Raw genomic sequence first — 113,695 nt, 5'->3', positions numbered from 1 at the left:
GGCCGTCGCCGCCATCGTCGCCGCCCATGCCGACAAGGCCATCGCGCGCGACGCCGACCCCGAAGCCTGCGCCACCGACGGCAGCGTGTATGCCGTCACCTACGCCGCGGCGCGCCGTCTCGGCTTCGTGCCAGACGATGCCGCCGTATTGGCCAGCGCCTGGGTACGCCGCACGGCGCGCCTGGGCTTCGACCCGCGCGACTGGCCCGACGACGCGGCACAGGACTTCGGCCTGGCCCTGCCCCCGGCGCCGTTTGCGCCCTGCCCGCCCGAGCTCGGCCTGTACGCCGTGCTGCCCGACGCCGCCTGGGTGGCGCGCATGGCCGCCGCCGGCGTGCCGACGCTGCAGCTGCGCTTCAAGCACGACGACCCGGCGCGCATCGCCGCCGAGGTGGAGGCCGCGGTGCGTGCCGTGCAGGGCACGCCGGCGCGTCTCTTCATCAACGACCACTGGCGCGCCGCGCTGCAGGCTGGCGCCTGGGGCGTGCACCTGGGCCAGGAAGACCTGCAAACCCTCTCCCCCGACGACATCGCCACGCTGCGCGCAAGCGGGCTGCGGCTCGGCATCAGCACCCACGGCTACGCCGAGATGGTGCGCGCCTGGCGGCTCGGCCCCAGCTACCTCGCGCTCGGCGCGGTCTACCCGACGACGCTGAAGGCCATGCCCACCGCCCCGCAGGGCCCGGGGCGGCTGCGCGCCTATGCGCGGCTGGCGCAGCGCCTGCCGACGGTGGCCATCGGCGGTATCGGGCTGGAGCAGCTGCCGGAGGTGGCCGCAAGCTGCGTCGGCTCCTTCGCCGTGGTGCGCGCGCTGGTGCAAGCCGCTGACCCCGAGGCCGCCGCGCGCGAGCTGATGCGGCGCTGGCAGGCCTTGCGCAGCGGCTATAATGCAGGGCTGACCGATCCCCGATAGCTCAGTCGGTAGAGCGCCGGACTGTTAATCCGTAGGTCCCTGGTTCGAGCCCAGGTCGGGGAGCCAACGAAATCGACGACTTGGCCCGCCTCCGTGCGGGCTTTTTCGTGGCCGCAAGGGGTTTTGCTGCATTTTTGCTGCACGACTTGACTAGTTTTTTGCGGGGCGGTGTCAGGCACCAAGTGCAACAGTGGAATCACTGAAGGGAGTTGCTGGCTTGGGTGGCCTTCTGCAGCATGGCCTGGCAGACGGCGATCGGGGGTAGAAGCCGTGGATGGTGCGCGGGCGGTTGTTGAGCCTGTCGGCGATCGCATCGAGCTCTTCCTGGCTGTAGACCGACAGGTCCGTGCCCTTGGGCAGGTACTGGCGCAGCAGGTCGTTGATATTCTCGCAACTGCCCCGCTGCCACGGACTGCGCGGGTCCCAGAACAGCACGAAATGGGGACTGGCGATGGCAGGAATACGCCAGGAGTTGAAGTCGCCCCGTTTTGACGGACGCCTTACCCCCTGAGAACGGAAACAAGGAGTCCGACATGCCCATGACCCGACCGCCGTACTCGCAGATCCTGGAGCTGGTGGCACTGGGGCGCACGCGGGCTGAGCTCGACCGGGAGTTTGGCTGCTTGGCGCAAACCATTACCAACTGGATGAAGCGCGCAGCTGCCCGCGGGCTGGCAAGGCTGGCGGCGACAAGGACACCGTGCTCGGTGAGGCCCGGCGCCAGGAGCTGCCGCGACTGCGACGCGAGAACCGCCGCCTGTCCGCCCATCCATGCGGCCTCTGGCGGCTCCAACGGGGCGCCGGCGGGCTGCGCGCCCCAAGGTTCAGTGTACGGTGCAGGTGTCGCCTGACGACTTGACCATATTATCGCACCACGATAATATTCCTGCCATGATCGCATCGTTCCGCGACGAAGCCGCCGAAGCCGTCTGGCAAGGGCGCTTCACCCGCAAGCTGCCCAACCAGATTCAGACCGTGGCGCGGCGCAAGCTGCGCATGCTGGATGCGGCGCAGTGTCTGGACGATCTGCGCATCCCGCCCAACAACCGGCTGGAGGCGCTGCGCGGGGATCGCGCCGGGCAGCACAGCATCCGCATCAACGACCAGTGGCGCATCTGCTTCGTGTGGGACGGCAGGAACGCGCAAGACGTCGAGATCGTCGATTACCACTAAAGGAGCGAGCATGGACACGCTGCCCAACATCCACCCCGGCGAAGTGCTGCGGGAAGAGTTCCTGATCCCGCTGGGCATCAGCCAGTACCGGCTGGCCAAGGCCATCGGCGTGCCGCCGATGCGCATCAGCGAGATTTGCGCCGGCAAGCGCTCGATCACCGCCGACACGGCCTTGCGGCTGGCGCGTGCGCTGGGCACGACGCCGGGTTTCTGGCTGGCGCTGCAGGCCAGCTACGACACCGAAGCCGTGATGCGCGACCACGGCGAGGCCATCGAACGCATCACGCCGCTTGCGGCCTGAGTGCGTCGGTCGCACGCGCCGACCACGACGAAGGCGTCTGCTCTTCTTGGACGCCATCTTCGGCAGGCCAGAAACGTTCGAGCCGCTCCACGCCACCGATGGTGGCCCGCGAGCAGCAGGCCGTTGCCACGTCCCTCAACCTTCTGTCCACCCCGACCCAGGCTTGCTTCCCAAGCCCTCGACCGTCCGCGGAAGTGGGGCCACTCCGCTGGCGTTGGCAGGGATGGGATACGAGGGTCCCGTGCTTCAGCCGGTGCCGTGGCCACCGTCGTAGCGCCGCAGCGCCGCGCGCAGCTCCTCGGCCACCAGGGCGCGCAGCTCGGCGGGCTGCTCCACTTCCACCTGCGCGCCGTGGCGCAGCACCTCCATGGCCAGCTCGCGCAGGTCGGTGTACGGCACGCGCAGCTGCAGCGTTCCGTCGTCGCACCAGCGCTGCTGCTGACGCGGATGCCAGGTCTCGCAGGCCACCCAGCGCGCCCGCTCGGGGGCAAAGCGCAGCTGCGCCCAGCGCACCTGCGTGCCCGAGAAGATGCCGTAGCCCTGCCCGATGAAGGCTTCCAGCTCGGCCGGCTCGACCTCGCACGCCGGTGCGTCCAGCAGCTGCACCTGCTCGATGGCTTCCAGCGCGAAGGAGCGCAGCCCCTGGCGCAGGTGACACCAGGCCAGCAGATACCAGCCGCCGCGGTGGTACAGCAGCATCTGCGGGCACACGCGCCGCTGGCTGTGTTCGTCGCGGGCGCGCACGTAGTAGTGCAGCTCGAGCTGGCGGCGCTGCAGCACGGCGCTGGCCACGAGCTCGAAGTGCGCCTGCGGCACCGGGCGCTGGCCCGCGGTGAGCAGTCGCACGCGCCGCTGCACGTCCTCGGCGGCGTGCTGGCCGGTTTCCAGCAGCGCCCGCAGCCGCGCCCGCAGCGGCTCGATGTGGGGTTTGAGCAGCGTGGGCTGCAGCTGCTCCAGCAGCGCCTGCATCAGCAGCAGGGCGTGCGCCTCCTGCGCGTTGAACCACAGGCCCGGCAGCGGCTGGACGGGCTCGTGCGCATCGGGCTGGTAGCGGTAGCCGCGCGCCTGGCGGTCCCACACGATCGGCGCGCCGAGCCGGTCGCGCAGGTAGGCCAGGTCGCGCCGGAGCGTGGCGCGGGAGACCTGCAGCGCCTCCTGCAGGCGCTCGAACGTCACCACCCGCTGGCTTTGCAGCAGGGCGTCGATGCGATAGAAGCGCTCGGTGCGGTCCATGGTGTCGGCGGCATGCGACAGGCTCAACTGCTGAGCCCACAAGGCCAGCATACTGCAGCTCGCGCCCCCAGCCCTCACCCTTGCGCTCATGACCGCCCGGCACACCGAGAAGTTGCACCATCAGGCCGAGGAGTAAGCCCTGCGCAGCCTGCCGATGAGCGACTACTTCATCCTCACCGGCAAGCCATCGCCGTCCAGCGGCCGCTGGTGCACGGCGCTGTGGCGGCCTACGCCGTGGTGGACATGACCGTCACGGTGCTGTTGCCGTTGGCGACCCGAAACAAATGGACGACCGGGCCGTCTTGGCGGCCGATCGAGGCACGGCTGGCCCCTGCCCTACCCTGCTGTGGCGCCTCGGGGCGAGGGAGCGGAGCCGACTGGCCAGGCTGGTGTGGCTGCCGACTCATCCGTCGGAAGCCAACGCCATCCACCCCTCGTCTTCCAGAGCACGGGTCACCATCCCGTCCGCCACATGCAAGAGCGCCGTGCGCACAGGGGCGGGCAGGAAGCTGCGCTCGAACCCCTGACGCATCAAGGCCAGAGCCTCCCACACGGTCAACCCACCCGGCACGATTCGGGAGGCCGTCAGATACTCCTCTGCCAAGGTCGTGCGCGAGATACCGGGGTTATCGGTGCAAAGCGTCAGCGGCAAACCTGCTTGCATCAGGGTACGCAACGGGTAGGTTGGCAGCCCCTCCGTCAATGGCCGCAGGGGATCGTGGTAGCCCACGACCTCGATGTTGGAAGTTGGGCACAGCTCAAGGCAGATGCCTCGCTCCCTGAAGCGGGCCATCAAGCGTGGGTTGTCGTGCAGCGTCAACCCGTGACCGATACGGTCTGCGTACATGTGGTACGCCGCCTCCCAGATGTTTTCCGCGGGTTCGTCCTCGCCGGCGTGCACGGTGACGAACAGGCACTCGCGAAACGCTGGTGCAAACAGGCCACCCCACCGCTGCGGCGAGCTGGAGCTTTCGTCGCCAGCCAAATCCAGCCCGATCATGAACCCCTCCAGCTCCGCGTGCGCGCGGACTGCGGCCTGAAGAACCGCCTCGGCTCCGGCCTGGTTTCGACGGTCCAAGATCCAGATGAAACCCACATGCAGCCCGGTGGACCGATCGGGCCGACTCTGCAACGTCGACCCCACCGAAGCGCCGGCCCGCACCAGAGCATCCCGCAACCGCCGCACAAAACCCACCGGGTCCTGCGGTGCATACTTGTGCGGGCTGCCCCGCAGTTCCACGGCCACAAGCCCCTCCAGCTTGGCCAAGCGCACCACCTCATCCGCATAGGGCTGCAACGAGGCCGGATGCGAAAGCACGGCACTGCCAACCAATTCCCCCGGGCGCTCGTAAGCCGAAAACCCTGCAGGATGCCGACTCTTCAACGCAACCCGCGGCTGCGTCGACCCGAAAAGCTGAGCGTCCAGCAATGCCTCGTCGGCGAATGAAAGCAAAGCCGCACACAGGGCGGCCCTCCGGGGCGACTGCCGCAACCGCTGCGGCCAGTCGGGCGGCCACTGGCCGTGCAGCCACCCCAGTTCCCGCAACTCCTGTCGTGTGGCCTGCTGCTCCGCGTGCACCAAGCTGTTCCACATCGCGCGGCCGACCCGGCGTTGTGCCGACAGGTCAAGACAGCCGCCCAGGTGGCGGTGCAAATCGATCTTGGGGAGCCGGCACAGCAGCGTCCGATGTGACTCCGTCAGCATCGTGGTCCGGAGCCGATCCAGCACGGCCGGAGGCAGCCGCAGCAATCCTGGCCAATTTGGATACACCTCCCCAGCCACCATGGTGCTGACGAAGTTGCGCACCAGTCGCGCCCCCTCACGCTGCCGTCGCTCGATCTCCTCGGTCAGCAGTGGGCTGCCCCGTGCTGGCGACCACTTTTCGATCGGATCGGCCAACGGCAGCGGGAAAAACGTGCTGTCCACACGAACACCCTCCTCGGACGGCACCTGCAGGGTTTCATCCCACTGCCCGCGGCCCACCACCACCGGTACGACCGCCCGGGCGAGCTCGACCGGCAAGGTCTGCGTAAACAACGAAGGGACAGGACTCCCGCGCAGCGCGTCCGGCATGGGATCCGGCCCCGCCACGTGCAACCAGGCGTGAGCACCCAGCACCGCCCCGGCGGCCTGCAGATCGGCGCTCATCGTCTTGCGCCCGCCCGCCAGCGAAAGCAGCAGCTGCCCCCCCGCGCAGCGCTCTCGTGCCAACAGAACGACCCGAAACGTCAACTCGCGGATGCACAGACACTCCTGCGGCGTCGCGAGCTGATCGGTCTGCTCGGCAACCCAGATGCGCAGGGGCATGGGGTTCCCCAGCATCTCCCACCACTGACGAATGGAGGCCAGCGACTGCTCCGCCTGTTGCCCTGCCGAAGTGATGAGCCAGAGCTCGTCCGGTACCCGCAAGCCGTGTTGACGCCGACTCCGTTCGAGGGTCTTCGCCTGGGGATGAAGGCTGTAGAGAGGCAGCAGATCCGGCGCCACGAAGCCCAGCACTTCGGGAACCACGGCCCAGCTGGCGCCAACCGTACAAACCAGAATGTTGCGGTCTTGCGATGCCTTCATCCGATCTGATTATGCAGGCTCACTGCCTGCCACGCCCACCGATGCGACGACCGACTCGTTCAAGGGGATCTCGTCGTCTGCATCCCAGCCCCACCCGGCTGGAACCCCCGACCACTCGATCCCCTGCGGCAAAACCGGCGCTCCCAGGCGCAGCCTGAATCCCCGCGCCGCGATGGCGTACATGCGCAGATCGTCTTGGCCGCCGTCGAGAAGGGGCAGAATCTCCTGCAGGCAGCGCAACCGGGAGGTGGGCGTGCCCACCAGCCAGAAGACGCTGTACTCGATCGGCACCGCATGGCGACACATCGCTCGATGCACGCGAACCAAGCGGCGAGGATCAGTCACGTCATAGGCCACCACCCACGCCCTCAGCTCGCTCGCTGCCGCCATGATCACCCTCCTGCTCGCTTGAAGCTACGGAAAGTGTCTCCCCCGTAATCGCCGCCACCAGGGCCGCGCACGACACCCGCAGAGACTGCCGCAAACCCTCAGCCACGGCAGACCAATTTCGGTAGAAATGTTGCCGTCCAGCCTTGCTCAGCATGCAGGCCCCCTGGACACGGCTGAAATGGTCCACGGTCAGCACGCGCTCGCGAAAAAGCCGCCACGTCAATCGCTCGACACCGCAGCGATGGGGCTCCACCAAATCACAAGCGAGAGATTCACGACCGTAATCCAGATCATGCAAAAAACCGACGTAAGGGTCCAAACCCATCGCATGGGCTTGCAGCACCGCCTCGGCATGCAACAGCGTGTAGCCAAGTGAGAGAACAGCGTTTACCGGATCCTGTGGAGGACGGCGGTTACGTCCGCTGAAATGCAACGACGGCGCAAACAGCGTCTGGAAACCCATGAAGAACGCCTGCGCAGCAGCTCCTTCAGCGCCCCGCAGCGCAGCAAGGGTCTGCGCTTCCATCAACGATTGCGCTGCAGCCTCCATCCTTTGCGCCGCGGTACGCAACTCATAACGGTGCATCAAGTCTTCCTGAGCACGCTCAAGAAGAAAACGCCGCTGAGAGCCCACCTTGCGCTTTAGCAATTCTCGAGCGACTGACAGACGAAATTCATTGTCCTGCGAGCGCTGCCACTGCATAACTCGCCGCCTGGCGTCATTATGCGGCCGTTGCATCAACAACGCAGGCTCCCCCTTGCGGCCGGACAGCACCAACACCCCAATGCCGGCTTGACCAAGCTTGCCGAGCAGCCCTGCCGAAAGCGTAACGTCGCCACGCAGCACGACCCGTTCCAACGGCGCCAACGGGATCGTCGCAACCCGACTGCCGCCTTCTTCAAAGACCAGCGTCCCCCCGTCCAGGCGCAACGTGACCCCTTTGCGGTCGACGTAAAGCGTACTCATGACCTCTTCTTCTCCCGAACCAAGCGCCGCCCAGGAGACAGCCAAGCGATTCCCGGCTGCTTCTAGACCACCATCAACGGACCGCCATCCCAAGGACGCCCTTTGCCCCAACCCTCACGCGGCATGCGCGGATCCAGAGCCACGACATGAACCCGATCCGACCGCGGATCCATCATGGCTCGCAACTGCGCCAAACTGTTGATCACCTCACCGGGGGTCATCAGACACTCGCACACAGACTTCTGCCCGCTGACCCGGTACTGGGCCAAGTACCGCTGAATCTTCACGCGCTGCCGATTGGACGAGATGTCATAACACACAAGATACAGACCACGTTGCGCCACAGCTTCTGCCCTCCAGCGCCATCTGATGGGCATCTTTTTACCAAACGACCGCGCACAAACACCAATTCACAAGCTTGTGAACCCCAGCAGTCCGGACACGGCACGCTGCGTACCACGCTCACGGCGCTGGGCAACCCCTCGACACTGTACTTCCGTTCACAGCTAGTCGAAGAAAAACCCATACGGCCCGGCTACCCCCTGCCCAGTCGTCGTCAACGCCCTTGCAGCAGCGTTCAACTCGTCCAACTTCGTCACTGTCCAGCATCCACGCCACCCTTACAAACTCGACAAACCGGGAGCTCTTGAATCCCTTTGCTGCAAGAACTCGCCCCATACGCAGCGCCGGCATCACGGCTAAACACCTGATCACTTACCCGCCTCAGAAACAGGGTTTGACTCGAACTCAACGACACGGTCTGACCCAGTCGCCACGTACTGCCTCGATCCCTTTTCAATCTACGTTTGGTTGGGACCGTTACAACGTAACGCTTAGGCAAGGAAAGACTGGTCGCAACCCTTTTAACAAAACTTTGGATTGATAACCGGATCGACCGAAAAATGCGACCCAAGATATAAATCTCAATCCATTTGAAATCAGGGCTTGGTTCGGACTCGCCGGCGCTACCAAACACGGCGTGATCAAGTTCGTCTTAATCCCTTTGAAATCAGGGCTGGGTTCGGACGCAACCCGCGGCTGAGAAACGCGCTTCGGCATTAAGTCTTAATCCCTTTGAAATCAGGGCTTGGTTCGGACGCTCACGCGCGATGGGACTGCCGCCAGCCTGGCAAGGTCTTAATCCCTTTGAAATCAGGGCTTGGTTCGGACAGTCTGGCGGAGTACGCCAGGCTCAGGGGAGACGGGTCTTAATCCCTTTGAAATCAGGGCTTGGTTCGGACACAACGGAACCGTATGGATCGCCACGATTCACGACGTCTTAATCCCTTTGAAATCAGGGCTTGGTTCGGACAACCGGCGCCAAAGCGCCGGTCAGCGGCGCCGAGGTCTTAATCCCTTTGAAATCAGGGCTTGGTTCGGACAGCCGTCACAAACGGCATTTACACCGTGGAGGGTAAGTCTTAATCCCTTTGAAATCAGGGCTTGGTTCGGACCAAGGCCAAGTAAGAAAAAAGCGCATCGGCGCTAAGTCTTAATCCCTTTGAAATCAGGGCTTGGTTCGGACCCGTAAGCGTGACAGCCAAGGCCAAGTAAGAAAAAAAGTCTTAATCCCTTTGAAATCAGGGCTTGGTTCGGACGGTCATTGGCAACAATGTCTTGCCCCCGGTGAGTCTTAATCCCTTTGAAATCAGGGCTTGGTTCGGACCCTTTGTCAAACTCTACGACCTCCGCCTGGGGGTGTCTTAATCCCTTTGAAATCAGGGCTTGGTTCGGACGCGCGCGCCTACTTTAGCAGGGCGCACGCCGAAGCGTCTTAATCCCTTTGAAATCAGGGCTTGGTTCGGACGCTTGTAGCCGCGCGGTCTTGGGAAAGCCTGGCGGGTCTTAATCCCTTTGAAATCAGGGCTTGGTTCGGACGTGCGCAATGGCGCCTACACCGTGGATGGTAACACGTCTTAATCCCTTTGAAATCAGGGCTTGGTTCGGACGCGCCGTGTTCTTTAGACAATTCATGAACCCGCGTCTTAATCCCTTTGAAATCAGGGCTTGGTTCGGACGACTCACGCGCGATGGCACGGCCGCTAGCCTTGAGTCTTAATCCCTTTGAAATCAGGGCTTGGTTCGGACTTTTTTGGAGAGTACCATGTATACAGCAGTGAAAGTGTCTTAATCCCTTTGAAATCAGGGCTTGGTTCGGACCGGCGTTATTTGCAATCTAATGACGTATCATTACGTCTTAATCCCTTTGAAATCAGGGCTTGGTTCGGACGGCTTACGCGCGACGGCACCTACACTGTGGATGGTGTCTTAATCCCTTTGAAATCAGGGCTTGGTTCGGACCGATGCGCTTTTTTGCAAGCCTACGATAGACATAGTCTTAATCCCTTTGAAATCAGGGCTTGGTTCGGACCTTATCAGTATGTACGGCCTGCAGCTGCAGGTAAGTCTTAATCCCTTTGAAATCAGGGCTTGGTTCGGACACAAAATCAAGGCCGAACTGGTTTCGGCCTTGCAAAGTCTTAATCCCTTTGAAATCAGGGCTTGGTTCGGACTCTGGCGGCGCGTGGAGAAACGGGCGCGGCCGCGAGTCTTAATCCCTTTGAAATCAGGGCTTGGTTCGGACTTTGCGCGCGCCGACAAGGCCGCCACCCGCGCGGTGTCTTAATCCCTTTGAAATCAGGGCTTGGTTCGGACGCATCGCCTATTGAAGGCGGTAGGGCTCACGAGCGTCTTAATCCCTTTGAAATCAGGGCTTGGTTCGGACCGAGGATATCGTGAGCAAGCCCAAGGAGGATTGATGTGTCTTAATCCCTTTGAAATCAGGGCTTGGTTCGGACCAAAGCCTGGCGCGATGATATGGAAAATGCCATGTCTTAATCCCTTTGAAATCAGGGCTTGGTTCGGACCTAAGGCCGTCGCTCGAATCAAGGCTGATCTTGTGTCTTAATCCCTTTGAAATCAGGGCTTGGTTCGGACTTTGACAGTCAGCGAACCCACCAAAGCGTTACAGGTCTTAATCCCTTTGAAATCAGGGCTTGGTTCGGACCTGCATTACCTCGCAACTGGCAAGGTGCAAAGCGTCTTAATCCCTTTGAAATCAGGGCTTGGTTCGGACTGCACCCCCACAAAATCCATTTGCAAGACAGGCACTTGCGCGCGACGCTGTGGACGTTTGGGGATCTGACGGGAGCTTTCTCAGCCGCACGAGCACACCTCAAGGTGATATTGGCCGAGCCCCATAGTAACATTTTTACCAAGATGCAGCCACTGGCCTAACCACAGCCATGACCACGCCTTGGACCAGCTCGGTGCGGTCAGGATCCAGGGCCCAACCACGCCTCCCAGTATCATCTCCCGCCCCTGCCGGCTTGAGTACCGCGTCCAGTCGCGCCAGGTCAGGGCGTCGCGCTGGTCACGCATCTGCGGCACGAGCTCCAGCAGCCCTTTGACGTCCACTTGGATTTTTCGATCCATGTGTAGTTCTGACATGAGGCTGGCCCGGCGCAGTGCCGTCAGCAACAGGGTCCGCACACTGAGCTCCTCCGGACGCAAAGGCTTGCCCTGGTGCTGCAGGCGCAGCGGGGTGATCGCCATCAGGCGTAATGATGATCCATCTTCCGGTGGCTCCGGGACATTGAGCTTGGGGCGGTGCGCTGCGACACGCCCTGATTCAGCCGTCCAGACATCCTGTACTGTCTGATCGGGTTTGCACCATTGAACCCGCTCCAGATGCAGCCTGATGCGCTGGCGGCCCAGACCTTGACGAAAGGCATGTTGCCACGCTTCGACCAACAAAGGCAGCTGTCCGATGGCCCAATCGCCAACCAGCACCATATGAAATTGGAGGTGCTGGCCAGCCTTTGCAACAGGCGTGTCCAGGGTCGGTGGTTCGATCACGTAGGGATTGGGAACCTGACTGAATTGTTGCTTCAGAGTGGTGGGTCGCGGCGGTGTTTCAAATATCGCGGGATACGCGCAACGCCGATACAGGGAACATACTGAGCAGTGCTTTTCACCGGTGACGCAGACGATCTTTCGCAGCGCTGCGCCAAATACGCTGCGCAACAGTGACCCTGCATAGTCGGGCAGGGACAGGTCTTTTTCGGGTCGCGCCATGAATCGGTATCGCGCGACAGGCAGACCCTCCCCATCAGGTATCACGACGCTTGGTTGATCCACGGCCTGGCATGCTCATTCAAGACTGGTTGAGCCATGGTGTCAGCCCGAGCCGCTTGCGGGCTTCCTTCCAGTCGATTTCAATAACTTGCTCCAACCACTGCTGGAGCATAGCGGCGAGTTGGCTGCGCTCTTCATTGGTCCAGCCTTCCCCTCTGGCTTGGTTGACCAGCGCCTGCACCTCGGCGGTCAGCGCCTGGCCCCAACGTTCCTTGCGGCCGTGCAGCTCCTGCCGGCGCTGCTGCAGCTTTTCCTGCAGCTGCACGATCTTGCGCTGGTTTTCGCTCAGCTTGTCGAGAGTGGCCCGGCGGCGAGCTTCTTCGGCCGCCTTCCGTTGGGCCTGGCGGGCGCGGTTGAGCGCGTCTCGATCCAGAGCCATGGCACCGTAGCCGACCGCCGTCTTGGCCCCGAAGCCCAGCCACTGGAAGGCATGCTCAAAGGCTGCCAGCAGCAGGTTTTTCCAGCACGGCTCATCATCGTCTCGGTTGGGCTCCAGCAACGCCGGCGCCAGCCGCTTCAGGCGCACCTCGTCGCACACGACGTGAAACCTGAAGCTGGAACCCGGCGGCACGGTCAGAAAGCTGATAGGGGTGGGCTGGCCGCTGTCGTGGGGAGTGGTACTGTCACCACTCCTGCGGTCGCGCTTCTGCTGGTAGTAGTGCGACTGGTGCGGGGTCATGACCTCCACCAGCAGACGGCCGCCTTCGATCTGCGGAATCACGTCCCAGAAGCTGAGCACGCCGCGCACGTGCTCGGACTCGCCGCCGGCGGGCTCGCGGCCGAACAGCACGTCGATGACCGACAGCCCCACCTTGCGCTGGTTCACGGTCGGGGTGGCGATGGTTTCGCGGCTCCAGCCGTGGGTGTCACCCCAGGAGCCGTCAGCCAGTTCCTGCGCCGCGCGGCGCAGCACGCCCTTGACACCACTGCCCGGCAGGTACGGCAGGCCGTAGGGGTTGAGGAAGGCAAAGCCGTTTTCCAGCGGGTGCTCGTTGCCAAGGCCGGTGGTGAACGGCGCCACGGCCTGGGTCTCGAGTTGCAGAAGACAGGCTGCAGGCACGGTTTCGGCACATGCACTGAACCTTGCTTCCAGTTCCTTCATGAGATTGACGTCGCGCTTGCTCAGGCGACCGCTGTCGGCCAGTGCCGACGTCTTGTTCTCGATTTTGACCTCGCGCTCTTGACGCTCCTGCCCGCGGACTTGATAGTCAAGGTCATGAGTCGTCCACAGGAGCTGCCGTGTACGACGGTTGACGCCCCAAAGGCTGAGGTACATCCCAAACCGCAAGGCCGGTGAGGCGTCCGCGAAATTTTGGCCCAGGTAGGCGGGAACAGCAGCCACCGGCATGTCACTCTCCCTTCACCCTGGCCGCAGCCATCTGTCGCAGCCACTTCAGCCACGCAAACGCTTCCGACGTGATGGCCTGAAAGTCGCGCGGGCTTGCCTGCATCAGCGCCTCCATCAACGTGCTGAAATCGCTCGAGCGCAGCAGCTGCGGAAAGCGGGACTGAAGCCACGCCCGCAGATCGGAGGCGACGACCTCGTGCTTGTCGCCTTTCTCATGGCAAAACGCCAGCACCTGCATGAGCCCGGAGTTCATGATCAGCGCCGGCAGGCCTTTGGCGATGTTGACGTGTTCCTTGGTGTAGCGCTGGGCGCGCTGCCAGGCATCCCGGGCACGGCGCTGCTCCAGCGTCATGCGGCTGGCCGTGGCGGTGGGCGCGGCTGCTGGCGGTTGCGGCTTTTTCAGCGACAGCGTGTTCATGTCACTGGCCCTCCACGATGCGGGCCACCACCAGGCCCCGTCCGGTGGTGGCGTCCCCACCGATCTGCAGCAGGCGGCCGTCCAGCACGGTCTTCATCTGCGCCATGACGGCTTCGGCCGGCGTTTCGGCGTCCTGGCCTTTGCCGGTACGCGTCGCGCTGGCCAGCAGTGGCGCCACCAGCAGCGACTCCGGCGGCAGGTTTTCGGTGTAGAAGAGCCCTCCGTCGCTGGCCGTGCCAGTCTCGTCATCGATGCGCACGTGGGGCTCCACCAGCATCGCGTGCTCGGCGAAGTAGCCAAAGTCGGTGTCGTGCAGCACGACGAGGTCGGTCTTGAGCTTGTCGGCAAAGTAGGCGTAGCCATCGGCTTGCGGCAAGGCGTGCTGCGCCAGCCACGCGGCGACTGCCTTGACGGCGGCACTGTCCTTGTCCCTGGCCGTGTATTCGAAGGCTTCCAGGTGAAGCCTGTCGCCTGACAGCAGTGCTGGGTTCGTCAACAGGCACTCGCCTTCGGCAAGCGTCGGCAGCGCCGGCCACGGGGCCTGAACGCCCAGCAGCGCCAGCAGCCGCTGCGCGCGCGCCAGCGCCTGCGGGCAGGTGGCATAGACGTAGCCGCCACGCAGCGAGCGCACCGGCAGGCATACGGTTTGCGCGTCGCCGAACGAGACGGCTCCGGCGTGCAGCTCGGACGATCCGGCCTCGGGCCCGAACAGGCGCGTCAGATGATCCTTTTGGCCCCCCAGCGCCTCGAACCCGTGCCGCACGGCGCCCTTGATGCCGCTGCCGGCAAGGCTCGGGTGCCCCGTGTGGCGCTCGCGCTGGATGGGATTGTCGATGACGCCGATGGCTTGGCCCGCACCCATGTGGACGGGGCTGACGGCGTAGAGGAAGACGGCGGCGTGTCGTTGGAACATCGTAACCTCGTTTCAATATTCAAGGGATCAGGGTGACGGCTTCTTGCTCCAGGCGGGCTCGGCTGCTGTGGGGGATGTCGCGTTCTTGCACCAAATCCACCCGAAACGGCAAATCGCTCTCTTCAAATGCAGCAACCAGGGCCGCGCGCACTTGATCATCCAGCGGTGGTCCCGGAATCAGCAGGTCAAGATCCGAATGCGGCTTGGCGCGCTCCGCGGCGCGAGAGCCGAACACGCGCACCGCTCGCCCGGGTATGTGCGCGTCCAGAATGCGGCGCACGGTGTCCAGTTGCTCAGGTGTGAGGTCAAGCATCATCGGCCCCTCGAGCTTGCAATCTTTGCAGCAGGGCCCGGGCGTGTTGCGCAAACGCTGGCACGATCGCGGCCACCTCGGCAGCCTTGGCGGCATCGTAGGTGTGCGAGGTGATGTTGCGTTTGTCGCGGTAAACAAACCATGCCGCGACGGTGTCCGCCTCAATCAACCCGTATTCGGCTCCGACGCGAATCAGCGTGCGGTAGCTCATGCCGTCCACCTCCTGCGCGTTGGGCAAATCGAGCTCCAGCCGGCGCTTGAGCATTTTCCAGGCCAGCTCAAACGTAAACTCGAAGCGCTGGATGGTGGCATCGCGCAACTCTTCGTCTTCCGGCGCGGCAGCGGCGCGTGCCAGCGCGCGCTCCAGAGCTGCCAGGGCGCGCTCAAACGCGCTCAAGTCAAGGTTCGCTGCTGTCATCGGTGATCCGTCCACGGCGCGATGGCCACGCGGTTGAACCCCTCGGCACGACGGGCGGCATCCTCGCACGCCTCGCTCCAGAGGCCGCGCTCGACAAGCTTGGCCAGCGCCTCGGGCGTGGCCTGCAGCTCGTCGAACCAGTAGACGCTGCCCGCGGGGGCGGCACGCTCGGCAGGCTTGGGTCGCCGGTGGGCCAGGTCCCAGCCGGAGATCACTTCCGCGCGCGGCACCGCGGCGCACACCAGTCGAGCCCGCACACCGTGCAGGTCCAGGCGCAGGCTGCCGTCGTCTGCGCGCGCGACGCCGTTGGGCAGCCAGCCCTGGGCGAACAACGCCGGGGTGGTGAGCACCAGGCGACAGCGGCCCGAGCGCGCCACGGCCACGTAGTCAGGCTGCGGCAGCGCCTTGTCGACGGCGCGGACGGCTGCGGCGCGGCCATCTCCCCCGAAGCGCACCGTGCCTGACTTGGGCAGCCGCGCTCCGGCGACCGTGGCCAGGAAGCCGACGTCGGCGGCCATCGCCACGGCCTGCACGGTGAAGAGCTTGCCGTCATCGGCGCGGCGGGTCTCGGCGCTCAAGCCCACGCCAACGCGCGGCTCCAGCGCCCACAGCGCCGAGGGGGCGAGCAGCTGGTCCGGTGTGGGGAGCTTGCCACCCAGATAGGCGCACCAGCCTGCCTCCGTCAGCCACACGCCGCTTTCGGGCTTGAAGCGCGTCGGCTCGGCCAGCACCGGCTGCAGCGGCAGCGGCGCCGACGACATCAGCCCAAGGTTCGCCAGCGCCGTGGGCGCAAGCGCCCGGACGTGGGTCTTGCCGTCGTCCCCCTTGCTGATCACCAGATCCGCAGGGGGCGCCACGAACAGCTCCACCTCACCATCAGCCCGGCGCCGGGCGAGATGAAAGGCGGTCAGCGTGAACGCTCCTGGGCCCTTGGGGGTGCCGAGTTCCGGGTGCCCGACCGCGCCGTCGGCAAAGGCGGCCAAGTCCACGCCCGCATCGGCCAGCATGCGCGAGCGCAGCGCCCCGGCGGCCACCGACGGCCACGGCGGCACCAGCGACTCCCCGTAGCTGCCTGGGTCGCCAAACAGCTTGTTGCCGCGCAGGAACAGCACGTCCAGCGGCTCGAGAAAGACGGCGGTCGTCATGCGGCTTGTTTCTCCTGTTGCATCGTGGCCTTGAGACCACCGCGCGTTTCACGGGCGAGGAATTCGGCCACCGAGAGGAAGTTGGCGAGCCACTCGCGGGCCTCGCCGCCCTGCTCGACCGCCAGCCGGGTGAGCCGCGCGGCCAGGACGGGCTCCTGCTTGCGCGCATCGCCGCCGGACTGGCGATCGAGCTGGTAGGCGAGCAGTTTCTCGAGCATCGCAGGCTGTTGCCCGGGATCGGGCAGGTCGCGCAGCCACTCGAGGCTGCGGTAAACCGCGCGGCGGGAGGTGCCCTCGTCGCGCAGGAATTCGATCAGGTCCCCCAGCAGCGCCAGCGGCTCGCCCCACTCGGCGGTCAGGTAAAGCGCCCCGCCCGAGCGCTTGATGACGGTGATGGAAAACGCATCCCGACCGCCCTCGCTTTTGGCGCGCTTCTCCGCGGCGCGCAGCTCACGCAGCACCGCCGCCAGCGGCGCCTGGTAGTGGGCGATGACCGCGCCGGTGGAGGCCGTGGCGCGCTCGCCCATCATGCGCATGAGCCGCCCCCGCAGCCAGGCAAAGCCTGCCTTGCAATGCAGCGCTTCGGGGTCCTTGCCCAGGTTCCCCCAATCCAAGGCTTCATCTTCGGGGGCCGCACCCGAATAGGCATGGCGCAGCCGCTGCATGCAGCGCAGAAGATCGGCCACCGGCAGCATGGCCAGCACGTCGTCGCCGCCGGCATAGATGACCCGCCCCAGATGCTCTTCCTCGACGACGTGACGCACGACGGTCTGCGAGAAGTCGTTGAGCGCGCCGGAGATGGCCAGATGCCGGTTGGGCGAGACCGGGCGCTTTTGCGCGCCATAGCGCTGGATGAGCGGCTGGCGCGCAGCATGCCGGTCGAAGCCGGTCTGCACCTGCGGGTGAAAGCTTTGGCGATAGGTGATCGAGGTGTGGTCCTCGCCAGAGAGGATGGCGCCCATGCGGTCGCCATCCATCATCAGCATGGCGTAGTAGGTCTCGAGCTTGGCTTCGTCCTGATTGAGCGCCGTGCCCAGCGTCAGCCTGAGCTTTTTCTGGGCATCGGCCAGTTTTTCGTCCTCGTCGTCGCGCGCCGCCTCCAGCAGCCCCGGCAGGCGCTTGGCATCGGCCAGCGCCGGTTTTTTCGCGTGGCGGCGCGTGAGCCGACGCGGCAGGGCAACCGGTTCGGCATCCTTGAGCGCCTCCGCTGTGCCTGCGGCGGCATGCCCACCGCGCTCGAGCCACCAGTCGAGCTGATGTGCCAGCGCCATCGTGTGCGTGGACACGACGAAGCGGCTCACGTCCTTGCCGAGCGCCTGGCTGACTTCTTCGGCGAACATCGTCGGCCACAGGCGCTTGAGGGCTGACAGGGCCCCGAGATGCTCGCCCTTCCTGGCCCAGGCCGGCTTGCGATCGGCCACGCGCGTCCACAGCGTGTCGGTGCGCTGACCCGGCGGCAGGGCAAGTTGGGTGCGGTCGGTGGTGAGCCACTCCACCTCGCCCGACAACGCATCGCGCCAGCCCTGCTGCTGCTGTTGCTCGAAGGTGCGGGCTGCCTTGGCCGCGGCCAGCACGCGCTCAGCCAGGTCATAGACCGCCGGATACAACACGCCAGGATTCGGCGCGAAAAAGGTGGTGCCGTCGCCCCAGTCGATGTCCTTGGCCAGCGCTTGCCATGCCGGGGTGTCGAGAAAGCCGCAGGGCTTGCCCGGTTCGACACCGAAAAACGGGGCCATCGCGTCCAGCAAGGCACTGACGTCGAGGTCGGTTTGTTTGTCCTCGTTGCGCGGCCGGATCAGCGAGAACGGCACCGCAGCCCAGTGCACTTCCGGAAAGCCGGCCAGCTGCTCGCGCATCTGCTCAAACGGCGTGGGCGTGGCCTGCGGGTCAGGGTTTGCGACTTCCAGCAGCCGACGCACCACCTCCTGGCCGCGCTCGGCCAGCCACGCGCGCACGGCCTGAGCGCAGCGCTCGGCCAGCTCGCGCGCCTGGCTGGCCGGCACCACCGCCACGAAGCGGTTGGGCAGCGCCGCCGAAAACAGCGGGTTGGCATCGGTGCCGGTCATGCGCCATTCACAGCCCTCGAACAGCCTGTCCGGCAGGCCCATCTGGTCGCGCAGCCAGAGGTCCACCTGCGGGATGCCGCGCAGCCGCGGGAACAGAATGGCATCGGGACCCAGCGCCTCGCAAACCGGGCGCATCGTCTCCCACGCCAGGCGCGACAGCAGATGCGAGCCAGCCCAGAGGTCCGAGGTGGAGCGCGCTGCGGCGATGAAGCTCTGCACCGGACCGATCGAGACGGCCAACAGCGCCGCCTCACCTTTGGGGTCGGCCACAAACGCGCCGGCAAACGCACTGGTGAGGTCCAGGTGATCCCAGATGGAGTGATCGGGCACGCGGGTGTCGGCCGGCAGCAGCGGCCACAGGGCACCCAGCTTGCCGTTGTCCTGCTCCTCGGTGAGTTCCGGCCCGAAGCGCCAGTAGGCCAGCAGCGTCTTGCGCCAGTCCTGGGGGGCGTCGCCTTCAGCACCCAGGGCCTTCAGCAAACCGGAAAAGTGCGCAAAACTGCGTTCCTTGAGGTCATGGATGTCCGTCTCGCCAAGCCGCCCGAGATCGAACTGCGCGCCGGTGAGCGGATGAATCAGCACGGGCTGTTGCGCCCAGTCCACCCGGGCCCACGGTGCGACCGCGATGGTCTTTTCCTCGCCGCGCTTCGTGGTGACGGTGATCTCCTGCATCGGCCACTGGGGCCGATCCGCCGCCGCCGCCCACCAGTCGGCGCGCTGCACGTGACGGTACACCTCCCGCGACACCCCTCGATGGAACAGGACCGTCGAGAGGACGTCATCGTTGTCGGAGTCGATCTGCTGCGGCAGCGGCTCCAGCCCGAGCAGCCGCTTGAGCGCACGGCTGGTGCCGCCTTCGTGCCCCGCTGGGTCGCGCAGCAGGACCAGGGCCTTTTCCGCGGGGTCGTGGATGCGGGCGGCAAGTTTGGTTTGCCAAAGCAAATCGGAAGACATGGCGTGGGTCATGGCTTGGGGCCCTGGATACGAAACAGCTTTTGAGCGGGTGCGTCGAGAAAGGCATGAACCTGTTGCCAAACATGCTCGACGGCGGTGCGGTTGGGATGAAACGCCGGGGGCGGCCGGTGCGGCATGTGAAAAATGACACCGACCAGCTGACCGTTGGCCAACGCACGGACCTTGAAGCGCAACTGATTGGGCAGCCTGGCGCTGCCTCCCCATGGACCAACGGAGTGATTGGTGACTGGATAGGCCAGCCAATGCCGGGCTTCGGGCTGCGGGGCGTTGCGCCCGGTCGTGAATCGAAACTGCGTGCGCAGCCCGATCTTGAGGATGGCCAGCGTTCGCATCAGCTCCTTCCAATCCGCATGCGGCGTGGTCTGCCAGACGAGGGGGCCCTTCTCATCCTTGCCGATGGCGTGGGGCCAGTCGAGCTCCAGACATCGCTGCCAGTCCCGCACGGGCAGCGCCCCTCTGAGCTCGGGGGTGCCTTCTTGCGGGATCAGCGCGTAGGAGCCCCAGCCGTTGCGGCTGCGCCCGCCCACCGTGCCGTAGCGATGCATCAGTGCCAGCGCCTGCTCGATGCGATCGGCATGCTGCGCGGGCACCGCGACAGACAGGACGGCCGATTCGCCCGCCTGGATGGCGGCATTGGCTTTCAAGGTGGGCCGCTGCGCGCCCCGAGGAAGAACGACCGGTCCATAGCCAAGGTAAAGGTCACTTGCCACAGCCTGGCGCACCTCGGGGTGCGTGACCGTGCTGAGCGACGACCACTGGGCCGCCCGCAGGCTACCCTGCTGCCACTTGTCGAACCGCATCCGCGTGAGGCTTTTGCGAAAGCCGTCGGTCAGCCACGCATTCCCAAAGAGCAAACCCTCCTCCTGCCGCATCGCCGCCTCCAGGCCCGGCTTGAAGCCCGCCTGCGCGGCATACACCACCCGCCACCACTGCCGCAGCTGGGCCTTGAAGGGCGGCGTGCGCCAGCGGCCGCTTTGCTCGGCATCGCCAAGAAAGGCCGGCGTGAGGAACCGCACCTCGTAGCGGTACGTTTGCATACGGGAAGGCGCTGCTTCGTGCGGTGTGCGAGGTTGGATCGCAGTTGTCGTGGTCATGGACGTAACCTATTGCAGAGGGCTGGGCAGCAAAACCATCGCAAGCTTGGGATGCATCGTCAAACGGGTGTGTTGGTTAACCGGTTGAGCGTGGCCTCCAGTTCGCGGCGCAACCGCTCGGGGTTCTGCATCAGCTGGGCATGCGGCCGGTAGGTCGGGCGCGAGGCGTGCGCCAGCGCGTTGCGCACGTTGTTGAGCAGCCAGTAGGCGCTGCGCTTCCAGTCCGGGTGTTCGCCCTCGCGCAGCGCCTGCTGGAACTGTGCTGCAGCGCGCTCGCGCGCCTGGTAGTCCAGCGGGTCGCCTCCGATGCTGGCCACTTCCCGCGTCAGAAAGCTCTCCAGCCCGAGCACCGCCGCGCGCAGCAAGTCCTGGCGCTGCAAGGCCTGCAGCGCCAGCAACCGGAGCTGTTCGTGCAGCGCCTCGGCCTGCGTCCAGCGCAACATCCTGGCCAGCTGGGCGCGGTAGAGCTCGGAGGCTCCATGGAGCGGTTCGGTCAGCGCCCGCACCACCGGCCGCAGCACCCGTGCCGCGTCGGCCACGTTCATCGCGCCCAGCAGCTGCCAGCCGCGGACGAGCGCCTGCACGTGCTCGGCCGCCAGCCCATCGCGCGCCAGCAGCGGCGCCAAGCGCGCGAAGTCACCGCTGGCCTCGCAGGCGCTCAGCACCTCGGCCCATTCCTGCAGATGCGACAGACCTGACAGTTCCACCACCGGCGTGACGCCACCCTCGGTCATGTCCAGCGCGCCGTAGTAGATCGCCTCGACGCTGACGCCGCGCGCATGGGCCAGATAGCGTGCCGCACTCAGCCCCAGCATCGCCAAGTGGCGAAAGCCATGGGTGACATCCAGCACGGCGTGCTCGCCCCGCGCCAGATGATCCGCCAGACGCTGCAGCAGCGCCTGCTGGTCGGCGAATTCCGCGGCAAACGGAATCAACAGCGTGGCCACCGGGCGCCCCAGTCGGCGCTGCAGCGCCGGGTGCAGCGCCTCGAGCAACGACTCGGTGACGCTGCCTGCGCGTACCGCCTCCATCAGCTCCAGGCGCAGCGCCTCATCGGCGTCGTCCCCCACCGTGGACTCCACCAGCAGATCCCACATGCTGGAAGACGTGCCCAGAAGCAGCACGCGCTGCGCCTGCAGGTGGTCTGCCAGGGCCAGCCCGAAGTAGGCGGTTTCGTATTGGCGACCATCCGCAAAACGGTAGCACGCCGTGCGGTAGCCTGAGCGACTGTCGAGCTGACTTTTGCCAAGGAAGGAAATGAGGGTGGTCATCGGGCGGCTCAGCGCAGGGTGATGGCGGATGGATCCAGGCTGAAGCGGTATTCGCTGCCACCGCGCGGCCCGGTGCGTTGCAGCAGGTAGGGTTGGGCGCGACCTTCGCCCAGCGCGGCGGTGAAGGCGCGCTTGATGCGTGAGCGCCGCTCGTCGAAAAAGCCCATCAGCAGTCCGCGATCCTTGGCCAGCCGGGCGTGCGTGCGGGTGTCGGTGTCGGCGGGATCGTCGCCCAGTCGGGCATACTGCGCGAGATACTCCTGTGCATCGGCGCGCGCCTCGGCCTGATTGAGCCGGCGGTGACGCTGCAACGGCCTGCCCTCCAGGTGACGCTGCAGCGCCCAGGCCAGAAAGGCCAGATCGGCCGGCTCCAGCCGGATCGCCACCCCGCCGGCCAGGACGAGCCGCTGCCGGCGATCGAGCACGAGCGAGGGGGCGACGCTGGCCTGCACGGCGCGGACCGACTCCGCAAAGGCGATGTGCGCCCGCTCGCGCATGTCCCGCGGCAGCGCGGTGCGCAGCCGCACGAAGGGGATGTCGCCCAGCCAGATGCGCGCCTGGGCGGCGTCGAGCACCTCGTTGGCACTGCCGGGCCGGCGGATGACCTGCGACTGCGGCGTCGGATAGAAGAACTCCGGGGAAGACTCGTAGGGGCTGCTGACCAGCACGTGGCTGAGGCGATCCTGCGCCCTGCCGTAAAGGCTCATCGCATAGCCGAGGAAAAAGCCCATGGTCTTGCGTCCGCCGGCGATGCTGGCGTGCACGGCGCTGTCGGGATCCTGCGTCAGCCGGCGCACCCATTCGGTGATGGTGTCGGCGGCAAGGCGGTTGTCATCGTCGTCGCGAATGTCGTCCAGCGCCGTGCCGTCCGGCCGCTCGATCAGATGGATGGAGCTTTCATCGAACTGGATCGGCGGCAGGCCGTAGTCCTGCCGCAGCCGATGAAACCACCCGCTGACCGGGTGCAGCAATTGCAGCCTGGCGTTGTCGGCCCCGCGGGTCGTGGTGATCAGGTGGACTTCAGTCGGGATCCACGGAGGCTGGCCCGCATGGCCAACCGCCAGCGCGCAGATCGTTTCGGTGACGACCTGCGGACTCAAGCCGGTGACAACCAGCAGAACGCGGCGGGAACCAACTCCAGACATGGAGGATGAGTGCGAGACTACCGGGCAGGCATCCGCACCAGCGGGCACCTGTGTGTGTGACATGCAGCAAAGTATGCCATGACTTTCAGAACTGTCCAGTCGCCGCAAGCTTGCGACGGCGCCAGGTCCGCAGCCTACAGCAACTTGTGCTGCCAGCCGTCTCGGAAGACGGAGTAGAGTGAAGCCGGGGCCTGAAAGGGGTATGCTTTGCGCTTTTCGGTCACCAGGCTGTCATTGAGCGGGCCTGCCACCCGTTTTGCCATCGAATGTGCGACAGGCTTGTGGAGTCGCCCCACAGAATGTGAACCCGTAAGATTGGGAACACCTCTCGGCTTCGGCGGCGCCATGAGCCCGCAGTCAACGCCAGCATCACCAAGCATCTTCTTCAGCGCTCTTCGAACGCCATCTTCACGATGCATCGACCCCCAACCACCCCAACCTCCAAACCATCATCCAGAGCCACGCGTCGCTGGCTCATCAACAGCCCTGTACTTACGGCCTGGGGCTTATGGAGATTTGCCGGCCCGCTTTCCTTGGAAGAGGCCAGAAAATGGGCCGCAGACGGCTTTCGTTCCGCGGTCGGACATGCAAGCACGGCAGAACTTCTCAGCGACTTGCTGGGGCAGCCCGTGCCTGTGGAGCGGATATCCATCCATATGGAGCCGGGCGACGAGGCATTAGTGGTAAGGCTGCTGCAACGCCTCCCGGAGGGCACCATACTTACCACCCCTGAGCTGCGCACGTCTCCTTACGAGTTTGGCCTCCTGCAACGGATTGAGTGATGCCCAACAAGGGAATGGAGTCAATAATCAAGTACAATACCCCTGATCTGCCTTGCACCTGACCTTGCCACCTTCCCAAGGGAAGCCATAATCAGCACCTACGTGCCGAGAAGCGCCCCACCATCATGATTATGCTGCAGCAGATCCGTATAGTGCGGATCTGTCGGTCTACAGCCACGATGATCTTGACGCGATCGCAGACCGGCTTGGGAAACCGCTCGCTCGCCATCCACGGTGTCTATCCCCCGATCGCCGTCTGGCAGGCCCCGCTGGAGAAGCGACACCCAAGCCAGAGCAACTCCCTTCAGTGATCCCGCCGTTGCACCTGGTGCCTGACATAGCCCGTTGTCACGGCCGGTACTCGAAGGCTACGTAATCCAAACCGCTGCCGTGCAACAGCTGAGCCGCGGCAGCACGCACGTCGAACGGGTCGGCGTAGAGGGCCGGATCGAGCAGCCGATCCAGCAGCACCTCGGTCGTTGGCGCCCCGATCACCTGTCGCAATCGCTGCGCCAGCGGGCTTTCTGGAAACATAGCGCAATGGCGATGCGGGGCCACCCAACGGTGGGCGACATAGCTCTCCATGCCCTCGCCCTTGCCATCCTGTTCCACCTCGTCGTCCACCATCAGCCAGGTCAGGAACACCGGTTGCCCCAGACGATCCGTCAAGGCCTGCAGCGCGCGCTGGTGGCGTTCATGCCAAGCGTCATGGTTCAATACTGGCCGAGTCCAGACCGGCCAGTCGTGGGGGCGTTCCGCCGGGTCACTGGGCTCCATGTGCTGAGCCATCCGAAGCGGGGTTGGCACGCCCGGACGCCAGGCGAGGCAGACAAGTCGCTTTTCGGCTTTGTCTTCGTCTGCTCCGCCCTCCTCTTCCGAGTCGTCTGGCGGGGGGTCGACGGGATCGAAGAGGGGTATGCCGGCGATCCGATCAGCACACGAGGCTATAAAAGCCAACATGTCGTCCCCGCGCCGCAGCACTTCGTCCACGGCCGCAGACGCTCGGCGGACATGTGGCAGCCACTCCAGCCAGTCGCCCACGGTGATCATCGGCTGCGGAAGAGCCACGCCGTCAGAGGTAAAAAAGGGATGCTGACGCGATGGCGGCACGTGAGCGTCGATCAGTGGCCGCGAGTCGCGGGCCAGCCCGTTGGCGTACTCGGGATCCACACCCAGAGCAGTCAGGACGATGCGCAGCGCTCGCGTGGGCAGCAACACTGGTTCATCGATGGCGCGCGCAGGCTCGAACAGTTCCAGGGGGTCCACTGCGGGGCCGCGCAGCCCGGTGGCACCCGCCGCGCGCAGCAGCGTGGCAGCAGAACTCTTGACCGGAACAGCAGGAGCCAGGTCGATCACCGCCATTGGCTGCGGCTCCAGGCTCTCATAGGGAAAAAGGGCATGAAGGCGGCGCAGCACGGTGTCGTTGGTCATGGCAAGGCTTGCAGGAAAACAGCACAAAACAGCGCAGTGATACGTCGAATGCGCAAATGGCGCGGCACGACCTCAACCGAGCAGTGAGCGGTTGAAGAAGCTTGGCGCGGGCTTGATCTTGACGAAGGCGTCAGTGATGACAAAGTCGTGAGTCCGCAGCTCGGGATCATGAGCAATGATGGCCAAGAGGTGAGGACGCACGAAAGTCGCGAACTTCAGCAGTTCAATCTCCTCCGCGGGAATTCCCTTGGTCAGATAACGCCACTCGATCACCCCGCGGTCGTAGTCCATGAGGACAAAGCCGTCCCGCTTCAGGAAACGGGCGGCCCGGCGAGTGAACGACTCATGCGTCGGGTACCAGCGCAACCACACACCTTTATCCTCAACGTTGAAGCTGCGGCCGGTTTTGAGGTCCTCCACGTGGTAGCCCATGTGCAGCGAGCCAAAGAAAGGAGCATCGTGGGGCTCGACCGCCAGCGATACGACCCCGTTTTCCCGCAGCTGACAGCCCGTTTCCAGCGCAACGCAGCCAGCAAAAGCATTGCGCAGGCGAAGATTCTCGATATCGACAGATTGGACCGTGATCATGGGATGTTTCATGACGTTTCCGAATTCGTCTTGCCTGAAATACCGGCTTTCAACCTCCCGCAGCATCAGAGACGAGATTCATTAGACTTTCCTCGGCTTGATGTTTTCGAGTTTGAGCAACGTGTGCCCCCCACCAGATAATTGACGGATCGGGAATTCAGGCGGGCCTCAGGCGGCTTCCTGCAGCGGCTGCTCACAAGCCCCGCACACCAGCTCCGTCAGCGGTGCCGCCCACGCCTTGATCCCGCACGCGGGGCAAAGGTAGCGAACCCGATCGGCCAGGCGCTTCGGCGCTGGCGGTATCAGGGCGGTGGGAGCGCCCTCGACCGGCAGGGTCTCCAACGCCACCACCGGCGGATCGGCCAGCTCAAGCGCCACGCCCGCCTCGGCCAATGCCTGTCGATGCCGGGCCTGCGTCTCGGGCGTGGTGGGCACGTGCCGGTCGAACCACGGCAAGGCAAAGCCCTGCTCGAGCAGCTCACGGCAGGCACGCAGGAAGGCGCCATCGGGCCGGATGTAGTGACTGACGCGGTGGCCACCATCCTTGCCGCCCGGCAGGCCGGTGGAGCTGGGCTCCAGCCCCAGGCTGCGCATCTTGGCCGCCCACTCGCGGTTGTGCGGGTTGCCCTTGGAAGGCCGGCCGAAGTGCGCCTGCCAGTGATGCACCATCTCGTGCACGAGGGTTGAGAGCGTCTCCTCCGGCGCGCGCAGGGTGAAGAAGCCCGGGTGCAGGCCGAGCTCGGCAACCGTCTGGCCGCGCAGGTTGACGAAGCGAGCCTCGTGGTGGTAGCCGTGGTGCCGGTGGGAGGAGCGCAGCGTGATCAGGCACGGCGGCAGCTGCCCGCTGAAGAGTGTGGCGTTGAAGTGGTCGTAGGCGCGCTGCAGCGCCTGGTATTGGGCCAGCGTCGGCGCCGGCTCTTGGTTCGGGTCGGTCGGGGCGGCAGCGGCGGCCATGGCGGCACGGTGGATGTGTGACAGCGTGGCTTTCAGTATGCGCCGCTTGGTGGCTCATGGCGTGAGCCTGTGGCGCCGTGACCACGAACTCGAGCAGCCCGGCGCGGCGGTCAAGCCAGGGAGGCTTGACGTGCAACACCCCGAACGAGAGCAAAGAAAGGAAGCGCGCAGGCTTGTCCGTGTAGGAAAGGTTACAGGCTCAGGTGGCTCACGCCATGAGCCACTCGGGTTTCCAGAATAGCTTTATCGCTGTCACACGCAACCCAAGGAAGTCGCGTGAGGCCCCCTCCCGCACGGCCATCCTCGCACGTGAGCACCGCGACATCTACGCCGTGGTGGACGGCGACGGCTGCATCGTCACCGTGGGGCATCGCTTCCGCCGCGTGCTGCGCGACCGCAGCCTGGCCAATGTCCGCCCCCGCGGCTGGCGCCGCTCAGCAAGCCGGCAGGCCGCGCCATATTGTTACACCACTAAAGACAGTTTTAGTGTGCTATAGTGTCGGCATGTCCACCACTTTCCAGCTCACCGAGCTGTGCGCGCGGGTCGACCTGCCCATCCGCACGGTGCGCTACTACATCCAGGAAGGCTTGGTGGACCGCCCAGAGGGCGAGACGCGCGCAGCGCGCTACGGGCAACGACATCTCGAACAACTGCTGCTCATCAAGAAGTGGACCGCCGCCGGTCTGTCGCTACAGCGCATCCGTGAATTGCTGCGAGGCGAAACGGCGGACGTGCCGCAGCGGCCCCGCACCCGCGGCACGCTCGAGGTGCTCAGCCGGCTTCACATCGCCGACGGGGTCGAGCTCCTCATCGACCCCGCGCGCGCCGGTCTTTCGCCCGAGCAGGTGCGCGCCTTCAGCCGGGCCGTGATGCAGGCCTTCGATGCCGCCACGGCCCGTCCCAACGATTCCGCTGTCACACATCCACACCAGGGAGCTCAGCATGCACGACACCCCGAGGACCCAATGCCGCTCGACTAACGGCCCGTTGCCCCTGCAGGGGGTGCATGCCCGTGGCCGCGTCGTCGGCCGCACGCTCGAGATGCAGCTCGAGCAGCGCTACTGCAACCCCGAGGACGTCAACGTCGAGGTCGTCTACACCTTTCCACTGCCTTGGCATGCCGTTCTGCTCGGGCTGGAGGTCGAACTCAACGGCGAGACGCTGAGCGGCATCGTCAAGGCCCGAAACCAGGCCCGCACCGACTACGAGGATGCGCTGGCGGACGTGGACAGCGCCGTGCTCGTCACCGTCAACCCCGACCGCACCCACACGCTGGAACTCGGCAACCTGCTGCCGGGCGAGACCTGCGTGGTGCGCCTGCGCTATGTCCAGCCCCTGCAGCCCCAGCAGGGCAGCCTGCGTCTGCTGCTGCCCACCACGCTGGCCCCGCGCTACGGCGACCCGGTGCGCGAAGGAGGCTACGAGCCCCACGCCGTACCGCAGGTCGACCCCACCGCCGAATACCCCTTTGACATTCGGATCGACATCGAAGGCGAACTCACCCGCGCGGCCATCGGCTCGCCCTCGCACCCGGTGACGCTGCGCACCCTGTCCGGGGCGGCTGGGACGGTGGTGCAAGTGGCGCTGGGGCGCACCGCCTGGCTCGACCGCGACTTCGTGCTGGTCTTCGACGGCATCGACCAGGCCAGCCACGGCCTGGCTGCGTGGGATCGGCTCGAACCGGGCCTGGGCGTCGTGATGGCCAACTTCACCCCGTCGCTACCCGACCGCGAGCCCCTGCCCGCCGCCTTGAAGGTGTTGGTGGATTGCAGTGGCTCCATGGCCGGCGACAGCATACAGGCTGCACGTCGGGCGCTGCAGCGCATCTTGCAGGCGCTGCGCACTGGCGACCGCTTCAGTCTCAGCCGCTTCGGCAGCACGGTCGACCACCGCAGCCGCGGCCTGTGGAAGGTCACCTCGGCGACGCTTGCCTCCGGACGGCGCTGGGTCGAAATGCTCGATGCCGACATGGGTGGCACCGAGATGGGTGCGGCCATCCTCTCCACCCTCCAGCTCGGCAGCGACCACGCCCCTTCCGGTATCGGGGAGGGACCTTCCCCCCAAAGCGATGTGCTGCTCATCACCGACGGCGAAATCGAGGCCATCGATGAGGTGGTGGCAACCGCCCGCCGCTCGCGCCATCGCTTCTTCGTGGTCGGCATCGGTGCCAGCGTCGCCGAAGGGCTGCTGCGGCGGCTGGCCGAAACCACCGGCGGCAGCTGCGAGTTCGTCGCGCCTGGCGAGGAGGTCGAGCCTGCCGTGCTGCGGCTGTTTCACCGCATGCGCGCGCCCAAGGTGCTGCATGCCCGCATCGAGTGGCCTGCCGGGTGCACCGTGCACACCGAGGGCGGCCTGCCGCGCAGCGTGTTTGCCGGGGATGACGTGACCGTCTTCGCCTGGCTGCGCGCCCCCAGCGCCGAGGCGCTGTGCGGCCCCGTGCGTCTGTATGGCCGCATCGCCGGTGCCGATGGCGAGGTGCTGCTGGCCGAGCTGCAGCCGCACTTCATCGAAGATGAGCCCAGCACCCTGGCCCGTCTGGCCGCTTACCAGCGCTACCAGCAATGGCGCCAGGCCGGCGCCGACGCCCCCGCGGTGCTGCACCAGCAGTTGCCAGTGCTGGCCGAGAAGTACCAGCTCGTCACCGAGGACACGAGCCTGGTGCTCGTCAAGCAACGCGCCGAAGGCCAGCAGGCGCACACCATGCCCGAACTGCGGTCCGTCAAGGGCATGCTTGCCGCTGGATGGGGCGGGCATGGCAGCGTGCAGTTCGACATGGACCAGCCGATGTTCTACTACTCGATGGCGTCCGACCCGGGCTCTACCCGAATGCGGTTTGGTATCGATCCGCCTGCCGGCGCAGACCAGAACGCCAGCCTCGTCAGGCGGGCCAAACGGCGGCTTGCGCTTCTCGGCGACCTCTTGGACGATGGCCCCATGCAGGAAGTCGTCAGGACACCCGAGCGCAAGCCCGAGTTTTGGACCTCGGTGGGTGCGGATACCTCGGAGGTCAGCTGGGCAGCCCACGAGGGATTGACGCCAGCGGGCTTCCTGGAATGGCTGCGCCTGAACCCTCAAAAGCCGCCTGCCACCTTCGAGGCGCTGCGCCAGACGGGGCTGCCGGCCGCCGTGGTCGAGTGGCTCGAGTTCGTGGTGGGCGAGCACGCCCCCGAGGCCGAAGTCGTCGCAGCCTTCGTGCAGGTCATGCTCACTCAGCACTTCACCCTCGCACAGGCCGTGGCCAGCGCCTTGGGCCGACTGCCCAAGCCGCAGCAGCCTGTCTGCGACGCCGTGCTGCAGGCCGTGCGCTCGGCCCTCGCATCCATGACCGAGACCGCGTGGCCGCAGAGCGTGCTGGACTACGGCGAAGTCGGAGAAGGCGGCTGATGGGCTTGGCTGCTGGTGCCCGCCGCCGCCTGCTGGCGCATGCGGACCTGTTGCGCCTTCGTCGGCCGTCCCGGGCCACGGGTCGGCTCGGGCCGATGTTCGTGCAGGTCCGGCGGCAGGCCGCTTTCCAGGCTCTGCAGCCAGCGCTCGACGTCGCGCGGTCGGTAGCGCACCTTGTTGCCGACAAGGATGGTCGGCGGCATCGAGGCGCCGTTGCTGCGGCGGTTGCAGAGATCTCGATGCCCTCCTGGCGCAGGCCAAGCCGCCGCGGTAAAGCAAGGCGCGCAAGGAGTTCTGACATCCGGGAGTCGCGCACGATCGCGCTCGCCCAAGTCACCTCCAAGGGCCAGACCACCATCCCCGCCGAAATCCGCGCCGTCCTGCACGTCAGCCCGGGCGACCTCATCGCTTGGGAGCTCGAGCCGGACGGCAGCGCGCGCGTGCGCCGCGTGCAGCCGCTGGACCTCGACTACCTCAAGGCCGTCGAGGGCACGCTCTCGGAATGGATGAGCCCCGCCGACGAGGAGGCATACCGTGACCTGTGAGCGCGGTCAGGTGGTGCGCGTGCCGTTTCCGTTCACCGACCGCGCCGCCAGCAAAAACCGCCCGGCGCTGGTCGGCCTTCAACACCCCGGCGGGGCTCGTCGAGCTGGCCATGATCCACCTCGGCCAAGGACCCGCCGTGGCCGCTCGACTGCGCCATCGAGGACCTGACCGCCGCCGGCCTGCCAGCCCCCTCGGTCGTGCGCGCCAAACTCTTCCCGCTGGAGGCGCGGCTCATCCGGGGCACGCCTGGCTGCCTCAGCGCACCGGACGCCGCGCGCGTCCATCCCGGCTCGCCCCGGCTGCCCGGTTGAGTTGCCCGAGAGCCGCCCGCTGTTTTTCGTCGGCCCGCTCAACCCTCGCGAATGACGCTGCGGCAGGGGTTGGATTTCACGTGACGGGTTCGGTCAGGACCGGCTCGTGCTAGCCAAGCAGGGAGGCAAGCAGCGGATGCGGCTCGACGAAGGGGTTGAGCACGGTGACCCCCGCCAGGTGAAGCCATGCTGGAAGTCTTCCGATAGCAGCAGTCGACAGCGCGCTTGCGCCGCGACGGCCAGAATCAAGGCGTCCCAGATGGGCAACTGATGGTCGACGGTCAAGTCCAGCGCTGCCTCAAATGCCGGCCAGGTCGAGTCGGCCACCTCAAAGCTGTCGGCCCAGCTCAAAACGTCTTGGCGCACCACAATCGCATCGCGGCCAGCCTTGCGGGTGAGCACGCGGACAAGCTCCCCCAACGTCTGCACCGGCAGATGACGTCATGGCCCTCCAAGCGCCCGACCCACTGCCGAGCCTGCACGCAGCGTGCGGTATCACCGACACCCTCAGCATACGCCAACACGTTGGTATCGAGCGCCACACGCACGGCGGTCAGCCTTCGTACGACTCATCGCGTGTCCAGTTGCGTGCGCTGCTGGCGGGTTGCTGGTGCAGCCGCGCAAGCAGCCGCTGACGCGCACGCTGCCGCTCGAAGTGCCCTGGCCGGGCAGGCAGGATCGTGGCCACTGTCTTGCCGCGCGAGACGATGGTGACCACCTCGCCCTCGGCGACTTGGCGCAGCAGATGGGAGAAATGCCGGTAGGCTTCGCTGGCCGTCAGTGTCTTCATGGCACCGCCAAAAGTAGTGTTGAAAACTATTCCACCCTATGGCCAGGCGAAGCGGCCGTCAAGCGTCAGTCTTGTCCAACGAGGCATGAGCCTGCGGCGTGGTCGCGACGAAATCCCCGGGTCAGCCCCTTTCGGGGGCACGGCAGAGGTGGTGTAATCAGGTCGGCCGATGCCCCGGAGTCTCCATGGACTGCACACCCGCCGACGAGGTGCTGCCGCCGCTGCCGCCCCAGCCGATCAGCGTGGAGGTGCTGCGGCAGCGCTACTTTGCGCCGGGCGAGCGGGGGCCGGACGACTTGTTCGGGCGTGTCGCACGGGCCGTGGCCGCGGCCGAGCCGGCGGATCGGCGGATCATGTGGGCGCGGCGCTTCCGCCAGCACCTGGCTGCCGGGGCGATCGGCGCTGGCCGCATCATGAGCGCGGCGGGCCGCGGCACGCCGGCGACGCTGGTGAACTGCTTCGTGCAGCCGCTGGGAGATGCCCTGCACGGCACGGATGCGGACGGTTACCCGGGGCTGGAGGCCGCGCTGCGCGAGGCGGGCGAGACGCTGCGCCTGGGCGGGGGCGTCGGCTGCGACTTTTCCCGCGTCCGGCCGCGCGACGCTCGGCCGGACCCCACCGCGCCGACGGGCGGCCCGTGCGCCTGCGTCGACGCCTTCGAGCGCATGGCCTCGGCGGTGGCTGGCGACGGTGTGCGCCCCGGCGCTCAAATGGCGGTGCTGCGCATCGACCACCCCGACGTACTCGAGTTCGTCACCGCCAAGCGCACGCCGGGGCGGTGGAGCCCCTTCAACGTCTCGGTCGCGGTGCCGGACGCCTTCATCGAGGCCGTGCAGGCCGGCGCCGAGTGGGAGCTGATGCACCGCGCCGAGCCGTCCGACGAGCGCAAGGCCGCCGGGGCGGCGCGTAGGGCCGATGGCCTGTGGGTGTACCGGCGCGTGCCGGCGCGCGCGCTGTGGGAGGCGCTGACGCGCGCCGCCTACGACTGTGCCGAGCCGGGCGTGCTGTTCCTCGACGCCATCCAGCGCGACAACAACTTGCGCGCGATCGAGCGCATCGAGGCCACCAACCCGTGCGGCGAGCAGCCGCTGCCGCCGTACGGCGGTTGCTGCCTGGGGCCCCTGATCCTGCCCCGCTTCGTGCGCCACCCGTTCGGGCACGGCGGGCCGGCGCAGCTCGACTTCGACGCCTTGGCGCAAGCGGTGGCGGTGCAGGTGCGGCTGCTGGACGACGTGCTGGATGTCACGCCGTGGCCGCTGCCGCAGCAGCAGGCCGAGGCGCGCGCCAAGCGCCGCATCGGCGTCGGCTTCACCGGGCTGGGCGATGCGCTGATCATGCTCGGGCTGCGCTACGACCGCGACGACGGCCGCGCGATGGCCAGCCGCATCGCGCGCACGATGCGCGACGCGGCCTACCGCGCCTCGGTGGCGCTGGCGCGCGAGAAAGGGGCTTACCCCCTGTTCGACGCCGATGCCGTGCTGGCCGAAGGCACCTTCGCCAGCCGGCTGCCCGATGATCTCAAGGCCGCCATCCGCGCCCACGGTCTGCGCAACAGCCACCTGCTGTCGATCGCGCCCACCGGCACCGTCAGCCTGGCCTTCGCCGACAACACTTCCAACGGCATCGAGCCGGCCTTCGCATGGACTTACACGCGCCGCAAGCGCGAGGCCGACGGCCACGTGCGCGTCCACGAGGTGCAGGACCACGCCTGGCGCCTGTACCGGGCACTGCATGGACCGCAGGCCCCCTTGACGGAAGCGTTCGTCAGCGCCTTGGAAATCGCCCCGGCGGACCACGTGGCGATGGTGGCCGCGGTGCAGCCTTTCGTCGACGCCGGCATCAGCAAGACGGTCAACGTCCCGGCCGACTGTCCCAGCGAGGCGTTTCGGGATCTCTATCTGCAGGCCTGGCGCGCCGGGCTGAAGGGGCTGACCACCTACCGGCCGAATGCGGTGGTCGGGTCGGTGCTCGACCCCGTCCCGCGGGCCGCACAGGCCCCCTCACCCGCTCCCGCGCGAGAGCCTGTCGAGGCCTGCGCGGGGTGCGGCGGCGCCCGCTGCGGCGCCTGCGGCCAGCGCACGGTCTTCGACTGACCGGCCGCGGACACCATGCCCGGCCGTGGTGCAGCCGCACCACCACGGTGCGAGCAGCGCACGAGTCGGCCGCGCACGAGAGGCCGGCAGGCCGCCGGCAACCCTTCCGCAGATGGGGATGTTCGGGCCCGACCGCGCTGGCATGCCCTTTGCTTGCTTCAGGTTTGCGCGGGGGCGGACGACGCCCCAAGACCGCTAGGGTTCCGATCGCGCCGCAGTTCCGGCGGCCGGTGTCTGGTCCGAGAGCGGTCGGCCGCGGCTGGGTGCAGCCGGGGCTACACGGCGGGACAAAAGCCCGGGAGGTCGCAGCGACGCGTTCGCCCTGCGCCCTTCCCATCCAGGAGCCCGCCATGCCTCTGCCTACCTTCGCTCGCCGCACCTTCATGACGCTGGCCCTCGCGGCCGCCACCCTCACCGCCCCCCTGGCCGCGCAGGCCACCGTCCGTGTCGGGGTCTCCGACTGGCCCGGCTGGGTGGCGTGGTACGTCGCCGAACAGAAGGGCTTCTTCAAGAAGCACGGCGCCGACGTCAAGCTGGTCTGGTTCGCCAACTACACCGACTCGATCTCGGCACTGTCCGCGGGCCAGCTCGACGCCAACTCCCAGACCTGGAGCGACACCATGGCGCCGCTGGCCAAGGGCGTGCCGCTGAAGGCGATCCTCGTCAACGACAACTCGGCCGGCAACGACGCCATCATGGTCGGCCCCGGCATCCGCTCGTTCGCCGACCTGAAGGGCAAGAAGATCGCGCTGGAGGAGTTCAGCGTCTCGCACTTCCTGCTGACGGTGGCGCTGAGCCGCCACGGCCTGACGCTGAAGGACGTGCAGGTGGTCAACCTCGCCGCCGGCGATGCGGCCGCCGCCTTCATGGCCGGCCGCGTCGACGCCGCGGTGGTGTGGAACCCGTGGATCGCGCGCATCGAGGCCAGCGGCAAGGGCAAGGCGCTGTTCACCTCCAGGGATCTGCCCGGCATGATCCCCGACCTGCTGGTGGCGCACGACAAGGCGCTGAAGGACCCGGTCAAGCGCAAGGACTTCGTCGGCATGGTGCGCGCCTGGTACGACGTGCAGGCCTTCATTCGCGCCAACCCGGCCGAGGCGGCGCAGATCATGGCCAAGGTGGTCGAGATGGATCCGAAGGAGTACGCCGTCTTCCTGGCCGGCACGCGCTTCTTCGACCAGGCCGACAATCTGAAGGCCTTCGGTCCTGCCAGCGAGCCGACCTCGCTGCTCGCGGTGGCGCCGACCATCGTGCGCTTCCTGCTGGACAACAAGCTGATGGAAGGCAAGGTCGACCCGGCCAAGGGGCTGGACGCCTCGCTGGTGCGTGACGTCGCGGGGGTCAAGTGAGCGCGACCATGTCTCCATCCGGACGGCGCGCCAGCGCCTGGCGGCTGCGCGCCCCGATCGGCCGCCGCGCGTACTGGTGGTACGCCAGCCTGGGCCTGCTGGTGCCGCTGGCGCTGTGGTGGGCGCTGGCGGCGCTGGAGGTGGTCGACCGCGTGTTCCTGCCCTCGCCGCTGGATGTGGCCGCCCGGCTGGTGACGTGGTGGCGCGAGGACGGGCTGCTCGGCGACCTGCTGATCAGCATCTACCGCGTCGGCGCCGGCTTCGCGCTGTCGGCGGTGATCGCGCTGCCGCTGGCGCTGCTGATCGGCACCTTCCGCCCGGTGCAGGCGCTTCTGGAGCCGCTGACCGACTTCATCCGCTACATGCCGGCGGTGGCCTTCATCCCGCTGGTGATGCTGTGGGTCGGCATCGGCGAGGCGTCCAAGATCGCCATCATCTGGATCGGCACCTTCTTCCAGATGGTGCTGATGATGGCCGAGGACGTGCGCCGCGTGCCGATGGCGCAGGTGGAGGCGGCCCAGACCATGGGCGCGCGCACCGGCGAGATCATCCAGTGGGTGATCCTGCCGGCGGCCAAGCCGGCGCTGCTGGACACGCTGCGCGTGACGATGGGCTGGGCCTGGACCTACCTGGTGGTGGCCGAGCTGGTGGCGGCCAACTCCGGGCTCGGCTACGCGATCCTGAAGGCCCAGCGCTTCCTGCAGACCGACAAGATCTTCGTCGGCATCCTGCTGATCGGCGCCATCGGGCTGGTGATGGACCAGCTGTTCCGCTGGGCGCACCGGCGCGCCTTCCCGTGGCTGTACCTGAGGGGCTGAACATGGCGGCCGAAATCGAGATCCGCGCGCTGGGCAAGTGGTTCGACGAGGGCGCGCGCCGCGTCGAGGCGCTGCGCGCGATCGACCTGGACGTGGCGCACAACGAGTTCGTGACGCTGGTGGGCGCCTCGGGCTGCGGCAAATCGACGCTGCTGCGCGTGCTGGCCGGGCTGGAAACGCACGACGAGGGCACGATCCGCGTCGGCGGCCAGCCGGTGCACGGGCCCGGCGCCGACCGCGCGATGGTGTTCCAGCACTACAGCCTGTACCCGTGGCTGACGGTGGAGGACAACGTCAAGTTCAGCCGCCGCCTGCGCCACGGGCGCGAGAACCTGACGCTGGCCGACGTGGAGGCCGCCTCCGGGCGTGCCGACGCGCTGCTGGCGCTGATGGGGCTGACCGGGGCGGCACGCGCATGGCCGAACCAGCTCTCCGGCGGCATGCAGCAGCGCGTGGCCATCGCGCGCGCGCTGATGGGGCGTCCGCGCATCCTGCTGATGGATGAGCCGTTCGGCGCGCTGGACGCGCAGACGCGCGAGGTGATGCACGACCTGATCCGCCACGTGCATCGCGTGGAGGCCACCACCCTCGTGTTCGTCACGCACGACGTCGAGGAGGCGATCTACCTGGCCGACCGCGTCGTCGTGCTGGCGCCCCGCCCGGGGCGCATCGACACCATCTACCCGGTGCCGTTGCCGGCGCAGCGCGACCCGGACATGAAGCACGCGCCGGAGTTCCTGGCGCTGAAGAAGGAGATCCTGGCGCGCATCCGCGCCACCTCCGGCATGAAGACCGACCAGGGCCTGCTCGAGCGGCTCAACCGCGCCACCGAGCCGGCCGCCCAACCGTGATCCACCGTTCACCGACGAGGTTAGCCCGATGGCCCAGCATCTGCATCCCCTGCCTCCCGAGCGCTTCCTGTGGGAGGAGCGTCTGCCCGGCGGCTGCCACTGGTCCGGCGTGATGCGCCGCGGCAGCGCGCTGCGCCTGACCGACCTGGACGGCCGCGCCAACGTGGCCGCCCTGTTCTTCAACGCCGAGGAAAAGCTCGAGCGCTACAACATGGCCGACACCCTCAAGGCGCAGCACACCGCCTACCTGACCGCCGGGCACGTGTGCTACTCCGACATGGGGCGGGTGCTGTGCTCGATCGTGCGCGACACCAGCGGCTGGCACGACACCGTCTGCGGCGTGACCGACGCGCAGCTGGTGCGCGCCAAGTACGGCGTGGCCACCTACCAGACGCACCGCAATGCGATGTACCGCAACGGACGCGACGGTCTGCTGATCGAGCTGGCCAAGTGGGGCCTGGGCAAGCGCGACCTGGTGCCCAACGTCAACTTCTTCAGCCGCGTGGCGGCCGACGAGGAAGGCCGGCTGACGTTCGACCTCGGCCACGGCAAGGCCGGCGCCTGCGTCGACCTGCGCTTCGAGATGAACGTGCTGGTGGTGCTGTCGGCCGCGCCGCACCCGCTCGATCCCCGCCCGGACTATGCCCCCGGCGACGTGATGCTGACCGCCTGGCGCGCCGATCCGCCCGGGCCGGACGACCTCTGCCGCAACCACTGCCCGGAAAACCAGCGCGGCTTCTACCTGACCGAGATCCTGTTCCGCTGAACGCGCCCCCGCCGACGCGAAGGAGCCCGACCCATGACCGCATTCCACCTCGTCGAAAGCCCGCTCGACCCTGCCGCGGCCACCTACGACGCCGTCGTCGAGGCCGGCGATTACTGGATCCACCCGGTGCGCCGCGGCCAGACGCTGCGCATCGTCGACCTCGAAGGCAACCAGGCCGTCGACACGCTGTTCTACAACCTGCACGACCCGCAGGAGCGCTACTCCGCCGCCGACACCGTGCGCGCGCAGCAGGCGCTGTACCTGACCGCCGGCAGCCGGCTGATCTCCAGCGAGGGCAACGTGATGCTGACCATCACCGCCGACACCTGCGGCCGCCACGACACCCTGGGCGGCGCCTGCGCCTGCGAGAGCAACGCGGTGCGCTACAGCCTGGACAAGAGGCCGATGCACGCCTGCCGCGACAGCTTCCTGCTGGCGCTGGCGCACTGGGACGGCGACGGCACCACCGGGCCGCTGACCAAGCGCGACATCACCAGCAACATCAACTTCTTCATGAACGTGCCGGTCACGCCGCAGGGACGGCTGACGTTCGCCGACGGCGTCTCCGCGCCGGGCAAGTACGTGGAGCTGCGCGCCGAGATGGACGTGCTGTGTCTGATCTCCAACTGCCCGCAGCTCAACAACCCCTGCAACGCCTACAACCCGACGCCGATCCGCGTGCTGATCTGGGACGCCCCGTCGGCCTGAGCCCCCTGCAATCCCGCCGCGGGACGGCCCGCGGCGCGACATCGACGCCGGCGGGACGGCCCGCCCCGAGGAACGCATGATCGACACGGTGCTGATCGCCAACCGCGGCGCGATTGCCTGCCGCATCATCCGCACGCTGCGCCGCATGGGCATCCGCAGCGTGGCGGTCTACTCCGAGGCCGACCGCGACAGCCTGCACGTGCGCCAGGCGGACGTGGCGCTGCCGATCGGCCCGGCACCCGCCGCGCAGAGCTACCTGCGCATCGAGCGCATCCTGCAGGCCGCGCGCGACGCCGGCGCGCAGGCCATCCACCCGGGCTACGGCTTCCTGTCGGAAAACGCCGCCTTCGCCGAGGCGTGCGCCGCCGCCGGCCTCACCTTCATCGGCCCGACGCCGCAGCAGATGCGCGCCTTCGGCCTGAAGCACGCGGCGCGCGAGCTGGCTGAGACGCACGGTGTGCCGCTGCTGCCCGGCTCCGGCCTGCTGGCCGACGCCACGCACGCGCTCGCGGAGGCCGCGCGCATCGGCTACCCCGTGCTGCTCAAGAGCACCGGCGGGGGCGGCGGCATCGGCATGCGGCTGGTGCGCGCGCCGGAGGAGCTGCGCGAGGCGTTCGACGCCGTGCAACGGCTGGCGCGCGGCAACTTCCGCGACGGCGGCATCTTCCTCGAGAAGTACGTCGAGCGCGCGCGTCACATCGAGGTGCAGATCTTCGGCGACGGCCGCGGCCACGTGGTCGCGCTGGGCGAGCGCGACTGCTCGGTGCAGCGCCGCCACCAGAAGGTGCTGGAGGAGACCCCTGCCCCCGGGTTGACGGCGCGGCAGCGCCAAGCGCTGCTGGAGGCGGCCGAGCGGCTGGGCCGGGCGGTCGGCTACCGCAGCGCCGGCACGGTGGAGTTCGTGCTCGACGCCGACCGCGGCGACTTCTACTTTCTCGAGGTCAACACCCGGCTGCAGGTGGAGCACGGCGTCACCGAGGAGGTGCTCGGCGTGGACCTCGTGGAGTGGATGGTGCGCGAGGCCGCCGGCGAGCTGGACCTGGCCGGCTGGACGCCGCATCCGCGCGGCCACGCGATCCAGGCGCGCGTCTATGCCGAGGATCCCGCGCGCGACTTCCAGCCCTGCGCCGGGGTGCTCACCGAGGTCGCGTTGCCCGCGGGCGTGCGCGTGGAAACCTGGGTCGAGCGCGGCACCGAGGTGCCACCGCACTACGACCCGATGCTGGGCAAGGTCATCGCGGTCGGCGCCGACCGCGCCGAGGCGCTGGCGCGGCTGGATGCGGCGCTGGCCGCCACGCGGCTGGGTGGCATCGAGACCAACGTGGCCTACCTGCGCCGCATCCTGGCCGACGCGACGTTCGCGGCCGGGCGGGCCACCACCGGGCTGCTGCGCACGCTGCCGCACGCGCCGGACGGCATCGAGGTGCTGGAGCCCGGGCTGCAGACCACCGTGCAGGACTGGCCCGGGCGCACCGGCCTGTGGGCGGTGGGGGTGCCGCCATCCGGCCCGATGGACGCGCTGGCGCTGCGGCTGGCCAACCGCCTCGTCGGCAATCCGGAAGGCGCCGCCGCGCTGGAGATGACGCTGACCGGCCCGACGCTGCGCTTCCACCGCGACGGCGTGATCGCGCTGGCCGGCGCCGACATGGGTGCCGAGCTGGACGGGCGGCCGCTGGCCAACTGGAGCCGCCATGCCGTGGCGGCCGGCTCGACGCTGCGACTGGGCGCGGTGCGCGGCCCCGGGGCGCGTGCCTACCTGGCGGTGCGCGGCGGGCTGGACGTGCCCGAATACCTCGGCAGCCGCGCCACCTTCACGCTCGGCCAATTCGGCGGCCACGCCGGTCGCGCCCTGCGCGGCGGCGACGTGCTGCACCTCGGCGCAGCGCCGGCGGTGGACGACACCGCCCTGCCGGCCTGCGTGCCGCCAGCGCAGCGGCCGGCCTACGGCACGCACTGGACCCTGGGCGTGCTGTACGGACCGCACGGCGCACCGGACTTCTTCACCGACGCCGACGTCGAGATGCTGTTGGCCACCGACTGGGAAGTGCACCACAACTCCAGCCGCACCGGCGTGCGCCTGGTCGGCCCCAAGCCGCAGTGGGCACGCCCGGACGGGGGCGAGGCCGGTCTGCACCCCTCCAACATCCACGACAACGCCTACGCCATCGGCGCCATCGACTTCACCGGCGACATGCCGGTGATCCTGGGGCCCGACGGGCCGAGCCTGGGCGGCTTCGTCTGCCCGGCGGTGGTGGTGCAGGCCGAGCGCTGGAAGCTGGGCCAGCTGCGCCCCGGCGACACGGTACGCTTCCTGCCGCTGACGGCCGACGAAGCCGCCGCGCTGCAGCAGGCGCAGGACGCCTTCGTCGCCATGCTGGGCACGCCACCCCCGGCGCCGGCGGCCCCGGCCTCGCCGAAGCCGGCGCCGCGCCAGGACATCCGGCTGGCCACGCCGATCCTGCTGCAGCGCCAGCCGCCGCAGCACCCGGTCGGCATGACCGTGCGCCAGTCCGGCGACGACTACCTGCTGGTCGAGTATGGGCCGCAGGTGCTCGACATCGGGCTGCGGCTGCGCGTGCACGCGCTGATGGAGGCGCTCGAGCGCGCCGGCCTGCCCGGCATCCTCGACCTGACGCCGGGCATCCGCTCGCTGCAGGTGCACCACGACCCGGCGCGCCTGCCGCGGCGGCGGCTGCTGGACGAGCTGGCCGAGCTGGATGCGGCGCTGGGCGCCATCGACGACTGGGAAGTGCCCAGCCGCATCGTGCACCTGCCGCTGTCGTGGGACGACGCCGCCACGCGGCTGGCCATCGAGCGCTACATGCAGACCGTGCGCCGCGACGCGCCGTGGTGCCCCTCCAACCTGGAGTTCATCCGCCGCATCAACGGGCTGGACTCGATCGAGGAGGTGCGCCGCATCGTCTTCGACGCGAGCTACCTCGTGCTCGGGCTGGGCGACGTCTACCTCGGCGCCCCGGTGGCCACGCCGCTGGATCCGCGCCACCGCCTCGTCACCACCAAGTACAACCCGGCGCGCACCTGGACGCCGGAAAACGCCGTCGGCATCGGCGGCGCCTACCTGTGCATCTACGGCATGGAGGGCCCGGGCGGCTACCAGTTCGTCGGCCGCACGGTGCAGGTGTGGAACCGCTGGCGCGACGCGCGTCACGGCGCCGCCGCCTTCGAGCCCGGCCGACCGTGGCTGCTGCGCTTCTTCGACCAGATCCGCTTCCATCCGGTCAGCGAAGAGGAGCTGCTGGCGCTGCGCGCCGACCTGCCCAGCGGCCGCTACACGCCGCGCATCGAGCCCACCACCTTCAGCCTGCGCGCCTACCGCGCGTTCCTGACCGAGCACGCCGACTCCATCGCCGCCTTCAAGGCGCGCCAGCAGGCCGCCTTCGAGGCCGAGCGCGAGCGCTGGCGCGCGCTCGGGCTGGACGCGCCGATGGAGGCCGCCGCGCTGCGCGACGCCGCCGTCGACACCGAGCTGGACCTGCCCCCGGGGGCGCGCGTCGTCACCAGCCACGTCGCCGGCAGCGTCTGGAAGGTGGAGGTCGCCCCCGGCACGGTGGTCGACGCCGGCCAGACGCTGGCGGTGGTCGAGTCGATGAAGATGGAATTCGCCGTCACCGCGCCGCACGCCGGCCGCGTGCACCGCGTGCTGTGCCGCGAAGGCGCCACCGTCGCCGCCGGTCAGGAGCTGCTGGTGCTGGTCGACGCCTGAACCGACGCCCATCCTAGGAAAGGACACCCCGATGCTGCCCCCCCTGAACCTGGCGCGGCTGCGCGCCGCCTACCTGGCGCGCGAGCTGACCCCCGTCGAGCTCGTCGAGCGCCTGTGGGATGCCCTCGAAGCCGAGGGCCACACCCACGGCATCTGGATCACGCGTGTACCGCGCGAGGCGCTGCTCGCACGTGCCCGCGCCCTGCTCGACCACGACCCGGCCGCGCTGCCGCTGTACGGCGTGCCGTTCGCGGTCAAGGACAACATCGACGTCACCGGCCTGCCCACCACCGCCGCCTGCCCGGCGTTCGCCTATCAGCCGGCGCGCCACGCCACGGTGGTGCAGCGGCTGCTGGACGCCGGCGCGATCCTGGTCGGCAAGACCAACCTCGACCAGTTCGCCACCGGGCTCAACGGCACACGCTCGCCGTACGGCGTCTGCCGCAACGCGTTCGATCCGCAGTGGATCTCGGGCGGCTCCAGCTCCGGCTCGGCGGTGGCGGTCGCGCTCGGCTTGGCGAGCTTTGCGCTCGGCACCGACACGGCCGGCTCCGGGCGCGTGCCGGCGGCCTTCAACCACCTCGTCGGCCACAAGCCCACGCGCGGCCTCATCCCCGCCACCGGCGTGGTGCCGGCGTGCCGCACGCTGGACTGCGTGTCGATCTTCGCGCTCACCGCCGAGGACGCCGCACAGGTGCTGGCGGTGGCCGCCGGACCGGACGGGGAGGATCCGTACGCGCGGCCGCTGGCGGGGCTGGGCGGGGACTTCGCCGCGCGGCCGGGCTGGCGGCTGGCCGTGCCGCGCGACGAGGATCTGGCGTTCTTCGGCAACGCCGACGGCGAGCGGCTGTACCGGCAGGCGGTCGAGCAGGCCCGCGCGCTGGGCGCCACCTGCGTGCCGTTCGACCTGCGGCCCTTCCTGGAAGCGGCGCGGCTGCTGTACGAAGGCCCGTGGGTGGCCGAGCGCCACGCGGCCATCCGCTCCTTCTTCGACGCTCACGCCGCGGAAGTGATCGAACCGGTGCGCAGCATCATCGAGGGCGCGCGCCGCCACAGCGCCACCGACGCCTTCGAGGCGCAGTACCGCCTGCAGGCGCTGCGCGCGACCTGCGACGCCCTGTGGGGTGACGTCGACGCGATGCTGCTGCCGACCGCCGCCCGGGTGCACCGCATCGACGCGATGCAGGCCGACCCGGTGCGGCTCAACAGCGAGCTCGGCCACTACACCAACTTCGTCAACCTGCTGGACCTGGCCGCCACCGCGGTGCCGGCCGGCCTGCAGGCCGACGGGCTGCCGTTCGGCGTGACGCTGATCGCACCGGCGCACCGCGACGCCGGGCTGCTGCGGCTGGCGGCGCGGCTGCACCGGCGCCTGGCCGACACGATGGGGGCCACAGGCTGGACACTGCCGCCGCAGCCCGACGAGGCCCTGCTCGCCACCCTGGCCAGCGGGATGGTGCAGGTGGCCGTGTTCGGTGCCCATCTGTCCGGCCTGCCGCTCAATGGCCAGTTGCTCAAGCGCGGCGGCCGGCTGGTGGCGGCGGCCCGCACCGCGCCGCGCTACCGCCTGTACGCGCTGCCGGACGGTCGCCGGCCCGGCCTCGTGCGGGTCCGCGAGGGCGGCCAGCCGATCGCGTGCGAGGTGTGGGAACTGCCGGCGACGGCCTTCGGCTCCTTCGTCGACCTGGTGGCCGCGCCGCTGGCCATCGGCAAGGTCGAGCTGGACGACGGCCGCTGGATCAACGGCTTCGTCTGCGAGGCGGCGGGCGTCGAGGGGGCCCAGGACATCAGCGCCTGCGGCGGCTGGCGGGCGTGGCTGGCGGCCCGGGCGGCTGCGGCATGACGGACTTCTGCGGCATGCGCACGGCGATGAGGCACCGACGCCCGCCACGCACCACCGTGGGGCGGGTCTGCCGCGAAAGCGGACCCCCGCTTCCGACATGGGGCATTCAACGCGCTGCTTGTTGCCGTTTTCATCAATTTCAAAGACCTTTTCTGGGTGTTCGTGGTGGCATTTTTCTTGCTTTTTCACGGATACCCCTCCCCCTCCTGAAGGAGAGCACCATGCCGCGCCACCCGTCGTCCTCCCCCGTGCCCGTTGACCATCAACCCCAGCGCCGACGCTGTCTCGCCGCCCTGGGCGCCGCAGCCGCAACCGGCCTGCTGCCGGCGCTGGCCGCGGCCTCCACCGCGTCGCTGAAGATCGGCACCGTGGTCTGGATCGGCTACGGGCCGTTCTACGTCGCCGACGCGCTTGACCTGTACAGGAAGCACGGCCTGAAGGTAACGCTGGAAGTCTTCAACGACCCGGCGCTGATCCCCTCGGCGATCAACGCCGGCTCGGTCGACGGCGGCATGCTCACCTACGACCAGGTGATCGGGCAGGTCGCCGCGGGTCGGCGCATGCGCGTCGTGATGCCGATCGACTATTCCAACGGCGGCGACGCCATCGTCGCGCAGGCATCCATCAAGGGCGTCAAGGACTTCAAGGGGCGCAAGGTCGGCTTCAACCCGCTGTCACCGTCGGACTTCCTGCTGTCCTACGCGCTGAAGCTGCACGGCATGACCGAGAAGGACATCGTGCCGGTCAGCATGACGCCCGAGGCGGTGCCGGCCGCGATGGCCTCCGGCCAGCTGCCGATCGGCGTCACCTACGAGCCCAGCCTGTCGCAGATCCTGTCGCAGGGTGGCGGCGGCAAGTTCAAGGTCGTCTTCTCCTCCAAGGACGCCCCGGGCCTGATCGCCGACGTGCTGGTGTTCGACGACAAGGTCATCCAGGCGCGGCGCGCCGCCATCACGGCGCTCATCAAGGGCTACCTCGACGGCATGGCCTACATGAAGAGCAATCCCGAGGAGGCCGCGCGCCTGATCGGCAAGTTCATGGGCATCAGCGCCGCCGAGGTCAAGGAGCAGCTGGCCGGCGTCTACAACATCCCGCTGGCCGAGATGCCGCGCGCATTCGAGCCGTCGCAGGCGACCACCTCGTACCACGCCAGCGCCGCCGTGATCGCCCCGCTGCTGAAGGCCAAGGGCCAGATCCGCGTCATCCCGCGCATCGAGGACACCTTCGATGCGTCGTTCGTGCGGGGGCTGCTGTGAGCGGGTCCACCGCCCTGCCCGTCTGGCGGTACGCCGACGGCCGCTGGCCCAACACCCTGGCGCTGGCGCTGGTGCTGCTCGGCTGGCCGCTCGGCCTCTGGATGCTCGGCCAGCCGGGCTGGCTGGTCAACGCCGCCGGTGTCGCCCTGACGACGCTGACGCTGACGTGGTCGGCGTACTTCCTGCACGAATTCGCGCACCAGACGATCTTCCGCGATGCGCGCGACAACGAGCGCTGGGGCACGCTGATGACGTGGATCCATGGCAGCTGCTTCGCCCCGTTCGCCGACCTGCGGCGCAAGCACATGCGCCACCACACCGAGCGCGCCGACGTCATCACCTTCGACGCGCGCGGCTTTCTGCGCCGCCACCCCTGGGTGCGGCGGCTGACGCTGGCGCTGGAGTGGGCGTACATCCCGGCGGTGGAATTCCTGATGCGCGGCTACGTCATCGCCCTGCCGTTCCTCGACGAACGCCGCCGCAGCGGGCGGCGCCGGGTGCTGCTCGTCGGTGCGGTGCGGCTGGCGTTCTGGGCCGCGGTGGCCTGGTGGTCGCTCAAGGCGGTGGCGCTTTACGCGCTGGCGTACCTGCTGTTCATCCATCTGCTGCGCTTTGCGGACTGCTTCCAGCACACCTACGACGCCTATCCCATCCTCGACAACGAGGCCATCCCGCAGGACAAGGTCCGCGACCGCGCCTACGAGCAGGCCAACACCTACAGCGACATCGTCGGGCTGGACGCGCGCTGGCTCAACCTGCTGTGGCTCAATTTCGGCTTTCACAACGCGCACCACGACCGGCCGGTGGAGCCGTGGTACCGCCTGCCGCGCCTGCACCGCCAGCTCTACGGGGAGGACTACCCTCAGGTCGTCACCGTGCGCGAGCTGCTCGGTGCCTACCATCGCCACCGGGTGCGGCGCGTGCTGGCCGACGACTACGGCGAGGTGCGGCCGCCCGGCCACCCCGACCGCGCCGCGGGCTTCATCGGCGCCGTCGGCGTCTCGTTCCTGACCGCGGTCTGATCTCGCGATGGAAGCCGACGCGCATCGCCCGCTGACGGGACGCACGGCGCTGGTGACCGGCGCGGCCACCGGCATCGGCCGCGCCACGGCGCTGGCGCTGGCAGCCGCCGGCGCGCGCGTGGTGGTCAACCACCTGCGCCAGCCGGACGCCGCCGCCGCGCTGGTCGAGCGCATCGCGGACCAGGGGGGCGAGGCGCTGGCAGTGGATGCCGACGTCAGCCGCGCCGCAGAGGTCGCGGCGCTGGCGCGGCAGGCGCAGGAATTTGCCGGCGGCGCGCTCGACATCCTCGTCAACAACGCCGGCGTCATCCTGGAGCGGCCGTTCCTCGAGCTGTCCGAGGAGGACTGGGACCGCATCGTCGCCGTCGACCTGAAGTCGGTCTTCCTCTGCTGCCGCGCCCTGCTGCCCGCGATGGTCGCGCGCGGCCGCGGCACCGTCGTCAACGTGGCCTCCGACCTGGCGCTGCTGGGCCGGGCGGGCTTCGCGCCGTACTGCGCCGCCAAGGCCGGCGTGATCGGGCTGACACGCGCGCTGGCGCGCGAGTTCGCACCCTCCATCCGCGTCAACGCGGTGGCCCCCGGCCCGGTCGACACGGCGATGGTGTCGGCCGCCACCCTCAGCCCCCGAACGCTCGAGCTGGAGCGCGACAACCTGCAACGGCGCATCGCCCACCCGGACGAGATCGCCCGCGTGATCCTGTTTCTCGCCAGCGACGACGCCAGCTTCATCACCGGTCAGACCATCGGCCCCAACGGCGGCTCGGTGCTGACGTGATGCCCGCAACCCGACGAAAGGACGCCGATGGCCGGCCTCTTCACTTCCCTGCGCGACGACGCCTCCCTCTGGATGGATCACCTGTCGTGGCTCGACTACGAGCGGCGCGTGCAGGCGCCCGACGCCACGGTGCTGCTGCCGGTCGGCGCGCTGGAGCAGCACGGGCCGCACCTGCCGCTGGGCACCGACGCGATGCTGGCCACCGCGGTGGCCGCGGACGTGGCGCGGCGCACCGGCGCGCTGGTGGCGCCTCCGATCAGCTACGGCTACAAATCGCAGATCAAGTGCGGTGGCGGCCAGCACTTCTGCGGCACCACCAGCGTCGACGCGGCCACGCTGGCGGGCCAGGTCCGCGACGCCGTGCGCGAGTTTGCCCGCCACGGGCTGCGCCGTCTGGCCATCGTCAACGGCCACTACGAAAACCAGTGGTTCCTGATCGAGGGCATCGACCTCGGTCTGCGTGACGTGCGGCTGCTGCATCCGCAGCACGACCTGCAGGTGATGCGGCTGGAGTACTGGGACTTCCTGACGCCGCAGACGCTGGCCGCCGTCTTCCCGCAGGGCTTTCCCGGCTTTGCGCTGGAGCACGCGGCCGTCATCGAGACGTCGCTGATGCTGCACTACCACCCCGATGCGGTGCGGCTCGACCTGATTCCCGACGATCCGCCGGCCGACTTTCCCCCGTACGACATGTTTCCGCCCCGGCCGGCGTGGGTGCCGCCCTCGGGGGTGCTGTCGAGCGCCCGCGCGGCCAGCGCAGAGAAGGGCCGACTGCTGGCCGAAGAAGTCGCGCAGCGACTGGCCGAGGCCGTGCGCTCGGGGTTTGCACGCTGAACCGGATTCGCCGTCGGGTCCCTCCCGACCGTCGCCGCGCCACCCTGGCGTTTCGATTGCAGGTCCGCGCCATGCGCGTCCGCCGGCCGCGGGCGCGGCCCTCCCCGACGTCCGGCCCGGGTGTGCTTGCGAGCGCCACAGGCGCAGAGCCCCTGATCCCGCAAGCGTTGCTTCGTCATGGTGCGTGCAGGGCCAGCGCGACCGCTGCACAATGCGGCGGTGTGAACACGCCTGCCCCCACCCCCTACGCCGCGCTCGGCGGCGAGGCTGCCGTGCGCCGGCTGGTCAATCGCTTCTATGACCTGATGGACGAGCTGCCGGAGGCCTGGGCGGTGCGCAAGCTGCACCCCGACAGCCTGGACGGCGCGCGCCAGAGCCTGTTCGAGTTCCTCTCCGGCTGGCTGGGCGGCCCGCCCCTTTACGTGCAGAAAAAGGGTCACCCGCGCCTGCGGATGCGCCACCTGCCGTACGCCATCGGCCCGCGCGAGCGCGACCAGTGGATGCTGTGCATGCGGCTGGCGCTGGCCGAGGAGGTGGCCGACGAGGGCCTGCGCCACGCGCTGGCCGAGGCGCTGCAGCAGCTGGCCGACCACATGGTCAACGTCGCGCCGGCGACAGCCTGACCGGACGACCTCCCCCAAACGGGGGATGGCAAAGGTCAACCCAAGTTCATATCATAGCGTTTTTATCGGATCTGGCCTCCCGCCCCCATGCACCGTCAGCCGCTGCTGCCCGCCTCGCCGACGTCCGAGACGGCCGGTGGCGCCTGGCCTTGGCCGGCGCCACCCGAGGTGCTGCTGGCGCTGGCCGCCGACTGGGTCTGGACGATGGACGCGCAGTTTCGCCTCGCGCGCATGGCGCGGATCGACGGCCAGCCGCTGCCGTCCGGCCTTGAGCAGGCGCTGGGCGTGGCGCCGTGGGACAGCCCCTTGTTCGAGCCGGGTCATGGTCACTGGCGCCGCCACCGGCGGGTGCTGTGGTCACACCGGCCGTTCGCGGGGCTGGAGCTCGGCTGGCACCGCCCCGGTCAGCCGCTGCGCTGGTTTGCCATCAGCGGCATGCCGCGCTTCGACGACCATGGACGTTTCGCCGGCTACGTGGGCGTGGCGGTCGACATCACGGCGCGCAAGCGCACCGAACAAACCTTGCGCGAGGTGCGGGCGGATCTGACGGCGACGCTGCGTGCCCTGCCGGACCTGATGTTCGAGGTCGACCGCGAGGGCACCTTCCACCACGTGCACGCTCCCCGGCCCGAGTTGCTGCTGGTGCCACCGCAGGCCATCGTCGGCCGCAACCAGCGCGACCTGCTGCCGCCGCAGGCCCTGCGCGTGGCCGAGCAGGCGCTGGCGCAGGCCGAGCGTGACGGCCACGCGCACGGGTACCGCTACGCGCTGCAGCTTCCCGATGGGTGGCGCTGGTTCGAGCTGTCGGTGGCGCGCAAGGACACCGCGGCCACGCGGACCCCCCGCTTCGTCGTGCTGGTGCGTGACATCACCGAGCTCAAGCGCCGCGAGGCCGAGCTGAGCGAGCTGGCGTTCTACGACACGCTGACCGGCCTGCCCAACCGCCGCCTGCTGCTCGACCGCATCGAGCAGGCGCTGCTGCGCCAGGCGCGCGAGCCGTCGTGGTGCGCGCTGCTGTTCATCGACCTGGACGATTTCAAGGCCATCAACGACCGCCACGGCCACGGCGTCGGCGACCAGGTGCTGGCCGTGGTGGCGCAGCGCCTGCGCGCCGGCTTGCGCGAGACCGACCCGCTCGGCCGGCTGGCCGGCGACGAGTTCGTCGCCCTGCTGCCGGACCTCGGCGAGGACGCCGCCACCGCGCGCCGGGTGGCGCAGCGGGTGGCGCGCACGCTCGTGCGCATGCTGCGCATGCCGCTGCACGAGCGGCCCGGGGTCGTCCCGTCGGCCAGCGTCGGGGTGCTGATGTTCCGCGGCCACCACCCGTTGCCGGCGCTGCTGGCGCAGGCCGACACGCTGATGTACCGCGCCAAGGACGCCGGCAAGGGTCGGCTGACGCTGCGCTGGTTCGGCCGCGACGCGCCCAGCCCCTGCCCGCCGGCGCCGTGACCGGCGCGCGCGGCGGGCCGTTCAGCGCCGCAGCGCCGCGTCGAGCTGGTCGACCAGCTCGGCCCAGTCGGCATCCTCGCCAACCGCCTCGCGCAGGAAGCGCGCCTGCGCCGGCGTCCACCAGGGTGCGTCGGCCAGCGCGACACCGGCCGGCAGCGGGGCGTGCGTTTGCACGAAGGCCTCGATCGAGGCCGCATCGTCGGGCAGACCCAGCTGTCGGAACAGTTCCGCGAAACGGTGCACCGGGGGCTCCATGTCATGCTCCTTTGGGGTCGGGGAATCAGTACCCGCTGTCGTAACCAGCCAGATTCTCGAAGCGCGTCAGCGCGCTCAGGAACGCCAGCTTGACGGTGCCGGTGGGGCCGTTGCGCTGCTTGCCGATGATGATCTCGGCCACGCCCGGCTCCTTGCACTGTTCCTTGGTGTAGTACTCGTCGCGGTAGATGAACATGATGATGTCGGCGTCCTGCTCGATCGCGCCCGAATTGTGGCTGACGATGCCATCGGCCAGCCAGGACGCCGGCCCCGGTACCGTCAGGTCGTAGACCGGCTGCTCGCCGAGCGGCTCCACCGCCTCCACCACGTCCCAGAACAGGTCGGAGTTTGCCCAGTCGCGCAGCGTGGCGTCGTCGAGCCGCTCGGCGTAGTCGGCCAGCAGCGCGCGCGACGGCGCGAAGCGCCAGTGGGCGTTGCCCCCGTAGGCGGTACCGCGCAGGGCCGCCAGGGCGCGCTGACTGAGACCCCGCTCGCGCATCAGCCGCCGCACGCGCTCGAACACCTGCCGCGGCAGGGTGTCGACGTTGGCACCGACCTCGGCTTCGGGCCGGTCCAGCCAGGCGCGCAGCGCCTCGGCCTGCGCGACCCGCGGGCCGAAGGCACCGACGCGATCGAGAAAGCGGCGTTGCGCCTCGCTGCCGGAGACCTCCACCGTCCAGACGCGCCCCTGCGCCTTCGGCGCGCGCAGCCGGGCGACGATGCCCAGCCGCAGCAACAGGGCTGCAACGTCCGCCGCCAGGGCTGCGCTGGCGGTGGAGAAGTACACCCGGGCAGGACCGCGCCGCCCCGGCGCGCGCACGTGGATCGAGCCGTCGGTGGCCCACAGGTGCCGCAGCAGCGTGGCCAGGCTCGCGTCGTCCAGCGCGAAGACCTCCTCGGGCAGGCGCTTCTCGTGCGAGCGCTGGTCGAAGATGCCCAGCGACCGCAGCCAGGCGTTGACGCCCCGCGGCTGCCAGCGGTGGCCGTTGCCGGCAATGAGAAGCTGGAACCAGCGCCCCCGCCCGCGGTGGCGCGTCACGGTGCTGCCCAGCGCGCGCGCGGCACGCTCGACCACGGCGGCGTTGTCCTCGCTGGCGGTGGTGTAGCGCAGTGGCTGGCCCTTCAGGTAACTGCCGTCGCCGACCAGGTGGCCCAGCAAGGCCAGCCGGTCCTCGTCCCACGCTCCCGCGGCGGCGGGAGCCGGAAGGCGGCGCGCCAGCGCCACGCGGTCGCCGCGGCGCAGCTGGCCGAGCGTCACCCAGCCGCTGCCACTGAGCACGCGGTGCTCGGCGGTTGCCTGCAAGCAGCGCCCGCTGCGCAGCCGCAGCCGCCACACGGGACGCACGCCCGCCGCCCAGACCTGCGCGGCCTGCGCGGCCACCAGCCGCTGGTGCGCATCGACCGCCCAGACCTCGGGCCGCGTGCCGACCAGCCGCTCGATCGGCACGCGCCGTCCATCGGTCAGGCACACGAGGGTATCGCCGGTCACGCACTCGCGCAGATCCGACATCATCGGCCGCTTGTCGGTGCGCTGCTCCACGCCGCGGTTGAGCTGCGACAGCGCGATCACCGGGCACTGCAGCTCCTTGGCCAGCATCTTGAGGCCGCGCGAGATCTCGCCCAGCTCGGTGGCGCGGTTCTCCTCGCCGGAGCCGGAGCCGTTCATCAGCTGCAGGTAGTCGACCACGATCAGCCCGAGCTTGCCGCACTGGCGCGCCAGCCGGCGCGCGTTGGCGCGCAGTTCGGCCGGCGTCAGCCCCGGCGTCTCGTCGATGAACAGCGAGACGTGGCGCAGCTTCTCGATCGCCTCGGTCAGGCGCGGCCACTCGTCGGGCGTGAGCTTGCCGGTGCGCAGGTGGCTCTGGTTGATGCGCCCGATCGAGCCGACCACCCGCACCGCCAGCTGCGCCGCGCCCATCTCCATCGAGAACACCGCCACCGGCAGCCCCTCGTGCAGCGCCACGTGCTCGGCGATGTTGATCGCAAACGCGGTGTTGTGGGTGACGATGTCGCCGTCGGTGATGTAGAGGCGCGAGGGGTGGCTGACGGCGATGCACTGGCACTCGGCCTCGCGGGTCGGCTCGATGGCGACGATGTTGAGCCGTTTCTGGCGCATCCGCCGGGGTTGCAGCCGCGCCTGCTTGTCCGACAGCAGCAGCAACTGGTCGGGCTGCGGGTGGGCGATGTCGAGCACGTGGGCCGGGCGGCCCGTGCGGACCTGCCCGCGCGCGTCGCGGAATGTCGTCGTGCGGACGTGCACGCGGCACCAGCCCCCCAGCGAGCGCACCAGCTCGGCCACGTCCTGCGCCAGCTGGGGGCTGGCGGTCGCGAAGCGGATGCTGCCCCAGCGCTCGACCCAGCCGTCGGTGTCCAGCAGACCGCGCAGCAGGTCCAGACGCGCCGCCCGGGATGCCTCGAGGTACAGGCGAGGAATGAACTTGTGTTCGCTCGACACGCCGGTCAGACCGAGCGCATCCAGCGCCTGACGCAGCGGGTTCGGCAGCAGCCCGGCGCGCCCGGCCGCGTGCGCGCCGCCGCGGCGCACGATGCGGTGATCGACCGCCGAGGCCGAACTGAGCGCAAGTTCCCCACCCAGCCGCTCGGCCAGACGCTGCAGCATCTCGTCCGAGGCGGTGGCCAAGCGCACCGTCCCGCTGCCGGTCAGGTTGCCGACGCCCAGCAGCGCTCCCAGCACCCACGGATCGATCGGCAGCGGCTCGTGGTGGCCGAACTCGCCGCTGTGCGGCTCGATCCAGACGCGGTTGCGGTGGCGCGCCTTGCCGAGCAGTACCATGAGCTCCACGGTGCTGAGCACGCGCGGCCCGTTCCAGTGGCGGCAGTGCACCTGCCACAGGTGCTCGGCACAGCACTCGGTGCTGCGCCCGTCCGACAGCGTGACGCGGTACAGCGCGCGCCGCCCCTGCGGGTAGATGCCGGTGACGATCGACGGGCGCCCGTCGACCGAGGCCAGCGCGTCGCCGACGCGCAGCTCGCCCATGCGCTTCCAGCCCGTGAGGGTGCGCACGCGGGCGTCCAGCGGCTGGGCCTTGCCCATGCTCGGGCGCGCGGCGATGATGATCAGGTCGCCCGGCTGCAGGCCGGCGGTCATGCGGTCCAGGTCGATGAAGCCGGTGGGCACCCCGGTGATGTCGTTGGGGTTGTCGGCCATCTCCTGCACGCGGTCGAGCAGCTCCACCACCAGCTTGTCCATCGACTGGAAGCCCTGCTTCATGCGGCTGCCTTCCTCGCCGATCGACAGGATCTTCTGCTCGGCCTCGTCGAGAATGGTGGCCACGGGCTTGCCGCGCGGAGCGAAGGCCTGTGCGGCGATCTCGTCGCTGGCGGCGATCAGCTTGCGCAGGATGGCGCGCTCGCGCACGATCTCGGCGTAGCGGCGGATGTTGGCGGCGCTGGGCACGAACTGCGCCAGCTGGTTCAGGTAGGCCAGCCCGCCCACGTCCTCGGCCCGGCCCAGCGAGCTCAGGTGCTCGTGCACGGTGACGACGTCGGCCGGCTTGCCGGCGCCGATCAGCGCGTCGATGGCGGCGAAGATCTGCCGGTGCTCGGGGCGGTAGAAGTCGCTTTCGGTGAGCAGGTCGGCTACCCGGTCCCAGGCGGCGTTGTCCAGCAGCAGGCCGCCCAGCACGCTCGATTCGGCCTCCAGCGAATGCGGCGGCACGCGCAGCGCGGCCAGCTGCGCGTCGTGCTCCAGCGGCGGCAGCGCCGGGCCGCCGGCCAGCGATTCAGGCATGCGTTCATGATCCATCGGGGCCGATTGTGGCAGCAACGCCGGCGCCATCGGCCAACGCTGGCCACGTTCACGCCGCTGCCGGCGTGGCCAGCCAACGCGCATGCCAGCCGGCGGCATCGTGCTTGCGCACGAGCGTGACGAAGTCGGCCTCGTCCAGGGCGGCACAGAACAGCCAACCCTGCATGACGTCGCAGCCGGCCTCGGCCAGGAAGCGCGCCTGCTCCACCGTCTCGACCCCTTCGGCGATGGTGCTCAGGCCCAGCGTGTGCGCCAGCTGCACGATGGCGCGGATGATGGCCTCATCGTCGGCGTCGCGGCCGATGTCCTGCACGAAGACGCGATCGATCTTCAGGCGCGCAAATCCCAGCCGGCGCAGGTAGGCCAGCGACGAGTAGCCGGTGCCGAAGTCGTCGATGGCCACGGCAAAGCCCGCTTCCACCAGGGACCGCAGGGTCCGGCGGGCGTCCTCCAGCCCGCCGGCGGCCACCGATTCGGTCACCTCCAGCTCCAGCCGCTGCGGCGGCAGGCCGGCGCGTGCGGTCAGCTCACGCACCCGCGCGGCGAAGTCGGGCTGCAGCAGCTGGGGCACCGAGACGTTGACCGCCACGTAGGGTGCCTGCGGCAGGTCAACCCAGCGGCGCGCGGCCGCCACGGCTTCGCGCAGCACCCAGTCGCCGATTTCGACGATGCGGCCGGAGCTCTCGGCCACCGGGATGAACTCGGCCGGCGCAACCTCCCCGAGCCCGGGGTGACGCCAGCGCAGCAGCGCCTCGGCACCCACGATGCGTCCGTCGCGCAGCGACACCTGAGGCTGGTACTGCAGGCGCAGCTCGCCGCGCGGCAGCGCCTGCGCCAGCGCGGTGGAAAGCCTGAGCAGCCGGTCGGAGTGATGCTGCAGCGCCGGCGTGTAGAAGCGCCACGAGTGACGCGCGGTCTGCTTGGCCTGATGCATGGCCGCCTCGGCGCGCCGCATCAGCTCGTCAGGATCGTCGCCGTCGTCCGGAAAGAGCGCGATGCCGATCGTGGCGCCGAGCCCGATCTCGCCGCCGGCGATGCGGCACGGCCTCGAGATCGCCTCCAGCAGCGCCTGCGCGCGCTGCATCGCGCCCTGCGCATCGACGTCGGTCAGCACGAGCGCGAACTCGTCGCCGGCCATGCGTGCCACCAGATCGCGCGGGCCGCAGCCGGCCTGCAGGCGCTGCGCCACCTCGCCGAGCAGCGCATCTCCCACCCCCAGGCCCTGCGCCTCGTTGACGGTCTTGAAGTGATCCAGATCCACCATCAGCACCGCCAACGCCTGCCGCTGCAGGCGCGCGGCGGCCAGCAGCGCGCGCAACTGCTGGCGCAGGTGTTCGCGGTTGGGCAGACCGGTGAGCTGGTCGTACCGCGCCAGCTGCTCGATGCGCGCCTGCGCGGCGCGCCGCTCGGTGATGTCGCGGGTCACGCCCAGCACCTCCACGCGGCCGTCCTCGGGGCGCCGCACCAGGGTGCTGACCACCTCGGTCCAGACGACGCCGCCATCCTTGCGCGGCTGCGCGAGCTCCAGCACCGCCGGCTCGCTCTGGCTGCGGCCGCTGGCCTCGAAGTCCGCCAGCCGCCGCGCCAGCAGCGCCCGCACCCGCACGGCGGACTCGGGCGTCAACGCCGACTCCAGCGGCTGACCGACGATCTCCTCGGGCGTGTGGCCGCGCAGGCGCTGCACCGCCGGGCTGACGTAGGTGAAGCGCATCGTGACCGGATCCAAGGTCCAGATGACATCGTTGATGGTTTCGGTGAGCTCGCGGTAGCGCCGTTCGCTGCGCCGCAGCTCCTCGGTGGCCTGGTGCACTCGACGGCGCAGCCACAGCGACACGCCGCCGAACAGCAGCGCCACCCCGGCCAGCCCGCCCAGCGCCGGCCAGGCCCAAGCCGGCAGGCGCACCACGCCCTGCGGCGTGGCCCAGCGCCGCATGATCTCGTGGTACGGCGAGGAAGGGTCCGATCCCCACTGCAGCAGATGGCGGTCGATGGCGGCCAGCACGTCGCCGTGACGGCCGCGCGGCGCGGCGAAGTACAGGCGCGAGGGGTTGAACACCACCGGCGTGGCGCGCAGGCCGTAGACGTTCATGTGATAGTCGCCGAAGTGCACGTTGGCTGCGGCGGCGTCGGCCCCTCCCTGCGCCACCGCGGCGAAGGCCTCGGCGAGCGAGTCGACCGGCACGAGCGTGACGCGCAACGCAAAACCCTGCAGCATTCCCTGCAGCGCGCCGGCCTGCGCGCTGTCGCGCAGCACCGCCACGCGACGCCCGTCCAGATCCAGCACCGAGCCGATCGTCACCGCGGGGGCGCGGTACAGCTGCGACCAGCTCAGCATCGCCGGCTGGACGTGGAAATCGAAGCGCGTCTGACGGTCAGCGGTGAGGGCCACGTCCGGCATCAGGTCGAGCTCACCGCGCTCCAGCCGCTCCAGACATTGCGCCCAGCGGCACTCCTGCCACTGCAGCGTCCAGCCCTCCGCGCGCGCGATGGCCTGCAGCAGCTCGACGAAGCTGCCGCCCGGCTCGCCGGTGCTGGTGCGCGTCAGCTTCGGGGGATTGTCGTAGAAACCGACCTTGAGGGTGCGCGCTGGCGCCGCCACCGCCACGGTGGCCATCACGACCACGAGCGCCAGCCGCGCGGGCACGCGCCACGGCCTGGCACAGCGGGAAAGGGGCATGGACCCAGCCATGGCGGGCATCTTATGCGATGCCCCCGCAAAGCAAAACACCGAACGGGCAACCCGCTCGGTGTCGATGCGAAACTGGTAGGCGCGATTGGACTCGAACCAACGACCCCCACCATGTCAAGGTGGTGCTCTAACCAGCTGAGCTACGCGCCTGGGTCGATCTTGCGCGCCCTGCTTCGAAGGAGAAGCATCGGCAGCGAAGAGCCCGCATTATAGACGAAAAACACCCGCGCCCCGCGGCGTCAGCGGCGCCAGACCTTCAGCACGCCCGGGACGTCGGCCAGCACCGCCATCACGCGCGCCACGCGTGAGGCGTCGCTGACCTCCACCGTGAAGGTCATCCAGGCCGTGTCCTTGACGGTCTGCGTCTGCACGCCGACGACGTTGATCTTCTCGCGCGCAAAAGCCTCGGAGATGTCGCGCAGCAGGCCTTGGCGATCCTGGGCCTGCACGCCCACGTCCACCGCATACACCGGCCCATGGGGCCCGTCCGACGGCGCCGCAGCCCAGGCTACGTCGATGACGCGATGCGGCTGGCGCGCGGCCAGCGCGGCAAAATCCGGGCAGTCGGCGCGATGGACACTGACACCCTTGCCGCGCGTGACGAAGCCGCGGATGTCGTCGGGCGGCGCCGGCTTGCAGCAGCGCGCCAGCGTCGTCATCAGCGAGCCGACCCCCACCACCAGCACGTCGCCGGCGCGCGCGGCTGCAGGGCGTGCCTTCTTTACCACCAGCGGCGCCGGCTCGGCGGCGGCCGCTGGTGGCGGCGCCAGCGCCTGCTCCACCGCGCGCAGCGTGATGGCTTCCTTGCCGACGGCCTCGAACAGCCCCTCGGGGGTGTCGAAACCCAGCGCCTCGGCCAGCGCCTCCAGGCTGGTGGTGCGATTGCCCTCGCGCTGCAGCAGCCGCTCGACCTGCTCGCGCCCGCGCGCGATGTTTTCCTGCGCGGCCAGGTGGTTGAACCAGGCGCGCACCTTGGCCTTGGCGCGGTGGCTGACCAGGTAGCCGGCCTCGGGGTTGAGCCAGTCGCGCGACGGGCCGCCCTCCTTGGCGGCGATGATCTCCACCGTCTGCCCGGTGGACAGCGGCGTGTTGAGCGGCACCATCTGCCCGTCCACGCGCGCGCCGCGGCAACGGTGGCCCAGGTCGGTGTGCACCGCGTAGGCGAAGTCCACCGGCGTGGCGCCCTTGGGCAGCTCGACGATGGCGGCCTGCGGCGTGAAGACGTAGATGGTGTCGTCGAACAGGCCGTGCGCCATGCCGCTCAAGTCGCGCTGCCAGGCCAGCAGCTGGCGCAGCACGGCGATCTTGGCGTCGTAGCTGGAGGCGGCCGTCACGCCGGCGTAGCCCTTGGTGCCGGCCTCCTTGTAGGCCCAGTGCGCCGCCACGCCGTGCTCGGCGTGCTCGTGCATCGCGCGCGTGCGGATCTGGATCTCGAACGTGCGGCCCTGCTCGTCACGCACCACGGTGTGCAGCGACTGGTAGCCGTTGGGCTTGGGGCGCGCGATGTAGTCGTCGAACTCCTCCGGCAGCGGGGTGAAATGCTCGTGCACCCACGCCAGCACCCGATAGCACGCCTCCACCGTGTCGACGATGACGCGCAGCGCGCGCAGGTCGTACACCTGGTCGAACGCCAGCCCCTTGCCGCGCATCTTCTTGACGATGCTGACGATGTGCTTGGGCCGGCCCTGCACCTGCACGTCCAGCCCGAGCGCGCGCAGCTCGCGCTCCAGGCGCTGACGCACCTGCTCGACCACGCTTTCGCGCTCGGCGCGCTTCTCGTCGAGCAGCCGCGCGATCTCCTTGTAGGTCTGCGGCTCCAGGAAGCGGAACGCCAGGTCCTCCAGCTCCCACTTCAGCTGCCAGATGCCCAGCCGGTTGGCCAGCGGCGCAAAGACATGCATCGCTTCCGAGGCCACCACCCGCGGCGGCGGCTGCTTGACGGCGGCGTGGTAACGCAGCGTCTGCAGCCGCGAGGCCAGCCGCAGCAGCACCACGCGCAGGTCGCGCGAGAACGCCAGCAGCATCTTGCGCACGTTTTCGGTCTGCGCGCGGTCCAGCTCGCTGGCCGGCGCACCCGGCTGGGCGGGCTGCGCGCGCAGCCGCGCCTGGCGCTGCAGCTGGATCAGCTTGTGCGTCTCCAGCGCCACGTCGGCCAGCGCCTCGCCGAAGGCCTTGGCGATGCTTTCGCGCGGTCGCGCCAAGAACCCCACGGCATAAACAAGGTAGGCGCAGGCGCGCAGCTCGGCGGTGGCGCCGATGCGCTGCAGGATCGCGGCCACGCCGTCGGCATGGTCCAGCGCCGGCTCGCCGGTGTCGAGCCGCTCGCCGGCCAGCAGCGGCTCGGCGAACGCCCGCGCGCGCTGCAGGGCCAGCTCGTCGTGCGCCTGCGGCGAATCCAGCGCCGCGTGGATGGCCGCCGCGCTGGCGCGCGCCTGGGGCGCTTCGGTCACCGTGCCGCCGATCATGGCTCGAGCAGGAAATCGCGCACCACGCGCACCTGATCGGGCTGCACCAGCATCGGCGCGTGGCCGACGCCGTCGAACTCCACCAGCCGGGCGCGCGGACCGCGCCGCGTCATCGCCTGCGCGGTGGCGCGCGAAAGCAGGTCGGACTCAGCCCCGCGCAGCAGCAACGTCGGACACGTGATCGCGTCGTAAAGGGCCCACAGCATCGCCTCGCCAGCCTGGGCAGCGGCCTCCGAAGCGACCTGCGCCGCCCGCGGGTCGGCCGCGGCGGCGGCGCGCTGCGCCTGCACCATCGCCCGGAACGGGATCGCCAGCGCCGGGTCGTAGTGCAGCCGCCAGCCACCGCCGGGATGGGGACGCAGCATCGGCCGCGTCAGCGCCAGCCACTGCTCGCGCGAGTGCGGGCCGAAGGTCGGCGAGGCCGCCCACAGCGCATCGGCCGCCTCCTCGACGGTGGCAAAGACCGGGTCGGCGCCGACGTAGCGCGCGATGCGCTCCAGCGACACCGGCTCGATCACGGGCCCGACGTCGTTGAGCACGAGGCGATGGATGCCCGCGGCGGGTTGCGCCGCCACCGCCATGCCGATCAGTCCGCCCATGCTGGTGCCGACCCAGTCCACGGTCAGCGTCATCGGGTCGCCGCCGGTGGCCAGCGCGTGCCGCTGGCGCAGGTGACCGACCAGCGCCATCAGGTCGGCCACGTAGGTCGGCATCTGGTAGCCCATCGGGTCGTCGAGCCAGTCGCTTTCGCCGCGGCCGGCCACGTCCACCGCCGCCACCGCCATGTGCGGGGCCAGCGCCTGCGCCAGCACGTCGAAGTCGCGTGCCTGCCGCGTCAGGCCGTGTACGCACACGGCGACACGCGGCGGATGGTCGCGGCCGGTGGCGTTCCACCACCACCAGGCCAGGTGGCGCGGCTGGCCGCCGCGCGCGGCGGGACCAGGGACGGGCAGGCGTTGCAGGACGGGTTCCATCGGGTGACAGCACGGGCCGCGCAGGCGGCATAATGGGTTGGTACCGTATCAGGATCGTAGCGGATCGCAAGGAGTTCGACGCATGCTGCACGGCAAGACGGCGCTGGTGACCGGATCGACCAGCGGGATCGGGCTGGGGATCGCCAAGGCGCTGGCGGCGCGCGGCGCCAACATCGTGCTCAACGGTTTCGGCGACGTCGAGGGGGCGCGCACCCAGATCGAGGCGTTGGGCGTACCGGTGCTCTACCACGGCGCCGACATGAGCAAGCCGGCCGAGATCGAGGACATGATGCGTGCGGCGGCTGCCCGCTTCGGTCGCGTCGACATCCTGGTCAACAACGCCGGTATCCAGCACGTGGCACCGATCGAGGAGTTCCCGCCCGAGCGCTGGGACGCCATCCTGGCGATCAACCTGAGCAGCGCGTTCCACACCATCCGTCTGGCGCTGCCGGCCATGCGCGCTGCCGGCTGGGGACGCATCATCAACGTCGCCTCGGTGCACGGGCTGGTGGCCTCGGTGCACAAGTCGGCCTATGTCGCAGCCAAGCACGGGCTGGTGGGCCTGACCAAGGTGGTGGCGCTGGAGACGGCCACCACCGGCATCACCTGCAACGCCATCTGCCCCGGCTGGGTGCTGACGCCGCTGGTGCAGAAGCAGGTCGACGCCAAGGCCGCTGCGCTGGGCATCAGCAACGAGGAGGCCACGCGCCTGCTGCTGGGCGAAAAGGAGCCCTCGATGCGTTTCACCACGCCCGAGGAGCTGGGCGAACTCGCGGTGTTCTTCTGCTCGCCCGCGGGCGACAACGTGCGCGGCGTGTCCTGGAACATGGACGGCGGCTGGGCGGCGCAGTGAGCGGCCACGACGGCGCGCCCGGTGCTCACGGGTGCAGGGTCACGCTGCCCGAGACGGTGACCTGCAGCCAGGCCTGACCAGGCTCCAGCGGCAGAGGCGCCCCGGCCTCGGCGCCTGCGGCCAGCGCCATCGCGCGCAGCGGCGGTGGCTCGCTGGGTGTGGCCACGCCGACGTGCGCCTCGCGCAGCGTCCAGCCGCGCGCTCCGAACGCCCGCGCCACCTCGTCGGCCTGCTGTCGGAAGGCCTCGATGGCCTGCTGACGCAGCGCGGATTCGGCCTCGCGCCGCGTCTCGCGCGCCAGCTCCTGACGCACCCCACTCACCGTCAGGCCCTGCAGCCCCTGCACCAGGGCGGCCAGGCGCGCCAGGTCGCGCCCCTGCACACGCAGCTCGGCACTGCCCTGCCAGCCGACGATCTGGCCTTCGCGGCCCAGGCGCGGCTGCACGGTGAAGGCGCCGCTGGCGACCTCCAGCACGCCCGGTTGCTGATGCGGGCGCAGCTGCGCCAGCGCCTGCTGCAGCGCCTGCGCCAGCTGGGCCTGCAGCACCGCGGCCTCCGCCCCCTGCTGGCGCGCCATCAAGGTGACCACCACCCAGTCGTGCGGCAGGCGCCGCTCGGCCTGCGCCTGCAGGTGCACCAGGCGCGCCGGCTCGGCGGCCCCCTGCCCGGCCGCCGCCGACCCCGTGCCCGCCGCCAGCGCCGCGACCAGCAGCACCACCCCCATCAACCCGCTGCGATGCGTTTCCATGGGATTCCACCTCCTCGGCCAACCAAGCGCGGCGACATGCCCGCCTCGCGCGCCCTGCCGCCGGCAGTCTGCCACATCCCCCCGCCAAGCATCCGCCGCGTTACCGATGGTTGCACGTGTTGCGCCGGTTTGCCGTCACAATCACTGTCGCTGCCGCGGCCACGGCATGCTGGCCGCTCACCCCTGGCCTGGAGCAAGCTGCCCGATGCAGAACCGCCGCCCGACCCGCCTGATCGTCGTCGACGACGATGCCCGCATCCGTGAGCTGCTGCAGCGCTACCTGACGCAGGAAGGCTTCGACGTGCTGCTGGCCGAGGACGGCGCGCGCCTGGACCGCCTGCTGCAGCGCGAGGCAGCCGACCTGATCGTGCTGGACCTGATGCTGCCCGGGGAGGATGGCCTGAGCATCTGCCGCCGGCTGCGCGCGGCGGGCGACGCCACCCCGATCATCATGCTGACCGCCAAGGGTGAGGACGTCGACCGCATCGTCGGGCTGGAGCTGGGCGCCGACGACTACCTGCCCAAGCCGTTCAACCCGCGCGAGCTGCTGGCGCGCATCCACGCGGTGCTGCGCCGCCGCCCCCCGCCAGAAGCGCCGGGAGCCGCCGCGGCCGACGGGGCGGTGGTGACGTTCGGGCCGTTCACGTTCGACCTGGGACGGCGGCGCCTGCTGCGCGACAGCCAGGACGTGCCGCTGACCACCGGCGAGTATGCGATGCTGAAGGCGCTGGTGCGCCATCCGCGCCAGCCGATGTCGCGCGAGAAACTCGCCCAGCTGGCGCGCGGGCGTGAGTTCGAGCCGTTCGACCGCAGCCTGGACGTGCAGGTCTCGCGCCTGCGCAAACTCATCGAACCCGACCCGGCCAACCCGCGCTACATCCAGACCGTCTGGGGCGTGGGCTACATGTTCGTGCCGGACGACCGATGAGCCTGTTCTGGCGCAACTTCCTGCTGCTGGCCGGGCTGCTGGCGTTGTCGGTGCTGGCGTGGTTCCAGGCGCTGCGCACGCTGGAGCAGGAGCCGCGCGCGCTGCAGAGCGCGCAGGCGCTGGCCTCGCTGGTCAACCTGACGCGCGCGGCGCTCATCTACACCGACCCGATCGCGCGCGTGGCGCTGGTCAAGACGCTGGTCGACGAGGAAAACGTGCGCATCGCCGTGCGCGACGACGGCGACGAACACCAGCCCTACCCGCCCGGCACGCTGGGCGCGCGCGTGGCGCAGGCGCTGCAGGACAGGCTCGGCCCCGGCACCGTCGTGGCGCGCGAGGTCAACGGCTTCGACGGCCTGTGGATCGGCTTCGCCATCGAGGACGAGAAGTACTGGCTGCTGGCCGACCCCTCGCGCCTGGCCGGCGTGCAGGGGCGCACGTGGCTGGTGTGGGGCGCCACCGCGCTGGGGTTGTCGCTGCTGGGTGCGGTGCTGATCACGCGCGTGATCAACCGCCCGCTGCAGCAGCTCGCCCAGGCCGCGCGCCGCGTCGGCGAGGGCGACTTCGACGGCGCCCGGCTGGACGAAAGCCAGCCCACACGGGAGATCGCCAGCGTCAACCACGCCTTCAACGCGATGGCGGCGCGGCTGGCGCGCTCGGAGGCCGACCGGCGGCTGATGCTGGCCGGCATCTCGCACGACCTGCGCACGCCGCTGGCGCGGCTGCGGCTGGAGATCGAGCTGGGCGTTCCGGATGCGGCCACGCGCAGCCGCATGGCCGACGACGTCGCCGAGGTCGACGCCATCCTCGGCCAGTTCCTCGACTTCGCGCGCGAGCGGCCGCTGCAGACCGAAGCGCTGGCGCTGGGGCCGGCGCTGGAGCGTGCCGCCGCGCCCTACCGCGCGCGCGGCGATGTCGCGCTGAATGTGCGCGTCGCCGATGACCTGCACGTGCGCGCCGATGCCACGGTGCTGCTGCGCATCCTGACCAATCTGCTGGAAAACGCCGTGCGCCACGGTCGCAGCGCCGATGGCACGGTGCATCTGGAGATCGAGGCGGCCCGCGACGAACCGGGCTGGGTGCGGCTGCGCGTGCGCGACCACGGGCCCGGCGTGCCGGTGGAAGTGCTGCCGCGCCTGACCGAGCCGTTCTACCGCGCCGAGGCGGCCCGCACCACGCCCGGCAGCGGGCTGGGGCTGGCGATCGTGCGCCGCGGCGCCGAGCGCCTGGGCGGGCGTCTGACGCTGGCGCTGGCCGAGGGCGGCGGGCTGGAGGCGACGCTGCACCTGCCGGCGGCATGACGGGGACGCCGCGTCAGCCGCGCTGCAGCAGCACCACCGCACGCGCCTCGATCGCCAGCCCCTGCCCCACCGGCCCCAGCCGCTCGGCGGTCTTGGCCTTGACGTTGACCGCCTCCGGTGGCAGCGCCAGCGTCGCGGCGATGCGCGCCTGCATCGCCGCGCGGTGCGGCGCCAGCCGCGGCGCCTGCGCCACCACGGTGGCGTCCACGTTGACCGGCTGCCAGCCGCGCGCGCGCACCTGCGCGGCCGCCTCGTCCAGCAGGCGGGCCGAATCGGCGCCGCGCCAGCGCTCGTCGTGGTCGGGAAACCACGTGCCGATGTCGCCCAGCCCGGCCGCGCCCAGCAGCGCGTCGGTGATCGCGTGCAGCAGCGCATCGGCGTCGGAGTGGCCGAGCAGCCCCTTGTCAAACGGGATCGTCACGCCGCCCAGCACCAGCGGCCGGCCGGGCACCAGCGCGTGGACGTCCCAGCCTTCGCCGACACGCCACTGGGGCGCCGGCGCCTGCCCGCGCAGCCAGGCCTCGGCCATCGCGAAATCCTCCGGATAGGTCAGCTTGACGTTGCCGGGGTGGCCCGGCACGAGCCGGGGCGGCAGCCCCAGCCGCTCGACGGCGCTGGCCTCGTCGGTGATGCCGTCGAAGTCCGCCGCCTCGCACGCCTGCAGCGCCCGGCGCAGCAGACCGAGGCGAAACATCTGCGGCGTCTGCGCCTGCCACAGCCCCTCGCGCGGCCGGGTGGCGGCGACGCGGCCATCCGTGCCCTCTTCCTTCAGGGTGTCGGCCAGCGGCACCGCCAGCAACCCGCCGACCGCATCGTGGCGGCACGCCTCGATCAGCCGCTGCACGTCCTGCGGCCGCAGCAGGCAGCGCGCCGCGTCGTGCACCAGCACCCAGTCGTCGTCGCGCGCACCGTGGGCGGCCCACTGCCGCAAGCCCGCCAGCACGCTGGCCGCGCGCGTGGCGCCGCCCACGCGCCAGACGTGCACGCCCGGCGGCGGTTGCCAGCCGCTCGTGTCGTCCGGCGCCAGCACCACCGCCACGCCGTCCAGCCCCGGCACCGCCTGCAACGCCGCCAGCGTGTGGTCGAGCACACGCCGGCCCGCCAGCATCTGGTGCTGCTTGGGCTGCGCCAGCCCGGCCCGCCGTCCGCTGCCGGCCGCCGGCACCAGCGCCCAGCAGCGCGCGCGCGCCGGCGTCTCGGTCGCCATCGTCGTCATGGCCGGCGATTCTAGAATGTCGCCCCTCATGGATCTGCCGCGCCTCACTCCCGGTCACCGTTTCCAGTCGCCGTGCCCGCCCCCCAGCGCCGATGCGCTGCTGCTGGCGCGGCTGGCCGCGCGCGAGCGCGACGTCGGGCGGCTGACCGCGATCGTCTGCGCCGACGCCGCCGACGCCCAGCGGCTGCTGGGGGAGCTGCCGTTCTTCGAGCCGGGGCTGCGCTGCGCGCTGTTTCCGGACTGGGAGACGCTGCCGTACGACACCTTCTCGCCGCACCAGGACCTGATCTCCGAGCGGCTGGCCACGCTGTGGCGCATCCTGCAGGGCCGGCGCGCCGACGACGGCGTCGACGTGGTGCTGGTGCCGGCCTCCACGGCGCTTTACCGCCTGGCGCCGCCGTCGTTCCTGGCGGCCTACACGTTCCAGTTCCGCACCGGGCAGAAGCTCGACGAGGCGCGGCTGCGCGAGCAGCTGGTCATGGCCGGCTACCAGCACGTCACGCAGGTGGCCAGTCCCGGCGAGTACGCGGTGCGTGGCGGCCTGATCGACCTCTACCCGATGGGGGCGGCGCTGCCTTACCGCATCGACCTCTTCGACGACGAGATCGACTCGATCCGCGCCTTCGACCCCGACAGCCAGCGCAGCCTGTATCCGGTGCCCGAGGTGCGGCTGCTGCCCGGACGCGAATTTCCGCTCGACGAGGCGGCGCGGGCGCGCTTCCGCGCCCGCTGGCGCGAGCTGCTGGAGGGTGATCCGACGCGCAGCCGCCTCTACAAGGACATCGCCAACGGCGTGGCCGGCGCCGGCATCGAGTACTACCTGCCGCTCTTCTTCGACGAGACCGCCACGGTGTTCGACTACCTGGGCGCTCAGGTGACGCTGGCGCTGCACGGCGAGGTCGATGCGGCGATCCAGCGCTTCTGGGACGATACGCGCGAGCGCCACCGCCTGGCGCAGGGCGACCCGGAGCGGCCGGTGCTGCCGCCGCAGGCGCTGTTCCTCGACGCGGAGGGGTTCTGGCGCCTGGCCAACGCCCACCCCCAGTGGGCGCTGCGCCCGGGCGGCATCGAGCAGGCGCAGGGCACGTGGGGCCAGGTGATCGGCCGGCTGCCGGACCTGACCGTGCAGCGCGGGGCGGAAGAACCGCTGCAGCGGCTCAAGGACCACCTGGCGCGTACCGCGGCGCGGGTGCTGATCCTGGCCGACAGCGACGGCCGGCGCGAAAGCCTGCTCGACGTGCTGCGCGCCAGCCACCTCGATCCGCCGGCGTTCGACGATCTGGAGTCCTTCCGCCAGTCGCAGGCACGCCTGGGCATCGCCACCGCGCCGCTGGCCGCGGGCTTCGCGTGGCTGCAGGAAGGGCTGGAGTTCGTCACCGAGACCGAGCTGTTCGCCGCCGGCCCCAGCGTGCGCCGCCGCCGCAAGCAGGAGCAGGTCAGCGACGTCGAGGCCCTGATCAAGGACCTGAGCGAGCTGCAGCCGGGTGATCCGGTGGTGCACGCGCAGCACGGCATCGGGCGCTACCGGGGCCTGGTCAACCTCGACCTCGGCGAGAAGAATCCCGACGGCACGCCGGCGCTGCAGGAGTTCCTGCACCTCGAATACGCGCAGGGGGCGACGCTGTATGTGCCGGTGGCGCAGCTGCACCTGATCAGCCGCTACACCGGGGTGAGCGCCGAGGAGGCGCCGCTGCACCGCCTGGGCAGCGGCCAGTGGGACAAGGCCCGCCGCAAGGCCGCCGAGCAGGTGCGCGACACCGCCGCCGAGCTGCTCGACGTCTACGCGCGCCGCGCCGCGCGCCAGGGCCATGCCTTCCGCTTCGACGCCAAGGACTACGAGGCGTTCGCCAACGACTTCGGGTTCGAGGAGACCCCGGACCAGCGCGCCGCCATCCACGCCGTCATCCAGGACATGGTCAGCCCGCGGCCGATGGACCGCCTGGTCTGCGGCGACGTGGGCTTCGGCAAGACCGAGGTGGCGCTGCGCGCCGCGTTCGTGGCGGTGATGGACGGCAAGCAGGTGGCGTTCCTCGCGCCGACCACGCTGCTGGCCGAGCAGCACTACCAGACGCTCAAAGATCGCTTTGCCAAGTGGCCGGTGCGCATCGCCGAGCTGAGCCGCTTCCGCACCGCCAAGGAAACCGCCGCGGCGCTCAAGGGTCTGGAGGACGGCAGCATCGACATCGTGGTCGGCACGCACAAGCTGCTGTCGGAGAAGACCCGCTTCAAGAACCTGGGGCTGCTGATCATCGACGAGGAGCACCGCTTCGGCGTGCGCCACAAGGAGGCCATCAAGGCGCTGCGCGCCGAGGTGGACGTGCTGACGCTGACGGCCACCCCCATCCCGCGCACGCTCGGCATGGCGCTGGAGGGGCTGCGCGATCTGTCGGTGATCGCCACCGCGCCGCAGCGGCGGCTGGCCATCAAGACCTTCGTGCGCGAGGAAAACGCCGGCGTCATCCGCGAGGCGGTGCTGCGCGAGCTCAAGCGCGGCGGGCAGGTCTACTTCCTGCACAACGAAGTGGAAACGATCGAGAACCGCCGCACCCAGCTGGAGCAGCTGCTGCCGGAGGCGCGCATCGCCATCGCCCACGGCCAGATGCCGGAGCGGGAGCTGGAGCGCGTGATGCGCGACTTCGTCGCCCAGCGCTTCAACCTGCTGCTGTGCTCCACCATCATCGAGACCGGCATCGACGTGCCCACCGCCAACACCATCGTCATCAGCCGTGCGGACAAGTTCGGCCTGGCGCAGCTGCACCAGCTGCGCGGGCGGGTCGGCCGCAGCCACCACCAGGCCTATGCCTACCTGCTGGTGCCGGACCTGCAAGGGTTGACCAAGCAGGCCGCGCAGCGGCTGGAGGCGATCCAGCAGATGGAGGAACTCGGCAGCGGCTTTTACCTCGCGATGCACGACCTGGAGATCCGCGGCGCCGGCGAGGTGCTGGGCGAGGCGCAAAGCGGCAACATCACCGAGATCGGCTTTCAGCTCTACAACGAGATGCTGGCCGAAGCGGTGCGCGCGCTGCGCGAGGGGCGCGAGCCCGACCTGCTCAAGCCCCTGAGCGCCACCACCGAGATCAACCTGCACGCCCCGGCCCTGCTGCCGCAGGACTACTGCGGCGACGTGCACCTGCGGCTGAGCTTCTACAAGAAGCTGGCCACCGCCAAGGGCCCCGAGCAGCTGGAGGCGCTGGTGGAGGAGATCGTCGACCGCTTCGGCAAGCTGCCGCCGGCGGCGGCCAACCTGATCGACGTGCACCGGCTGCGGCTGCTGGCGCAGCGCTGCGGCGTCGTCAAGATCGACGCCGCGCCCAGCCACGTGCTGATCACCTTCGGCCCCAACCCGCCGATCGACCCCATGCGCATCATCGAGCTGGTGCAGAAGAACCGCCACGTCAAGCTGGCCGGGCAGGACCGGCTGAAGCTGGAGCGTGCGCTGCCCGAGGTGCGCGACCGCGTGCAACTCGTTCGCGACGTGCTGCGCCACCTGCTGCCGGCCACCGCTGCCGCCTGATGCAAGAGGCACTGCGCGATGACGATCCCGCCGTCCCCCGCCGCCGCCCCTGGGGCCTGCGCCGACGTGCCGTTTCCACCCGACCGCCACACCTGGTTCGACGACGCCCAGGCGCTGCTGACCGGCACGCTGCTCGTCGCGCTGGGCCTGGTGCTGTTTCGCCACGCCGGCTTCGTCACCGGCGGCACGGTGGGGCTGGCGTTCGTGCTGCACTACGCCAGCGGCTGGCCGTTCGGCGCGCTGGTGTTCGCGATCAACCTGCCGTTCTACGCGCTGGCCTGGGTGCGCATGGGGCGGGCGTTCACGCTCAAGACGGTGCTGGCGGTGGGGTTGCTGGCCGCGTTCACCGAGGTCATGCCGCGCTGGATCGTCATCGGCGCGCTCAACCCCTGGTTTGCCGCCGTGGCCGGCGGGCTGCTGATCGGGGTGGGCTTCATCATCCTGTTCCGCCACCGGGCCAGCCTCGGCGGCTTCAACACCCTGGTGCTGTGGCTGCAGGAGCGCTACGGCTGGCGCGCCGGCGTGGTGCAGCTGGCCATCGACGCCGCCATCCTGCTGGCGGCCATCCCCTGGGTCGGCCCGCTGCAGTTGCTGCTGTCGGTGCTCGGCGCGGCGCTGATGAACCTGACACTGGCCATCAACCACAAGCCCGGACGCTATGTGGCCTACTGATCCGGTGGGCCCCGTAGAATTCAGGCGTCAAAGACCTCGGGCCACGACGATCATGACCACCCTTGCCGAGCGACTGCTGGAGCGATTTCAGACGCTGCCCGCCGATGCGCAGGTGGAGGTCATCGACTTCGTCGAGTTCCTGCTCGCGCGGCGCAGGCTGCGGAGTGGTACCGTGCCCGACTGGAGTGTGGAGGATCAGGCCATGCTGGCGCAGCAGGCCATGAGCTCGGATGATGATCCCGTGACGTACGACGAGTGCGACCTGCGGGAACGCTGGGCATGAAGCGGCCCGGTCAGATCGCCCTGCTGCGCCTTGCCCAGACCGTCCTTGCCCCCGGCAAGCTGCGGCCCGTCCTGCTGCTGCGCCGCGCCTCCAGCCGTTTTGACGACTGGCTGGTCTGCATGGTCACCTCCCGCCTGCACCAGGCTGAACCGGATCTGGATGAACCGATCCTGCCCACCGACCCGGACTTCGCCGACACCGGCCTGAAGGCCCCGAGCATGGCACGGCTGTCGCGGCTGGCGGTGGTCGAGGGCGCCACGCTGGCAGGCGCGCTGGGTGCCGTCGCGCCCGCCCGGCTGCAACGCATGCGCCAGCGGCTGGCCCGCTGGATCCTCCAAGAACCACCCCTGTCATGACCCCACTGACCGACATCGCCCCCGGCCTCGCGGTGCGGGGCATCACGCCGCCGCTGCGCCTGCGCGACTTCCGGCTGATCGCCTTCGACATGGACTCCACGCTGATCAACATCGAGTGCGTGGACGAGATCGCCGACGCCGCCGGGCGCAAGGCCGAGGTCGCCGCCATCACCGAGGCCGCGATGCGCGGCGAGATCACCGACTACAAGGAAAGCCTGCGCCGCCGCGTGGCGCTGCTGGCCGGCGTGCCGGTGCAGCACCTGGAGGACGTGTATCGCCAGCGCCTCAAGCTCAACCCCGGCGCGGCCGAGCTGGTGCTGGCGTGCAAGGGGGCGGGCCTGAAGGTGCTGCTCGTCAGCGGGGGCTTTACCTTCTTCACCGACCGTCTGCGCGAGCGGCTGGCGCTGGACTTCGCGCGCAGCAACAGGCTGGAAATCGTCGACGGCCGCCTGACCGGCCGGCTCCTGGACCAGCACTGGGGTGACATCTGCGACGGCGCCGAGAAGCGCCGCACCCTGCTGCAGGCGTGCGACCTGATCGGCTGCACGCCCGAACAGGCCATCGCGATGGGCGACGGCGCCAACGACCTCGAGATGATGGCCGCGGCGGGCCTGGCGGTGGCCTACCGCGCCAAGCCGAAGGTGCGCGAGCAAGCGCACATCGCCATCGACATGGGCGGGCTGGATCGGCTGCTCGAAGTCGTGCGGCCCTGAGCGACCCGCCGTTTTCCGTGCCAATCGGAAAGCCAACTTTCCGATTGGCATGATCTTCGGCCCGCGGGCCGGTCACCCATCGGATGCCGACCCACGTGTTTCTCACACCGGCTCCGGCACGCTCGGCAGGCCCGCGAGCGCCATCGCCAGCTCGCGCTCGTCGTAGGTCTCGTCCTTGAGCTCGCCGGCGAAGTATTTCTGGTACGCGGCCATGTCGAAGTGGCCGTGGCCGCACAGGTTGAACAGGATCGTCTCGCTCCTGCCCTCGCGCTTGCAGCGCAGCGCCTCCTCGATCGCGCCCTTGACGGCGTGGTTGGCCTCCGGCGCCGGCACGATGCCCTCGCAGCGCGCGAACAGCACGCCGGCCTCGAAACACTGCGTCTGCGTGTAGGCCACCGCCTCGATCAGGCCCAGCTCCTTCAGGTGCGACACCAGCGGCGCCATGCCGTGGTAGCGCAGCCCGCCGGCATGGAACGGCGGCGGCGTGAAGGTCGAGCCCAGCGTATGCATCTTGGTCAGCGGCGTCAGGTGCGCCGTGTCGCCGAAGTCGTAGGCGTACTTGCCGCGCGTCAGCGACGGGCAGGCGGCCGGCTCCACCGCCACCACGCGCGGCCGCGCCCCGCCGCGCAGCGCATGGCCGATGAACGGGAAGGCAATGCCGGCGAAGTTGCTGCCGCCGCCGGTGGCGCCGACGATCACGTCCGGCCAGGCGTCGGCCATCTGCAGCTGCTCCATCGCCTCCAGGCCGATGACGGTCTGGTGCAGCAGCACGTGGTTGAGCACCGAGCCGAGCGCGTACTTGGTGTCCTCGCGCTGCGCGGCCAGCTCCACCGCCTCGGAGATCGCGATGCCGAGGCTGCCCGGGTGGTCCGGCCGCTGCGCCAGCACGCGCCGGCCGTACTCGGTCTCGGTGGAGGGCGACGGCAGGCAGCGCGCGCCGTAGGTCTCCATCACCGCGCGGCGGTAGGGCTTCTGGTCGTAGCTGACGCGCACCTGGAACACCAGCACCTCCAGCCCGAACAGCTGCCCCGCGAACGACAGCGACGTGCCCCACTGGCCGGCGCCGGTCTCGGTGGTCAGACGCTTCGTGCCAGCCTGCGCGTTGTAGAACGCCTGCGGCACGGCGGTGTTGGGCTTGTGGCTGCCGGCGGGGCTGACGCCCTCGTACTTGTAGAAGATCTTGGCCGGCGTGCCCAAGGCCTTTTCCAGCCGGTGGGCGCGAAACAGCGGGCTGGGCCGCCAGAGGCGGTAGATCTCGCGCACCGGCTCGGGGATCTCGATCTCGCGCTCGGTGCTGACCTCCTGCAGGATCAGCTCCATCGGAAAGAGCGGCGCCAGATCGTCCGGGCCGACCGGCTGCAGCGTGCCCGGGTGCAGCACCGGCGGCGGGGCCTTGGGCAGGTCCGCGGCGATGTTGTACCAGTACTTGGGCATCTGGCTTTCCTGCAGCAGGAACTTGGTCGGCGTCGTCACGGGGGGATCTCCTAGAGGCTCGGATACGGTGGGGGGTGGCCGGGCACAATGGCGCCATGGGCCGCATCCGCCATTTTGTACGCGAAGCTTCGATCACCCTGACGCTGGCGCTCGGGGTTTTCCTGGGGGTGCAGGCGTGGCTGACGCGCGCCACGCCGCAGCAGTGGGCGCCCGAAGGGACGCTGGCGTGGCTGCTGCCGGACGGCACCGAGGGCCGCGGCAGCTGGGCCGACCTGCGCGCGCAGCTCGGCGCCGGAGCCGATTCGCCGCTGGCCCTGCACGTCTGGGCCACCTGGTGCGGCATCTGCCGCGCCGAGGAAGGCACCGTCACCGCGCTGGCGGCCGACCGCCCGGTGGTGACGCTGGCCACTCGCAGCGGCGATGCGGCCACCGTGCGCGCTTACCTGCGCCAGCGCGGCCTGCCGTGGGTCACGGTGCTGGACGCCGACGGGCGCCTGGCCGCCGCGCACGGCTGGCGCTCGGTGCCGGTGTTCGCGGTGCTGGACGCCGGCGACCGCCTGCGCCACGTCACCGTCGGCTACACCACCGGCGTCGGCATGCGGCTCAGGCTGTGGGCGACCACGCTGTGGTGGTCAAGCGAAGAAAAATAAGCACTGAGGCGGCAAAAAGCACGACGGCGATGAGTTTGGACAGCGCATCACGGGAAGCGGGAGTGCGGGCCCACCGCCCACCCAACCATCGGCCCAGCACGATGGCACCGGCCCAAAGCACCATGACCCCGACCACGAGGGCCACGGTCTTGAAGAAGATGGCCTGAACCATCCCCGCGCACCTTTCAGCCCAAGGCCGCCGCCAGCCGCCGCACCCCCTCGCGGATGCGATCCTCGTCCACCGTCGCGAAGCTCAGCCGCAGCGTCGCCGGATCAGGGTCGCGGGCGAAGAACGGCGCTCCCGGCACGAAGGCCACGCCCTGCTCGATCGCCCGGCGGGCCAGTTCCCCGCCATCGGCCGTCTTGCCGTTCGCGCCGGTCAGCCGCGCCCAGACGAACAGCCCGCCGCGCGGCGGCACGAAGTCGATCGCCGCGCCCAGCTCCTGCCGCAGCGCCTCCACCATCGCCGCGGCGCGGCGGGCGTAGATGCCGCGCACGCGCTCCAGCGTCGCCGGCATGCGGCCGCTGGCCAGATACTGCGCCGCGGTGGCCTGCGCGTAGGTGCTGGTATGCGCGTCGCTGAACTGCTTGCACATCGTCGCCTTGGCCAGCAGCTCGGGCGGGGCCACCATCCAGCCGATGCGCAGTCCGGGCGAGAGCACCTTGCTCAGGCTGCCGCAGTGCACGAGGCACGCCCGGCTGCCCGGCACCTCGTGGCTCAAGGCCAGCAGACTCGGCGGCGGCGGGACGTCGAAGTACAGGTCGCCGTACGGGTCGTCCTCCACCACCAGCGTGCGCGTGCGCACCGCCAGCTCCAGCACGCGGCGGCGGCGCTCCAGGCTCATCTGCGCCCCGCTCGGGTTGCCGAACGTCGGGATCAGGTAGACGAACTTGGGCCGGTGCTGCTCGATCAGGCGCTCCAGCGCCTCCACGTCCGCGCCCTGCCCGTCCACCGGCACCGTCAGCAGCTGCGCACCGTAGAGGCGGAAGCACTGGATGGTGGCCAGAAACGTCGGCGCCTCGACGATCACCGTGTCGCCCGGCGAGACGAGCGTCTTGCCGATCAGGTCCAGCGCCTGCTGGCTGCCGGTGGTCACGATCAGGTCGCCGGGCGCCACGCCGCGCGCGCCCTTGGCGGCCATGAAGGCGGCGAGCTGCTCGCGCAGCGGATCGAACCCCTCGGTGGCGCCGTACTGCAGCGCCGCGCCCGGGTTGGCCGCCAGCGCCGCCAGCGTCGCCTCGCGGATGCCCTCGACGTCGAACAGCGCCGCATCCGGAAAGCCGCCGGCGAAGCTGATGATGCCGGGCTTGCCCAGCAGCTTGAACAGTTCCCGGATCGCCGAGGTCTCGACGTTGGCCAGCCGCTCGGCCAGCCGCACCGGGGAGGCGGGCGCGTGATCCGTCATCGCGTATCCTTGCAAGGCACGTGCATGCGAAGGCGCCGCAGCCCCGTGGGGCCCGGCGCCGCCATCTGGGTCATGAAACCGCGCGACATCGAAGCCTTCTTCTCGGCGCTGCAGGCCGAGCGGCCTCAGCCGCAAAGCGAACTCGAGTATACGAGCGTGTTCGAGCTGCTCGTGGCCGTGATGCTCAGCGCCCAGGCCACCGACCGCAGCGTCAACCAGGCCACGCGGCGGCTGTTCCCCATCGCCAACACGCCGCAGGCGATCCTGGCGCTCGGGCAGGAGGGGCTGGAAGCGCACATCCGCACCATCGGGCTGTACCGCAGCAAGGCGCGCCACGTGATCGAGACCTGCCGCCTGCTGCTGCAGCGCCACGGCGGCCAGGTGCCGCGCCGCCGCGAGGATCTGGAAGCCCTGCCCGGCGTCGGCCGCAAGACCGCCAACGTGGTGCTCAACGTCGCCTTCGGCGAGCCGACGATGGCGGTGGACACGCACATCTTTCGCGTCGCCAACCGCACGGGCCTGGCCCCCGGCAGGACGCCGCTGCAGGTCGAGCAGGGGCTGCTGCAGCGGGTGCCCGCGCGCTTCCTGCGCGACGCGCACCACTGGCTGATCCTGCACGGCCGCTACACCTGCACCGCGCGCGCGCCCAAGTGCGGTGCGTGCCCGGTGGCCGCGTGGTGCGACCACGCCTGCGCGCAGGCCAAGGCCGCGCCGCCGCGCCGCCGTGCCACGGCCCGCAGCGGTGCTTCGGATTCCGGCTCGAACGGGCCGTCCCGATGAGCGCGCGCCGACCCCTGCCCTGGCTGGAGCCGGGCGAGCCCTTTCCGCCGGTGGAGCAGGCGTGGGGGCCCGGTGACCCGGTGCCGGGGCTGCTGGCCGCAGGAGGGGCGTTGGACGTCGACACGCTCGTGCGCGCCTACGCGCACGGCATCTTCCCGTGGTACGGCCCGGAGCAGCCGATCCTGTGGTGGAGCCCCGATCCGCGCATGGTGCTGCAGCCGGCGCGCTTTCGCCTGCACGATTCGCTGCGCAAGGCGCTGCGCGCGGCGCTGCGCCAGGGGCGGCTGGAGATCCGCATCGACACCGCGTTCGACGCCGTCATCGCCGCCTGCGCCAGCACCCCGCGCCCCGGGCAGGACGGCACGTGGATCGTGCCGGCGATGCAGGCCGCCTACCGTGCCTTGCACCGCGCCGGTCACGCGCACAGCGTCGAGACCTGGTGGGACGGCGTGCTGGTCGGCGGGCTGTACCTGGTCAACCTGGGGCAGGCGGTGTTCGGTGAGTCGATGTTCACCCATCGCCGCGATGCCTCCAAGATGGCGTTGGCGGCGCTGGTGGCCGCCTGCCGCGTCTGGGGCGTGGAACTGATCGACTGCCAGCAGCAGACCGCGCACCTGGCCTCCCTGGGGGCGGCGCCGCAGCCGCGCGCGGACTTTGTCCGTGCGCTGCGGCAGGCCATCGAGCGGCCAGCACCGGTCTGGCACTTCGACCCCCTATACTGGAACGCGTTGTGGCCGCATGCGCCACTGTCCGTCGCCACGCCGTGACCCGCCTGCAGGATCTGCCCCTGACCGCCGTGCAGTTCTACGCCACGGCGCCCTACCCGTGCAGCTACCTGCCCGGGCGCACCGCGCGGTCGCAGGTGGCCACCCCCAGCCACCTGATCCGCGGTGAGATCTACTCGCGGCTGGTGGCCAGCGGGTTTCGCCGCAGCGGCCTGTTCACCTACCGGCCCTACTGCGACGGCTGCCGTGCCTGCATCCCGCTGCGCATCCGCGCCAGCGACTTCCGCCCGGACCGCACGCAGCGCCGCGTCTGGCGCCGCCACGCCGACCTGCAGGTGCGCGTGATGCGGCTCGGCTACGCGCCGGAGCACTACGCGCTTTACCTGCGCTACCAGCGGCGGCGGCATCCCGGCGGCGGCATGGACCAGGACGACGTCGAGCAGTACAGCCAGTTCCTGCTGCAGAGCCACGTGAACTCGCGTCTGGTCGAATTCCGCGCCCCGGCGGCGCAGGGTGGCCGGCTGCTGATGGTGTCGCTGATCGATATCCTGGACGATGGCCTGTCGGCGGTCTACACGTTCTACGAGCCGGACTGGCCCGGCTCGCTCGGCACCTACGCGATCCTGTGGCAGATCGACCAGGCGCGCGAGCTGCAGCTGCCCTACGTCTACCTCGGCTACTGGATCGAGACCAGCGACAAGATGGCCTACAAGGAGCGCTTCCGCCCGCACGAGATCCTGCGCGACGGGCGCTGGCAGCTCGTGCCCTGATGGCGCCGCAACGGCGTTTCGTCAGGTAAAATGCGGACGTGCCCCGCCCGAAGACACCCGCTTCCGCGGCGACGTCCACCCGCCCCAGCGTGCAGGTGCTCGAGCGCGCCTTCGCGCTGCTGGACGTGCTGGCCGCGCACGACGAACCAGTCCCGCTGAAGACCCTGGCCGAGGCCACCGGGCTGCACCCCTCCACCACGCACCGCATCCTGCATGACCTGGCGCTGGGCGGCTTCGTCGAGCGGCCGCAGTCCGGGGTCTACCGGCTCGGCCTGCGCCTGCTGGAGCTGGGCAACCTCGTCAAGGCGCGGCTGGACGTGCGCGAGGTGGCGCTGGCACCGATGCGCGAGCTGCACCGCCAGATCCAGCAGCCGGTCAACCTCTCGGTGCGACAGGGCGACGAAATCGTCTACATCGAACGCGCCTACAGCGAGCGCTCCGGCATGCAGGTGGTGCGCGCCATCGGCGGGCGCGCGCCGCTGCACCTGACCTCGGTGGGCAAGCTGTTTCTGGCGCAGGAGGATCCGCAGCGCCTGCGCGCCTACGCCACCCGCACGGGGCTGGCCGGCAACACCCCCAACAGCATCACGCAGCTGGCCGCGCTGGAGCGCGAGCTGGCGCAGTGCCGCCGCCTGGGCATCGCGCGCGACAACGAGGAGCTGGAGCCGGGGGTGCGCTGCATGGCCGCCGGCATCTACGATGACCAAGGGCGGCTGGTGGCGGGACTGTCGATCTCGGCGCCGGCCGACCGTATCGACGAGGGCTGGATCGCCAAGCTGCAGGCCACCGCCGCGCAGATCAGCGCCGCGCTCGGCTACCGGCCCGCCACGTCTGCCGCCGGCGGCTCCACCCCCCGGACCTGAGCCCCGGGCAGGCCGGCGCCACCCCGCACGGCAGCGCGCGCCGGGTCAGAGACGTGGCGCCGCCCCCGACGGGGCGCTGCCGACCAGCGAGCGCTGCAGCCACTGCAGCAGCGTCTCGGCGTCGGCCCAGCGCGCCGCCGAGTTGCCGGCGTTCATCAGCACCATGATGACGTTGCGTCCGGCCAGCCGCACCTGCATGGCCACGCAGCGGCCGGCCTCGCGGATGTAGCCGGTCTTCTGCAGCAGGATGTCCCAGTCGCTTTCCCGCACCAGCTTGTTGCTGTTGCGGTAGTGCACCACACGGCGGCCGTCGTCCAGCGCGTACTGCGGCGAGACGCTGAGCTCGCGCAGCAGCGGCCGCGTCGAGGCCACCTGCACCAGCCGCGCCAGATCGCGCGGGCTGGAGCGGTTGTCGCTCGACAGCCCCGTGGGCTCGACGAAGCGGGTCTGCTCCAGCCCCAGCTCGCGCGCCTTGTTGTTCATCGCCGCCACGAACGCGCCGACACCGCCGGGGTAGGTGCGCCCGAGCGCGTGGGCGGCGCGGTTCTCGCTGGACATCAGCGCCAGGTGCAGCGCCTCGGCGCGCGTCAGCCGCGTGCCCACCGCCAGCCGCGAGCCGCTGCCCTTGAGGCGGTCGACGTCGTCGTCGGTGATCGTGAGCACCTCGTCCATCGGCAGGCCGGCATCCACCACCACCAGCGCCGTCATCAGCTTGGTCAGCGAGGCGATCGGCAGCACCGCATCATCGTTCTTGTTGAGCAGCACCGCGTTGGTGTCGGCATCCAGCACCAGCACCGCGTTGGAATGCAGGCGCAACCCCTCGTGGAACCAGGTCACCTCCTCGCCGTCGCCGGCCCCGGCCCAGGCCGACCCGGCAGCCAGCGCAGCCCCTGCGGCCGCCGGCGCGCCGCCGGCCTGCGCCGGCACGGCCGCCTCGCGCCGCGGTGCCGCCGCCTTGACCACCCGCGCGGTCGGCGCCGGCTGGAGGCGCGGACGCGCCGGCGCCTTGGCCACCTTCCTCTTCAGGCTGGCGGCCTTCTTCTGGGCGCTGGCGGCCGGCTTGGCCTGCCGCTGCGCGGCCTCGGCGCTGGGCAGCAGCGGCAGCGCCATGGCCGCCATCAACAGCGCCGCCAGCGCGGGGCGCAGCGTGCGGGAGAGCTTCGGGGTCATCGTGGCGTCTCCGCTCGGTACGGTGCAGGCCGCAGTATACGGGCGAAGCCTCCCGAAACGTCAAGCGCCACAGCCTCTTGGCGCACTTTTTTGATCCGGCGGCGCAGCTCGGCCCCCCGCGCCGTCCACCGCGCCCACCGGCGGCTCCACGACCGGCGTCGCGCCGGCGGCCGTCAGCCCTGGGCGGCGACGCGCTCGACCTGGCTGTGCAGCTTGGTCAGCGCCGCCAGATAGGCCTTGGCCGAGGCCACGACGATATCCGGATCGGCGCCCACGCCGTTGACCACGCGCCCGCCGTGCTGCAGCCGGATCGTCACCTCGCCCTGCGACTCGGTGGAGCCGCTGGTGATGGCGTTGACGGAGTACAGCAGCAGTTCCGCGCCGCTCTTGACGTGCGACTCGATGGCCTTGATGCTGGCATCCACCGGGCCGTTGCCGTCGGCCTCGCCGACGTACTCCCTGCCATCGATCGTGAAGACCACGCGCGCATGCGGCCGCTCACCGGTCTCGGAATGCTGCCACAGCGACACCAGCGCGTAGCGCTCCTTCTCCGGCGTGACGCTTTCGTCGCCCACCAGAGCGATGATGTCTTCGTCGAAGATCTCGGCCTTGCGGTCCGCAAGCTCCTTGAACTTGGCGAACGCCGCGTTGAGCTCCGACTCCGACTCCATCACGATGCCGAGCTCCTGCAGGCGCTGCTTGAAGGCGTTGCGGCCCGACAGCTTGCCCAGCACGATCTTGTTGGCGCTCCAGCCCACGTCCTCGGCACGCATGATCTCGTAGGTGTCGCGCGCCTTGAGCACACCGTCCTGGTGGATGCCGCTGGCGTGCGCGAACGCGTTGGCCCCCACCACGGCCTTGTTCGGCTGCACGACGAAGCCGGTGGTCTGGGAGACCAGGCGGCTGGCCGGCACGATCTGCGTGGTGTCGATGCCGACCTCGAGTCCGAAGTAGTCGCGCCGCGTCTTGACGGCCATGACCACCTCCTCCAGCGCGCAGTTGCCGGCGCGCTCGCCCAGGCCGTTGATGGTGCACTCGACCTGGCGCGCACCGCCGATCTTGACGCCGGCCAGCGAGTTGGCCACCGCCATGCCCAGGTCGTTGTGGCAGTGCACGCTCCAGATCGCCTTGTCCGAATTCGGAATGCGCTCGCGCAGCGTGCGGATGAACTCGCCATAGAGCTCGGGGATCGCGTAGCCGACCGTGTCGGGAATGTTGATCGTCGTGGCGCCCTCGTCGATCACCGCCTCCAGCACGCGGCAGAGGAAGTCGATCTCGCTGCGGTAGCCGTCCTCGGGGCTGAACTCGACGTCCGGGCACAGGTTGCGCGCATAGCGCACGGCCAGCCGCGCCTGCTCGTACACCTGGTCCGGCGTCATGCGCAGCTTCTTTTCCATGTGCAGCGGGCTGGTGGCGATGAAGGTGTGGATGCGCGCACGCTGCGCGCCCTTGAGCGCCTCGGCCGCGCGGGCGATGTCGCGGTCGTTGGCGCGCGCCAGCGAGCACACGGTGGAATCCTTGATCGTGTCGGCGATGGCCTTGACGGCCTCGAAGTCGCCGTTGGAGCTGGCCGCGAAGCCCGCCTCGATCACGTCGACGCGCAGGCGCTCGAGCTGGCGCGCGATGCGCAGCTTCTCCTCCTTGGTCATCGAGGCGCCGGGCGACTGCTCGCCGTCGCGCAGCGTGGTGTCGAAGATGATCAGCTTGTCGGTCATGGCTCAACGCTCCGGTTCGGGTCAGTGGGAGGGGCCGGCGCCTGCCGCGGGGGACAAAACGAACGGCCCGCAGCGGCAAGGCATGCGGGCCGTCGGTGGTCGGGTTGCGCGCGCTAGTCCACCTGCCCGCCCGGGGGCAGCGCTAGCAGCAGCGGCGACACAACGCGAACCATGGCGGTGACTGTAGCACAAGGCTCGCGGCCGTGCGCGGGCACGGCGCGCATGCCGCTGCGGCGCTCACTCGTGCAGCCCGCGCTCGTCGGGCTCGTCGGTGGAAGTGGACAGCACGCTTGCCGGCTTGCCCTTGGCCTTGCGCACCGCGTAGACCGCGTAGCCCGACAGGCCGTACAGCACGAACAGCGCGAACAGCACCGTCGGCGGATGGATGTTGATGACGGCGATGCCCAGCGCGATGGCCACCAGCGTCGCGAACGGCACGCTGCGCTTCAGGCTCAGATCCTTGAAGCTGTAGAACGGCACGTTGGTCACCATCGTCAGCCCGGCGTACAGCGTCAGCGCAAACAGCGGCCACTGCAATCCGTCGCCGTCGAGCCCGGCGTCGGTGGCCAGCCAGATGAAGCCGGCCACCAGCGCCGCCGCCGCCGGCGACGGCAGCCCCTGGAAGTAGCGCTTGTCCACCACGTGCGTGTTGACGTTGAAGCGCGCCAGCCGCAGCGCCGCACAGGCGCAGTAGACGAACGCCGCGATCCAGCCCCACCGCCCCAGGTCACGCAGCGCCCACTCGTAGGCCACGAGCGCCGGCGCGGCGCCGAACGAGACCATGTCCGACAGCGAGTCCATCTGCTCGCCGAAGGCGCTTTGCGTGTGCGTCAGGCGCGCGATGCGGCCGTCCAGGCTGTCGAGCACCATGGCGACGAAGATGCCGCTGGTGGCCAGGTCGTAGCGGCCGTTCATCGCCATCACGATGGCGTAGAAGCCGCCGAACAGCGCCGCCAGCGTGACCAGGTTGGGCAGCAGGTAGATGCCCTTGGGCCGGCGCGGCGGCTCGGCGGCGACAGGGGTGTCCGCGGTGTCCAACATGCCCTCGCAGCAAACGGTCGAGCGGGCGCGGCGCCTGCCGGCGGCCGCACCCGGCTCGCAAGTGTAGCGCCCCCGCCGCGCTGTCGCCGTCATGCATCACGGCGCCCGGCGGGCGCGCGCCGCTCAGTTGCGCGTCTGGTCGACCAGCTTGTTCTTCGCGATCCAGGGCATCATCGCGCGCAGCTTGGCGCCCACCTGCTCGATCGGGTGCGCGGCCAGGTTGCGCCGGCGCGCCGTCATGCTCGGGTAGCCGGTACGGCCTTCCAGGATGAACATCTTGGCGTAGTCGCCGTTCTGGATGCGCTCCAGCGCCCGCTTCATCGCCGCGCGCGACTGCTCGTTGATGACCTCGGGGCCGGTGACGTACTCGCCGAACTCCGCGTTGTTGGAGATCGAGTAGTTCATGTTGGCGATGCCGCCCTCGTACATCAGGTCGACGATGAGCTTCAACTCGTGCAGGCATTCGAAGTAGGCCATCTCGGGCGAGTAGCCGGCCTCCACCAGCGTCTCGAAGCCCGCCTTGACGAGCTCCACCGCGCCGCCGCACAGCACCGCCTGCTCGCCGAACAGGTCGGTCTCGGTCTCTTCCTTGAAGGTGGTCTCGATGATGCCGGCCTTGCCGCCGCCGTTGGCCATGGCGTAGGACAGCGCCAGGTCGCGCGCCTTGCCGGAGCGATCCTGATGCACCGCCACCAGATGCGGCACGCCGCCGCCCTGCAGGTAGGTGCTGCGCACGGTGTGGCCGGGGGCCTTCGGCGCCACCATCCAGACGTCCAGGTCGTCGCGCGGCACCACCTGGTTGTAGTGCACGTTGAAGCCGTGCGCGAACGCCAGCGAGGCGCCCTGGCGGATGTTGGGCTCGACCTGCGTGCGGTAGACGTCGGCGATCTGCTCGTCGGGCAGCAGGATCATCACCACGTCGGCGGCGCGCACGGCGTCGGCCACCTCCATCACCGTCAGGCCGGCCTTCTCGGCCTTGGCCCACGACGGGCCGCCCTTGCGCACGCCGACGATGACCTTGACGCCGCTGTCGTTGAGGTTCTGCGCGTGCGCGTGCCCCTGGCTGCCGTAGCCGATGATGGCCACGGTCTTGCCCTTGATCAGGCTCAGGTCGCAATCCTTGTCGTAGAAGACTTTCATGGGTTCGGTCCTTCGGGGGTCAACGAAAAAGGGGGATGGCGCGGCCGCACACCGGCGGCGTGGCCGCCGCGCTCAGACGCGCAGGATGCGCTCGCCGCGGCCGATGCCGCAGGCGCCGGTGCGCACCGTCTCCAGGATGGCGCTGCGGTCGATCGCCTGCAGGAAGGCGTCGCACTTGCCCTGGTCTCCGGTGATCTCGATCGTGTAGCTCTTGTCGGTGACGTCGATGATGCGGCCGCGGAAGATGTCGGCCATGCGCTTCATCTCCTCGCGCTCCTTGCCGACGGCGCGCACCTTGACCAGCATCAGCTCGCGCTCGGTGTAGGCACCCTCGGTCAGGTCGACGACCTTGACGACCTCGATCAGGCGGTTGAGGTGCTTGGTGATCTGCTCGATGACGTCGTCGGAGCCGGTGGTCTGGATCGTCATGCGCGACAGCGACGGATCCTCGGTGGGGGCGACGGTGAGCGACTCGATGTTGTAGCCCCGCGCCGAGAACAGCCCGACGACGCGCGACAGGGCTCCGGCCTCGTTTTCCAGCAGAACGGCGATGATGTGCTTCATGGATCGGATTCCTCTTTTCGGCCGCCCTCCCCCGCCCCCGGTAAGGGGCGGGCTCGGCGGTCAATAGATTCCTCGCTGGCGGGCCGCCGCCCCCGGGCAGGGCGCGGCCCGCGGGCGCGCGGTCACAGGTCCTCGCTGCCGAGCAGCATCTCGGTGATGCCCTTGCCGGCCTGCACCATCGGCCAGACGTTCTCGGTCGGGTCGGTGCGGAAGTCGATGAACACCGTGCGGTCCTTCAGGCGCCGCGCCTCGCGCAGCGCCGGCTCGACGTCCTGCGGCCGCTCCACCAGCAGGCCGACGTGCCCGTAGGCCTCGGCCAGCTTGACGAAGTTGGGCAGCGCGTCCATGTAGGAGTGGCTGTAGCGGCCGGAGTATTCGATCTCCTGCCACTGCCGCACCATGCCGAGGTAGCGGTTGTTGAGCGACAGGATCTTGATCGGTGTGTTGTACTGCAGGCAGGTCGACAGCTCCTGGATGCACATCTGCACCGAGCCCTCGCCGGTGACGCAGAACACCTCGGCCTCGGGGCGCGCCATCTTGATGCCCATGGCGTACGGGATGCCCACTCCCATCGTGCCCAGCCCGCCGGAGTTGATCCAGCGCCGCGGGCGGTCGAACTTGTAGAACTGCGCCGCCCACATCTGGTGCTGGCCGACGTCGGAGGTGATGTAGACGTCGTCGTCCTTGGTCAGGTTCCACAGCGTCTCGATGACGTACTGCGGCTTGATGACCTCGGTGTTGTGGCGGTCGTACTTCAGGCAGTCGCGCGCGCGCCAGCCCTCGATGGTCGCCCACCACTGCGCCAACGCCTGCTCGTCGGGGCGGCGGCCGGCCTCGCGCAGCATGCCGATCAGCTCGGTGAGCACCTCCTTGACGTCGCCGACGATCGGCACGTCGACCTTGACGCGCTTGGAGATGCTGGAGGGGTCGATGTCGATGTGGATGATCTTGCGCTCGACCTGCGCGAAGTGGCGCGGGTTGCCGATGACGCGGTCGTCGAAGCGCGCCCCCACCGCCAGCAGCACGTCGCAGTGCTGCATCGCGTTGTTGGCCTCGAAGGTGCCGTGCATGCCCAGCATCCCGAGGAAGCGCCGGTCGGTGGCCGGAAACGCCCCCAACCCCATCAGCGTGTTGGTGACCGGGAAGTTCAGCAGATCCACCAGCTCGCGCAGCTCGGCCACCGCGTCGCCCAGGATCACGCCGCCGCCGGTGTAGATGTAGGGCCGCCTGGCGCTGAGCAGCAGCTGCAGCGCCTTGCGGATCTGGCCGCCATGTCCCTTGCGCACCGGGTTGTAGGAGCGCATCGTCACCGACTCCGGATAGCCGGTGAAGGCGGTCTTCTTGAACGAGACGTCCTTCGGGATGTCGACCACCACCGGGCCGGGGCGGCCGGTGCGCGCGATGTGGAACGCCTTCTTGATCGTCAGCGCCAGGTCGCGCACGTCCTTGACCAGGAAATTGTGCTTGACGATCGGGCGCGTGATGCCCACCGTGTCGCACTCCTGGAATGCATCCTGTCCGATGGCGTGCGTGGGCACCTGCCCGGTGATGATCACCATCGGGATCGAGTCCATGTAGGCCGTGGCGATGCCGGTGATCGCGTTGGTCACGCCCGGGCCGCTGGTGACCAGCGCCACGCCGACCTTGCCGGTGGCGCGTGCGTAGCCGTCGGCCGCGTGCACCGCGGCCTGCTCGTGGCGCACCAGGATGTGCTGGATCGCGTCCTGCTTGTAGAGCGCGTCGTAGATGTAGAGCACCGCGCCGCCGGGATAACCCCAGACGTACTCCACGCCCTCGGCCTGCAGGCAGCGCACCAGGATGTCGGCGCCCATCAGCTCCTCGGCGGACGCGCGCGAGGCCGCGGCGGCCGAGACCAGTTCGGGTTGGGAAATCTTCATGATGTGAACCTTCCAGTTTTTCTCTGACGAAGAACCTCCGGTGCCCCTCGGATGACGCGCCCTCGTGAGGCGGCCTCGGGACTTAGGACCCTGCGGCCATGGCGACTTCACCGCCGACCGGGGCCCGTTTCGGGCTGCATGGATAATGTCTGCTGCATTATCGCACCAAAACCCCGCGTCGTGACCGACTCTGCCCTCCCGCCCACGCCCTCGTTGCCGCGCCGCATGGCCTGCTGGCTCTACGAGGGGATGCTGCTGTTCGGCGTGGTCTTCATCGCCGGCTACCTGTTCTCGGCGCTGACGCAGCAGCGTCACGCGCTGCAGCACCGCGAGGCGCTGCAGGCGTTCCTGTTCGTCGTGCTCGGCCTCTACTTCACGTGGTTCTGGCACAAGGGCCAGACGCTGGCGATGAAGACCTGGCACATCCGGCTGGTGACCGCCGACGGCGGTCCGGTCTCGCAGGGCCGCGCCTTCGCGCGCTACCTGCTGGCGTGGGTTTGGTTCTGGCCGCCGCTGGCGGTGCGCGCTCTGTGGAACCTGCCCGCCCCCGAGGTGCTGGTGCTGCTGGGGGGCTGGATCGCGGTGTGGGCGCTGCTGGCGCGCTTTCATCCGCAGCGCCAGTTCTGGCACGATGCGCTGGCCGGCACGCGGCTGGTGGACGCGCGGCCCGCCGCCGCGCCGAAGGAGCGGGAGGCGCGCGCATGACGACGGCGGCCATCCCGGCCCCGCCGCCGGCGTTCTCGCTGTGCGTCTACTGCGGCTCGCGCGCGGGCGCCGATCCTCGCTTCGCGCAGCTGGCCGAGCAGGTCGGCACCTGGATCGGTCGCCACGGCGGCCAGCTGGTCTACGGCGGCGGCAACGCGGGCCTGATGGGCATCGTGGCCGGCGCCACGCTGGCCGCCGGGGGCCGCGTCATCGGCGTGATCCCGCAGAGCCTGGTGGCGCGCGAATTCGCCAAGCGCGACTGCACCGAGCTGCACGTCGTGGCCACGATGCACGAGCGCAAGCGCCTGATGGCCGAGCGCGCCGACGCGTTCCTCGCGCTGCCCGGGGGGCTGGGCACGCTGGAGGAGCTGTTCGAGGTGTGGACCTGGCGCCAGCTGGGCTACCACGCCAAGCCGCTCGGGCTGCTCAACGCCGGCGGCTACTGGGACGGGCTGCTGGCCTTCCTGCGGCAGACGCGCGCCGCCGGCTTCGTCGGCGATGCGCAGCTGGGGCTGGTGGACGTCGACGGCGATGCGCTGGCGCTGCTGCCGCGGCTGGTGCAGGCCGCGGGGTTGGCCCCCGCGGCCGACCTGCGCGCGATCTGAGCGACGCCGCGCCTCAGATCGCCGCGTCGTCTTCTTCGCCGGTGCGGATGCGGATGACCCGCTCCACCGGCGTGACGAAGATCTTGCCGTCGCCGATCTTGCCGGTGCGCGCCGCGCGCACGATGGCGTCGATGCAGCGCTCGACGTCGCCGTCGCGCACGACCACGTCGATGCGCACCTTGGGCAGGAAGTCCACCACGTACTCGGCACCGCGATACAGCTCGGTGTGCCCCTTCTGGCGGCCGAAGCCCTTGACCTCCGTCACCGTCAAGCCCGTGACGCCCTGTTCGGCCAGCGCCTCGCGCACCTCCTCGAGCTTGAACGGCTTGATGATGGCGGTGATCTGCTTCATGCGGGTTGACTCCGGATAGACACGTCCGATGGCGAAGGCGGCCGGCGCTGCGGCGCAGCCGCGATGATAGCGTCGGCGCCGATACCCCGCGCGCGCCTCAGCCGCGCCAGCGGTTGGTATTGGGGTAGCGCCAGTCCTTGCCGAAGCTGCGGTGCGTGACGCGGATGCCCACCGGCGCCTGGCGGCGCTTGTACTCGTTGAGGCGCAGCAGACGCACCACCTGCTCCACCGCCGCGCGGTCGAAGCCCTCGGCCACGATCTCCTCGACGCTGCGGTCGTTTTCCATGTAGCGCTCGACGATGGCGTCGAGCACCTCGTACGGCGGCAGGCTGTCCTGGTCGGTCTGGCCCGGACGCAGCTCGGCGCTGGGCGGCCGCGTGATGATGCGCTCGGGGATGGGCTGCGCGCCGCGACCGAACGGATCGTGCGCATTGCGCCAGCGCGCCAGCCGCCACACCCAGGTCTTGGCCACGTCCTTCAGCACCGCAAATCCCCCGGCCATGTCGCCGTAGAGCGTGCAGTAGCCGGTGGCCATCTCGCTCTTGTTGCCGGTGGTCAGCACGATGTCGCCGAACTTGTTGGACAGCGCCATCAGCAGCGTGCCGCGGATGCGCGCCTGCAGGTTCTCCTCGGTGGTGTCGGGCGGGCGGCCCTGCAGCAGCGGCGCCAGCTGCCCGAGGTAGGCGTCGAACAACGGGCCGATCGGGATCTCGTCGTAGCGCACGCCCAGCCGGGCGGCCATCGCGCGCGCATCCAGCCACGAGATCTCGGCGGTGTACGGCGAAGGCATCATGACCGCGCGCACGCGCTGCGGGCCCAGCGCATCGACCGCGATCGCCAGCACCAGCGCCGAGTCCACGCCGCCCGACAGGCCGACGATGGCGCCCGGAAAGCCGTTCTTGTCGACGTAGTCGCGCGTGCCCAGCACCAGCGCGTGCCAGAGGTCGTGCTCGGTATCGCCCACGGGGGCCAGCGGCCCGCCGACCCGCGCGGCTCCGGCGGGGTCGGGCTGCAGTTCGACGAGGAAAAGATCCTCGCTGAACGAGGGCGCGCGCGCCGCCACGGCACCGGTGCCGTCCAGCGCGAAGCTGCGTCCCTCGAAGACCAGCTCGTCCTGCCCGCCCACCAGATGGGCGTAGACGAGCGGCCGGCCGGTCTCGCGCACGCGCTGGCGCATCGCGCGCTCGCGCTCGTCGCCCTTGCCGAGGTGGAACGGCGAGGCGTTGAGCACGCACAGGACCTCGGCGCCGGCCGCCACGGTCTCGGCCGCCGGCGCCGCGAACCAGGCGTCCTCGCAGATCAGCAGCCCGAGCCGCCAGCGCCGGCCACTCGCCTCGACCTCGACCACGCAGGGCCGCGTGCCGGGCACGAAGTAGCGCCGCTCGTCGAACACCTGGTAGTTGGGCAGCTCGCGCTTGGCGTAGCGGTGCGTGACCGCCCCCTCGCACAGGACGGTGGCGGCGTTGAGGCAGGGCGCGCGCCCGACGCTGCGTCCGCCGGCCGCCGCCGCTCCCGGCGCCGGCAGCGGCTGGCCGACGACGAGGTGCAGGCCGCGCAGGCGGGCGGTGCGCCGCGCCAGCTCCTGCACCGCCTCGTCACACGCGGCGACGAACGCCGGCCGCAGCAGCAGGTCTTCGGCGGCGTAGCCACAGATGGCCAGCTCCGGCGTCAGCAGCACCTGCGCGCCGGCGGCGTGCGCCGCCTCGGCCGCCTCGGCGATGCGCCGTGCGTTGCCGGCCAGGTCGCCGACGACGAAATCCAGCTGCGCGACCGCGATCCGCAGGCTCATCGTGCGCTCACCCGACGGCGGCCGTGGGTCGGCGGCACCCTCAGCCGCCGTGCTGGGCGCGGTACGCCTGCACGCCCGACAGGATCTCCTGACGGGCCTCCTCCACCGAGCCCCAGCCCAGCACCTTGACCCACTTGCCCGGATCGAGATCCTTGTAGTGCTCGAAGAAGTGCTCGATGGTGCGCAGGCGCACCGGGTTGAGATCCTCCAGCGTCTTCCAGCGCGAGTACAGCGGCAGCACCTTCTCGGTCGGCACGGCCAGCACCTTGCCGTCGACGCCACCCTCGTCCTCCATCTTGAGCAGGCCCAGCGCGCGGCACGGCACGACCACGCCCGGCGGCAGCGGCACCGGGGTGATGACCAGCACGTCCACCGGGTCACCGTCACCGGCGATGGTCTGCGGCACGTACCCATAGTTGGTGGGGTAGTGCATCGCGGTGTTCATGAAGCGGTCGACGAAGATCGCGCCCGAGGCCTTGTCGACCTCGTACTTGATCGGCTCGCCGTGCATGGAGATCTCGATGATGACGTTGAAGGCGTCGGGCACTTTGTCGCCCGCGGTGACTTGATCGAGGGACATGATGGCGTCGAAGGACAGTCAGCAAGGGATGAAGGGAAAGCGTGCGCGCCAGCCCCCGCGGGGCCAGCGGCCGCACACCCGACTGTCGCCCATTTTACTGGCGCGACGCTGACGGCCCGCACGCGCGCCCCGCGGGGGGATGCATCGCGGCAAGGCTTGCGCTACATTGGAGGCGTTGGCCAATCGCCGCGCGGCGGGGTCGGGGACGGGGACCGCGCGCGGCGAGGAAGCAACGCAGCGGAAGCCGACGGCTGTCACGACTGCGTTGGCTTCCGACCGAGCAACCCTGGCAAGAGGAGACATCGGTATGGTTGGTCAATCGGCCCTGATCTTCGCCGTCGCCTGTGCGCTGGTGGCGGTGGGCTACGGCTTGTGGGCGCGCGCCTGGATCCTGGCCCAGGATGCGGGCAACGCGCGCATGCAGGAAATCGCCGCCGCGGTGCAGACCGGCGCGGCCGCCTATCTGGCGCGGCAGTACAAGACGATCGCCGTCGTCGGCGCGGTGCTGGCCGTGCTGATCGGCGTCTTCCTCGACGGGACGACGGCGCTGGCCTTCGTGGTCGGCGCGGTGCTGTCGGGTGCGTGCGGCTTCATCGGCATGAACGTGTCGGTGCGTGCCAACGTGCGCACCGCGCAGGCCGCCGCGCGCGGCATCGAGCCGGCGCTGGAGGTGGCCTTCCGCGGCGGCGCCATCACCGGCATGCTGGTGGTGGGCCTGGGGCTGCTGGGCGTGGCGGTGTTCTACTGGTTCCTGGTCGGCAACGGGCAACTGACGCCCGACCGCCGGCTCACGACGTTGCTGCAGCCGATGATCGGGCTGGCCTTCGGCGCCTCGCTGATCTCGATCTTCGCGCGGCTGGGCGGCGGCATCTTCACCAAGGGCGCCGACGTCGGCGCCGACCTGGTCGGCAAGGTGGAGGCCGGCATCCCCGAGGACGACCCGCGCAACCCGGCGGTGATCGCCGACAACGTCGGCGACAACGTCGGCGACTGCGCCGGCATGGCCGCCGACCTGTTCGAGACCTACGCCGTCACGCTCATCGCCACCATCGTGCTGGGGGCGCTGCTGGTGGGCGCCGCGCCGCTGCAGGCCAGCCTCTACCCGCTGGCGCTGGGCGGAGTCTCGATCCTGGCCTCGATCATCGGCGCGTCCTTCGTCAAGGCCACGCCGGGCATGAAGAACGTGATGCCCGCGCTCTACAAGGGCCTGATCGTGGCCGGCGCGGTCTCGGCGGTGGCCTTCTACGGCGTGACGGCGTGGCTGATTCCGGACGACGCCATCGCCGCCAGCGGCAGCCAGTGGCGCCTGTGGGCCGCGGCGCTGGTGGGCCTGGCGCTGACGGCGGCGATGGTGTGGATCACCGAGTACTACACGGGCACCGACTACGCGCCGGTGCGGCACGTGGCCCAGGCCTCCACCACCGGGCACGCCACCAACATCATCGCCGGCATCGGCGTCAGCATGAAGTCCACCGCCTGGCCGGTGCTGGCGGTGTGCGCGGCCATCCTGGCCTCCTACGCGCTGGCCGGGCTGTACGGGGTGGCGGTGGCGGCCACCTCGATGCTGAGCATGGCCGGCATCATCGTGGCGCTGGACGCCTACGGTCCCATCACCGACAACGCCGGCGGCATTGCCGAGATGGCCGAACTGCCCTCCAGCGTGCGCGACGTCACCGATCCGCTCGACGCCGTGGGCAACACCACCAAGGCGGTCACCAAGGGCTACGCGATCGGCTCGGCGGGGCTGGCCGCGCTGGTGCTGTTCGCCGACTACACGCACAAGCTGGAGGACGCCGGCCGGGCGCTGCGCTTCGACCTCTCGGACCCGATGGTCATCGTCGGGCTGTTCATCGGCGGCCTGATCCCGTACCTGTTCGGTGCGCTGGCGATGGAGGCGGTGGGCCGCGCCGCCGGCAGCGTCGTCGAGGAGGTGCGGCGCCAGTTCCGCGAGATCAAGGGCATCATGGAGGGCACCGCCAAGCCTGAGTACGGGCGCGCGGTGGACATGCTGACCACCGCGGCGATCAAGGAGATGATGCTGCCCAGCCTGCTGCCGGTGGTGGTGCCGATCGTGGTGGGTCTGCTGCTCGGGCCGGTGGCACTGGGCGGGCTGCTGCTGGGCACGATCGTCACCGGGCTGTTCGTCGCCATCAGCATGTGCACCGGCGGAGGCGCCTGGGACAACGCCAAGAAGTACATCGAGGACGGTCACCACGGCGGCAAGGGTTCGGAGGCGCACAAGGCCGCCGTCACCGGCGACACCGTGGGCGACCCCTACAAGGACACCGCCGGACCGGCGGTCAACCCGCTGATCAAGATCATCAACATCGTGGCGCTGCTGATCGTGCCGCTGCTGGCGTGAGCACCCGCCTGCCCACGGCGCAGGGGCGCCCGTCCCGCCTCTGCGGCGTCCGGCCGGCGGCGGGGCGGCGCGGCCTCACAGCCACTGCGCGATGGCGTCGATGTCCTCGGCGAACAGCTGGCCGCGCTCGGCCATCAGGATGCGGCCGTCGCGCCCGCGCACCAGCGTGATCGGCAGCCCCTTGGGCTTGGGCATGGCGCGCTGGATGTCGGGTGTCACCCAGGCGCACGGGAACGCGTAGCCGCGCTGCTGCAGGTAGCGCACCGCCGCCTCGCGCGTGCGGTCGATCGACAGCGTCAGCAGCTGCCAGCCGGGGCGCTGGCGGTGGCGCTGCCAGAAGGCGTCGAGGTGCGGCGTCGTGACGGCGCAGAACGGACAGGTGCTGGCCCACCAGTACAGCACCAGCAGCTGCCCGTCGGCGCGCGCCGGCTCGAAGCGGCTGCCGTCCAGCAGCTCCAGTGCCGGCACGGGCCAGGGTGCCCCCAGCGCCGGCAGCGGCGGCGCCTTGGCCTCCGCGGCCGCCGCCTCGGCCGGCTGCGCCCCCGCGCGGGCGGCACCCGCGGCCAGCGCCAGCACCGCAGCCCGCCGCAGCCATTGACGTCGATCGGTCGGCATCCTTCGTTCCTCGACTTGCCGGCACTGTCGCCCGCGGGAAACCCCACCCGCGGCGCAGTTGCCGGCTGGCGATAATCTAGCGCACCATGGCCGAGCGCGTCATCCCCCTCTACGACCAGCGCGTGGCGGCGCTGGCGGCGCCCCGTCCGATCCAGGCCCTGCCACCGCAGGGCCGTCTGCTGGATCGTCTGCAGCGCCCGCTGCGCGACCTGCGCATCAGCGTCACCGACCGCTGCAACTTCCGCTGCAGCTACTGCATGCCCAAGGAGGTGTTCGGCAAGGATTACCCCTACCTGCCGCATGCGGATCTGCTGACGTTCGAGGAGATCACGCGCCTGGCGCGCATCTTCCTCGCGCACGGGGTGCGCAAGATCCGCCTGACCGGCGGTGAGCCGCTGCTGCGCAAGAACGTCGAGCGCCTGGTCGAGATGCTGGCCGCGCTGCGCACGGTGGAGGGCACGCCACCGGAGCTGACGCTGACCACCAACGGCAGCCTGCTCAAGCGCAAGGCGCGCGCGCTGCGCGACGCGGGGCTGCAGCGCGTCACGGTCAGCCTGGACGCGCTGGACGACGCGGTGTTCCAGCGCATGAACGACGTCGGCTTTCCGGTGGCCGAGGTATTGGAGGGCATCGAGGCGGCCCGGCAGGCCGGCCTGGCGCCGATCAAGGTCAACATGGTGGTCAAGCGCGGCACCAACGACGACCAGATCGTGCCGATGGCGCGTCACTTCCGCGGCACCGGCATCGTGCTGCGCTTCATCGAGTACATGGACGTGGGCAGCTCCAACGGCTGGTGCATGGACGAGGTGCTGCCCAGCGCCGAGGTGCGGGCGCGCCTGCAGCAGGCCTTCGCGCTGGTGCCGCTGGAACCCTCCAGCCCGGGCGAGACGGCCGAGCGCTGGGGCTACGCTGGCGCAGACGGCCGCCACGATCCGGCGCTGGGCGAAGTCGGCTTCATCAGCAGCGTCACGCAGGCGTTCTGCCGCGACTGCAACCGCGCGCGCCTGTCCACCGAGGGGCGCCTGTACCTCTGCCTGTTCGCCGAGCGCGGCTACGACCTGCGCACGCTGCTGCGCGGCGGGGCCAGCGACGACGACATCGCCGCGTCGCTGGCCGCCATCTGGGGCCAGCGCGCCGACCGCTACTCCGAGATCCGCGCCAGCCTGCCACCCGAGACGCGGCGCAGCGCGCGGCGCATCGAGATGAGCTACATCGGGGGCTGAGGACGTGACGGCAGCCACCCCCCATCCCGACTGGAGCGCCCCGACCCCGGGCGGCGTCACCGGCCTGGTGCTGGCCGGAGGCCGCGGCAGCCGCATGGGCGGCCTGGACAAGGGCCTGCAGACCTTCCGCGGTGCGCCACTGGCCTTGCACGCGCTGCTGCGGCTGCAGCAGCAGCGCGGCGGCTGGGTCGGCCCGTGCCTCATCAACGCCAATCGGCACCTGGCCGCCTACGAGGCGCTGGGCGCACCGGTGTGGCCCGACGTCGTCGAGGGATACGCCGGCCCGCTGGCGGGCATGCTCACCGGGCTGATCCACGCCACCACGCCGTGGGTGCTGAGCGTGCCGTGCGACTCCCCCCTGCTGCCGCTCGACCTGGCCGAGCGGCTGGTTGCGGCGCTGACCGCCGCGCAGGCCGACGTCGCGCTGGCCGCCGCGCGCGAGGACGACGGCGTGCTGCGAGCGCAACCGGTGTTCGCGCTGCTGGGCGCCCACCTGCTGGACGACCTGCAGACCTTCCTGCGCGACGGTGGGCGCAAGATCGACGCCTGGACGGCGCGGCAGCGCTGCGTCGTCGTGCCATTCGACCAGCCGGGCGACGATCCCCTGGCCTTCGCCAACGTCAACACCCTGCACGAACTGCACGCGCTGGATGCCGCCGGCGCCGTGCCCCCGAACCGCCGATGAAGACCCTGGAGCAGATTGCCGCCGAGCTGCAAGGCTACGACCCGCACGCGCTGCCCGCCGAGCTGGTGGGCGCGTTTCTCGAGCGGCTGGTGGAGCCGCTGCCGGAAACCGAGACCGTGGCGTTGCCGCAGGCGCTGCAGCGCGTGCTGGCGCGCGACGTCATCTCGCCGATGGACGTGCCTCCCCACGACAACGCCGCGATGGACGGCTACGCGCTGCGCGGCGGCGACCTGCGCGCCGAGGGTGACACGACGCTGCGGGTGCTGGGCACCTGCTACGCCGGCGGACAGGGCTGGACGCAGCCCGTGCCGGCAGGGGCCTGTGTGCGGATCATGACCGGCGCCGTCATGCCCGCCGATTGCGACACCGTGGTGCCGCTGGAGTTCGTCGCCGACGGCGACGGCGGCGACGGCACGATCACGGTGCCGGCCGGCGTGGTGCGCCCCGGCGACCACCGTCGGCTGCGCGGCGAGGACTTGGCCGCCGGCCGGCCCGCGCTGCACGCCGGGCAGCGTCTGGGGCCGGCGGCGCTGGGGCTCGTGGCCAGCCTCGGCATCGGCGAAGTGACGGTTCGGCGCCGTGCGCGCGTGGCCTACTTTTCCACCGGCGACGAGGTGCTCAGCCTCGGCGAGCCCTGGCGGCCCGGCGCGATCTACGACAGCAACCGCCACACGATCACCGCGCTGCTGTGCCGCCTCGGCGTGGACGTGCTCGACTTCGGCGTGGTGCGCGACGAGCCGGCGGCGCTGGAGGCCGCCTTCCGCCAGGCGGCGGCGCAGGCCGATGCCGTCATCACCAGCGGCGGCGTCAGCATGGGCGAGGCCGACCACACCAAGGCGATGATGCGCCGGCTCGGCGAGGTTGCGTTCTGGCGCATCGCGATGCGGCCGGGCAGACCGATGGCGGTCGGCCGGCTGCAGGCCGGCAGCCGCTCCACGCTGCTGTTCGGCCTGCCCGGCAACCCGGTGGCGGCGATGGTGACCTTCCTGATGTTCGTGCGGCCGGCGCTGCTGCGCCTGATGGGGGCGACGGCCGCGGCGCCGATTCCGTTGCGCGCGCGCAGCACCGAGCCGATGCGCAAGAAACCCGGTCGCACCGAGTACCAGCGCGGCATCGTCACGCGCGCGGCCGACGGCACGCTGCTGGTGCGCACCACCGGTCAGCAGGGCTCGGGCGTGCTGCGCTCGATGGTGGAGGCCAACGGGCTGATCGTGCTGCACCACCACCAAGGCAGCGTCGCACCCGGCGACGAGGTCGACGTGCTGATGTTCGAGGGGCTGATCTGATCCGCGCCGCGCGGCACGCCGCGATCAGCCCAGCAGCATCAGCGCCACCTGCAGCCCGATCAGCAGCACCAGCACCGACAGGTCGACCCCGCCGACGGTGGGGATGACGCGGCGCACCGGCGCCAGCAGCGGCTCCAGCAGGCGGCCCAGCAGTCCCAGCACCGGCGCCATCGGCTGCACCCAGGACAGCACGGCGTAGACCAGCAGCAGCACCATCAGCCCCTGCAGCACCGTGCGCAGCAGAAAGTGCAGCGCCAGCAGCGGAATGCCGAACAGATAGCCTGCGCCGTCGGAAAGCAGTGCCACCAGCCCGGCGTACGCCAGCGCCAGCAGCAGCGCCGCCAGCAGGCTGCCCCAGTCGGTGTTGGCCTGCGCCCAGGGGCGCGGCAGCGTGCGCCGCAGCGGCTGCACGATCCAGTCGGTGATGGCGATGACGAACGGGCCGGGCTGCTGCGTCATGCGCAGCCGGCGCGTGTTCATCCAGCCGCGCAGCAACGCCGCCGCGACCAGGATGAAGAACAGGGTATCGAGCAGAAACAGGACGATGCGCATGGCGGGCAATCGTACGGGATGGGAGCGGGGGTGCCAACGAGGCCATGCCGTTCAGCGCCGCGGCGTGCGCCCGCGCCGGCCGCGCGGCGCCGGCGTCCCCGCCTCGCGCCGGGGGGCGGACGCACCGGCAGCCCCGCGCGCGCGCTTGCGCCCGGCCGGCTCACCGCGCGTGTCGCCGGCGCCCGCGTCGGCGACCGCGGCCCGCTCCGCCTTGCGCCGGCGCGGACCGTCACCGGTGGTGCGCACCGCCTCCTCCCCTTGCGGCCGCACGAGGCGGAAATCGATACGCCGCCCGTCCAGGTCGACGCGGCTGACCTGCACCCGCACCGGCGTGCCCAGCGTGTAGCGCACGCCGGTGCGCTCGCCGCGCAGCTCCTGGCGCCGCTCGTCGTACTGGAAGTACTCCGCGCCCAGCTCGGTGATGTGCACCAGCCCCTCGACGTACATCGCATCCAGCGTGACGAACAGACCGAAGCTGGTGACCGCGCTGACCGTGCCGGCGAACTCCTCGCCCAGGTGCTCGCGCATGTACTTGCACTTCAGCCACGCCTCGACGTCGCGGCTGGCCTCGTCGGCGCGGCGCTCGTTGGCGCTGCAGTGCAGGCCGGCGGCCTCCCAGCCGAGCACCTCGTCGCTGGGTCGCCCGCGCGTGCGCGTCATCGCCTCGGAGGCGCCGCGATCCTGCAGCCGCTTGGCCAGCTTGGCCTGCGCCTCGCCCGGCAGCGGCAGCGCCGGCAGGTGGTAGCGCTCGCCCTTCAGGATCGCCTTGATGACGCGGTGCACCAGCAGGTCCGGGTAGCGCCGGATCGGGCTCGTGAAGTGCGTGTAGGCCTCGAACGCCAGCCCGAAGTGGCCCACATTGTGCGGTGAGTACATGGCCTGCTGCATCGAGCGCAGCAGCATCTGGTGGATCTGCGGCGCGTCGGGGCGATCGGCCGTGGCCTTGGACAGCGCCTGGAAGTCGCGCGGCGCCGGCGCATCGGGCAGCGTCGCCGCCACGCCGAGCGCCTTGAGGTACTCGCGCAGCAGCTCCACCTTGTCCGCCGAGGGGGGCTCGTGCACGCGGTACAGGCACGGATGGTGGTGGCTGGCGATGAAGTCGGCGGCGCAGACGTTGGCCGCCAGCATCGCCTCCTCGATCAGGCGGTGCGCGTCGTTGCGCGTGCGCGGCTCGATGCGCTCGATGCGGCCGGCCTCGTCGCAGACGATCTGCGTCTCCACCGTCTCCAGGTCCACCGCGCCGCGCGCCTCGCGCGCGCGCAGCAGCGCGCGGAAGACGTCGTGCAGGTTGAGCAGGTGCGGCACCAGCTGCGCGTGGCGCTGCGCCTCGGGGCCGCGCGTGTTCTGCAGGATGGCGGCCACCTCGGTGTAGGTGAAACGCTGGTGGCTGTGCATCACCGCCGGATAGAACTGGTAGGCCTGCACCTGCCCCTTGGCGTCGATCAGCATGTCGCACACCATGCACAGCCGGTCCACCCCGGGGTTGAGCGAGCAAAGCCCGTTGGAGAGTTTTTCCGGCAGCATCGGGATGACGCGGCGCGGGAAATAGACGCTGGTGGCGCGCTCGTAGGCGTCGACGTCCAGCGCCGAGCCATTGCGCACGTAGTGGCTGACGTCGGCGATGGCCACCAGCAGCCGCCAGCCCTTGCCGCGCCCGACGCGCGCCGGCTCGCAGTAGACGGCGTCGTCGAAGTCGCGCGCGTCCTCGCCGTCGATGGTCACCAGCGGCACGTCGGTCAGGTCGATGCGACCGCGGCGGTCGGCCGCGCGCACCTTGTCCGGCAGCGCGCGCGCCTCGGCCAGCGCGGCCTCGGAGAACTGGTGCGGCACGCCATACTTGCGCACCGCGATCTCGATCTCCATGCCCGGGTCGTCGATGTCGCCCAGCACCTCGGTGACGCGGCCCACCGGCTGACCATAGAGGGCCGGCGGTTCGGTCAGCTCCACCACCACCACCTGCCCCGGCTGCGCGGTGCCGGTGGCCCCCTTGGGGATGAGGATGTCCTGGCCGTAGCGCTTGTCCTCCGGCGCCACCAGCCACACGCCGTTTTCGTGCAGCAGCCGCCCGATGATCGGCGTGGCCGGCCGCGCCAGGATCTCGGTCACGCGTCCCTCGGGTCGGCCACGTCGATCCAGCCGCAGGATGCGCACGCGCACGCGGTCGCGGTGCAGCACCGCGCGCATCTCGTTGGGCGGCAGGTAGATGTCGGGTTGCCCATCGTCGCGCACGACGAAGCCGTGGCCGTCGCGGTGACCGACGACGGTGCCTTCGATCTCGGGCACGATGGGGGTGTTCTTGTCTTTCACGTTCAATGAGACCCTCGCGCGGTCGCGGACCGCGGGTGTGTTTGGTGTATGATTATGGCTTCCTGAGACGCCCAGGTGGCGGAATTGGTAGACGCACCAGTTTCAGGTACTGGCGCCGCGAGGCGTGGAGGTTCGAGTCCTCTCCTGGGCACCACAGCGCATGGGCGCCGTCTCGGGCCACCGATGATGCCACAGTTGGCGCGCCGTCGCGGCATTGGCGCATCGGTTACAATTCGAAAATCCTGAATTGCCCAGGTGGCGGAATTGGTAGACGCACCAGTTTCAGGTACTGGCGCCGCGAGGCGTGGAGGTTCGAGTCCTCTCCTGGGCACCAAGTTTCGCGTGGGTGGTCTCTGCGGCCTCTGCGCAGTGTGATGTGACAGCCGACCGCAAGGTCGGCTTTTGCTTTGGGGCGCCGCTGACCAGGTGACCGCCGGTCAGCCGCACGGCGGCCGTGCTCACACCGGCAGGCCGACCAGATCGTGCCCCTCGGCCGCGACGATGCGCGCGCGGATGAAGTCGCCGGCGCGGTAGGTCTTGCTGGCCTTTTCGGGCGGCAGCAGCCGCACCGTGCCGTCGATCTCCGGCGCGTCGGCGTAGGTGCGCCCCACCCCGCCCTTCTTGCCCAGGCTGAGCGCCTGATCGACCAGCACCTGCATCGTGGCGCCGACACGGCGCTTGAGGCGCTCCACCGCCACCGCCTCGGCCACTTCCATGAAGCGCGCGCGCCGCTCCTGCCGCACCTCGTCCGGCAGCGCACCGGGCAGCGCGTTGGCCGCCGCGCCCTCCACCGGCGAGTAGGCAAAGCAGCCGGCGCGGTCGATCTGCGCCTCGCGCACAAAGTCCAGCAGGTGCTGGAACTCCGCCTCCGTCTCGCCGGGAAAGCCGGCGATGAAGGTGCTGCGCACGACGAGTTCCGGGCAGGCGCTCCGCCATGCCTGGATGCGCTCCAGGTTGCGCTCGCCGCTGGCGGGGCGCTTCATGCGTCGCAGCACGTCCGGGTGGCTGTGCTGGAACGGCACGTCCAGGTACGGCAGCACCAGCCCCTCGGCCATCAGCGGGATGAGCTCGTCCACGTGCGGGTACGGGTAGACGTAGTGCAGCCGCACCCAGGCACCGTGCGCGCGCGCCAGCAGCCCCAGCTCCCGCACGAGCTCCAGCAGCCGCGTGCGCACCGGCCGGCCGTTCCAGAAGCCGGTGCGGTACTTGACGTCCACCCCGTAGGCCGACGTGTCCTGGCTGACGATCAGCAGCTCCTTGACGCCACCCTCCAGCAACCGCTGCGCTTCGGTGAGCACCTCCCCGATCGGGCGGCTGACCAGGTCGCCACGCATCGACGGGATGATGCAGAACGTGCAGCGGTGGTTGCATCCCTCGCTGATCTTGAGGTAAGCGTAGTGGCGCGGCGTGAGCTTGACGCCGACGCCCTCGATCGCGTTGGACGGCGGCGGCACGAGGTCGGTGAACGGATCGTGGGGCTTGGGCGCGTGACGGTGCACGGCGTCCAGCACCTCGTCGGCGGCGTGCGGGCCGGTGACGGCCAGCACCGCCGGGTGCAGCTGGCGCACCAGGTTGCCGCCAGCGGCGTCCTGGCGGGCGCCCAGGCAGCCGGTGACGATGACGCGGCCGTTGGCGGCCAGCGCCTCGCCGATGGCGTCCAGGCTTTCCTTGACGGCCTCGTCGATGAAGCCGCAGGTGTTGACGATGACGAGGTCGGCGCCCTCGTAGGTCTTGCTGGTGCGGTAGCCCTCGGCGCTCAGGCGCGTCAGGATCAGCTCGGCATCGGTCAGCGCCTTGGGGCAGCCGAGGCTGACGAAGCCGATGGTGGGGGCGCGCACGGCCTCGGCGGGCGCGGCGGGGGTGGCGGTCTCGCTCATCCGCGTATTGTCCCGCAAGGCGCGCGCCGCCGCCGGCCCGCCGCGGGCGCCCGTCCCCGGCAACGGCGGGCAGCGCCGGTCAGTGCGGCCGCTTGCCGGCCAGCGCTCCCAGCATCTGCTCCTGCATCTGCAGGAAGGCCTTCTGCGACTGCGCGAACAGGTTGCCCATCATCAGCGGCGACTGCGCCGCCATGAACTGCTGCCACAGCTCGGGCGTGACTTCCTTGGCCTGCTCGGCCATCTTCTGCTGCAGCTCGAAGAACAGCTGCAGGTTGCGCTCCAGGTAGCTGCCCATGAAGCCCTGCATCGCATGGCCGTAGAAGCGGATGATGTTGGCCAGCATCTTCTCGGAGAACAGCGGCACGCCGGCCGTCTCCTCCTCGAGGATGATCTGCAGCAGGATCGCGCGCGTCAGATCCTCGCCGCTGCGGGCATCGCGCACGACGAACGGCTCGCCGCGCATCACCAGCGCCTTGACGTCGCCCAAGGTGATGTAGGAGGAGCTGTCGGTGTCGTACAAGCGCCGGTTCGGATATTTCTTGATGACGCGTACCTTGGCCCCTTCCGGGGCCGCCCCCCTGGGCGCGGCGTCGTCGGCACCGGCCTTGGCATTCGTCGACGGCACGAGACGGACTCCTGAGAGACGATGGACATGGCGGCCGCCGCGCACTTGGCCCGGTCGGCCCTGCGCCGCATTGTAGGCGCACCGCAGGACGGCACCGGGCGGGGATTTCCCGGTGCGCCCGCGGCCGGGGACGACCTCAGGCGGCGGGCACGCCCAACCGCTGGCGCAGCGCCTCGTACAGGCACACCGCGCTGGCCACCGAGACGTTGAGGCTCTCCACCGCGCCGCGCATCGGGATGGCCAGCAGCTCGTCGCAGGTGCGCCGCACCAGAGGGCGCATGCCCTGCCCTTCGGCGCCCATGACCACCGCCAGCGGCCCGCGCCAGTCGTGCTGGTAGATCGTGCGCGGCGCATCGTCACTGGTGCCCACCACCCACAGGCCGCGCTCCTTCAGCCGCTGCAGCGTGCGCGCCAGGTTGGTCACCATCAGGTACGGCACCGTCTCGGCCGCACCGCTGGCCACCTTGGCCACCGTGGCGTTGAGGCCGCAGGCACGGTCCTTCGGGGCGATGACCGCGTGCGCGCCGGCGCCGTCGGCCACGCGCAGGCAGGCGCCCAGGTTGTGGGGATCGGTGACGCCGTCCAGCACCAGCAGCAGCGGCGGGTCGGCGCGGCGCTCGGTCTCGCTTCGCCCTTCCAGCTGGTCCAGCAGGTCGTCCAGCGTGCGCGCCTGCTCCAGCGCCCGCACGCGCGCCACCACCCCCTGGTGATGGCCACCGCCAGCCAGCCCGGCCAGGCGCGCGCCGTCGGCCTCGATCACGCGCACGCCAGCCTCCTGCGCGCGCGCCAGGAACTGCCGCATGCGCGCGTCGCGCCGCGTCGGGTCGACGTAGAGCTCGACGATCGAGTCGGGCGCCGTCTTCAGGCGCACGCCCACGGCGTGAAAGCCGTACAGGATGCGGGTGTCGCTGGCCATGGGGCGCGATTATGCGCCGCCGTCCAGCTCGCGCGCGCGCCCAGCCTCGATCGCCAGCCGCCGCTGGCAGCGCGCCGCGATCGCCGCGTCGTGCGTCACCAGCACCAGCGTGGTGCCGTGCTCGCGGTTGAGCTCGAACATCAGCTCCATCACGCGCGCGCCAGTGGCGTGATCCAGGCTGCCGGTGGGCTCGTCGGCCAGCAGGATGTCGGGTTCGACGACGAAGGCGCGCGCCAGCGCCACGCGCTGCTGCTCTCCCCCCGAGAGCACCTTCGGGTAGTGCCGCAGCCGCGCGCCCAGTCCGACGCGCTCCAGCATGCGCTGCGCCGCGGCTGCGGCGTCGCGCCGGCCCGCCAGCTCCAGCGGCAGCATGACGTTTTCCAGCGCGGTCAGGTTGGCCAGCAGCTGAAAGCTCTGGAACACGAAGCCCACCCGCTGGCCGCGCAGCGCCGCGCGCGCGTCCTCGTCCAGCGTGAAGATGTCGGTGCCGGCCCAGCGAACCGTGCCACCGCTGGGCGTATCCAAGCCGGCGATGAGTGACAGCAGGGTGCTCTTGCCTGAACCCGAGGTGCCGACGATGGCCAGCGTCTGGCCCGCCGCGACGGCAAAATCGACCTCGTGCAGGATGGTCAGCGGCGTGCCGTCGGTATCGGTCACCGTCTTGGACAGGCGCTCGACTTCGATGATCGGGATGGACATGAAAGGATGCGAGGGTGAAGCGACGCCACTGTAGCGCAGCGCTGGCGGCGGGCCTGCTGCTGGGGGCATGGCCGGTCAGAGCGACGGCGGCGGCCGACGGTTCCCCGCCGGTGATCCTGGTGGTGGGCGACTCGCTCAGCGCCGAGTACGGCCTGGCGCGCGGCCGCGGCTGGGTGGCGCTGCTGGAAGAACGGCTGGCGCAGCAGCGCCTGCGCGCGCGCGTGGTCAACGCCAGCGTCAGCGGCGACACCACCGCCGGCGGGCGCAGCCGCCTGGGCGCGCTGCTGCAGCAGCACCGCCCGGCGGTGGTGGTGATCGAGCTGGGCGGCAACGACGCGCTGCGCGGCCTGCCGCTCACCGGCACGCGCGACAACCTGCGCGCCATGATCCGCGCCAGCCGCGAGGCCGGCGCGCGCGTGCTGCTGCTGGGCATGGACATGCCGCCCAACTACGGCGAGCGCTTCCGCGCCGACTTCCGCGCCATCTACGCCGACCTGGCCCGGGAGGAAAAGGTGGCGCTGGTACCGTTCTTCCTGGCCGGCGTGGCCGACGGCCCGCAGGCCGCCGCCCTGTTCCAGCCCGACCGCATCCACCCGAACGAAAAGGCGCAGCCGATCCTGCTGGACAACGTCTGGCCGCAGCTGCGCCGGCTGTTGCCGAAGGGGTGAAGCCCCTGCGTCCGGCGCTACGATAGCGGCACCGGCACGCCGAGCCCGCCGCCACGTGGCGGCGGCGCGCCTTGCGTGGCCCGTCGCCGCCCATCCAAAAAATCAAGGAGGAGCCCCCATGCCCCGCCGGCGCACCACCCCCGCCCCAGCAGCCAGTGCCGCTCCCGGCGCACACCTCGGCTTCGAGGCCGAACTGTTCAAGGCGGCCGACAAGCTGCGCGGCAATCTGGAGCCCAGCGAATACAAGCACGTCGTGCTGGGACTCATCTTCCTGAAGTACATCTCCGACGCCTTCGAGGCCAAGCACGCCGCCCTGCTGGCCGAAGACCCGCTGGCCGCCGAGGATCGCGACGAGTATCTGGCCGACAACATCTTCTGGGTACCGAAAGAGGCGCGCTGGTCGCACCTGCGCGCCAACGCCCGCCACCCGGCCATCGGCGTGCTGATCGACGAGGCCATGCGCGCCATCGAGCAGGAAAACGACGCCCTCAAGGGCGTGCTGCCCAAGGACTACGCCCGCCCGGCGCTCAACAAGGTGATGCTGGGCGAACTGATCGACCTCTTCTCCAACATCGGGCTGGGCGGCGACGAACACCGGGCCCGCGACGTGCTGGGGCGCGTGTACGAGTACTTCCTCAGCGAATTCGCCGGCGCCGAAGGCAAGCGCGGCGGGGAGTTCTACACCCCGCGCTGCGTCGTGCGCGTGATGGTGTCGATGCTGGAGCCGTACTCCGGCCGTGTCTATGACCCGTGCTGCGGCTCCGGCGGCATGTTCGTGCAGAGCGAGAAATTCGTCGAGGAGCACGGCGGGCGCATCGGCGACATCGCGATCTACGGGCAGGAAATCAACTACACCACCTGGCGGCTGTGCAAGATGAACCTCGCGGTGCGGGGGATCGACGCCGACATCCGCTGGAACAACGAGGGCAGCTTCCACAAGGACGAGCTGCCCGACCTGCGCGCCGACTTCATCCTGGCCAACCCGCCGTTCAACATCTCCGACTGGGGCGGCGAGCGCCTGCGTGAAGACGTGCGCTGGAAATTCGGCGTGCCGCCCGTGGGCAACGCCAACTACGCCTGGCTGCAGCACATCGTCCATCACCTCGCCCCCAACGGCACCGCCGGCGTGGTGCTGGCCAACGGCTCGATGTCCTCGCAGCAGTCCGGCGAGGGCGAGATTCGCCGCGCCATGCTGGAGGCCGACGTGGTGGACTGCATGGTGGCGCTGCCGGGGCAGCTTTTCTACTCCACCCAGATTCCGGCCTGCCTGTGGTTCCTCGCCCGCAACAAGAACCCCGGCAAGGGTTGGCGCGACCGGCGCGGACAGGTGCTCTTCATCGACGCCCGCAGGATGGGTGTGATGGTGGACCGCACCCGGCGCGAGCTCACCGACGAGGAGATCCAGAAGATCGCCGACACCTACCACGCCTGGCGCGGCGAGCCGGGCGCAGGCGACTACGCCGACATGCCGGGCTTTTGCAAATCCGCCACGCTGGAGGAGATCCGCAGGCACGGCCACGTGCTCACCCCGGGGCGCTACGTCGGCGCGGCGGCGCAAGACGACGACGGCGAGCCGTTCGAGGAAAAGATGGCGCGGCTTGCGGCCCAGTGGCGGGCGCAGCAGGCCGAGGCGGCGCGACTGGATGCGGCGATCGAGGCCAACCTGAAGGCGCTCGGGTTTTGAAGGAGGTTATTTTTACTAATAGCATTAAACTAAAATAGTTCGCCCCGCTATTTTCACTGGCGAACACAGGCAGGCATCTCATGCAACGCGGCTCAACGGGTACGTGGCAGACGATCGGCGCGGGCGGCGAAACCGTGCGCGCCTTCATCCCTGCGCCCCTGCCGCCCGACCCGCCGCTCGACTTGAGCGGCCCTTTGCGCGACAAGCTCTCGCAAGCCGATTACGCGCTCGGCCTTCTCGACGGCGCGGTGCTGACGCTGCCCGACCCCGACCTCTTCGTCTTCATGTACATGCGCAAGGAGGGCGTGCTCTCCAACCAGGGCATCGGGCTTTTGCGCGAGATCACCGGCGATGCCAGAAATCGGCGCTTTCGTTTCGAGCCTTGCTTTCGGCTGTTCGAGGAGACAGCGGAATGGAACAATCGGCGCGAGCAGGATGGCATGTAGTCGTGCAGATCGATGTGGCACCCGTCCTGCGGCGAAAGTGCTGACCGGGAGAAGATGAATGACCAACGATGCCCTTGACCTGACCCCCCTTCGCAATGCCCTCGCGCGGCTCAACGAAGGCTGGGAACGCTATCAAAAAGACACGACGGATACCCAGATCCGCGACGGCCTGATCCAGCGCTTCGAGTTCACGTACGAAATCAGCCACAAGATGCTGAAGCGTTATCTCAAGGCCACCTCGGCGAACGCAGCCGAATTCGACGAGATGAGCTTCCAGGACCTCATCCGCACCGGGCATGAACGCGGCCTGCTATTACATGGCTGGCCGCAGTGGCGCGTCTACCGCGAGATGCGGGCCAAGACCAGCCACACCTACGACGAGGACGTGGCGCTGGAAGTCGTAGCCGGCATCCCCGATTTTCAGCGAGAAGCGGCCTTTCTGCTGCAAAAGCTGGAAAGTGGGAAGGCATGACCACGGCCGACACCACCCCGCCGCCGATCGACATCGCGCCGGAGCACTGGCGGATCGTCCGGCAGATACTCCGCCAGCACGTGCCCCAGCACCCGGTGTGGGCATTCGGCTCGCGCGCCCGACGCGCCGCGCGCCCGCTCTCGGACCTGGACCTCGCCATCATCACCGACCGGCCGCTGCCGCTGTCGGTGCACGCGGCGCTGACGGAGGCGTTCTCGGAGTCGGACCTGCCTTACAAGGTGGATATCGTCGATTGGGCCACGACCAGCGATTCATTCAGAAAGATCATCGAGCGGGACAAGGTGGTGGTGCAGGAGGGAGGATCGGAATATGGCGGGTGAGTGGACGAAGTATCGAATCGAAGAGGTTGCCGAACGTGTGGCTATGGGACCGTTCGGCTCTTCAATCAAGGTCGAGACGTTTGTCCCTGAGGGCGTGCCCGTGATCAGTGGGCAGCATTTACACGGCTTTCGCCTTGACGATACGCCGGGGTATAACTTCATCACCCCCGAGCATGCGGAACGGCTACGCAATGCAAATGTGCAGCGGGGTGACGTTGTCTTCACTCATGCGGGAAACATCGGACAAGTTGCTTATATATCGAACACATCTGCCTTTAACAGATACGTCATTTCCCAGCGCCAGTTCTACCTGCGTCCCGATCAAAGCAAAGTCCTGCCAGAATTTCTCGTCGCCTACTTCCGCTCGCCGGACGGCCAGCACAAACTGCTGGCCAATACCTCGCAGGTTGGCGTCCCGTCGATTGCGCAGCCGGTGACTTATCTGCGTTCGTTAGAAATTCCACTGCCTCCCCTTCCCGAACAACGCGCCATCGCCCACATCCTCGGCACGCTGGACGACAAGATCGAACTCTTGCGCCGCCAGAACGAAACGCTGGAGGCGATGGCCCGTGCCTTGTTCAAGGCCTGGTTCGTGGACTTCGAGCCGGTGCGCGCCAAGATGAATCTCCCCTCTCCCCCCGGGAGAGGGGCCGGGGGTGAGGGCACCACCAAGCCCAAACTCCCCCCTGACCTGCTCGACTTCGCCCGCGAGCTGCGCACTCGCATGACCGATGCCGAAGCGCTGCTGTGGCGCCTGCTGCGCAACCGTCGGCTGGCAGGCGCGAAGTTCCGCCGCCAGCACCCCTTCCCGCCGTATGTGCTCGACTTCTATTGCCACGAACACAGGCTGGCCGTGGAGATTGACGGTGGGCAGCACAACGAAGAGGCCGGGCGGCGGCACGACGCCCGCCGCGATGCCTTTTTGGCCGAACATGGCCTGCGGGTTTTACGTTTTTGGAGTCACGACGTTCTGCAGCAGACCGAGGCGGTGCTGGAGGCGATTTTTCAGGCGATTGTGGAGCACCGTTTGCCCTCACCCCCGGCCCCTCTCCCGGGGGGAGAGGGGGGCAAACTTCCCTCACCCCCAACCCCTCTCCCAGAGGGAGAGGGGAGCTGGGGCGCGCTCGGCGCGGATGGGGTATGGCATTGGCCGCAGCACATCCTCGACCTCTTCCCCGACCGCCTCGTCGAATCGGAATTGGGGGAGATTCCGGAGGGGTGGGAGGTTGGCGTACTCGGCGATGTTGCGGAACATCTGCGGCGTAGCGCGCAGCCCGACAGGATCGAACCCGACACGCCATACATCGCGCTGGAACACATGCCCAGACGCTGTATTAGCCTTGCTGATTGGGGCTCTGCGGAAGGATTGGAGAGCAACAAGTTTGCCTTCAGGCAGGGGGAGATTCTTTTCGGGAAGCTCCGGCCTTACTTCCACAAGGTCGGCGTCGCGCCGGTCGATGGCGTCTGCTCGACCGACATTGTCGTTGTGGCTCCGAAAAACAGCCACTGGTTCGGGTTCGTCCTCGGACATGTGTCGAGCAGTGAGTTCGTCGAGTACACGAACGCTGGCTCAACTGGGACGAAGATGCCGCGTACGAGCTGGGCTGACATGGCTCGCTATGAGGTTGTCTTGCCGCCGGAACCGGTGGCCGAGGCCATGACACAGCTGGTGCAGCCATCGGTTGAGCGGATCATCGCTGCCATTCACGAATCCCGCACCCTCGCCCAACTGCGCGACACCCTTCTACCCAAACTCATCTCCGGCGAGCTGCGCGTGAAGGACGCCGAGGCGTTTTTGAAGGAGCGCGGCTTATGAAGCCAGCCTCCGGCATCATCATCTACGACGGTGGTGAAGCACGCGTCGAGGTGCGGCTGGAGCGCGACACGGTCTGGCTGACGCAGGAGCAGATGGCGCTGCTGTTTGGCCGCGAGCGCTCGGTCATCACCAAGCACATCCGCAATGTCTTCGCCGAGGGCGAACTGGAGCGCGAGGCAGTATGTGCAAAATGTGCACATACTGCCTCGGACGGAAAGACGTACCAAGGCGAGTCCAACAACCTCGACGTCATCATCTCGGTCGGCTACCGGGTCAAGTCGCTGCAAGGCACGCGCTTCCGCCAGTGGGCCACGCGGGTGCTGCGCGAGCATTTGACGCGCGGCTACACGCTGGACCGCCAGCGCTTCGAGCAGAACGCCGCCCTGCTGGTGGCGAAGTCGGACGCCAAGAACAAGAACCCGATGGTCCGCCTGATCGAGAACATGCCGACCCTTTCGGGGGCACCAATACGAGGAGTCGAGCCGTGACGGTCAACCTCTCTCCCCCGCGCATCGAAAACCTGCGCGTAAGGAATTACCGCGCGCTCCAGAACGTCGAACTTGATCGCATCACACCACTGACCGTCCTGCTAGGGCCAAACGGCAGCGGCAAATCCACGGTTTTCGACGTCTTCGCATTCTTAGCCGAATGCTTCTCAGACGGCCTGCGCAAAGCGTGGGATCGCAGGGGACGATTCCGCGAGCTGCGCAGCCGGGACCAGGACGGCCCCATCGTCATCGATCTCCAATACCGGGAGCGCCCTGGCGCCCCCCTCATCACCTATCATCTGGAAATCGAAGAACAGGCCAAGGGCCCGGTCGTCGCGCGGGAGTTTCTGCGCTGGAAGCGCGGCCATCCCGCCGCGCCGTTCCATTTCCTGGATTACCAGTATGGCCACGGCAAGGTCATTACCGGCGAAGCGCCAGAGGCAAGCGACATACGTGTCGATAAGCCGCTCTCCGGCCCGGACGTACTGGCGGTCAGCACGCTGGGCACCTTGGCCGAAAACCCGCGCGTGATCGCGCTGCGCGACTTCATCACCGGCTGGCACCTTTCCTACCTCTCGACGGACGCCGCCCGCGGCAACCCGGAGGCGGGGGCGGAGGAACGCTTGTCCCCAACCGGCGACAACCTGCCCAATGTCATTCAATACCTGCGCGAGCAACACCCTGATCGCCTGGAACATATTTTCGAAACATTGCGGCGGCGCATCCCTCGCATCGAGAAGGTCGAAGCCCAAGTATTGGAAGACAGCCGCTTGCTGCTGTTGGTCAAGGATGCACCGTTTTCCAAGCCGGTGCTGTCACGCTTTGCATCCGACGGCACGCTCAAGTTGCTGGCCTATCTGACCGTTCTCTACGACCCCGATCCGCCCCGACTCGTGGGCATCGAGGAGCCGGAGAACTACCTGCATCCCCGTCTGCTGCCGGAGCTGGCCGAGGAGTGCCAGCAGGCCGCGGATCGCACGCAGCTGATCGTCACGACGCATTCGCCATTCTTCATCAACCCTCTGCGGCCGGAAGAGGTGCGCGTGCTCTACCGTGCCGCCGATGGATATACCCGCATTCGCCGGGTGGTCGACATGCCGGGCATACAGGACTTTATCCGGCAGGGCGCAACGCTCGGTGAGCTTTGGATGGAAGGGCATTTCGACGCCGGCGATCCGCTTGACATGGGGGATGAGGGGTGACGCAGATCGAGTTTTTGGTCGAAGAGCCTTCGGCAGAAGAGGCGCTTCGGCATGTGCTGCCGAGGCTGCTGCGCGGGCGCGCGCGCTGGAAACTGATCAACCTGGGGAGCAAATACAAACTGCTCCGGGCCCTACCCGACCGGCTTGCGGCCTATCGTGATCGCATCGCGCGGGGCGAGCCGTTGCGCGTGGTCGTGCTGGTGGACCGGGATACCGACGATTGCGCGGCGCTCAAGCGTCAGCTCGAAGACATGGCGAAGGCGGCTGCACTCGCGACCAAGACCCACCCTGATGCACAAGGGCTGTTCCACGTCGTCAACCGAATCGCGGTCGAGGAATTGGAATCGTGGTTTATCGGTGACGCCGCAGCGCTGCGGCAGGCGTTCCGCAGCCTGCCCACGGTCGATGTCGGCAAAGGCGTCTTTCGCAATCCTGACAATGGCGGCTCTTGGGAAGCGTTACATCGCTTCCTCAAGAAGCACGGCATCTACAAGAACAGCTATCCCAAAATCGACGCCGCGCGGCGCATCGCCCCCTACCTCGACCTGCAAGTCAACCGCTCGCGCAGCTTTCAGGTCTTCGTTGAAGGCGTGGAGGCACTGCTGATATGACGTTCTGTTCTGATGATCGCGCGTCGTTCCTGGCCACTGCCGCCGCCCCGGAATAAGGAGTGACCCGATGGCGTTTCTGCCTGAATCAGACGTTGAGGCGGCGCTGCTCGCGCAGTTGCAAACCTTGGGCTTTGCCGTGGAACGCGAAGAGGACATCGGCCCCGACGGTCGGCGGCCACAGCGCACCGGGCATGACGAGGTGGTGCTGCGCCCTCGGTTGGAGACGGCGCTGGCAGGGTTGAATCCCACGCTGCCCGAGGCGGCGCGGCAGGAGGCGCTGCGCCGCGTGCTGCAGGTTGAGCGCCCCGCGTTGCTCGAGGAGAACCGCCGCCTGCATCGGCTGATGACCGAGGGCGTGGACGTGGAGTACGACGCCCTTGACGGCACGCTGGCCGCCGGCAAGGTGCGGCTGATCGATTTCGAACGCCCGGAGCGGAACGACTGGCTGGCGGTTCCGCAGTTCACCGTCGTCCACGGCGGCCACCAGCGCCGGCCGGACGTGGTGATCTTCGTCAATGGCATGCCGCTGGTGGTGGTGGAGCTGAAGGCGCCGGGCGCGGAGCAGGCAACGCTGCAAGGCGCCTTCAACCAGTTGCAGACCTACAAGGCGCAGATCGCGCCGCTGTTTCGCACCAACGCGCTGCTGATCGCCTCCGACGGCCTGCAGGCCCGGGTCGGCTCGCTGTCGGCGGATTTCGAGCGCTTCATGCCGTGGCGCACCACCGACGGGGCGAGCATCGCGCCGAAAGGCGCCCCGGAGCTGCCGACGCTCATCGAAGGGGTACTGCAGCCGGAACGGCTCTTGGCGCTGCTGCGCGACTTCACGGTGTTCGGCCAGACCGGCGCGGGGCTCGTCAAGATCATCGCGGGCTACCATCAGTTCCACGCGGTGAGGAAGGCGGTGGAACAGACGATCCGCGCGATGCCGCCGGTCAACGCGGTGCGGGAGGAGCCGGCGGTCTACGGCCTGCCCTCGGCGCGCGACCAGCGGCCCGGGGACCGGCGCGTGGGCGTGATCTGGCACACGCAGGGATCGGGCAAGAGCCTGCTGATGGCGTTTTACGCCGGGGTGCTGGTCAAGCACCCGCGGCTGGAAAACCCGACGCTCGTGGTCATCACCGACCGCAATGACCTGGACGATCAGCTCTTTGCCACGTTCTCGATGTGCCGGGATCTCATCCGCCAGACGCCGGTTCAGGCGGAAAGCCGCGAGCACCTGAAGACACTGCTGGATCGCGCTTCGGGCGGGGTGATCTTCACGACGCTGCAGAAATTCGGCGAGGTGGACGGGGCGCTGACGACCCGGCGCAACGTGGTGGTGATCGCCGATGAGGCGCACCGAAGCCAGTATGGCTTTCGCGCCCGGCTGGACGCCAAGACGGGCGAGGTGGGCTACGGCTTCGCGAAGTACCTGCGCGACGCGCTGCCCAACGCCAGCTTCATCGGCTTTACCGGCACGCCGGTGGAGGCCGACGACCGCAACACCCCGGCGGTGTTCGGCCACTACATCGACATCTACGACGTCAGCCGTGCGGTGGAGGACGGCGCCACGGTGCCGATCTATTACGAATCGCGGCTGGCCAGGCTGACCCTGGCCGAGGACGAGAAGCCCAGGATCGACGCCGAGATCGAGGAACTGCTGGAGGACGAGGAAGAGACGGCGCGCGAGCGCGCCAAGCAGAAATGGGCGACGGTGGAAGCGCTGGTGGGCGCGGACAAGCGCATCGCGCAGGTGGCGCAGGACATCGTGCAGCACTTCGAGGCACGGCAAGCGGCGCTCGCGGGCAAGGGCATGATCGTCTGCATGAGCCGGCGCATCTGCGTCAAGCTCTACGAGGCCATCGTGCGGCTGCGCCCGCAGTGGCACAGCGACGATGACGCCCAGGGCGCGATCAAGATCGTGATGACCGGGGCGGCGAGCGACCCGCCCGAGTGGCAGCCGCACATCGGCAACAAGGCGCGGCGCGACCTGCTCGCCAAGCGCGCGCGTGACCCGAATGACCCGCTCAAGCTCGTGATCGTGCGCGACATGTGGCTGACCGGCTTCGATGCGCCGTGCATGCACACGATGTACGTGGACAAGCCGATGCGCGGGCATGGCCTCATGCAGGCCATCGCACGGGTGAACCGGGTGTTTCGCGACAAGCCGGCGGGCCTGATCGTGGACTACATCGGCATCGCGCAGAACCTCAAGTCCGCGCTCGCCCAGTATTCCCCGCGCGACCGGGAACAGACCGGCATCGACGAGGCCGAGGCGGTGGCCGTGCTGCTGGAAAAGCTCGAGGTCGTGCGCGCGATGTTCCACGGCTTCGACTACACGGCGGCGCTGGAGGGCACGCCGGCGCAGCGCCTGGCGGTGATGGCCGGCGCGCTGGAGTGGATCCTGGAGCGGCAACGGCAGTGGGCGGCGCAGGAAACGACCCCTGAGGGCCGGAAGGCCGCGTGGCGGCGCTTTGCGGACGCGGTGCTGGCGCTGTCAAGGGCTTACGCGCTGGCCGCGGCGAGTGAGGAGGCGCGCGCCGTGCGCGAGGAGGTCGGATTTTTCCAGGCGCTGCGCGCGGCGCTTGCCAAGACAGGCCCGGGCAGCGCGCGCAGCGCGCAGGAGCGCGAGCTCGCCATCCAGCAGATCGTCAGCCGGGCGGTGGTCTCCACGGAGATCGTGGACATCCTGCAGGCCGCGGGGCTGAAGACACCCGACATCTCCATCCTGTCGGAGGAATTCCTCGCCGAAGTGCAGCAGATGGAGAAGAAGAACCTGGCGCTGGAGGCGCTGAGGAAGCTGCTGCAGGACGGCATCCGTGCCCGCGCCCGGGCCAACGTGGTGCAGACGCGCGCCTTCTCGCAGCGGCTGGAGGAAGCCATGGCTCGCTATCACGCCAACGCCCTCACCACGGCCGAGGTGCTGCAGGAACTGATCCAGTTGGCCCGCGACATCCGCGCGGCCCGAAGTCGGGGCGAGGAGACGGGACTGACGGAGGAGGAGATCGCCTTCTACGACGCCTTGGCCGAAAACGAGAGCGCGGTGCAGGTGATGGGTGACGAGAAGCTGCGCGTGATCGCGCATGAGCTGCTCACCAGCCTGCGGCAGAACGTCACGGTGGACTGGGCGCACCGCGAGTCGGCCCGGGCGCGGCTGCGCGTGCTGGTCAAGCGCATCCTGCGCAAATACGGCTACCCGCCCGACCTGCAGGACAGGGCGGTGCAGACCGTGCTGGCGCAGGCGGAAGCGTGGTCGGCGACCTGGAGCGCCGAGCTCGCGCGGGCCTGAGCGTCCCTCACCCCAACGCCGCCCACGCCTGCGCGAGGTCGGCGCGCAGGTCCTCCACGTCCTCCAGCCCCACCGCCAGCCGCACCACGCGCGGCGCGTGGGGCCACGGGCGCTGGCGCATGGCGGGGATGTCGTAGGGCACGCACAGGCTGACCGGCCCGGCCCAGCTGTAGCCGAGGCGAAACAGCCGCAGCGCATCGCAGAAGGCGTCGATGCGCTCGGACGCCACGTCCGGCTCGAAGACGAGGGTCAGCAGCGCCGCAGCGCCCCGCGCCAGGCGCCGCCAGTGCTCGTGGCCGGGGGAGCCGGGCAGCGCCGGATGCAGCACCCGCGCCACGCGCGGCTGCCGCGCCAGCCACTGGGCCAGTGCCCGGCAGCGCTCGTCCTGCGCGCGGTAGCGCAGCTCCAGGCTCGGCAGCCCGCGCAGCACGGCTTCGGCGTCGTTGGCGCCGACACCCAGCCCCAGCCGCATGTGCGTCATCAGCAGCGCGTGGTGCAGCGCCTCGTCGCGCGTGCACACCGCGCCCATCAGCACGTCGGCGCCGCCGCTGGCGTACTTGGTCAGCGCCTGCATCGTCACGTCCACGCCCCAGTCGAACGGCTGGTAGGCCACGCCGGCGCCCCAGGTGTCGTCCAGCGCGGTGACGATCGGCCGCGCGCGCCCGGCATTGGCGCGGCGCACCACCTCCACCAGCGCCGGCACGTCCGGAAACTCCAGCGTCACCGAGCCGGCCGCCTCCAGCCACACCAGGCGCGTGCGCTCGCCGATCGAAGCGGCCAGGTCGGCCGGATCCATCGGGTCGTAGACGCGGTGCGTGATGCCCCAGCCGGCCAGCTCGTGCTGCGCCAGCGCCAGGTTCGGGCCGTAGGCATTGTCAGGGATCAGCACCTCGTCGCCGGCGCGCAGCAGCGCCAGGTCCACCAGCGCGATCGCGGCCAGCC

97 protein-coding genes, 4 tRNA genes, 2 pseudogenes, 1 CRISPR repeat array and 1 riboswitch (2 of these 105 only partly in view) are annotated in these 113,695 nt (G+C 69.6%); of the genes and pseudogenes, 54 read left to right on the top strand and 49 right to left on the bottom strand.

What is annotated here, in order from left to right; genetic code table 11:
* Positions 1-913, top strand: the 3' portion of a protein-coding gene (locus tag Tsedi_RS01055) for a thiamine phosphate synthase (protein ID WP_143893044.1). It extends 23 nt beyond the left edge of the window; the window shows 913 of its 936 coding nt (coding positions 24-936); its start codon lies beyond the left edge, outside the window; it ends in the stop codon at positions 911-913.
* Positions 904-979, top strand: a tRNA-Asn gene (locus Tsedi_RS01050). Before Tsedi_RS01055 ends, Tsedi_RS01050 begins: the two co-directional genes overlap by 10 nt.
* Positions 980-1,109: 130 nt before the next feature.
* Here Tsedi_RS01050 and Tsedi_RS01045 read toward each other — a convergent pair.
* Positions 1,110-1,348: pseudogene (locus tag Tsedi_RS01045) on the bottom strand (transposase); the annotation flags it as partial.
* Positions 1,349-1,804: 456 nt separating this feature from the next.
* Between Tsedi_RS01045 and Tsedi_RS01040 the strand changes: the two are divergent.
* Positions 1,805-2,086 (top strand): type II toxin-antitoxin system RelE/ParE family toxin, encoded by a 282-nt coding sequence (locus tag Tsedi_RS01040; protein ID WP_143892717.1) that lies wholly within the window; start codon positions 1,805-1,807, stop codon positions 2,084-2,086.
* A gap of 10 nt (positions 2,087-2,096) precedes the next feature.
* Positions 2,097-2,387 carry a HigA family addiction module antitoxin gene (locus Tsedi_RS01035; RefSeq protein ID WP_143892715.1) on the top strand — a complete coding sequence of 97 codons (291 nt, stop codon included), beginning with the start codon at positions 2,097-2,099 and terminating at the stop codon, positions 2,385-2,387.
* Between the two features lie 246 nt (positions 2,388-2,633).
* Here Tsedi_RS01035 and Tsedi_RS01030 read toward each other — a convergent pair whose 3' ends face one another.
* The 16 genes from Tsedi_RS01030 to csm6 all read right to left on the bottom strand — a co-directional run bounded on the left by Tsedi_RS01030 (position 2,634) and on the right by csm6 (position 22,837).
* Complete coding sequence (locus Tsedi_RS01030) at positions 2,634-3,671, bottom strand: helix-turn-helix transcriptional regulator (RefSeq protein ID WP_221934177.1); 1,038 nt, start codon at positions 3,669-3,671, stop codon at positions 2,634-2,636.
* Positions 3,672-4,023: 352 nt separating this feature from the next.
* The gene (locus Tsedi_RS01025; RefSeq protein ID WP_143892713.1) at positions 4,024-6,189 is read right to left on the bottom strand and encodes an adenosine deaminase; all 2,166 of its coding nucleotides are present in this window, start codon (positions 6,187-6,189) and stop codon (positions 4,024-4,026) included.
* Positions 6,190-6,198: 9 nt separating this feature from the next.
* Positions 6,199-6,579, bottom strand: a complete 381-nt coding sequence (locus Tsedi_RS01020; protein WP_143892711.1) for a CRISPR-associated endonuclease Cas2 — start codon at positions 6,577-6,579, stop codon at positions 6,199-6,201.
* Complete coding sequence (gene cas1 / locus Tsedi_RS01015) at positions 6,536-7,546, bottom strand: CRISPR-associated endonuclease Cas1 (protein ID WP_143892709.1); 1,011 nt, start codon at positions 7,544-7,546, stop codon at positions 6,536-6,538. Before cas1 ends, Tsedi_RS01020 begins: the two co-directional genes overlap by 44 nt.
* Before the next feature lie 62 nt (positions 7,547-7,608).
* Entirely contained in the window at positions 7,609-7,923 is a 315-nt protein-coding gene (gene cas2 / locus Tsedi_RS12485; RefSeq protein WP_143892707.1) for a CRISPR-associated endonuclease Cas2, read from the bottom strand.
* Positions 7,924-8,466: 543 nt separating this feature from the next.
* A CRISPR array of direct repeats spans positions 8,467-10,622; the repeat unit is 36 nt; unit sequence GTCTTAATCCCTTTGAAATCAGGGCTTGGTTCGGAC.
* 80 nt (positions 10,623-10,702) lie between these two features.
* On the bottom strand, positions 10,703-11,623 hold the full coding sequence (cas6, locus tag Tsedi_RS01005; RefSeq protein ID WP_143892705.1) for a CRISPR system precrRNA processing endoribonuclease RAMP protein Cas6: 921 nt from the start codon (positions 11,621-11,623) through the stop codon (positions 10,703-10,705).
* Between the two features lie 79 nt (positions 11,624-11,702).
* Entirely contained in the window at positions 11,703-13,031 is a 1,329-nt protein-coding gene (gene cmr6 / locus Tsedi_RS01000; RefSeq protein WP_143892703.1) for a type III-B CRISPR module RAMP protein Cmr6, read from the bottom strand.
* Position 13,032: 1 nt separating this feature from the next.
* Positions 13,033-13,449, bottom strand: a complete 417-nt coding sequence (gene cmr5, locus Tsedi_RS00995) for a type III-B CRISPR module-associated protein Cmr5 (RefSeq protein ID WP_221934176.1) — start codon at positions 13,447-13,449, stop codon at positions 13,033-13,035.
* Between the two features lies 1 nt (position 13,450).
* Positions 13,451-14,362 carry a type III-B CRISPR module RAMP protein Cmr4 gene (cmr4, locus tag Tsedi_RS00990; protein ID WP_143892701.1) on the bottom strand — a complete coding sequence of 304 codons (912 nt, stop codon included), beginning with the start codon at positions 14,360-14,362 and terminating at the stop codon, positions 13,451-13,453.
* A gap of 19 nt (positions 14,363-14,381) precedes the next feature.
* Positions 14,382-14,678, bottom strand: a complete 297-nt coding sequence (locus Tsedi_RS00985; protein WP_221934175.1) for a nucleotidyltransferase family protein — start codon at positions 14,676-14,678, stop codon at positions 14,382-14,384.
* The gene (locus tag Tsedi_RS00980; RefSeq protein WP_143892698.1) at positions 14,668-15,093 is read right to left on the bottom strand and encodes an HI0074 family nucleotidyltransferase substrate-binding subunit; all 426 of its coding nucleotides are present in this window, start codon (positions 15,091-15,093) and stop codon (positions 14,668-14,670) included. The genes Tsedi_RS00985 and Tsedi_RS00980 overlap by 11 nt, the downstream gene beginning before the upstream one ends.
* Positions 15,090-16,238: a type III-B CRISPR module-associated Cmr3 family protein gene (locus tag Tsedi_RS00975; RefSeq protein WP_143892696.1), complete on the bottom strand. Its 1,149-nt coding sequence runs from the start codon at positions 16,236-16,238 to the stop codon at positions 15,090-15,092. Before Tsedi_RS00975 ends, Tsedi_RS00980 begins: the two co-directional genes overlap by 4 nt.
* Complete coding sequence (cas10, locus tag Tsedi_RS00970) at positions 16,235-19,270, bottom strand: type III-B CRISPR-associated protein Cas10/Cmr2 (protein WP_143892694.1); 3,036 nt, start codon at positions 19,268-19,270, stop codon at positions 16,235-16,237. The genes Tsedi_RS00975 and cas10 overlap by 4 nt, the downstream gene beginning before the upstream one ends.
* The gene (locus Tsedi_RS00965) at positions 19,267-20,373 is read right to left on the bottom strand and encodes a hypothetical protein (RefSeq protein ID WP_143892692.1); all 1,107 of its coding nucleotides are present in this window, start codon (positions 20,371-20,373) and stop codon (positions 19,267-19,269) included. Before Tsedi_RS00965 ends, cas10 begins: the two co-directional genes overlap by 4 nt.
* Before the next feature lie 59 nt (positions 20,374-20,432).
* Positions 20,433-21,644, bottom strand: coding sequence for a TIGR02221 family CRISPR-associated protein (gene csx2 / locus Tsedi_RS00960; RefSeq protein ID WP_143892690.1), 1,212 nt, complete (start codon positions 21,642-21,644; stop codon positions 20,433-20,435).
* A gap of 8 nt (positions 21,645-21,652) precedes the next feature.
* The gene (gene csm6 / locus Tsedi_RS00955) at positions 21,653-22,837 is read right to left on the bottom strand and encodes a CRISPR-associated ring nuclease Csm6 (protein WP_185970532.1); all 1,185 of its coding nucleotides are present in this window, start codon (positions 22,835-22,837) and stop codon (positions 21,653-21,655) included.
* Between the two features lie 365 nt (positions 22,838-23,202).
* On the opposite strand from csm6, the gene Tsedi_RS12480 reads away from it, so the two are divergent.
* Positions 23,203-23,571: a YddF family protein gene (locus Tsedi_RS12480; protein WP_143892686.1), complete on the top strand. Its 369-nt coding sequence runs from the start codon at positions 23,203-23,205 to the stop codon at positions 23,569-23,571.
* A gap of 348 nt (positions 23,572-23,919) precedes the next feature.
* Here Tsedi_RS12480 and Tsedi_RS00945 read toward each other — a convergent pair whose 3' ends face one another.
* The 3 genes from Tsedi_RS00945 to Tsedi_RS00935 all read right to left on the bottom strand — a co-directional run bounded on the left by Tsedi_RS00945 (position 23,920) and on the right by Tsedi_RS00935 (position 26,544).
* Positions 23,920-25,002 (bottom strand): hypothetical protein, encoded by a 1,083-nt coding sequence (locus tag Tsedi_RS00945; protein ID WP_143892684.1) that lies wholly within the window; start codon positions 25,000-25,002, stop codon positions 23,920-23,922.
* A gap of 72 nt (positions 25,003-25,074) precedes the next feature.
* Positions 25,075-25,602, bottom strand: a complete 528-nt coding sequence (locus Tsedi_RS00940) for a hypothetical protein (protein ID WP_143892682.1) — start codon at positions 25,600-25,602, stop codon at positions 25,075-25,077.
* Between the two features lie 156 nt (positions 25,603-25,758).
* Positions 25,759-26,544 (bottom strand): SprT-like domain-containing protein, encoded by a 786-nt coding sequence (locus Tsedi_RS00935; RefSeq protein WP_143892680.1) that lies wholly within the window; start codon positions 26,542-26,544, stop codon positions 25,759-25,761.
* Positions 26,545-26,759: 215 nt separating this feature from the next.
* On the opposite strand from Tsedi_RS00935, the gene Tsedi_RS00930 reads away from it, so the two are divergent.
* The 4 genes from Tsedi_RS00930 to Tsedi_RS12250 are packed head-to-tail and all read left to right on the top strand — an operon-like array spanning position 26,760 to position 30,474.
* On the top strand, positions 26,760-27,041 hold the full coding sequence (locus tag Tsedi_RS00930) for a hypothetical protein (RefSeq protein ID WP_143892677.1): 282 nt from the start codon (positions 26,760-26,762) through the stop codon (positions 27,039-27,041).
* 7 nt (positions 27,042-27,048) lie between these two features.
* Entirely contained in the window at positions 27,049-27,525 is a 477-nt protein-coding gene (locus Tsedi_RS00925) for a MerR family transcriptional regulator (RefSeq protein WP_143892675.1), read from the top strand.
* Positions 27,488-29,929: a VIT domain-containing protein gene (locus Tsedi_RS00920; protein WP_185970531.1), complete on the top strand. Its 2,442-nt coding sequence runs from the start codon at positions 27,488-27,490 to the stop codon at positions 29,927-29,929. Before Tsedi_RS00925 ends, Tsedi_RS00920 begins: the two co-directional genes overlap by 38 nt.
* The gene (locus Tsedi_RS12250) at positions 29,929-30,474 is read left to right on the top strand and encodes an AbrB/MazE/SpoVT family DNA-binding domain-containing protein (protein WP_221934174.1); all 546 of its coding nucleotides are present in this window, start codon (positions 29,929-29,931) and stop codon (positions 30,472-30,474) included. The genes Tsedi_RS00920 and Tsedi_RS12250 overlap by 1 nt, the downstream gene beginning before the upstream one ends.
* A 405-nt stretch (positions 30,475-30,879) precedes the next feature.
* On the opposite strand, the gene Tsedi_RS00905 is transcribed toward Tsedi_RS12250, so the two are convergent.
* The gene (locus tag Tsedi_RS00905) at positions 30,880-31,215 is read right to left on the bottom strand and encodes a PIN domain-containing protein (protein WP_281280116.1); all 336 of its coding nucleotides are present in this window, start codon (positions 31,213-31,215) and stop codon (positions 30,880-30,882) included.
* A gap of 124 nt (positions 31,216-31,339) precedes the next feature.
* Complete coding sequence (locus Tsedi_RS00900) at positions 31,340-31,576, bottom strand: type II toxin-antitoxin system Phd/YefM family antitoxin (protein WP_143892671.1); 237 nt, start codon at positions 31,574-31,576, stop codon at positions 31,340-31,342.
* Between the two features lie 185 nt (positions 31,577-31,761).
* Here Tsedi_RS00900 and Tsedi_RS00895 point away from each other — a divergent pair.
* The 14 genes and pseudogenes from Tsedi_RS00895 to Tsedi_RS00830 all read left to right on the top strand — a co-directional run.
* Positions 31,762-33,606, top strand: a pseudogene (locus Tsedi_RS00895) (adenosylcobalamin-dependent ribonucleoside-diphosphate reductase); the annotation flags it as partial.
* A 247-nt stretch (positions 33,607-33,853) separates the two neighbouring features.
* Positions 33,854-33,973: riboswitch (guanidine-I (ykkC/yxkD leader) on the top strand.
* A 46-nt stretch (positions 33,974-34,019) separates the two neighbouring features.
* Positions 34,020-35,018 carry an ABC transporter substrate-binding protein gene (locus Tsedi_RS00890; protein ID WP_143892667.1) on the top strand — a complete coding sequence of 333 codons (999 nt, stop codon included), beginning with the start codon at positions 34,020-34,022 and terminating at the stop codon, positions 35,016-35,018.
* A gap of 8 nt (positions 35,019-35,026) precedes the next feature.
* The gene (locus tag Tsedi_RS00885; protein WP_143892665.1) at positions 35,027-35,836 is read left to right on the top strand and encodes an ABC transporter permease; all 810 of its coding nucleotides are present in this window, start codon (positions 35,027-35,029) and stop codon (positions 35,834-35,836) included.
* A gap of 2 nt (positions 35,837-35,838) precedes the next feature.
* Positions 35,839-36,687: an ABC transporter ATP-binding protein gene (locus tag Tsedi_RS00880; RefSeq protein ID WP_143892663.1), complete on the top strand. Its 849-nt coding sequence runs from the start codon at positions 35,839-35,841 to the stop codon at positions 36,685-36,687.
* Between the two features lie 28 nt (positions 36,688-36,715).
* Positions 36,716-37,453 carry an urea amidolyase associated protein UAAP1 gene (locus Tsedi_RS00875; RefSeq protein ID WP_143892661.1) on the top strand — a complete coding sequence of 246 codons (738 nt, stop codon included), beginning with the start codon at positions 36,716-36,718 and terminating at the stop codon, positions 37,451-37,453.
* 33 nt (positions 37,454-37,486) lie between these two features.
* Entirely contained in the window at positions 37,487-38,161 is a 675-nt protein-coding gene (locus Tsedi_RS00870; RefSeq protein WP_143892659.1) for an urea amidolyase associated protein UAAP2, read from the top strand.
* Between the two features lie 76 nt (positions 38,162-38,237).
* Positions 38,238-41,885, top strand: coding sequence for an urea carboxylase (uca, locus tag Tsedi_RS00865; RefSeq protein WP_143892657.1), 3,648 nt, complete (start codon positions 38,238-38,240; stop codon positions 41,883-41,885).
* Positions 41,886-41,916: 31 nt separating this feature from the next.
* Positions 41,917-43,728, top strand: a complete 1,812-nt coding sequence (gene atzF, locus Tsedi_RS00860; protein ID WP_143892655.1) for an allophanate hydrolase — start codon at positions 41,917-41,919, stop codon at positions 43,726-43,728.
* A 221-nt stretch (positions 43,729-43,949) separates the two neighbouring features.
* A complete protein-coding gene (locus tag Tsedi_RS00855) occupies positions 43,950-44,984 on the top strand; it encodes an ABC transporter substrate-binding protein (protein ID WP_143892653.1) in 1,035 nt (344 codons plus the stop codon).
* Positions 44,981-46,006, top strand: a complete 1,026-nt coding sequence (locus Tsedi_RS00850) for a fatty acid desaturase family protein (protein ID WP_246099127.1) — start codon at positions 44,981-44,983, stop codon at positions 46,004-46,006. Before Tsedi_RS00855 ends, Tsedi_RS00850 begins: the two co-directional genes overlap by 4 nt.
* A 7-nt stretch (positions 46,007-46,013) precedes the next feature.
* Positions 46,014-46,781 carry an SDR family NAD(P)-dependent oxidoreductase gene (locus Tsedi_RS00845; protein ID WP_143892651.1) on the top strand — a complete coding sequence of 256 codons (768 nt, stop codon included), beginning with the start codon at positions 46,014-46,016 and terminating at the stop codon, positions 46,779-46,781.
* Between the two features lie 27 nt (positions 46,782-46,808).
* Positions 46,809-47,615 (top strand): creatininase, encoded by an 807-nt coding sequence (locus Tsedi_RS00840; protein WP_143892649.1) that lies wholly within the window; start codon positions 46,809-46,811, stop codon positions 47,613-47,615.
* Between the two features lie 221 nt (positions 47,616-47,836).
* Entirely contained in the window at positions 47,837-48,238 is a 402-nt protein-coding gene (locus Tsedi_RS00835; RefSeq protein WP_143892647.1) for a group II truncated hemoglobin, read from the top strand.
* An 87-nt stretch (positions 48,239-48,325) separates the two neighbouring features.
* Positions 48,326-49,687, top strand: coding sequence for a diguanylate cyclase domain-containing protein (locus Tsedi_RS00830; protein ID WP_143892645.1), 1,362 nt, complete (start codon positions 48,326-48,328; stop codon positions 49,685-49,687).
* 21 nt (positions 49,688-49,708) lie between these two features.
* On the opposite strand, the gene Tsedi_RS00825 is transcribed toward Tsedi_RS00830, so the two are convergent.
* The 6 genes from Tsedi_RS00825 to Tsedi_RS00800 form a co-directional block, all read right to left on the bottom strand.
* A complete protein-coding gene (locus tag Tsedi_RS00825) occupies positions 49,709-49,942 on the bottom strand; it encodes a DUF2789 domain-containing protein (protein ID WP_143892643.1) in 234 nt (77 codons plus the stop codon).
* Positions 49,943-49,967: 25 nt separating this feature from the next.
* Positions 49,968-53,693: a replicative DNA helicase gene (dnaB, locus tag Tsedi_RS00820; protein ID WP_143892641.1), complete on the bottom strand. Its 3,726-nt coding sequence runs from the start codon at positions 53,691-53,693 to the stop codon at positions 49,968-49,970.
* 67 nt (positions 53,694-53,760) lie between these two features.
* Positions 53,761-56,388, bottom strand: coding sequence for an EAL domain-containing protein (locus tag Tsedi_RS00815; RefSeq protein ID WP_185970529.1), 2,628 nt, complete (start codon positions 56,386-56,388; stop codon positions 53,761-53,763).
* A gap of 85 nt (positions 56,389-56,473) precedes the next feature.
* Positions 56,474-56,550: transfer RNA gene (locus Tsedi_RS00810), tRNA-Val, on the bottom strand.
* Between the two features lie 89 nt (positions 56,551-56,639).
* Entirely contained in the window at positions 56,640-58,865 is a 2,226-nt protein-coding gene (locus tag Tsedi_RS00805; RefSeq protein ID WP_143892637.1) for a RelA/SpoT family protein, read from the bottom strand.
* Positions 58,862-59,839: an alpha/beta fold hydrolase gene (locus tag Tsedi_RS00800; protein ID WP_143892635.1), complete on the bottom strand. Its 978-nt coding sequence runs from the start codon at positions 59,837-59,839 to the stop codon at positions 58,862-58,864. Before Tsedi_RS00800 ends, Tsedi_RS00805 begins: the two co-directional genes overlap by 4 nt.
* Before the next feature lie 82 nt (positions 59,840-59,921).
* Here Tsedi_RS00800 and Tsedi_RS00795 point away from each other — a divergent pair, with 82 nt between their 5' ends.
* A complete protein-coding gene (locus tag Tsedi_RS00795; protein ID WP_143892633.1) occupies positions 59,922-60,692 on the top strand; it encodes a 3-hydroxybutyrate dehydrogenase in 771 nt (256 codons plus the stop codon).
* Positions 60,693-60,717: 25 nt separating this feature from the next.
* Here Tsedi_RS00795 and Tsedi_RS00790 read toward each other — a convergent pair whose 3' ends face one another.
* Positions 60,718-61,440 (bottom strand): SIMPL domain-containing protein, encoded by a 723-nt coding sequence (locus Tsedi_RS00790; RefSeq protein ID WP_143892631.1) that lies wholly within the window; start codon positions 61,438-61,440, stop codon positions 60,718-60,720.
* 205 nt (positions 61,441-61,645) lie between these two features.
* Between Tsedi_RS00790 and ompR the strand changes: the two genes are divergently transcribed.
* Both ompR and Tsedi_RS00780 read left to right on the top strand, forming a co-directional pair.
* Positions 61,646-62,368, top strand: coding sequence for an osmolarity response regulator transcription factor OmpR (gene ompR, locus Tsedi_RS00785; protein ID WP_143892629.1), 723 nt, complete (start codon positions 61,646-61,648; stop codon positions 62,366-62,368).
* On the top strand, positions 62,365-63,669 hold the full coding sequence (locus Tsedi_RS00780) for a sensor histidine kinase (RefSeq protein ID WP_143892627.1): 1,305 nt from the start codon (positions 62,365-62,367) through the stop codon (positions 63,667-63,669). The genes ompR and Tsedi_RS00780 overlap by 4 nt, the downstream gene beginning before the upstream one ends.
* A gap of 13 nt (positions 63,670-63,682) precedes the next feature.
* Here the strand turns inward: Tsedi_RS00780 and ispD are convergent, their stop codons facing one another.
* The gene (gene ispD / locus Tsedi_RS00775; RefSeq protein WP_246099126.1) at positions 63,683-64,885 is read right to left on the bottom strand and encodes a 2-C-methyl-D-erythritol 4-phosphate cytidylyltransferase; all 1,203 of its coding nucleotides are present in this window, start codon (positions 64,883-64,885) and stop codon (positions 63,683-63,685) included.
* Positions 64,886-64,913: 28 nt separating this feature from the next.
* On the opposite strand from ispD, the gene mfd reads away from it, so the two are divergent.
* Genes mfd through serB form a run of 5 tightly spaced genes read left to right on the top strand, consistent with a single transcriptional unit; the run spans position 64,914 to position 70,423 of the window.
* Positions 64,914-68,399, top strand: a complete 3,486-nt coding sequence (gene mfd, locus Tsedi_RS00770) for a transcription-repair coupling factor (protein ID WP_143892626.1) — start codon at positions 64,914-64,916, stop codon at positions 68,397-68,399.
* 18 nt (positions 68,400-68,417) lie between these two features.
* Positions 68,418-69,071 (top strand): YitT family protein, encoded by a 654-nt coding sequence (locus Tsedi_RS00765; RefSeq protein WP_143892624.1) that lies wholly within the window; start codon positions 68,418-68,420, stop codon positions 69,069-69,071.
* 52 nt (positions 69,072-69,123) lie between these two features.
* Entirely contained in the window at positions 69,124-69,354 is a 231-nt protein-coding gene (locus Tsedi_RS00760; protein ID WP_185970528.1) for a DUF2281 domain-containing protein, read from the top strand.
* Positions 69,351-69,710: a type II toxin-antitoxin system PemK/MazF family toxin gene (locus Tsedi_RS00755; protein ID WP_143892619.1), complete on the top strand. Its 360-nt coding sequence runs from the start codon at positions 69,351-69,353 to the stop codon at positions 69,708-69,710. The genes Tsedi_RS00760 and Tsedi_RS00755 overlap by 4 nt, the downstream gene beginning before the upstream one ends.
* The gene (serB, locus tag Tsedi_RS00750) at positions 69,707-70,423 is read left to right on the top strand and encodes a phosphoserine phosphatase SerB (RefSeq protein WP_143892617.1); all 717 of its coding nucleotides are present in this window, start codon (positions 69,707-69,709) and stop codon (positions 70,421-70,423) included. The genes Tsedi_RS00755 and serB overlap by 4 nt, the downstream gene beginning before the upstream one ends.
* A 102-nt stretch (positions 70,424-70,525) precedes the next feature.
* Here serB and Tsedi_RS00745 read toward each other — a convergent pair whose 3' ends face one another.
* Positions 70,526-71,896 carry a TrpB-like pyridoxal phosphate-dependent enzyme gene (locus tag Tsedi_RS00745; RefSeq protein ID WP_143892615.1) on the bottom strand — a complete coding sequence of 457 codons (1,371 nt, stop codon included), beginning with the start codon at positions 71,894-71,896 and terminating at the stop codon, positions 70,526-70,528.
* A 56-nt stretch (positions 71,897-71,952) separates the two neighbouring features.
* Between Tsedi_RS00745 and Tsedi_RS00740 the strand changes: the two genes are divergently transcribed.
* A complete protein-coding gene (locus Tsedi_RS00740; protein ID WP_143892613.1) occupies positions 71,953-72,507 on the top strand; it encodes a redoxin family protein in 555 nt (184 codons plus the stop codon).
* 185 nt (positions 72,508-72,692) lie between these two features.
* Here the strand turns inward: Tsedi_RS00740 and Tsedi_RS00735 are convergent, their stop codons facing one another.
* Positions 72,693-73,886, bottom strand: coding sequence for an aminotransferase-like domain-containing protein (locus tag Tsedi_RS00735; protein WP_143893030.1), 1,194 nt, complete (start codon positions 73,884-73,886; stop codon positions 72,693-72,695).
* Between the two features lie 99 nt (positions 73,887-73,985).
* Here Tsedi_RS00735 and nth point away from each other — a divergent pair, with 99 nt between their 5' ends.
* Genes nth through Tsedi_RS00715 form a run of 4 tightly spaced genes read left to right on the top strand, consistent with a single transcriptional unit; the run spans position 73,986 to position 77,051 of the window.
* Entirely contained in the window at positions 73,986-74,693 is a 708-nt protein-coding gene (gene nth, locus Tsedi_RS00730) for an endonuclease III (RefSeq protein ID WP_143892611.1), read from the top strand.
* Complete coding sequence (gene aat / locus Tsedi_RS00725; protein WP_143892609.1) at positions 74,690-75,460, top strand: leucyl/phenylalanyl-tRNA--protein transferase; 771 nt, start codon at positions 74,690-74,692, stop codon at positions 75,458-75,460. Before nth ends, aat begins: the two co-directional genes overlap by 4 nt.
* Entirely contained in the window at positions 75,457-76,188 is a 732-nt protein-coding gene (locus Tsedi_RS00720; protein ID WP_143892607.1) for an arginyltransferase, read from the top strand. Before aat ends, Tsedi_RS00720 begins: the two co-directional genes overlap by 4 nt.
* 38 nt (positions 76,189-76,226) lie before the next feature.
* The gene (locus Tsedi_RS00715; RefSeq protein WP_143892605.1) at positions 76,227-77,051 is read left to right on the top strand and encodes an IclR family transcriptional regulator; all 825 of its coding nucleotides are present in this window, start codon (positions 76,227-76,229) and stop codon (positions 77,049-77,051) included.
* 45 nt (positions 77,052-77,096) lie between these two features.
* Here Tsedi_RS00715 and Tsedi_RS00710 read toward each other — a convergent pair whose 3' ends face one another.
* The 6 genes from Tsedi_RS00710 to Tsedi_RS00685 form a co-directional block, all read right to left on the bottom strand.
* Positions 77,097-78,221: a serine hydrolase gene (locus Tsedi_RS00710; protein WP_143892603.1), complete on the bottom strand. Its 1,125-nt coding sequence runs from the start codon at positions 78,219-78,221 to the stop codon at positions 77,097-77,099.
* 173 nt (positions 78,222-78,394) lie between these two features.
* A complete protein-coding gene (locus tag Tsedi_RS00705) occupies positions 78,395-79,936 on the bottom strand; it encodes a 2-isopropylmalate synthase (RefSeq protein ID WP_143892602.1) in 1,542 nt (513 codons plus the stop codon).
* Between the two features lie 237 nt (positions 79,937-80,173).
* Positions 80,174-80,977, bottom strand: coding sequence for a CDP-diacylglycerol--serine O-phosphatidyltransferase (pssA, locus tag Tsedi_RS00700; RefSeq protein WP_143892600.1), 804 nt, complete (start codon positions 80,975-80,977; stop codon positions 80,174-80,176).
* A gap of 123 nt (positions 80,978-81,100) precedes the next feature.
* Positions 81,101-82,117 (bottom strand): ketol-acid reductoisomerase, encoded by a 1,017-nt coding sequence (gene ilvC, locus Tsedi_RS00695; RefSeq protein ID WP_143892598.1) that lies wholly within the window; start codon positions 82,115-82,117, stop codon positions 81,101-81,103.
* 72 nt (positions 82,118-82,189) lie between these two features.
* Complete coding sequence (gene ilvN, locus Tsedi_RS00690; RefSeq protein WP_143892596.1) at positions 82,190-82,681, bottom strand: acetolactate synthase small subunit; 492 nt, start codon at positions 82,679-82,681, stop codon at positions 82,190-82,192.
* 122 nt (positions 82,682-82,803) lie between these two features.
* Complete coding sequence (locus tag Tsedi_RS00685) at positions 82,804-84,579, bottom strand: acetolactate synthase 3 catalytic subunit (protein WP_143892594.1); 1,776 nt, start codon at positions 84,577-84,579, stop codon at positions 82,804-82,806.
* A gap of 225 nt (positions 84,580-84,804) precedes the next feature.
* Here Tsedi_RS00685 and Tsedi_RS00680 point away from each other — a divergent pair, with 225 nt between their 5' ends.
* Positions 84,805-85,284, top strand: coding sequence for an RDD family protein (locus tag Tsedi_RS00680; RefSeq protein WP_246099125.1), 480 nt, complete (start codon positions 84,805-84,807; stop codon positions 85,282-85,284).
* The gene (locus Tsedi_RS00675; RefSeq protein ID WP_143892590.1) at positions 85,281-85,889 is read left to right on the top strand and encodes an LOG family protein; all 609 of its coding nucleotides are present in this window, start codon (positions 85,281-85,283) and stop codon (positions 85,887-85,889) included. Before Tsedi_RS00680 ends, Tsedi_RS00675 begins: the two co-directional genes overlap by 4 nt.
* A gap of 13 nt (positions 85,890-85,902) precedes the next feature.
* On the opposite strand, the gene Tsedi_RS00670 is transcribed toward Tsedi_RS00675, so the two are convergent.
* From Tsedi_RS00670 to ppa, 3 genes are all read right to left on the bottom strand, one after another.
* Positions 85,903-86,241 (bottom strand): P-II family nitrogen regulator, encoded by a 339-nt coding sequence (locus Tsedi_RS00670; protein ID WP_143892588.1) that lies wholly within the window; start codon positions 86,239-86,241, stop codon positions 85,903-85,905.
* A gap of 97 nt (positions 86,242-86,338) precedes the next feature.
* On the bottom strand, positions 86,339-88,030 hold the full coding sequence (locus Tsedi_RS00665; RefSeq protein ID WP_143892586.1) for an NAD+ synthase: 1,692 nt from the start codon (positions 88,028-88,030) through the stop codon (positions 86,339-86,341).
* 40 nt (positions 88,031-88,070) lie between these two features.
* Positions 88,071-88,610 carry an inorganic diphosphatase gene (ppa, locus tag Tsedi_RS00660; protein ID WP_143892584.1) on the bottom strand — a complete coding sequence of 180 codons (540 nt, stop codon included), beginning with the start codon at positions 88,608-88,610 and terminating at the stop codon, positions 88,071-88,073.
* A gap of 307 nt (positions 88,611-88,917) precedes the next feature.
* Here ppa and Tsedi_RS00655 point away from each other — a divergent pair, with 307 nt between their 5' ends.
* A complete protein-coding gene (locus Tsedi_RS00655) occupies positions 88,918-90,972 on the top strand; it encodes a sodium-translocating pyrophosphatase (protein ID WP_143892582.1) in 2,055 nt (684 codons plus the stop codon).
* A 75-nt stretch (positions 90,973-91,047) separates the two neighbouring features.
* Here Tsedi_RS00655 and Tsedi_RS00650 read toward each other — a convergent pair whose 3' ends face one another.
* Positions 91,048-91,587, bottom strand: coding sequence for a TlpA family protein disulfide reductase (locus Tsedi_RS00650; RefSeq protein ID WP_143892580.1), 540 nt, complete (start codon positions 91,585-91,587; stop codon positions 91,048-91,050).
* Between the two features lie 86 nt (positions 91,588-91,673).
* On the opposite strand from Tsedi_RS00650, the gene moaA reads away from it, so the two are divergent.
* Genes moaA through moeA form a run of 3 tightly spaced genes read left to right on the top strand, consistent with a single transcriptional unit; the run spans position 91,674 to position 94,781 of the window.
* A complete protein-coding gene (moaA, locus tag Tsedi_RS00645) occupies positions 91,674-92,810 on the top strand; it encodes a GTP 3',8-cyclase MoaA (RefSeq protein WP_143892578.1) in 1,137 nt (378 codons plus the stop codon).
* A gap of 4 nt (positions 92,811-92,814) precedes the next feature.
* Positions 92,815-93,495 carry a molybdenum cofactor guanylyltransferase MobA gene (gene mobA / locus Tsedi_RS00640; protein WP_281280115.1) on the top strand — a complete coding sequence of 227 codons (681 nt, stop codon included), beginning with the start codon at positions 92,815-92,817 and terminating at the stop codon, positions 93,493-93,495.
* A complete protein-coding gene (moeA, locus tag Tsedi_RS00635) occupies positions 93,492-94,781 on the top strand; it encodes a molybdopterin molybdotransferase MoeA (protein ID WP_143892576.1) in 1,290 nt (429 codons plus the stop codon). The genes mobA and moeA overlap by 4 nt, the downstream gene beginning before the upstream one ends.
* 24 nt (positions 94,782-94,805) lie before the next feature.
* Here the strand turns inward: moeA and Tsedi_RS00630 are convergent, their stop codons facing one another.
* Both Tsedi_RS00630 and rnr read right to left on the bottom strand, forming a co-directional pair.
* Entirely contained in the window at positions 94,806-95,333 is a 528-nt protein-coding gene (locus Tsedi_RS00630) for a YggT family protein (RefSeq protein WP_143892574.1), read from the bottom strand.
* A 51-nt stretch (positions 95,334-95,384) separates the two neighbouring features.
* The gene (gene rnr / locus Tsedi_RS00625; protein ID WP_143892572.1) at positions 95,385-97,640 is read right to left on the bottom strand and encodes a ribonuclease R; all 2,256 of its coding nucleotides are present in this window, start codon (positions 97,638-97,640) and stop codon (positions 95,385-95,387) included.
* Between the two features lie 69 nt (positions 97,641-97,709).
* Between rnr and Tsedi_RS00620 the strand changes: the two genes are divergently transcribed.
* Together Tsedi_RS00620 and Tsedi_RS00615 are read left to right on the top strand one after the other, a co-directional pair.
* Positions 97,710-97,794 (top strand) — tRNA-Leu (locus Tsedi_RS00620).
* A gap of 95 nt (positions 97,795-97,889) precedes the next feature.
* A tRNA-Leu gene (locus Tsedi_RS00615) sits at positions 97,890-97,974 on the top strand.
* A 124-nt stretch (positions 97,975-98,098) separates the two neighbouring features.
* On the opposite strand, the gene rimO is transcribed toward Tsedi_RS00615, so the two are convergent.
* The 4 genes from rimO to Tsedi_RS00595 form a co-directional block, all read right to left on the bottom strand.
* Entirely contained in the window at positions 98,099-99,517 is a 1,419-nt protein-coding gene (gene rimO / locus Tsedi_RS00610) for a 30S ribosomal protein S12 methylthiotransferase RimO (RefSeq protein WP_143892570.1), read from the bottom strand.
* A 79-nt stretch (positions 99,518-99,596) separates the two neighbouring features.
* A complete protein-coding gene (phaR, locus tag Tsedi_RS00605; protein WP_246099142.1) occupies positions 99,597-100,061 on the bottom strand; it encodes a polyhydroxyalkanoate synthesis repressor PhaR in 465 nt (154 codons plus the stop codon).
* A gap of 217 nt (positions 100,062-100,278) precedes the next feature.
* Positions 100,279-101,058: a 23S rRNA (guanosine(2251)-2'-O)-methyltransferase RlmB gene (gene rlmB, locus Tsedi_RS00600; RefSeq protein WP_143892566.1), complete on the bottom strand. Its 780-nt coding sequence runs from the start codon at positions 101,056-101,058 to the stop codon at positions 100,279-100,281.
* A 9-nt stretch (positions 101,059-101,067) separates the two neighbouring features.
* Positions 101,068-101,757 carry an ABC transporter ATP-binding protein gene (locus tag Tsedi_RS00595; protein ID WP_143892563.1) on the bottom strand — a complete coding sequence of 230 codons (690 nt, stop codon included), beginning with the start codon at positions 101,755-101,757 and terminating at the stop codon, positions 101,068-101,070.
* A 14-nt stretch (positions 101,758-101,771) separates the two neighbouring features.
* On the opposite strand from Tsedi_RS00595, the gene Tsedi_RS00590 reads away from it, so the two are divergent.
* The 10 genes from Tsedi_RS00590 to Tsedi_RS00540 all read left to right on the top strand — a co-directional run bounded on the left by Tsedi_RS00590 (position 101,772) and on the right by Tsedi_RS00540 (position 112,753).
* Positions 101,772-102,425 carry an arylesterase gene (locus Tsedi_RS00590; protein WP_143892561.1) on the top strand — a complete coding sequence of 218 codons (654 nt, stop codon included), beginning with the start codon at positions 101,772-101,774 and terminating at the stop codon, positions 102,423-102,425.
* A 118-nt stretch (positions 102,426-102,543) separates the two neighbouring features.
* Positions 102,544-104,109: a class I SAM-dependent DNA methyltransferase gene (locus Tsedi_RS00585; RefSeq protein WP_143892559.1), complete on the top strand. Its 1,566-nt coding sequence runs from the start codon at positions 102,544-102,546 to the stop codon at positions 104,107-104,109.
* A gap of 80 nt (positions 104,110-104,189) precedes the next feature.
* A complete protein-coding gene (locus tag Tsedi_RS00580; RefSeq protein ID WP_221934172.1) occupies positions 104,190-104,555 on the top strand; it encodes a Fic/DOC family N-terminal domain-containing protein in 366 nt (121 codons plus the stop codon).
* 58 nt (positions 104,556-104,613) lie between these two features.
* Positions 104,614-105,027, top strand: a complete 414-nt coding sequence (locus Tsedi_RS00575) for a nucleotidyltransferase substrate binding protein (RefSeq protein WP_143892557.1) — start codon at positions 104,614-104,616, stop codon at positions 105,025-105,027.
* The gene (locus tag Tsedi_RS00570) at positions 105,024-105,368 is read left to right on the top strand and encodes a nucleotidyltransferase family protein (protein WP_143892555.1); all 345 of its coding nucleotides are present in this window, start codon (positions 105,024-105,026) and stop codon (positions 105,366-105,368) included. The genes Tsedi_RS00575 and Tsedi_RS00570 overlap by 4 nt, the downstream gene beginning before the upstream one ends.
* Positions 105,358-107,184 (top strand): DUF559 domain-containing protein, encoded by a 1,827-nt coding sequence (locus tag Tsedi_RS12245; RefSeq protein ID WP_221934171.1) that lies wholly within the window; start codon positions 105,358-105,360, stop codon positions 107,182-107,184. The genes Tsedi_RS00570 and Tsedi_RS12245 overlap by 11 nt, the downstream gene beginning before the upstream one ends.
* Positions 107,181-107,672: a virulence RhuM family protein gene (locus Tsedi_RS00555; protein ID WP_143892553.1), complete on the top strand. Its 492-nt coding sequence runs from the start codon at positions 107,181-107,183 to the stop codon at positions 107,670-107,672. The genes Tsedi_RS12245 and Tsedi_RS00555 overlap by 4 nt, the downstream gene beginning before the upstream one ends.
* Positions 107,669-108,874, top strand: a complete 1,206-nt coding sequence (locus Tsedi_RS00550) for an AAA family ATPase (RefSeq protein WP_143892551.1) — start codon at positions 107,669-107,671, stop codon at positions 108,872-108,874. The genes Tsedi_RS00555 and Tsedi_RS00550 overlap by 4 nt, the downstream gene beginning before the upstream one ends.
* Positions 108,871-109,485, top strand: a complete 615-nt coding sequence (locus Tsedi_RS00545) for a DUF4276 family protein (protein ID WP_221934170.1) — start codon at positions 108,871-108,873, stop codon at positions 109,483-109,485. Before Tsedi_RS00550 ends, Tsedi_RS00545 begins: the two co-directional genes overlap by 4 nt.
* A 67-nt stretch (positions 109,486-109,552) precedes the next feature.
* Positions 109,553-112,753, top strand: a complete 3,201-nt coding sequence (locus Tsedi_RS00540) for a type I restriction endonuclease subunit R (protein WP_143892549.1) — start codon at positions 109,553-109,555, stop codon at positions 112,751-112,753.
* 7 nt (positions 112,754-112,760) lie between these two features.
* Here the strand turns inward: Tsedi_RS00540 and Tsedi_RS00535 are convergent, their stop codons facing one another.
* On the bottom strand, positions 112,761-113,695 hold the 3' portion of the coding sequence (locus Tsedi_RS00535) for a PLP-dependent transferase (RefSeq protein WP_143892547.1). The gene runs 247 nt beyond the window's last position; the window shows 935 of its 1,182 coding nt (coding positions 248-1,182); the start codon falls outside the window, past its right edge; the stop codon is at positions 112,761-112,763.

This window comes from Tepidimonas sediminis, from assembly GCF_007556605.1.
Lineage (GTDB): Bacteria > Pseudomonadota > Gammaproteobacteria > Burkholderiales > Burkholderiaceae_C > Tepidimonas > Tepidimonas sediminis.
The sequence above is the reverse complement of the archived record's forward strand: the minus strand, read 5'-3'. Positions and strand labels throughout refer to the sequence as shown.

Coding starts and splice junctions, on each gene's coding strand:
- pssA (WP_143892600.1), bottom strand. CDS start 80,977: ATGTTGGACACCGCGGACACCCCTGTCGCCGCCGAGCCGCCGCGCCGG.
- Tsedi_RS00930 (WP_143892677.1), top strand. CDS start 26,760: ATGAGCCACTCGGGTTTCCAGAATAGCTTTATCGCTGTCACACGCAAC.
- cas2 (WP_143892707.1), bottom strand. CDS start 7,923: ATGCCCATCAGATGGCGCTGGAGGGCAGAAGCTGTGGCGCAACGTGGT.
- ispD (WP_246099126.1), bottom strand. CDS start 64,885: ATGACGACGATGGCGACCGAGACGCCGGCGCGCGCGCGCTGCTGGGCG.
- Tsedi_RS12480 (WP_143892686.1), top strand. CDS start 23,203: ATGCATCGACCCCCAACCACCCCAACCTCCAAACCATCATCCAGAGCC.
- serB (WP_143892617.1), top strand. CDS start 69,707: ATGACCCCACTGACCGACATCGCCCCCGGCCTCGCGGTGCGGGGCATC.
- ompR (WP_143892629.1), top strand. CDS start 61,646: ATGCAGAACCGCCGCCCGACCCGCCTGATCGTCGTCGACGACGATGCC.
- Tsedi_RS00710 (WP_143892603.1), bottom strand. CDS start 78,221: ATGACCCCGAAGCTCTCCCGCACGCTGCGCCCCGCGCTGGCGGCGCTG.
- Tsedi_RS12250 (WP_221934174.1), top strand. CDS start 29,929: ATGGGCTTGGCTGCTGGTGCCCGCCGCCGCCTGCTGGCGCATGCGGAC.
- Tsedi_RS00920 (WP_185970531.1), top strand. CDS start 27,488: ATGCACGACACCCCGAGGACCCAATGCCGCTCGACTAACGGCCCGTTG.
- uca (WP_143892657.1), top strand. CDS start 38,238: ATGATCGACACGGTGCTGATCGCCAACCGCGGCGCGATTGCCTGCCGC.
- Tsedi_RS00975 (WP_143892696.1), bottom strand. CDS start 16,238: ATGACGACCGCCGTCTTTCTCGAGCCGCTGGACGTGCTGTTCCTGCGC.
- Tsedi_RS00755 (WP_143892619.1), top strand. CDS start 69,351: ATGAAGCGGCCCGGTCAGATCGCCCTGCTGCGCCTTGCCCAGACCGTC.
- moaA (WP_143892578.1), top strand. CDS start 91,674: ATGGCCGAGCGCGTCATCCCCCTCTACGACCAGCGCGTGGCGGCGCTG.
- Tsedi_RS00875 (WP_143892661.1), top strand. CDS start 36,716: ATGGCCCAGCATCTGCATCCCCTGCCTCCCGAGCGCTTCCTGTGGGAG.
- moeA (WP_143892576.1), top strand. CDS start 93,492: ATGAAGACCCTGGAGCAGATTGCCGCCGAGCTGCAAGGCTACGACCCG.
- Tsedi_RS00940 (WP_143892682.1), bottom strand. CDS start 25,602: ATGAAACATCCCATGATCACGGTCCAATCTGTCGATATCGAGAATCTT.
- rimO (WP_143892570.1), bottom strand. CDS start 99,517: ATGAGCGAGACCGCCACCCCCGCCGCGCCCGCCGAGGCCGTGCGCGCC.
- Tsedi_RS00555 (WP_143892553.1), top strand. CDS start 107,181: ATGAAGCCAGCCTCCGGCATCATCATCTACGACGGTGGTGAAGCACGC.
- Tsedi_RS00900 (WP_143892671.1), bottom strand. CDS start 31,576: ATGAAGACACTGACGGCCAGCGAAGCCTACCGGCATTTCTCCCATCTG.
- Tsedi_RS00790 (WP_143892631.1), bottom strand. CDS start 61,440: ATGGAAACGCATCGCAGCGGGTTGATGGGGGTGGTGCTGCTGGTCGCG.
- Tsedi_RS00945 (WP_143892684.1), bottom strand. CDS start 25,002: ATGACCAACGACACCGTGCTGCGCCGCCTTCATGCCCTTTTTCCCTAT.
- Tsedi_RS00780 (WP_143892627.1), top strand. CDS start 62,365: ATGAGCCTGTTCTGGCGCAACTTCCTGCTGCTGGCCGGGCTGCTGGCG.
- Tsedi_RS00980 (WP_143892698.1), bottom strand. CDS start 15,093: ATGACAGCAGCGAACCTTGACTTGAGCGCGTTTGAGCGCGCCCTGGCA.
- Tsedi_RS00760 (WP_185970528.1), top strand. CDS start 69,124: ATGACCACCCTTGCCGAGCGACTGCTGGAGCGATTTCAGACGCTGCCC.
- Tsedi_RS01030 (WP_221934177.1), bottom strand. CDS start 3,671: ATGCTGGCCTTGTGGGCTCAGCAGTTGAGCCTGTCGCATGCCGCCGAC.
- dnaB (WP_143892641.1), bottom strand. CDS start 53,693: ATGCCTGAATCGCTGGCCGGCGGCCCGGCGCTGCCGCCGCTGGAGCAC.
- aat (WP_143892609.1), top strand. CDS start 74,690: ATGAGCGCGCGCCGACCCCTGCCCTGGCTGGAGCCGGGCGAGCCCTTT.
- Tsedi_RS00800 (WP_143892635.1), bottom strand. CDS start 59,839: ATGGAACCCGTCCTGCAACGCCTGCCCGTCCCTGGTCCCGCCGCGCGC.
- Tsedi_RS00655 (WP_143892582.1), top strand. CDS start 88,918: ATGGTTGGTCAATCGGCCCTGATCTTCGCCGTCGCCTGTGCGCTGGTG.
- Tsedi_RS00885 (WP_143892665.1), top strand. CDS start 35,027: ATGTCTCCATCCGGACGGCGCGCCAGCGCCTGGCGGCTGCGCGCCCCG.
- ilvN (WP_143892596.1), bottom strand. CDS start 82,681: ATGAAGCACATCATCGCCGTTCTGCTGGAAAACGAGGCCGGAGCCCTG.
- Tsedi_RS00665 (WP_143892586.1), bottom strand. CDS start 88,030: ATGAGCCTGCGGATCGCGGTCGCGCAGCTGGATTTCGTCGTCGGCGAC.
- Tsedi_RS00650 (WP_143892580.1), bottom strand. CDS start 91,587: ATGCCGACCGATCGACGTCAATGGCTGCGGCGGGCTGCGGTGCTGGCG.
- Tsedi_RS00870 (WP_143892659.1), top strand. CDS start 37,487: ATGACCGCATTCCACCTCGTCGAAAGCCCGCTCGACCCTGCCGCGGCC.
- Tsedi_RS00890 (WP_143892667.1), top strand. CDS start 34,020: ATGCCTCTGCCTACCTTCGCTCGCCGCACCTTCATGACGCTGGCCCTC.
- Tsedi_RS00795 (WP_143892633.1), top strand. CDS start 59,922: ATGCTGCACGGCAAGACGGCGCTGGTGACCGGATCGACCAGCGGGATC.
- cas6 (WP_143892705.1), bottom strand. CDS start 11,623: ATGGCGCGACCCGAAAAAGACCTGTCCCTGCCCGACTATGCAGGGTCA.
- csx2 (WP_143892690.1), bottom strand. CDS start 21,644: ATGACCACCCTCATTTCCTTCCTTGGCAAAAGTCAGCTCGACAGTCGC.
- Tsedi_RS00765 (WP_143892624.1), top strand. CDS start 68,418: ATGACGATCCCGCCGTCCCCCGCCGCCGCCCCTGGGGCCTGCGCCGAC.
- Tsedi_RS01040 (WP_143892717.1), top strand. CDS start 1,805: ATGATCGCATCGTTCCGCGACGAAGCCGCCGAAGCCGTCTGGCAAGGG.
- Tsedi_RS00680 (WP_246099125.1), top strand. CDS start 84,805: ATGGCCTGCTGGCTCTACGAGGGGATGCTGCTGTTCGGCGTGGTCTTC.
- Tsedi_RS00825 (WP_143892643.1), bottom strand. CDS start 49,942: ATGGAGCCCCCGGTGCACCGTTTCGCGGAACTGTTCCGACAGCTGGGT.
- Tsedi_RS00675 (WP_143892590.1), top strand. CDS start 85,281: ATGACGACGGCGGCCATCCCGGCCCCGCCGCCGGCGTTCTCGCTGTGC.
- Tsedi_RS00580 (WP_221934172.1), top strand. CDS start 104,190: ATGCAACGCGGCTCAACGGGTACGTGGCAGACGATCGGCGCGGGCGGC.
- Tsedi_RS00965 (WP_143892692.1), bottom strand. CDS start 20,373: ATGACCACGACAACTGCGATCCAACCTCGCACACCGCACGAAGCAGCG.
- Tsedi_RS00740 (WP_143892613.1), top strand. CDS start 71,953: ATGGGCCGCATCCGCCATTTTGTACGCGAAGCTTCGATCACCCTGACG.
- Tsedi_RS00925 (WP_143892675.1), top strand. CDS start 27,049: ATGTCCACCACTTTCCAGCTCACCGAGCTGTGCGCGCGGGTCGACCTG.
- Tsedi_RS00630 (WP_143892574.1), bottom strand. CDS start 95,333: ATGCGCATCGTCCTGTTTCTGCTCGATACCCTGTTCTTCATCCTGGTC.
- cmr6 (WP_143892703.1), bottom strand. CDS start 13,031: ATGCCGGTGGCTGCTGTTCCCGCCTACCTGGGCCAAAATTTCGCGGAC.
- Tsedi_RS01025 (WP_143892713.1), bottom strand. CDS start 6,189: ATGAAGGCATCGCAAGACCGCAACATTCTGGTTTGTACGGTTGGCGCC.
- Tsedi_RS00985 (WP_221934175.1), bottom strand. CDS start 14,678: ATGATGCTTGACCTCACACCTGAGCAACTGGACACCGTGCGCCGCATT.
- Tsedi_RS00570 (WP_143892555.1), top strand. CDS start 105,024: ATGACCACGGCCGACACCACCCCGCCGCCGATCGACATCGCGCCGGAG.
- Tsedi_RS00815 (WP_185970529.1), bottom strand. CDS start 56,388: ATGCCCCTTTCCCGCTGTGCCAGGCCGTGGCGCGTGCCCGCGCGGCTG.
- Tsedi_RS00595 (WP_143892563.1), bottom strand. CDS start 101,757: ATGTCCATCCCGATCATCGAAGTCGAGCGCCTGTCCAAGACGGTGACC.
- Tsedi_RS00805 (WP_143892637.1), bottom strand. CDS start 58,865: ATGATCGGCGGCACGGTGACCGAAGCGCCCCAGGCGCGCGCCAGCGCG.
- cas10 (WP_143892694.1), bottom strand. CDS start 19,270: ATGACCCACGCCATGTCTTCCGATTTGCTTTGGCAAACCAAACTTGCC.
- Tsedi_RS00670 (WP_143892588.1), bottom strand. CDS start 86,241: ATGAAGCAGATCACCGCCATCATCAAGCCGTTCAAGCTCGAGGAGGTG.
- Tsedi_RS00585 (WP_143892559.1), top strand. CDS start 102,544: ATGCCCCGCCGGCGCACCACCCCCGCCCCAGCAGCCAGTGCCGCTCCC.
- Tsedi_RS00575 (WP_143892557.1), top strand. CDS start 104,614: ATGACCAACGATGCCCTTGACCTGACCCCCCTTCGCAATGCCCTCGCG.
- Tsedi_RS00935 (WP_143892680.1), bottom strand. CDS start 26,544: ATGGCCGCCGCTGCCGCCCCGACCGACCCGAACCAAGAGCCGGCGCCG.
- cas1 (WP_143892709.1), bottom strand. CDS start 7,546: ATGAGTACGCTTTACGTCGACCGCAAAGGGGTCACGTTGCGCCTGGAC.
- ilvC (WP_143892598.1), bottom strand. CDS start 82,117: ATGAAAGTCTTCTACGACAAGGATTGCGACCTGAGCCTGATCAAGGGC.
- Tsedi_RS00855 (WP_143892653.1), top strand. CDS start 43,950: ATGCCGCGCCACCCGTCGTCCTCCCCCGTGCCCGTTGACCATCAACCC.
- Tsedi_RS00685 (WP_143892594.1), bottom strand. CDS start 84,579: ATGAAGATTTCCCAACCCGAACTGGTCTCGGCCGCCGCGGCCTCGCGC.
- cmr5 (WP_221934176.1), bottom strand. CDS start 13,449: ATGAACACGCTGTCGCTGAAAAAGCCGCAACCGCCAGCAGCCGCGCCC.
- Tsedi_RS00845 (WP_143892651.1), top strand. CDS start 46,014: ATGGAAGCCGACGCGCATCGCCCGCTGACGGGACGCACGGCGCTGGTG.
- ppa (WP_143892584.1), bottom strand. CDS start 88,610: ATGTCCCTCGATCAAGTCACCGCGGGCGACAAAGTGCCCGACGCCTTC.
- Tsedi_RS00705 (WP_143892602.1), bottom strand. CDS start 79,936: ATGACCGACAAGCTGATCATCTTCGACACCACGCTGCGCGACGGCGAG.
- Tsedi_RS00880 (WP_143892663.1), top strand. CDS start 35,839: ATGGCGGCCGAAATCGAGATCCGCGCGCTGGGCAAGTGGTTCGACGAG.
- cmr4 (WP_143892701.1), bottom strand. CDS start 14,362: ATGTTCCAACGACACGCCGCCGTCTTCCTCTACGCCGTCAGCCCCGTC.
- atzF (WP_143892655.1), top strand. CDS start 41,917: ATGCTGCCCCCCCTGAACCTGGCGCGGCTGCGCGCCGCCTACCTGGCG.
- Tsedi_RS00540 (WP_143892549.1), top strand. CDS start 109,553: ATGGCGTTTCTGCCTGAATCAGACGTTGAGGCGGCGCTGCTCGCGCAG.
- Tsedi_RS00830 (WP_143892645.1), top strand. CDS start 48,326: ATGCACCGTCAGCCGCTGCTGCCCGCCTCGCCGACGTCCGAGACGGCC.
- Tsedi_RS00840 (WP_143892649.1), top strand. CDS start 46,809: ATGGCCGGCCTCTTCACTTCCCTGCGCGACGACGCCTCCCTCTGGATG.
- Tsedi_RS01020 (WP_143892711.1), bottom strand. CDS start 6,579: ATGGCGGCAGCGAGCGAGCTGAGGGCGTGGGTGGTGGCCTATGACGTG.
- Tsedi_RS12245 (WP_221934171.1), top strand. CDS start 105,358: ATGGCGGGTGAGTGGACGAAGTATCGAATCGAAGAGGTTGCCGAACGT.
- Tsedi_RS01035 (WP_143892715.1), top strand. CDS start 2,097: ATGGACACGCTGCCCAACATCCACCCCGGCGAAGTGCTGCGGGAAGAG.
- nth (WP_143892611.1), top strand. CDS start 73,986: ATGAAACCGCGCGACATCGAAGCCTTCTTCTCGGCGCTGCAGGCCGAG.
- rlmB (WP_143892566.1), bottom strand. CDS start 101,058: ATGGCCAGCGACACCCGCATCCTGTACGGCTTTCACGCCGTGGGCGTG.
- mfd (WP_143892626.1), top strand. CDS start 64,914: ATGGATCTGCCGCGCCTCACTCCCGGTCACCGTTTCCAGTCGCCGTGC.